This is a genomic window from Streptomyces sp. NBC_00005 (assembly GCF_045160215.1).
Lineage (GTDB): Bacteria > Actinomycetota > Actinomycetes > Streptomycetales > Streptomycetaceae > Streptomyces.
The window spans coordinates 1-113,742 of record NZ_CP108316.1; the positions used below are offsets into that span (position 1 = coordinate 1).

102 protein-coding genes, 1 tRNA gene and 10 pseudogenes (1 of these 113 only partly in view) are annotated in these 113,742 nt (G+C 68.2%); 50 read left to right on the top strand and 63 right to left on the bottom strand.

The features are described from left to right. The first annotated feature begins 517 nt into the window (after positions 1-517). The gene (locus tag OG303_RS00005; protein WP_405863427.1) at positions 518-3,031 is read left to right on the top strand and encodes a Helicase associated domain protein; all 2,514 of its coding nucleotides are present in this window, start codon (positions 518-520) and stop codon (positions 3,029-3,031) included. A gap of 1,209 nt (positions 3,032-4,240) precedes the next feature. Here OG303_RS00005 and OG303_RS00010 read toward each other — a convergent pair. From OG303_RS00010 to OG303_RS00040, 7 genes are all read right to left on the bottom strand, one after another. Continuing rightward, on the bottom strand, positions 4,241-4,363 hold the full coding sequence (locus OG303_RS00010) for a hypothetical protein (RefSeq protein ID WP_405863429.1): 123 nt from the start codon (positions 4,361-4,363) through the stop codon (positions 4,241-4,243). Positions 4,364-4,502: 139 nt separating this feature from the next. Continuing rightward, on the bottom strand, positions 4,503-5,972 hold the full coding sequence (locus OG303_RS00015; RefSeq protein ID WP_405863431.1) for a protein kinase domain-containing protein: 1,470 nt from the start codon (positions 5,970-5,972) through the stop codon (positions 4,503-4,505). A gap of 191 nt (positions 5,973-6,163) precedes the next feature. Further along, positions 6,164-7,264 carry a hypothetical protein gene (locus OG303_RS00020; protein ID WP_405863433.1) on the bottom strand — a complete coding sequence of 367 codons (1,101 nt, stop codon included), beginning with the start codon at positions 7,262-7,264 and terminating at the stop codon, positions 6,164-6,166. A 32-nt stretch (positions 7,265-7,296) separates the two neighbouring features. After that, positions 7,297-7,452 carry a hypothetical protein gene (locus tag OG303_RS00025; RefSeq protein WP_405863435.1) on the bottom strand — a complete coding sequence of 52 codons (156 nt, stop codon included), beginning with the start codon at positions 7,450-7,452 and terminating at the stop codon, positions 7,297-7,299. Between the two features lie 164 nt (positions 7,453-7,616). Then, positions 7,617-8,360 carry an AAA family ATPase gene (locus OG303_RS00030; RefSeq protein WP_405863437.1) on the bottom strand — a complete coding sequence of 248 codons (744 nt, stop codon included), beginning with the start codon at positions 8,358-8,360 and terminating at the stop codon, positions 7,617-7,619. After that, entirely contained in the window at positions 8,360-9,922 is a 1,563-nt protein-coding gene (locus OG303_RS00035) for a Mu transposase C-terminal domain-containing protein (protein WP_405863439.1), read from the bottom strand. Before OG303_RS00035 ends, OG303_RS00030 begins: the two co-directional genes overlap by 1 nt. 366 nt (positions 9,923-10,288) lie before the next feature. Continuing rightward, a complete protein-coding gene (locus OG303_RS00040; RefSeq protein ID WP_405863441.1) occupies positions 10,289-11,563 on the bottom strand; it encodes an AAA family ATPase in 1,275 nt (424 codons plus the stop codon). A 262-nt stretch (positions 11,564-11,825) separates the two neighbouring features. On the opposite strand from OG303_RS00040, the gene OG303_RS00045 reads away from it, so the two are divergent. The 3 genes and pseudogenes from OG303_RS00045 to OG303_RS00055 all read left to right on the top strand — a co-directional run. Beyond that, on the top strand, positions 11,826-12,875 hold the full coding sequence (locus OG303_RS00045) for a P-loop NTPase fold protein (RefSeq protein ID WP_405863443.1): 1,050 nt from the start codon (positions 11,826-11,828) through the stop codon (positions 12,873-12,875). Further along, positions 12,848-14,089, top strand: a complete 1,242-nt coding sequence (locus tag OG303_RS00050; RefSeq protein ID WP_405863445.1) for a hypothetical protein — start codon at positions 12,848-12,850, stop codon at positions 14,087-14,089. The genes OG303_RS00045 and OG303_RS00050 overlap by 28 nt, the downstream gene beginning before the upstream one ends. Before the next feature lie 106 nt (positions 14,090-14,195). Continuing rightward, a pseudogene (locus tag OG303_RS00055) lies at positions 14,196-14,808 on the top strand (DUF2637 domain-containing protein); the annotation flags it as partial. 991 nt (positions 14,809-15,799) lie between these two features. On the opposite strand, the gene OG303_RS00060 reads toward OG303_RS00055, so the two are convergent. The 7 genes from OG303_RS00060 to OG303_RS00090 form a co-directional block, all read right to left on the bottom strand. After that, positions 15,800-16,978, bottom strand: a complete 1,179-nt coding sequence (locus tag OG303_RS00060) for a Fic family protein (protein ID WP_405863447.1) — start codon at positions 16,976-16,978, stop codon at positions 15,800-15,802. A 373-nt stretch (positions 16,979-17,351) separates the two neighbouring features. After that, a complete protein-coding gene (locus OG303_RS00065; RefSeq protein WP_405863449.1) occupies positions 17,352-18,146 on the bottom strand; it encodes an aminoglycoside phosphotransferase in 795 nt (264 codons plus the stop codon). Between the two features lie 68 nt (positions 18,147-18,214). Next, complete coding sequence (locus OG303_RS00070; protein ID WP_405863451.1) at positions 18,215-18,355, bottom strand: hypothetical protein; 141 nt, start codon at positions 18,353-18,355, stop codon at positions 18,215-18,217. A gap of 4 nt (positions 18,356-18,359) precedes the next feature. Continuing rightward, positions 18,360-19,463 (bottom strand): radical SAM protein, encoded by a 1,104-nt coding sequence (locus tag OG303_RS00075; RefSeq protein ID WP_405863452.1) that lies wholly within the window; start codon positions 19,461-19,463, stop codon positions 18,360-18,362. A gap of 182 nt (positions 19,464-19,645) precedes the next feature. After that, positions 19,646-20,065 (bottom strand): hypothetical protein, encoded by a 420-nt coding sequence (locus OG303_RS00080; protein ID WP_405863454.1) that lies wholly within the window; start codon positions 20,063-20,065, stop codon positions 19,646-19,648. A 115-nt stretch (positions 20,066-20,180) separates the two neighbouring features. Next, a complete protein-coding gene (locus tag OG303_RS00085; RefSeq protein ID WP_405863456.1) occupies positions 20,181-20,774 on the bottom strand; it encodes a hypothetical protein in 594 nt (197 codons plus the stop codon). Then, complete coding sequence (locus OG303_RS00090; protein ID WP_405863458.1) at positions 20,771-21,178, bottom strand: hypothetical protein; 408 nt, start codon at positions 21,176-21,178, stop codon at positions 20,771-20,773. Before OG303_RS00090 ends, OG303_RS00085 begins: the two co-directional genes overlap by 4 nt. A gap of 353 nt (positions 21,179-21,531) precedes the next feature. On the opposite strand from OG303_RS00090, the gene OG303_RS00095 reads away from it, so the two are divergent. Continuing rightward, positions 21,532-22,854: a DNA-binding protein gene (locus OG303_RS00095; RefSeq protein ID WP_405863460.1), complete on the top strand. Its 1,323-nt coding sequence runs from the start codon at positions 21,532-21,534 to the stop codon at positions 22,852-22,854. 1 nt (position 22,855) lies between these two features. Here OG303_RS00095 and OG303_RS00100 read toward each other — a convergent pair whose 3' ends face one another. Next, positions 22,856-23,872 carry an NAD-dependent epimerase/dehydratase family protein gene (locus tag OG303_RS00100; protein ID WP_405863462.1) on the bottom strand — a complete coding sequence of 339 codons (1,017 nt, stop codon included), beginning with the start codon at positions 23,870-23,872 and terminating at the stop codon, positions 22,856-22,858. Between the two features lie 610 nt (positions 23,873-24,482). After that, positions 24,483-24,776, bottom strand: coding sequence for a hypothetical protein (locus OG303_RS00105; protein WP_405863464.1), 294 nt, complete (start codon positions 24,774-24,776; stop codon positions 24,483-24,485). 141 nt (positions 24,777-24,917) lie between these two features. Between OG303_RS00105 and OG303_RS00110 the strand changes: the two genes are divergently transcribed. Beyond that, the gene (locus OG303_RS00110; RefSeq protein ID WP_405863466.1) at positions 24,918-25,358 is read left to right on the top strand and encodes a MarR family winged helix-turn-helix transcriptional regulator; all 441 of its coding nucleotides are present in this window, start codon (positions 24,918-24,920) and stop codon (positions 25,356-25,358) included. Between the two features lie 419 nt (positions 25,359-25,777). On the opposite strand, the gene OG303_RS00115 is transcribed toward OG303_RS00110, so the two are convergent. The 4 genes and pseudogenes from OG303_RS00115 to OG303_RS00130 all read right to left on the bottom strand — a co-directional run bounded on the left by OG303_RS00115 (position 25,778) and on the right by OG303_RS00130 (position 28,834). Further along, positions 25,778-26,497, bottom strand: coding sequence for an alpha/beta fold hydrolase (locus tag OG303_RS00115; RefSeq protein ID WP_405863468.1), 720 nt, complete (start codon positions 26,495-26,497; stop codon positions 25,778-25,780). 423 nt (positions 26,498-26,920) lie between these two features. After that, positions 26,921-27,115 (bottom strand): annotated as a pseudogene (locus OG303_RS00120) (NAD(P)-binding domain-containing protein); the annotation flags it as partial. 184 nt (positions 27,116-27,299) lie between these two features. Then, positions 27,300-27,950, bottom strand: a complete 651-nt coding sequence (locus OG303_RS00125) for a hemerythrin domain-containing protein (RefSeq protein ID WP_405863470.1) — start codon at positions 27,948-27,950, stop codon at positions 27,300-27,302. Next, positions 27,947-28,834 (bottom strand): NAD(P)H-binding protein, encoded by an 888-nt coding sequence (locus tag OG303_RS00130; protein WP_405863472.1) that lies wholly within the window; start codon positions 28,832-28,834, stop codon positions 27,947-27,949. Before OG303_RS00130 ends, OG303_RS00125 begins: the two co-directional genes overlap by 4 nt. A 424-nt stretch (positions 28,835-29,258) precedes the next feature. On the opposite strand from OG303_RS00130, the gene OG303_RS00135 reads away from it, so the two are divergent. The 5 genes and pseudogenes from OG303_RS00135 to OG303_RS00155 all read left to right on the top strand — a co-directional run bounded on the left by OG303_RS00135 (position 29,259) and on the right by OG303_RS00155 (position 33,538). After that, the gene (locus OG303_RS00135; RefSeq protein WP_405863474.1) at positions 29,259-29,891 is read left to right on the top strand and encodes an NAD(P)-dependent oxidoreductase; all 633 of its coding nucleotides are present in this window, start codon (positions 29,259-29,261) and stop codon (positions 29,889-29,891) included. A gap of 61 nt (positions 29,892-29,952) precedes the next feature. Beyond that, on the top strand, positions 29,953-30,939 hold the full coding sequence (locus OG303_RS00140) for an MsnO8 family LLM class oxidoreductase (protein WP_405877011.1): 987 nt from the start codon (positions 29,953-29,955) through the stop codon (positions 30,937-30,939). A gap of 300 nt (positions 30,940-31,239) precedes the next feature. Next, complete coding sequence (locus tag OG303_RS00145) at positions 31,240-31,947, top strand: hypothetical protein (RefSeq protein WP_405863476.1); 708 nt, start codon at positions 31,240-31,242, stop codon at positions 31,945-31,947. Positions 31,948-32,088: 141 nt separating this feature from the next. Beyond that, positions 32,089-32,673, top strand: coding sequence for a DinB family protein (locus OG303_RS00150; protein ID WP_405863478.1), 585 nt, complete (start codon positions 32,089-32,091; stop codon positions 32,671-32,673). A gap of 37 nt (positions 32,674-32,710) precedes the next feature. After that, a pseudogene (locus OG303_RS00155) lies at positions 32,711-33,538 on the top strand (IS5 family transposase). A gap of 471 nt (positions 33,539-34,009) precedes the next feature. On the opposite strand, the gene OG303_RS00160 reads toward OG303_RS00155, so the two are convergent. The 4 genes from OG303_RS00160 to OG303_RS00175 all read right to left on the bottom strand — a co-directional run bounded on the left by OG303_RS00160 (position 34,010) and on the right by OG303_RS00175 (position 35,958). Next, positions 34,010-34,339: a hypothetical protein gene (locus OG303_RS00160; protein ID WP_405863480.1), complete on the bottom strand. Its 330-nt coding sequence runs from the start codon at positions 34,337-34,339 to the stop codon at positions 34,010-34,012. Between the two features lie 360 nt (positions 34,340-34,699). Continuing rightward, positions 34,700-35,068, bottom strand: coding sequence for a hypothetical protein (locus tag OG303_RS00165; RefSeq protein WP_405863481.1), 369 nt, complete (start codon positions 35,066-35,068; stop codon positions 34,700-34,702). An 81-nt stretch (positions 35,069-35,149) separates the two neighbouring features. Beyond that, entirely contained in the window at positions 35,150-35,416 is a 267-nt protein-coding gene (locus OG303_RS00170) for a hypothetical protein (RefSeq protein ID WP_405877013.1), read from the bottom strand. A 101-nt stretch (positions 35,417-35,517) separates the two neighbouring features. Continuing rightward, on the bottom strand, positions 35,518-35,958 hold the full coding sequence (locus OG303_RS00175; protein ID WP_405863483.1) for a hypothetical protein: 441 nt from the start codon (positions 35,956-35,958) through the stop codon (positions 35,518-35,520). Positions 35,959-36,120: 162 nt separating this feature from the next. Between OG303_RS00175 and OG303_RS00180 the strand changes: the two genes are divergently transcribed. Both OG303_RS00180 and OG303_RS00185 read left to right on the top strand, forming a co-directional pair. Beyond that, entirely contained in the window at positions 36,121-36,378 is a 258-nt protein-coding gene (locus tag OG303_RS00180) for a hypothetical protein (protein WP_405863485.1), read from the top strand. A 246-nt stretch (positions 36,379-36,624) separates the two neighbouring features. Then, a protein-coding gene (locus tag OG303_RS00185) for an IS3 family transposase (RefSeq protein WP_405863487.1) occupies positions 36,625-37,877 on the top strand; the annotation gives its coding sequence in 2 pieces (ribosomal slippage) (positions 36,625-36,907 and positions 36,907-37,877; 1,254 coding nt in all). Between the two features lie 24 nt (positions 37,878-37,901). Here OG303_RS00185 and OG303_RS00190 read toward each other — a convergent pair. Both OG303_RS00190 and OG303_RS00195 read right to left on the bottom strand, forming a co-directional pair. After that, positions 37,902-38,315 (bottom strand): hypothetical protein, encoded by a 414-nt coding sequence (locus OG303_RS00190; protein WP_405863489.1) that lies wholly within the window; start codon positions 38,313-38,315, stop codon positions 37,902-37,904. A gap of 223 nt (positions 38,316-38,538) precedes the next feature. Then, positions 38,539-38,772: a hypothetical protein gene (locus OG303_RS00195; RefSeq protein ID WP_405863491.1), complete on the bottom strand. Its 234-nt coding sequence runs from the start codon at positions 38,770-38,772 to the stop codon at positions 38,539-38,541. Positions 38,773-38,918: 146 nt separating this feature from the next. Here OG303_RS00195 and OG303_RS00200 point away from each other — a divergent pair, with 146 nt between their 5' ends. Continuing rightward, positions 38,919-39,137, top strand: a complete 219-nt coding sequence (locus OG303_RS00200; protein ID WP_405863493.1) for a DUF6879 family protein — start codon at positions 38,919-38,921, stop codon at positions 39,135-39,137. A gap of 94 nt (positions 39,138-39,231) precedes the next feature. On the opposite strand, the gene OG303_RS00205 is transcribed toward OG303_RS00200, so the two are convergent. After that, entirely contained in the window at positions 39,232-39,810 is a 579-nt protein-coding gene (locus OG303_RS00205; RefSeq protein WP_388575159.1) for a TetR/AcrR family transcriptional regulator, read from the bottom strand. A gap of 89 nt (positions 39,811-39,899) precedes the next feature. Here OG303_RS00205 and OG303_RS00210 point away from each other — a divergent pair, with 89 nt between their 5' ends. Continuing rightward, positions 39,900-40,781 carry an SDR family oxidoreductase gene (locus OG303_RS00210; protein WP_405863495.1) on the top strand — a complete coding sequence of 294 codons (882 nt, stop codon included), beginning with the start codon at positions 39,900-39,902 and terminating at the stop codon, positions 40,779-40,781. A 917-nt stretch (positions 40,782-41,698) separates the two neighbouring features. Here the strand turns inward: OG303_RS00210 and OG303_RS00215 are convergent. Genes OG303_RS00215 through OG303_RS00225 form a run of 3 tightly spaced genes read right to left on the bottom strand, consistent with a single transcriptional unit; the run spans position 41,699 to position 44,146 of the window. Further along, a complete protein-coding gene (locus OG303_RS00215; RefSeq protein WP_405863496.1) occupies positions 41,699-42,358 on the bottom strand; it encodes an HAD family hydrolase in 660 nt (219 codons plus the stop codon). Positions 42,359-42,362: 4 nt separating this feature from the next. Continuing rightward, complete coding sequence (locus OG303_RS00220) at positions 42,363-43,112, bottom strand: phytanoyl-CoA dioxygenase family protein (RefSeq protein ID WP_405863497.1); 750 nt, start codon at positions 43,110-43,112, stop codon at positions 42,363-42,365. Continuing rightward, positions 43,109-44,146, bottom strand: coding sequence for a DUF5919 domain-containing protein (locus OG303_RS00225; RefSeq protein WP_405863499.1), 1,038 nt, complete (start codon positions 44,144-44,146; stop codon positions 43,109-43,111). The genes OG303_RS00220 and OG303_RS00225 overlap by 4 nt, the downstream gene beginning before the upstream one ends. A 906-nt stretch (positions 44,147-45,052) precedes the next feature. On the opposite strand from OG303_RS00225, the gene OG303_RS00230 reads away from it, so the two are divergent. Continuing rightward, entirely contained in the window at positions 45,053-45,439 is a 387-nt protein-coding gene (locus OG303_RS00230) for a hypothetical protein (protein ID WP_405863500.1), read from the top strand. Between the two features lie 97 nt (positions 45,440-45,536). Here the strand turns inward: OG303_RS00230 and OG303_RS00235 are convergent, their stop codons facing one another. Beyond that, the gene (locus OG303_RS00235; RefSeq protein ID WP_405863502.1) at positions 45,537-46,523 is read right to left on the bottom strand and encodes an IS5 family transposase; all 987 of its coding nucleotides are present in this window, start codon (positions 46,521-46,523) and stop codon (positions 45,537-45,539) included. Positions 46,524-46,794: 271 nt separating this feature from the next. Beyond that, a complete protein-coding gene (locus tag OG303_RS00240) occupies positions 46,795-49,581 on the bottom strand; it encodes a protein kinase domain-containing protein (protein ID WP_405863504.1) in 2,787 nt (928 codons plus the stop codon). A gap of 739 nt (positions 49,582-50,320) precedes the next feature. Here OG303_RS00240 and OG303_RS00245 point away from each other — a divergent pair. Together OG303_RS00245 and OG303_RS00250 are read left to right on the top strand one after the other, a co-directional pair. Beyond that, positions 50,321-50,701, top strand: a complete 381-nt coding sequence (locus OG303_RS00245; RefSeq protein WP_405863506.1) for an alpha/beta fold hydrolase — start codon at positions 50,321-50,323, stop codon at positions 50,699-50,701. Then, on the top strand, positions 50,691-51,293 hold the full coding sequence (locus OG303_RS00250) for a hypothetical protein (RefSeq protein ID WP_405863508.1): 603 nt from the start codon (positions 50,691-50,693) through the stop codon (positions 51,291-51,293). The genes OG303_RS00245 and OG303_RS00250 overlap by 11 nt, the downstream gene beginning before the upstream one ends. Before the next feature lie 41 nt (positions 51,294-51,334). On the opposite strand, the gene OG303_RS00255 is transcribed toward OG303_RS00250, so the two are convergent. Next, positions 51,335-52,149, bottom strand: a protein-coding gene (locus OG303_RS00255) for an IS5 family transposase (RefSeq protein WP_405863510.1) whose coding sequence is annotated in 2 segments (ribosomal slippage) — positions 51,335-51,829 and positions 51,832-52,149 — 813 coding nt in all. Because the reading frame shifts where the segments join, the coding sequence is not laid out codon by codon here. 1,123 nt (positions 52,150-53,272) lie between these two features. Between OG303_RS00255 and OG303_RS00260 the strand changes: the two genes are divergently transcribed. Both OG303_RS00260 and OG303_RS00265 read left to right on the top strand, forming a co-directional pair. Next, on the top strand, positions 53,273-53,848 hold the full coding sequence (locus OG303_RS00260) for a hypothetical protein (RefSeq protein ID WP_405863512.1): 576 nt from the start codon (positions 53,273-53,275) through the stop codon (positions 53,846-53,848). A gap of 342 nt (positions 53,849-54,190) precedes the next feature. Continuing rightward, positions 54,191-55,085: pseudogene (locus OG303_RS00265) on the top strand (transposase); the annotation flags it as partial. Between the two features lie 161 nt (positions 55,086-55,246). On the opposite strand, the gene OG303_RS00270 reads toward OG303_RS00265, so the two are convergent. Next, on the bottom strand, positions 55,247-56,080 hold the full coding sequence (locus OG303_RS00270) for an SDR family NAD(P)-dependent oxidoreductase (RefSeq protein ID WP_405863514.1): 834 nt from the start codon (positions 56,078-56,080) through the stop codon (positions 55,247-55,249). Further along, the gene (locus tag OG303_RS00275) at positions 56,077-56,709 is read right to left on the bottom strand and encodes a TetR/AcrR family transcriptional regulator (RefSeq protein WP_405863515.1); all 633 of its coding nucleotides are present in this window, start codon (positions 56,707-56,709) and stop codon (positions 56,077-56,079) included. The genes OG303_RS00270 and OG303_RS00275 overlap by 4 nt, the downstream gene beginning before the upstream one ends. A gap of 54 nt (positions 56,710-56,763) precedes the next feature. Here OG303_RS00275 and OG303_RS00280 point away from each other — a divergent pair, with 54 nt between their 5' ends. From OG303_RS00280 to OG303_RS00315, 8 genes are all read left to right on the top strand, one after another. Continuing rightward, complete coding sequence (locus OG303_RS00280) at positions 56,764-57,483, top strand: SDR family oxidoreductase (protein ID WP_405863517.1); 720 nt, start codon at positions 56,764-56,766, stop codon at positions 57,481-57,483. An 802-nt stretch (positions 57,484-58,285) separates the two neighbouring features. After that, positions 58,286-59,296 (top strand): hypothetical protein, encoded by a 1,011-nt coding sequence (locus OG303_RS00285; RefSeq protein ID WP_405863519.1) that lies wholly within the window; start codon positions 58,286-58,288, stop codon positions 59,294-59,296. Between the two features lie 604 nt (positions 59,297-59,900). Continuing rightward, a complete protein-coding gene (locus OG303_RS00290; protein WP_405863521.1) occupies positions 59,901-60,308 on the top strand; it encodes a hypothetical protein in 408 nt (135 codons plus the stop codon). A 217-nt stretch (positions 60,309-60,525) separates the two neighbouring features. Continuing rightward, complete coding sequence (locus OG303_RS00295; RefSeq protein WP_405863523.1) at positions 60,526-60,882, top strand: hypothetical protein; 357 nt, start codon at positions 60,526-60,528, stop codon at positions 60,880-60,882. Between the two features lie 171 nt (positions 60,883-61,053). Then, complete coding sequence (locus OG303_RS00300) at positions 61,054-62,193, top strand: sugar ABC transporter substrate-binding protein (RefSeq protein WP_405863525.1); 1,140 nt, start codon at positions 61,054-61,056, stop codon at positions 62,191-62,193. Beyond that, entirely contained in the window at positions 62,190-63,239 is a 1,050-nt protein-coding gene (locus tag OG303_RS00305; RefSeq protein ID WP_405863527.1) for an ABC transporter permease, read from the top strand. The genes OG303_RS00300 and OG303_RS00305 overlap by 4 nt, the downstream gene beginning before the upstream one ends. Further along, positions 63,236-64,015: an ATP-binding cassette domain-containing protein gene (locus tag OG303_RS00310; RefSeq protein WP_405863529.1), complete on the top strand. Its 780-nt coding sequence runs from the start codon at positions 63,236-63,238 to the stop codon at positions 64,013-64,015. The genes OG303_RS00305 and OG303_RS00310 overlap by 4 nt, the downstream gene beginning before the upstream one ends. Positions 64,016-64,327: 312 nt before the next feature. Continuing rightward, a complete protein-coding gene (locus tag OG303_RS00315) occupies positions 64,328-65,842 on the top strand; it encodes an ISL3 family transposase (protein WP_405863531.1) in 1,515 nt (504 codons plus the stop codon). A gap of 257 nt (positions 65,843-66,099) precedes the next feature. Here the strand turns inward: OG303_RS00315 and OG303_RS00320 are convergent, their stop codons facing one another. The 3 genes and pseudogenes from OG303_RS00320 to OG303_RS00330 all read right to left on the bottom strand — a co-directional run. Then, positions 66,100-66,501, bottom strand: coding sequence for a hypothetical protein (locus tag OG303_RS00320; RefSeq protein ID WP_405863533.1), 402 nt, complete (start codon positions 66,499-66,501; stop codon positions 66,100-66,102). Continuing rightward, on the bottom strand, positions 66,498-66,950 hold the full coding sequence (locus tag OG303_RS00325; RefSeq protein WP_405863535.1) for a TetR family transcriptional regulator C-terminal domain-containing protein: 453 nt from the start codon (positions 66,948-66,950) through the stop codon (positions 66,498-66,500). Before OG303_RS00325 ends, OG303_RS00320 begins: the two co-directional genes overlap by 4 nt. After that, a pseudogene (locus tag OG303_RS00330) lies at positions 66,951-67,043 on the bottom strand (TetR family transcriptional regulator); the annotation flags it as partial. Between the two features lie 369 nt (positions 67,044-67,412). On the opposite strand from OG303_RS00330, the gene OG303_RS00335 reads away from it, so the two are divergent. Then, positions 67,413-67,565 (top strand): hypothetical protein, encoded by a 153-nt coding sequence (locus tag OG303_RS00335; protein WP_405863537.1) that lies wholly within the window; start codon positions 67,413-67,415, stop codon positions 67,563-67,565. A 6-nt stretch (positions 67,566-67,571) separates the two neighbouring features. Here the strand turns inward: OG303_RS00335 and OG303_RS00340 are convergent, their stop codons facing one another. The 3 genes from OG303_RS00340 to OG303_RS00350 form a co-directional block, all read right to left on the bottom strand. Further along, a complete protein-coding gene (locus OG303_RS00340; RefSeq protein ID WP_405863539.1) occupies positions 67,572-67,709 on the bottom strand; it encodes a hypothetical protein in 138 nt (45 codons plus the stop codon). A gap of 618 nt (positions 67,710-68,327) precedes the next feature. After that, positions 68,328-68,404: transfer RNA gene (locus tag OG303_RS00345), tRNA-Met, on the bottom strand. Between the two features lie 401 nt (positions 68,405-68,805). Then, positions 68,806-72,303, bottom strand: a complete 3,498-nt coding sequence (locus OG303_RS00350) for a SpoIIE family protein phosphatase (protein ID WP_405863541.1) — start codon at positions 72,301-72,303, stop codon at positions 68,806-68,808. Between the two features lie 169 nt (positions 72,304-72,472). On the opposite strand from OG303_RS00350, the gene OG303_RS00355 reads away from it, so the two are divergent. Beyond that, positions 72,473-72,877: a transposase gene (locus tag OG303_RS00355; protein ID WP_405863543.1), complete on the top strand. Its 405-nt coding sequence runs from the start codon at positions 72,473-72,475 to the stop codon at positions 72,875-72,877. Positions 72,878-73,143: 266 nt separating this feature from the next. Here OG303_RS00355 and OG303_RS00360 read toward each other — a convergent pair whose 3' ends face one another. Next, complete coding sequence (locus tag OG303_RS00360) at positions 73,144-73,305, bottom strand: hypothetical protein (RefSeq protein WP_405863545.1); 162 nt, start codon at positions 73,303-73,305, stop codon at positions 73,144-73,146. A 100-nt stretch (positions 73,306-73,405) separates the two neighbouring features. On the opposite strand from OG303_RS00360, the gene OG303_RS00365 reads away from it, so the two are divergent. Next, positions 73,406-75,139 carry a DEAD/DEAH box helicase family protein gene (locus OG303_RS00365; protein WP_405863546.1) on the top strand — a complete coding sequence of 578 codons (1,734 nt, stop codon included), beginning with the start codon at positions 73,406-73,408 and terminating at the stop codon, positions 75,137-75,139. A 1-nt stretch (position 75,140) separates the two neighbouring features. Here OG303_RS00365 and OG303_RS00370 read toward each other — a convergent pair whose 3' ends face one another. Next, complete coding sequence (locus OG303_RS00370) at positions 75,141-75,770, bottom strand: HAD family hydrolase (protein WP_405863548.1); 630 nt, start codon at positions 75,768-75,770, stop codon at positions 75,141-75,143. Positions 75,771-76,146: 376 nt separating this feature from the next. Here OG303_RS00370 and OG303_RS00375 point away from each other — a divergent pair, with 376 nt between their 5' ends. Beyond that, entirely contained in the window at positions 76,147-76,326 is a 180-nt protein-coding gene (locus OG303_RS00375) for a hypothetical protein (protein WP_405863550.1), read from the top strand. Here the strand turns inward: OG303_RS00375 and OG303_RS00380 are convergent. Further along, entirely contained in the window at positions 76,298-76,876 is a 579-nt protein-coding gene (locus tag OG303_RS00380) for a DUF6529 family protein (protein ID WP_405877015.1), read from the bottom strand. The genes OG303_RS00375 and OG303_RS00380 overlap by 29 nt on opposite strands. A 37-nt stretch (positions 76,877-76,913) precedes the next feature. Then, the gene (locus OG303_RS00385; protein WP_328635921.1) at positions 76,914-77,273 is read right to left on the bottom strand and encodes a hypothetical protein; all 360 of its coding nucleotides are present in this window, start codon (positions 77,271-77,273) and stop codon (positions 76,914-76,916) included. Positions 77,274-77,817: 544 nt separating this feature from the next. On the opposite strand from OG303_RS00385, the pseudogene OG303_RS00390 reads away from it, so the two are divergent. Together OG303_RS00390 and OG303_RS00395 are read left to right on the top strand one after the other, a co-directional pair. Continuing rightward, a pseudogene (locus OG303_RS00390) lies at positions 77,818-78,112 on the top strand (transposase); the annotation flags it as partial. A 57-nt stretch (positions 78,113-78,169) separates the two neighbouring features. Next, entirely contained in the window at positions 78,170-78,652 is a 483-nt protein-coding gene (locus tag OG303_RS00395; RefSeq protein WP_405877017.1) for a winged helix-turn-helix domain-containing protein, read from the top strand. A gap of 44 nt (positions 78,653-78,696) precedes the next feature. Here the strand turns inward: OG303_RS00395 and OG303_RS00400 are convergent. The 6 genes and pseudogenes from OG303_RS00400 to OG303_RS00425 all read right to left on the bottom strand — a co-directional run. Beyond that, positions 78,697-79,439, bottom strand: a pseudogene (locus OG303_RS00400) (IS256 family transposase); the annotation flags it as partial. A gap of 393 nt (positions 79,440-79,832) precedes the next feature. Next, entirely contained in the window at positions 79,833-79,955 is a 123-nt protein-coding gene (locus tag OG303_RS00405; protein WP_405863552.1) for a hypothetical protein, read from the bottom strand. A 13-nt stretch (positions 79,956-79,968) separates the two neighbouring features. Then, positions 79,969-80,268: a DUF3761 domain-containing protein gene (locus OG303_RS00410; RefSeq protein WP_405863554.1), complete on the bottom strand. Its 300-nt coding sequence runs from the start codon at positions 80,266-80,268 to the stop codon at positions 79,969-79,971. Positions 80,269-80,579: 311 nt separating this feature from the next. Continuing rightward, positions 80,580-81,266 carry a GntR family transcriptional regulator gene (locus OG303_RS00415; RefSeq protein WP_405863556.1) on the bottom strand — a complete coding sequence of 229 codons (687 nt, stop codon included), beginning with the start codon at positions 81,264-81,266 and terminating at the stop codon, positions 80,580-80,582. Next, positions 81,256-82,032 (bottom strand): aspartate/glutamate racemase family protein, encoded by a 777-nt coding sequence (locus OG303_RS00420; protein WP_405863558.1) that lies wholly within the window; start codon positions 82,030-82,032, stop codon positions 81,256-81,258. The genes OG303_RS00415 and OG303_RS00420 overlap by 11 nt, the downstream gene beginning before the upstream one ends. Next, on the bottom strand, positions 82,029-83,354 hold the full coding sequence (locus tag OG303_RS00425; RefSeq protein ID WP_405863560.1) for a dicarboxylate/amino acid:cation symporter: 1,326 nt from the start codon (positions 83,352-83,354) through the stop codon (positions 82,029-82,031). The genes OG303_RS00420 and OG303_RS00425 overlap by 4 nt, the downstream gene beginning before the upstream one ends. Positions 83,355-83,483: 129 nt before the next feature. Between OG303_RS00425 and OG303_RS00430 the strand changes: the two are divergent. Beyond that, positions 83,484-84,877: pseudogene (locus OG303_RS00430) on the top strand (aspartate ammonia-lyase). 299 nt (positions 84,878-85,176) lie between these two features. Here the strand turns inward: OG303_RS00430 and OG303_RS00435 are convergent. Both OG303_RS00435 and OG303_RS00440 read right to left on the bottom strand, forming a co-directional pair. Beyond that, on the bottom strand, positions 85,177-85,380 hold the full coding sequence (locus OG303_RS00435; protein WP_405863562.1) for a hypothetical protein: 204 nt from the start codon (positions 85,378-85,380) through the stop codon (positions 85,177-85,179). 146 nt (positions 85,381-85,526) lie between these two features. Next, positions 85,527-86,401, bottom strand: a protein-coding gene (locus OG303_RS00440; RefSeq protein ID WP_405863564.1) for an IS5 family transposase whose coding sequence is annotated in 2 segments (ribosomal slippage) — positions 85,527-86,009 and positions 86,012-86,401 — 873 coding nt in all. Because the reading frame shifts where the segments join, the coding sequence is not laid out codon by codon here. Between the two features lie 169 nt (positions 86,402-86,570). Between OG303_RS00440 and OG303_RS00445 the strand changes: the two genes are divergently transcribed. Continuing rightward, positions 86,571-87,548, top strand: a complete 978-nt coding sequence (locus OG303_RS00445) for a hypothetical protein (RefSeq protein ID WP_405863566.1) — start codon at positions 86,571-86,573, stop codon at positions 87,546-87,548. 236 nt (positions 87,549-87,784) lie between these two features. Here the strand turns inward: OG303_RS00445 and OG303_RS00450 are convergent, their stop codons facing one another. Both OG303_RS00450 and OG303_RS00455 read right to left on the bottom strand, forming a co-directional pair. Next, complete coding sequence (locus tag OG303_RS00450; protein ID WP_405863568.1) at positions 87,785-88,513, bottom strand: flavodoxin family protein; 729 nt, start codon at positions 88,511-88,513, stop codon at positions 87,785-87,787. A gap of 306 nt (positions 88,514-88,819) precedes the next feature. Then, complete coding sequence (locus OG303_RS00455) at positions 88,820-89,449, bottom strand: TetR/AcrR family transcriptional regulator (RefSeq protein ID WP_405863570.1); 630 nt, start codon at positions 89,447-89,449, stop codon at positions 88,820-88,822. 103 nt (positions 89,450-89,552) lie between these two features. Here OG303_RS00455 and OG303_RS00460 point away from each other — a divergent pair. After that, a pseudogene (locus tag OG303_RS00460) lies at positions 89,553-90,274 on the top strand (SDR family NAD(P)-dependent oxidoreductase). 324 nt (positions 90,275-90,598) lie between these two features. Then, entirely contained in the window at positions 90,599-92,005 is a 1,407-nt protein-coding gene (locus tag OG303_RS00465; protein ID WP_405863572.1) for a GNAT family N-acetyltransferase, read from the top strand. A gap of 158 nt (positions 92,006-92,163) precedes the next feature. Here the strand turns inward: OG303_RS00465 and OG303_RS00470 are convergent, their stop codons facing one another. Continuing rightward, on the bottom strand, positions 92,164-92,505 hold the full coding sequence (locus tag OG303_RS00470; RefSeq protein ID WP_405863574.1) for a TfoX/Sxy family protein: 342 nt from the start codon (positions 92,503-92,505) through the stop codon (positions 92,164-92,166). Positions 92,506-92,658: 153 nt separating this feature from the next. On the opposite strand from OG303_RS00470, the gene OG303_RS00475 reads away from it, so the two are divergent. Beyond that, the gene (locus OG303_RS00475; RefSeq protein WP_405863576.1) at positions 92,659-92,964 is read left to right on the top strand and encodes a hypothetical protein; all 306 of its coding nucleotides are present in this window, start codon (positions 92,659-92,661) and stop codon (positions 92,962-92,964) included. A gap of 111 nt (positions 92,965-93,075) precedes the next feature. Here OG303_RS00475 and OG303_RS00480 read toward each other — a convergent pair whose 3' ends face one another. Further along, positions 93,076-93,732 carry a DUF1326 domain-containing protein gene (locus OG303_RS00480; RefSeq protein WP_405863578.1) on the bottom strand — a complete coding sequence of 219 codons (657 nt, stop codon included), beginning with the start codon at positions 93,730-93,732 and terminating at the stop codon, positions 93,076-93,078. 379 nt (positions 93,733-94,111) lie between these two features. Here OG303_RS00480 and OG303_RS00485 point away from each other — a divergent pair, with 379 nt between their 5' ends. Next, a complete protein-coding gene (locus OG303_RS00485) occupies positions 94,112-94,942 on the top strand; it encodes a DUF2182 domain-containing protein (RefSeq protein ID WP_405863579.1) in 831 nt (276 codons plus the stop codon). A 153-nt stretch (positions 94,943-95,095) separates the two neighbouring features. Here OG303_RS00485 and OG303_RS00490 read toward each other — a convergent pair whose 3' ends face one another. After that, positions 95,096-95,833 (bottom strand): DUF1326 domain-containing protein, encoded by a 738-nt coding sequence (locus OG303_RS00490; RefSeq protein ID WP_405863581.1) that lies wholly within the window; start codon positions 95,831-95,833, stop codon positions 95,096-95,098. A 143-nt stretch (positions 95,834-95,976) separates the two neighbouring features. On the opposite strand from OG303_RS00490, the gene OG303_RS00495 reads away from it, so the two are divergent. Continuing rightward, entirely contained in the window at positions 95,977-97,161 is a 1,185-nt protein-coding gene (locus OG303_RS00495; RefSeq protein WP_405863583.1) for a permease, read from the top strand. A gap of 220 nt (positions 97,162-97,381) precedes the next feature. Here OG303_RS00495 and OG303_RS00500 read toward each other — a convergent pair whose 3' ends face one another. Continuing rightward, on the bottom strand, positions 97,382-98,596 hold the full coding sequence (locus tag OG303_RS00500; RefSeq protein ID WP_405877019.1) for an RNA-guided endonuclease InsQ/TnpB family protein: 1,215 nt from the start codon (positions 98,594-98,596) through the stop codon (positions 97,382-97,384). Between the two features lie 50 nt (positions 98,597-98,646). On the opposite strand from OG303_RS00500, the gene tnpA reads away from it, so the two are divergent. The 6 genes and pseudogenes from tnpA to OG303_RS00530 all read left to right on the top strand — a co-directional run bounded on the left by tnpA (position 98,647) and on the right by OG303_RS00530 (position 105,745). Then, the gene (gene tnpA / locus OG303_RS00505) at positions 98,647-99,075 is read left to right on the top strand and encodes an IS200/IS605 family transposase (RefSeq protein WP_405863585.1); all 429 of its coding nucleotides are present in this window, start codon (positions 98,647-98,649) and stop codon (positions 99,073-99,075) included. A 72-nt stretch (positions 99,076-99,147) separates the two neighbouring features. Next, a pseudogene (locus OG303_RS00510) lies at positions 99,148-99,813 on the top strand (class I SAM-dependent methyltransferase); the annotation flags it as partial. A 384-nt stretch (positions 99,814-100,197) separates the two neighbouring features. After that, complete coding sequence (locus tag OG303_RS00515; protein WP_405863587.1) at positions 100,198-100,614, top strand: hypothetical protein; 417 nt, start codon at positions 100,198-100,200, stop codon at positions 100,612-100,614. After that, on the top strand, positions 100,611-104,501 hold the full coding sequence (locus tag OG303_RS00520; RefSeq protein WP_405863589.1) for an NACHT and WD repeat domain-containing protein: 3,891 nt from the start codon (positions 100,611-100,613) through the stop codon (positions 104,499-104,501). The genes OG303_RS00515 and OG303_RS00520 overlap by 4 nt, the downstream gene beginning before the upstream one ends. 66 nt (positions 104,502-104,567) lie before the next feature. Continuing rightward, a complete protein-coding gene (locus OG303_RS00525) occupies positions 104,568-104,777 on the top strand; it encodes a hypothetical protein (RefSeq protein WP_405863591.1) in 210 nt (69 codons plus the stop codon). Between the two features lie 317 nt (positions 104,778-105,094). Beyond that, entirely contained in the window at positions 105,095-105,745 is a 651-nt protein-coding gene (locus OG303_RS00530; protein WP_405863593.1) for a tetratricopeptide repeat protein, read from the top strand. A gap of 334 nt (positions 105,746-106,079) precedes the next feature. On the opposite strand, the gene OG303_RS00535 is transcribed toward OG303_RS00530, so the two are convergent. After that, complete coding sequence (locus OG303_RS00535) at positions 106,080-107,369, bottom strand: hypothetical protein (protein WP_405863595.1); 1,290 nt, start codon at positions 107,367-107,369, stop codon at positions 106,080-106,082. Positions 107,370-107,503: 134 nt separating this feature from the next. Here OG303_RS00535 and OG303_RS00540 point away from each other — a divergent pair, with 134 nt between their 5' ends. Both OG303_RS00540 and OG303_RS00545 read left to right on the top strand, forming a co-directional pair. Then, entirely contained in the window at positions 107,504-108,337 is an 834-nt protein-coding gene (locus OG303_RS00540; protein WP_405863597.1) for a replication-relaxation family protein, read from the top strand. A 489-nt stretch (positions 108,338-108,826) separates the two neighbouring features. After that, positions 108,827-109,534 carry a hypothetical protein gene (locus tag OG303_RS00545; RefSeq protein WP_405863599.1) on the top strand — a complete coding sequence of 236 codons (708 nt, stop codon included), beginning with the start codon at positions 108,827-108,829 and terminating at the stop codon, positions 109,532-109,534. On the opposite strand, the gene OG303_RS00550 is transcribed toward OG303_RS00545, so the two are convergent. Beyond that, positions 109,470-110,498, bottom strand: a complete 1,029-nt coding sequence (locus OG303_RS00550) for a hypothetical protein (protein ID WP_405863601.1) — start codon at positions 110,496-110,498, stop codon at positions 109,470-109,472. The genes OG303_RS00545 and OG303_RS00550 overlap by 65 nt on opposite strands. 411 nt (positions 110,499-110,909) lie before the next feature. Beyond that, positions 110,910-111,500 carry a hypothetical protein gene (locus OG303_RS00555; protein ID WP_405863602.1) on the bottom strand — a complete coding sequence of 197 codons (591 nt, stop codon included), beginning with the start codon at positions 111,498-111,500 and terminating at the stop codon, positions 110,910-110,912. A 323-nt stretch (positions 111,501-111,823) separates the two neighbouring features. Between OG303_RS00555 and OG303_RS00560 the strand changes: the two genes are divergently transcribed. Next, positions 111,824-112,579, top strand: coding sequence for a class I SAM-dependent methyltransferase (locus OG303_RS00560; protein ID WP_405863604.1), 756 nt, complete (start codon positions 111,824-111,826; stop codon positions 112,577-112,579). A 269-nt stretch (positions 112,580-112,848) separates the two neighbouring features. Here OG303_RS00560 and OG303_RS00565 read toward each other — a convergent pair whose 3' ends face one another. After that, positions 112,849-113,742 carry the 3' portion of an NAD(P)-dependent alcohol dehydrogenase gene (locus tag OG303_RS00565; protein ID WP_405863606.1) on the bottom strand. The gene runs 66 nt beyond the window's last position, so the window shows 894 of its 960 coding nt (coding positions 67-960); its start codon lies off the right edge, out of view; the stop codon is at positions 112,849-112,851.

Below are 113,742 nucleotides of genomic sequence, written 5' to 3' on the forward strand. Positions count from 1 at the left end.
CGACGCGCCGCCGCTACGCGGCGGATTCCGGCTTCGCCGGAATAACGGCGGAACTCCGTTCCGCCTACCGGACCACTCCGTGATCCGGCGGTCCGGCCTCCGGCCCGGACCTGTCCCGTACCGGCCTGCTCCGCAGTCCGGTACGGGACCTGGCACGCCCTCCGGGCGTGCCAGAAAAGCGGCAACAGCAGAAGGGGCAGCTCGGGTGGGGCGTGACGGAGCGTCATGTCCCCTTCGCCTGCTTCACTTTCGAGTTGGCGCCCTACTGTCTTGAGTGGGTGCGGGGACGCGGTGCTGATTCGATCAGTTCCGGTCACTTGTGACCAGCCTTGGTGCGTCACTTCCATGTCCGGCTTGGTTCTGGGATGATGACAGAATACCTCCCCTTCTCGGTGCGACCAGAATCGAACCACAAATACCCGGTATGGCGACCGCTTCAAATTCGGCATCTGGATCCATTCTGGATTGACTCCGTAGTGCCTCCCCAAATCCGACAAAGCGAGGTCTCGTGACTCACATGGAATTGCGGCCGCATCAGGCTGAGGCAGTCGACAACGTGGTTCGCATTCTTGGGACACCGCCCGGTGGCCGCATGCCGCCGGAAGGATTGAGGACGCAGGTAATCGCCGCTACTGGCTCCGGTAAGTCCCTCATCGGCGCAGAGTCGGCCCAACGTCTTTCTGCCCGTCGTGTGCTTGTTTTGGTGCCGACGTTGGATCTGCTGACGCAGATGGCCGGCGCCTGGCGCAGGGCGGGCCGGGGCGGGGCGATGGTCGGGGTGTGCTCGCTGCGGGCGGAGGAGAGTCAGGGTTTGCCGTGCACGACCGATCCTGACGGGCTCGTGTCGTGGATGGCGGGGCTGGAGACGGTGACCGTCTTCGCTACGTATGCCTCGGTCGGTCTCGGCATCCTGCAGCGTGCGCATGCCGCTGGGCTGGGTGTTTGGAGCCTGATGGTCGTAGATGAAGCCCACCGCACGAGTGGTGACGGCATGAAGCCGTGGGCAGCCGTGCACGACCAGACGAAGATCCCCGCGGAGCGCCGGCTATACATGACGGCCACCGCGCGGGTGTGGGAGGCGGAGGGTGAACGCCCGCGTCTGGTGGCGTCGATGGAAGACGGCAGTCCGGTGTTCGGGCCGGTGGCGTACAAGTTGACGTTGTCGGAGGCGATCGGCCGGGGCATCGTGGCGCCGTATCAGGTGCTGTGTCTCGACATCCGTGACCCTGACCTGTATGCCGCGTTGACCACCGAGGCCACCGGGTCCGATGCCGTGCGTGGTGCGCGGCTGGCGGCGGTGCAGGCGGGGTTGATGCGGGCCGCGGTGTCGGAGCGGTTTCGGCGCGTGCTGTCGTTCCACAGTCGGGTGCAGGAGGCGGAGGCCATGGCGGCCTCGGTGCCCGTGACCGCTGCCCGGTTGGCCGGGAGTGATCCGGACCGGTATCCGCCGGTGGAGCAGGTGTGGGCGGACTGGCTGTATGGCGAGCACGCCCCGGGACACCGCCGGAACGTGCTCGATGAATTCGCCTCGGACTTCCTGGGAGGGCCCGAGTATTCCGGCCGAAATGTGCGCGCAGAACTGCGTGTATTGAGTTCCGTTCGGGTTCTCGGTGAAGGCGTGGATACCGCAGAATGTGACGCAGTGCTTTTCTCGGATGCGCGCGGCAGCATGGTAGATATTGTGCAGATGGTAGGGCGTGCACTTCGGTTGAATCCTTTGCACGGAAAACTCGCCACGCTGATCGTTCCCGTGTTCCTCGGGCCCGACGAAGATCCGAACGAGATGCTCACCTCTGACGCGTACGGCATTCTCAGTAAGATCTTGTCCGCGTTGCGATCTCACGATGCTGACGTCGTGGAAGCCCTCGCGGACCCCCGGCTGCGCAACAGCCGCCCGGCTCCCGACGCGGACGACACGGAGGCCCTGGAGGGCGACGGCGAGGACGGCCAGGACGACGACAGCGAGGGCCAGGTGCCGGTGTCGGAGCAGGCTGCCGGGGTGCTGCGGTTCAGTGGGGAGCGCGACCCGGCGGTGTTGGCGCAGTTCGTGCAGCTGCGCGTCATCGACCCCGAGGGGGCGTACTGGCGGCGCGGCATCGAGGCGGCCACGCGGTGGCTGCGCGAGACCGGTGCGAAGGAGCTGCGGGTGCCGTTCACGTACGTCACGCCGGAGGACTGGTCGGGTGTGGGCGGGCATCCCCTGGGTGTGTGGGTGGCGGATCAGCGCCGCTACTACGCCGCGGGCACGCTGGAGGCCTCGCGCGTGAAGGAGCTGGAGAAGCTGGGCATGGTGTGGTCCGTGCACGCGTCCGCGTGGGAGGCCGGCCTCGACGTCGCCCGCGCCTACGCCGCCGTCCACGGCCACTGCCTGCCGCCGGCCACAGCCGTTGTCGACGGGTTCCCCCTGGGGGTCTTCCTGAAGAACGCTCGTCAGGCAGCCAGGAAGGCCCGTGAGAACGCCGTACGTCGCGCGAACGGGGAAACGGGCGTCTCGTACGCCGGGGAGCTCTCCCCCGAGCGCAGGGAGGCGCTGGAGGAGATCGATCCCGGGTGGGCGCCGGAGTGGGACATCTCCTGGCAGCGCCAATACCGGTTGCTCCTGGCCCACGTGAAGGCCGGCGGCGCCCTCCCGGCCAAGCTGAGCGAGGTGATCGTGCAGGGCGAGGACCTCGGCGCCTGGATCGCAGCACAGCGCACCGCGTGGCCCGGGCTGGTCCCGGCACAGCAGTACCTTCTGGCGACGGTCGGGGCCGACCCGGACGAGGGCGGGCCGGTGCGGCCGGTCGTGCGGTCGCAGGACGACCGGTGGGAGACCAACCTCGCCGCCGCCCGGCAGTTCCACGCCCGCGAAGGCCACTTGCAGGTACCGCGTAAGCATGTCGAGACCGTCAGCGACGGCGACGGTGCGGGCGGGGAGGGCGGCCGGGCGGTCGTGAAGCTGGGGGCGTGGCTCGATAACACGAGGCGCAGGGCCGCCAAGCTGAGCCCGGTACGACGTACTGCTCTGGGTGAGTTGGGCATGCGATGGTAGGTGCGGGTAAGCGTCGTTGAGGCGTGCGTCGGCCGCATGCCCGCACGGCCGACTCGCTGTGTGTGCGCGGCTGTTGGGGTCGTTGCCGTGCGACTAATCGCCAGGGTTCGCCAGGGTGCGCCTGATGGTGTGCCACTGGGTGATGAGGCCACTCTGAGACTGCTCACCTTTGTACCGGACCTGCCTGTCCCAGCAACCGGGCTGGGCACGCCCAGGATCTGGGCTCTTCGGTAAGGAGGTGGGCATGCGAAAGCGGAAGAAGGGTGACCGCCGCATGCAGCGGCGGGACCCGGCCAGCCGGGCGCAGGTGATTGTAGCTGCGCTCACGGCGGTCACCGCGATCGCAGGATGTGCGGCTCAGTTCGCACGCTGAGGCGTTGAGGCGAAGACACAGCCGGACGGCCACGGTGGGGCTCGCGTAGGCGGGCCCGACCGGCAGATGATCGGCCGGACCCGCCTCGACGCTCCGCTCATCCGGCCCGGGCTCTGGAGGCCACCAGAGCCCGGGCACCGCGGACTATGCGGCTCCTGCATCAACAGGAGGTCTACGTGGACACGATCCAGTATTGCCCCCTGATCGGCGATCCCGACACCCTGGCGAGCAGGAGCGAAAACGTGGCGAACAAGGGTGGCGCGCGCACAAGACTTGATCTTGAAACTGGCAGGCGATCCCTCAGCGGTGTCCCGGCAGCAGGTGGGCGTCGAGCGCGCGAGAAGGCCGCATCCGCGCCAGCGGCATCCTGCCCGCCAGGGTGGGTGAACTGATCGTCCAGGGCAAGGATCTCGGAGGCGCCTGGACCGCCGCGCAGCGCGCCGGCTGGGAGAGGCTGGTGCCGGCACAGCAGTGTCTGCTGGAGAGCGTCGGCGTCGACCCGGACGCAGGTGTGCCGGTGCGGCCAGTGGTGCGCTCACAGACCGACCGATGGGAAACCAACCTCGGCGCAGCCCGCCAGTTCCACACCCGCGAAGGCCACCTGCGGCCCGCTCGGAAGCAGGTTGAGACCGTCAGCGACGGTGTGGGCGGGGAGGGCGGCCAGACGGTCGTGAAGCTGGGGGCCGTGGCTCGACAACACCCGGCGCAGGAACGCCAAGCTGAGCGAGGACCGGCGCGAGGTCCTCGATGCCCTCGGCATGCGGTGGTGAGTGTGACCTCGCCGGGGCTATCGGCGTCGGCCGGACTGCTGTCACGGTCGTCCAGGAGCACGACGGTCATGCTGTGCTCGGGTAGTAGCGCACGGACCAGCCCAGGTCGGTGCGCAGAGGGTCGGCTGTGAAGGCCAGCCAGCCGCCGTTGCGGTCGCGATCGCAGCTGCCGTACAAGATAGGTGTCACCTTCCAGCAACCGTCGGCTACCGCAGGACTCGGACGCGACGCGGTCGCTGAACAGCACGACTCAACACCGGGCCCCGTGGTGTGTCCGGCGGCGTCACGGAATGTGAGGGGCTGCGCCGACTGTGGCACAACCTCTTGGTCATGTCCTCCAGGAGCCCTGGGGGTTGCGTTCGGGCATGTGGCTGGGGTGGGCCAGTCGGCCGTTCGCCGCCTGGGCGAGCCAGGCGGCCCACCGTTCGATGAATTCGTCCAGATCGCCGAGAGCGAGGGGGGTGAAGGGCCAGGCCACTTGATGCATACCCATGGTCGGGCTGATGGCGGTTCGTGATTCGTGGTGGGGGTTGAGCGCGTAGGGGTCCGTGGTGCCCGTGACGGGGCGGAATGGGGTGCTCATGAAGGCGGTCTCGAACCACTGGTACTGGCCTTCTGTCTTCGCGTCGGCGTACCAGAGGGAGTGGCTGCGTCCCCCGTACCCGTGGTGGTTGGCGGGGACTTGCAGGGAGAGGGTCGCGGACGCGATGACGTCGAAGGGTGCTGGCGTCGAGGGGGTGCTCCAGACCTCGGTGTTCTCCTTCGGTCCGGACAGCGTCAGTTGGGCGTCGTTGATCCGGACGGTCCAGCCGCCCAGGTTTCCCTTTCGGACCTCCGCGCTGGGGGCGGCATTCGTGAGGGCTGTGAGGAGGGCGTCGGCGATGAAGGAGTGGGAGGTCGTGGCGGCCTCGAGCAGGGCCTTGCGGCGGTCAGCCTCGGTGGCGTGCGCCGAAGCTAGGCGGTCGGCTTCGGCTTGGCGCGCGACCGCGGCCTGGTTGGCCTGTGCGAGCGCGGCCAGCCCACCAGAGAGCGGAACTGCGGGGATCTGCCCCAGCCGGGCGAGCACGTTGCCAGCCGCCGGGCGGCCCTGCGGGGCCCGGAAGAGGCACTCGGTGATCAGCGCCGCCAGGAGAGGTGGAGCGGTGGTGAGGGGCGGTACGGTTCCGTGCAGGTGCTGATCTTGGTAGTCGTGCTCGTACGGTCCCGTGAAGGGCGGGGCGCCCTCCAGGAGTTCGTACGCCAACACGCCCAGCGCGTAGATGTCGCTGGCGCTGGTGGCGCGCTGGTTGTTCCAGCGCTCAGGGGCCATGTACGCGAAGGTGCCCGTGAATTTGAAGGTGTGGTTCGCGGTAGTGGCTTCGGCGTAGCGGGCGATCCCAAAGTCGGCCAGACACCAGCGGCCCCCGAGGAGCAGGATGTTCTCCGGCTTGAGATCCCGGTGGACGATCTCGCGATCCTTGAGGTCAGCGAGAGTTTCCGCGACGTCGATCAGGACGGCGACCGCCTCGTCGAGGGGCAGCCGGCCGTGCTCCTCAAGGTGATCACGGAGGGACTTCTCGGCGCGGGGCATCACCAGCACCCACTGGTCTTCGTGCTCGCCGCTGTCGATGACCGGCACCACATTGCGGACGCCGTCCAGGTCGGTAAACAGCATCTCCCGCTCGGTGCCCGGAGCCTTGGGCACGAGCTTCACCGCCGCCTTCTCACCGGCGGTGTCCTCTGCCTCGAAGACGGCGCCGAAGCCGCCGCCCCCAATGCGGGCGCCGACGGCCCACTCCTTGTTCAGTGCCAGTCTCATGGTGCGCGTTGTCTCCGTCGTCAACTGCTGTCCCGTGGGGGCGATTTCGCCCGTCTTCTATCGTCTCAGGCCCCACTGACATCAGTGGGGCCACAGAAGCACGGGCGAGATGCCACTCGCGCTCACACGCGGGTGGCCTCGGTTCCAGGTGTCGAGCTGGGGCGTCCCCGCAAGGTGAGCCGGACCCGTAGCTAGGTTCGGTGGCCCGGAGGCTGAGGACAGCCCTGCATGTTCTCCTCTGCGGTCCAGCACCGGGCGTGGTGCGCGCCGCTGACGGGCCAGATCGTGGCCGCCGGCTGTTGCCCTCCGCGGGGTGTTCTTAGCGGAGGCGGGGGCTGGGGCGGACGGAGCTTGAGGTGCTCGGCGAAGTCCCTCAAGGAAGGCAGGCCGCGGGCGCCGAGAGGGTCGGCGAACAGGGGGCTGCTGCGCTCCGCGGTGGCGAGGAGATGGGTGAACGCCGCGGCACGCAGGAGGGGTTGAGCCCAGACGGGCACGGGATAGGTGGTGCAGCCTTGGCGCACGTTGTGGCGGTCGTGGAGGGTCAGGGTCGTGCCGTCGAGGGCAAGGTCCAGGACGCGGGCGGTGTCCAGCTGGCTCGTGGAGGCCGCGGTGACGACGGCTGCTGCCAGGTGAGCGGCGAGGTGGGGGTGGGCGGCGCGGCTCAGGCGGTGCGCGACCCGGGTGGCGATACGGATGGGCAGCGCCGGAGGGCGGAAGCCGCGCTCGGCCGCAGTCGGCGCGGTGCACGCGCAGGCGGGGCTGGATTCATACGAGGTCAGCGTGGTCAGGGCCGGCAGGCTGATCCACTCTGCGGTGTCCGCAGCGGCCTGCCGTGACCGCGGCACGTGCGGTGGGTCCTGGTCGTGGTGGCTCAGGACGGCGTCCGCGTCGGCCATGTCGTAGCCGGTGCGTGCCAGGGCCTGTTCAAGGACGGCGGAAAGCTGGGGCTGGTGGCAGACCAGGTAGAGGCGCACGCCGGTACGGACGCGCAGGGCGAGCAGGTCGTTAAGGCCGCGGGCGGGCAGGAGGTGGGCGCGCAGCACGGTCAGGCGGGTGACAGGGAGCGCCAGGAGCCAGGCCGCCGCGAGGGTCCAGACGGGGGCGGGGTCGGTGGCGCGGTAGCCGGTGACGGGTGTGGTCTTGCCGAGGGCGTCGAGGAGGTTGTGGGCGAGAGCGAGCGTGGAATCGGTGCCGGGGGTGGGGTGGATGGTGACGCGGCCGGTTGCCGGATGGTGCATGGCCAGGGCGGCGCGGGTGTGGACGACGTCGTCGCCGGGGTCGAAAACCACCACCGGGGGTGGTGGGTGGGGGCAGGTGAGCACGGTCAGGCGCTCCGGCGGGTGCGGAGTTTGCCGCAGGCCCAGCGCGGCAGGTCCTCGCCGATGCCGGGGCGGCCGCTCTTCGCCCGGGCGCGGAAGTTTCCGTGGGCGGCTTCCTGGCCGCACACGGCGATCAGGTCCGGGGCGATGTCGTTGAACATGGGGTGCAAGGCATCGCCTCCAAGACTCGTCGAGGGCCGCGGGGAGCATCGGGCCGAACTCGAGTGGTGCGCCGGCGGGACGGCCCGGCAGCCCCAGCGTGTGGAACAGCTCATGGCGCAGGTCCCGGGTGGAGGGGCGGGCAGGGAAGAGGGTTGCGTGGCGGTCATGCGAGGCGGCTGAAGGCCCAGCGCAGCAGCTCCCGGTCCGCCCGTGGACGGCCGGTGCGGGCGAGTGCGGTACGGGTGTGGGCGGTCAACTGGGCCCAGGCCCGAAAGTTGCCATGCGCTGCGTGCTGGTCGGCGAAGGTGATGTCGTCGGGGTCGGTGTCGGCCCAGATCGGATGGAACAGGGGAATGGCCTCGAGGACCTCGCCGGGGGCAAGGCGAGTGAAGTGCTGCCAGATGAAGACTCGGGAGGAGAGCATCGGTTCGCGGCGCAGCACGGTGTGGCAGCCCTCCCCGCCGACAAAGATGATCGCGAGCTGGGTTGAGGGTTCGTCCCACAGATAGCGGAAGTATTCGAACGCCTCCCCGTTGAGCCATTGGGCCTCGTCCACGAGGAAGGTGCGGGGGCGTTCGGCCAGGGCAGTTTTCAGCAGGCGGTCGAACTCGCTGGGGTGGCGCGGTGGTTCACCGGCCAGGTCGAGGGCAGTGAACAGCTCGTAGCGCACGGCCCGGGCGGTGGGGCGGGCGCGGAAGGTGACCCGTCGGACGTCCTCGCCCGGTTCGAGTTCGCGCAGGCAGGTGTTGACCGCGAGCGTCTTGCCGTGGCCGGCGCCGCCGTGGATGCACATCATGGCGCGTGCGGCGACGGTGTCGGTGATGTTCTCCCGCGCGGTGAGCAGGGCCCGGGTGGTGACGACGGCTGCGTCGGGCAGGTCGACGTACTGGTAGGTGGCCGCGGTCATCAGGCGTCTCCTGCGGGTCGGGAGTCGGGTTCCGGCACAACGTCCGCCGGCGGGTCGGCTGGAGCGGGGGCGGGCGGGGGCGGCGCTGTGCCGGCCGCGAGGGCGGGCGGGGTGCGCCAGTGCGCCGGAGGCGGGGCGGGCGGGATCAGGTCGGGCAGTGCCAGCCGTGCGACGTCGGTGTAGTCGGCGGCGGCGAGTTCACGCTCGGCCTGGGCGGACGTGACGGCTCCCAGCCGCTGGGCGGGCTCCGCGCTGGTGGTGGGGGCGAATCGCTGGCGGCGCAGGCGTTCGGCGGCCTTCGCGTCGGAGCGCAGGCGCCGGGCGCGCTCCGCGCGTGCCTCGCGTAGCGCCTGCAGCTGCTCGGGGGTGGCCGCGTCCGCGAGGTGCGCCGGGCCGAGGTGGCGGCCCCGGGCGTCGCAGACCTCGATCTCGTGGTCGTGGTGGGGCATGTAGCGCACGCGGACCTGGCGGCCGGCCTGGCCGGTCATCCACGCGGCGGTGTAGGTGCGGCCGCGCCAGCTCACGCCGTGGCTGGTCAGCTTCCTCGGCCGGCCGTCGTCCTCGAGGGTGAAGGCCCACAGGTCGGCGGCGGGGATGTCGGTGACAGGGGTCGGATCGGCCTGCCACGCCTCCAGTGGCGTACGGCCCGACAGAGCTTTCGGGCGGTGCGCGGTGTTCCACCAGTTCGTCCACTCCAGGACCTCCGTAGTGAAGTCCTGGAACGACAGGGCGGACACCGCCCCCGCGGTACGTCCGCGCCGTTCCGAGCGGGGCCCGGTGGGCCCGGCGGTGTAGCCGGGCAGGGCGGCGAACAGCATCCGGTCCGCAGCGCGGTTGAGGCTCTCCACCGTGCCCTTCAGATGCGGGCTGTAGGCGGGCAGGTCCTTGACCGTCACGCCCATCGCGCCGAGCGCGGTGGTGACGGCGGCCGACAGGAAGTCCTTGCCCCGGTCCATCCTCACCAGCTCCGGCACTCCCCCGGCCGGGCCGTAGGGCTCGTCCCGCACCACTGCGGCGCGCAAGGCGGCCAGTACCGACGCGCGGGAGGGATGGCCCGGGGTGACAGCGGTACCGGTGATGACCTTGGTGGCGGTGTCGATGAACCAGGTGATCCACGGGCGCACCAGGTCGCCGTCGGCGTCGACCAGCAGCGGGGCCTGGACGTGGTCGGTCTCCCAGGCGTGGTTGCGCCAAGACGCCGGCCGCTTGCCGAACACGTCATGGGCGCGTGCCGCCTCCGGTCCGATGGCGAGACCGGCACGCTCCCCCGCCGTCAGATCACGGCGCAGCGCGCGCAGGAACGTCGACAGGGACGGGACCGGAACCAGCAGCGGCACCTGCGACAGGGCTGCCCCGCCCGGAACAGCCACCAGGCCGGGCGGGACGGGCCCGGCAGCGCCGGACGTTTGCGCGCGTACGCCCCCGGCCTCGGCCGCGGCGCGCTCCATGAGCTGGCGGTGGACTGCGGAGGCGTTGCCGTGCCAGTACGCCAGCAGCACCCGGATCTCCGCGGTGATCTCGAACCTGCTCGTGTGGCGGGCTCCGGGGTGCGCAGCCGCCACCGGGCTCCGGGGTGCGCAGCCGCCACCGGGCTCCGGGACGCCTCGGCCAGCCACCGCCACACCGTGCGCTCCGATGCCCCCAGGCACTCCCCCGCCAGCCGCACGTGCTGCCGCGAAAGACCACCCCGGGCCCGCAGCGCCAGCAGGCGACGCACCGCAGGCGCCCGCAGCGCAACCAGCGACTGCTTCCCGAGCACATCCGCCGGATCCCCCGGCGGCGGCAGCCGCTGCCCTCCCGCGTCCACACCGTGGCCGCCGCTGGTGCCCTGCGGTCCGCTGTCCGTCATCGCGCTGTCCCTCCTCGCCGAACGGGGTGAGGTTCTCTGCCGTCGGAACCGGTGTGCTCCGGGCACGTGAGAGGGGCCGTCATGGGTACGGGCCGAGCCGGGCGCAGGCCTGGTCGATCGCGTCCCGATCCACACCCGCGCCGGGGTCGCGACCCCGGGCGGCGCAGACATGCGAGGTGATCTTCGCCCAGGTACGGAAGTTGCCGCGGGCGGTCTGCTGATCCGCCCGCACCAGGTCGGCCGGATCAGCGCCCTCCCACACCGGGTGGAACAGACCCAGCGTCCGCGGCACGTCCTCCGTGTCGAGGCGGCTAACCTGGTGCCAGGTCAGGACCCGGGAACGCATCGCCGCGGCCCGGGCCAGCGCCCGCTCGCTGCCCGCCCCGCACAGCACCAGGGCAGCCGCACAGCCCGGCGAGTCCCACAGCTGCCGCAGGTAGTCCAGCACCGGCGGCGACAGACGCTGCGCGTCGTCGAGGAACAGCACACCCGGCTCGGCCAGCGCCTCCGCCAGCGCCTGGTCAACCGGTCCGGCACGGTGGGTCAGCGACCCCGACGGCAGCCCCAGTGCCTCACACAACGCGGCCCGCACCTGCGGCAGCCCGGGCCCGACCCCCACCACCGCCCGCCACACCGGCACCCGGGCAGGCAGCAGGTGCAGAGCCTGCTCGACCGCGACCGTCTTCCCCAGCCCCGTGTCCCCGTACACGCAGCCGATCCCCCGCGCGGCGACCGTATGCCCCACCGCCTCCACCACCCCGGCCACCTGCCGCGTCGACACCAGCCGCGCCCCCGGCGCGTACAGACGCACCCCGCCCGACACCCGGGCCCGCGCAGCAGCCCTCACCGCACCGGACCGTTCCTCACCACCCGTACGGGACGGCTCGGCGTCCGGGCCGTCCACAACCGGCGGACCGTCCGCACCTTCTGCGAAGCCGAGTTCGGCCAGCGCCCGGTCGTACCGGCTCGGCTCCACCCGGCCCGACGCCGCGCGGGCGACCTGAAGCACCCGGCCCCCACGCAACTCGTCCTTGATCGCACGGTGCAGCGTCGCCAACGACGGCACCAGCTCCGCGCCCCACCGCTCCAGCACGCCCTCGTCCTGCGCCCGGAGCATCCTGCGGCGCAGCTCGGCGACGTTCCCGCCAGCCTGCGTGAGCACCTCCCACAACGGGTCGCCCACCGTGAACCCGCCCTGCCGCGGCCGCGCCTCCACCCGCCCCTCGCGCCCCTGCTGCACCCACCGCCACACCGTCCGCTCCGACACCCCCGCCAAACCGGCCGCGATCCGCACATGCAGCGCCGACAGACCGCCCTCACCCCGGTCCACCGCCAAGAGCCGCCGCACCACCACCGCCCGCTCCACCCGCCCGGCCGCCGCCGAAGCGGCCGGAACCCGGCATCGTCTCCCCCGCTGGGGTTCCCGAACCCGTCACACGGCCAACCCCACCGCCCCGGCCGCCCCTCCACACGAAGACCGGCAAACCCAACACACCCGGACAGCGATCTGCTAGCCGCACCATGACAGCCACCTGGTCGCCCCATGACAGCAGCCGGTCTGCACGTCGTTACCGATCCCAGACCGGAGCAGCTGCGCTGTCGGGCAGGATGGGCCGATGCCCGGTGAGCGCTTCTTCAACGATGACCCCGTTGACGGGAGCGCCGACGCTCCTGACCTGCTGGGGCGCCAGCAGTACGCCCGACATGCCGTCGAACTTCTCCACCAGGTGCGCGAGCAGAGCGAGTCCGGGGTCCTCGCGCTCATCGGCCCCTGGGGTTCCGGCAAGTCATCCGTCCTGCAGATGGCCATCCAGCACCTCAAGAACGCGGTCGGCGGCGCCAGCACCCGTGTGTGGTCGGTCGCCGAGCTGAACCCGTGGATGTACTCGGACCTCGAATCACTGACGCTGGCGCTGTTCAGCGAGATCCGCGCCGCTCTCCCCGACGATGGCCAGTGGTCCGAACTACGCAGGAAGGTCGGGGCGTTCGGCCAGGCGGTCAGTCCGCTGGGAAAGCTCACGGGACTGCTTGGCCTGGACTCCTCGGAGCTGATCAAGCTCGTCGCCGAACGCGTGGCCGGGGACACCAGTGCCTCGGCCGCAAAGCGCACCGCCGAGACGGCTCTGCGGCAGGCGGGCCTGCCGGTTCTGGTGGTCATGGACGACCTGGACCGGCTCGCCCCCGAGGAACTGCTGGTCGTCTTCAAGCTCATCCGCCTGGTCGGCCACCTGCCGAACGTGTACTACCTGATCAGCTTCGACGAGCAGACCCTGCTGGACGTCCTGCAACGGACCGACCTGGTCGGCTCGAACGACCAGCGCGCCCAGGAATTCCTGGAGAAGCTCATCCAGGTCCGGCTCGACCTACCGGCCTTCCGTGACCGCGACATCGCGGCCATGACCACGCGTCTCCTCAACGCACTGCTGGACTCCCACGGGGTGTCCATGACTGCGGACCAGGAGCAGCGTTTCTCCGAGGCGTACTTCCGCCACCTCCAGGACCGGTTGAGGACCCCGCGGGCCATCAAGCGCTACTTCGGGCAGGCCGGCGCGACGCTCGGCTCGCTGGCCGGGAGGTCGACATCGTCGACTTCCTGGTCGTCACCTTTCTGCGGACCAGTGAGCCAGGCGTCTACCGGATGCTGGGACGCCACCGCGCCGAACTGACCGGCACCAGCATCGACCCGGCGCTGCACCGCGATTCCAGACCCGGTGAACGCGCCGAGCGATGGAAACAACGCCTGTGCCAGGCCGGTGTCGCCCCGGACAACATCGACGGGATGCTCGGGCTGCTTGGCCTGTTGTTCCCCGCAGTCCAGCAGGCCGTCGGCAACGGCGGCGACCCCCGTGCCGCGGCGCGCCGACGCGGGATCGGCAGCCAGGACTACTTCGACCGGTACATCGTCTTCACCGTCCCCGAAGACGACCTCCCAGAAGCCGTCTTCCAGCAGGCCCTCGCCCAACTGGCATCAGGAGCTGAGGGCGATGAGGCCGCACAGTTGCTGCTCCGGCTCAGAGAAGACACCCACCGCATCGTCCGGCGCATCGACCAACTGCGCGCCGACGGTATCCCGGTACCCGCGGCCGCGCTGCTCCAGACCATGGCCGACAACTACGGCCAACTGACCGCGCAACCCGAAGCGATGGGCCTGCTGGGCGCCGACCGGCGGGTGCGTTCCTTCGCCCCCAGCCTCCTCCTCGACCTGCCTCCTGAAGAGCGCCCCTCCGCCGTGGCCGCCATGGCCACCACCCCTGACGGAGCAGTCCTGGCCACCCGGACCCTCCACAGCGCCACCAACCCCGACGACACCGCCTCCGAACACACGACGACCACCGAACCATGGGCCCTCCAGGCCCGCGACGCCCTCACCGGCCGTCTGGCCGAACACCTCGCACCAGCCGCACAACGATCCGCCCCAGACCTCACCGACCAGGACAGCACCCTGATCTGGATGTGGCGCCACACCAACCCCGCCAGCATCCGCACCTGGCTACACGACCGCCTCGACCACGGATGGGAACTCCTCCCGCTCCTGGCCACACTCATCACGCCCCAGCAGTTCCCCTTCCCCCTCATCGACAACGACACCTGGGCCGGCCTCGACGCCCTGTTCACCCACGACGACCTCTACACCCGCCTCGCACTGCTCCTCGACAACTCTCCCGACACCCCACCCCCCCACCGACCAACACCAGACCAACATCCTTCAAGCACTCCGCGACCGCCGACCCGACCAACCCCAAGCCACCCCCGACACCACCCACACCCCCTCCTGAACCCACCCCCGCACCCCGCGCCCACCCAAAGGAACAGCCACCCCCACAACAGCCGGCCCACCCCACACAAGTCAGAAAACAGCAGCCGCTTGGTCACCCCATGACAGCGAACCCACCCCCACACGAGCCCCCCGGACCAGGCACCCAGCACCCCCGCCCTGCTGACACCCACCCAATGCCACCAACACGCCCACTCACACGTACACGGCAATCCGCAAACTGGCCGGCACCAAGGGCTTCGGAAGCTTCAGTTACCTCTTCCCGATCGGCATCGACGCAGGCATCTGTGTCCTGCTCGCCCTCGACCTCCTGCTCACCTGGATCCGCAGCCCGCTGGCGCTGCTGCGCCCCACGGCCTGGCTGCTCACCAGCGCGACGATCGCGTTCAACGGCGCGGCCGCCTGGCCCGACCCGCTGGGCGTGGGCATGCACGCGGTCATCCCGGTCCTGTTCGTCGTCTGCGTCGAGGCCGCCCGCCACGCGATTGGCCGCATCGCCGACATCACCGCCGACACCCACATGGAGGGCGTCCGCCTCACCCGCTGGCTCCTGGCCCCCCTCCCCACGCTTCTGCTGTGGCGCCGTATGAAACTGTGGGAACTGCGCTCCTACGAACAGGCCATCAAACGGGAGCAGGAACGCCTCGTCTACCAAGCCCGCCTGCGCTCGCGTTTCGGGCGCGCGTGGCGGCGCAAAGCCCCAGTACAGTCCCTCATCCCGCTGCGCCTGGCCCGCTACGGGATCCCCCTGACACAAACGGCCCCGGCAGGCCTGGCCGCAGCAGGCATCGAAGCGACACTCCTGCCTACGGCCGAGCAGTCCTGCGCCCCAGCCCTGCCGGAACACTCCGTCCCGGAGACATCAGTAGCTCACGAGCAGCAGATGTCGAAGCCAAAGACGCCACAGTCGCCGCCACTCCCAACGTCCTTGGCCACACGGTCACCTGGCCCACTGGCAGCGACCGAAGAGGCCCTCGAGCGGTACGCCGAGGCCTATCACACTCTCCTCGCACAACGTGACGCGGAGCCAACCACCACGCAATCGGCCCGCCGACTCCGCGACACCAACGACATCCCCACCGGGGCCGGCGACCCGCTCCCCGAAGAACAGCTACAGCCCCTCCTCCAGGTACCCCCGAGGCGCTCCACCCCTCACACCGATGAAATCGCCGCCTCTGAAGAACCACAGGCAGACTTCGGCACGGGCGTCAAGGAGCGCGAGTTCGCCAGCATCCAATCACCGGCCGATGAGGCTGGGGCCGATCCCAGTGGGCAGGCCGCCGACCAACCCCCGCAGGAGGAGCATCCCGAGGCGACACCCGCCGGCACGGGCGCGCAAGCCGCCACGGAGCGACGCGGCCCACAGGTGCACACCCCTCTCGATGCTCCGCTGCCAGGCCACGACGACGTAGCCACGAAACGAACTGCCCTTACCACCGTCGACCGCTACTACCTCGCGTGGATGGAGTACCAGGCCCGGCAGGGCCACGAGCCCACGGCCGAGCAACTGTCCGCCGCTCTCGCCGCGAAGGGCCTGTACGGCCGCGGCCGGAAGCCGCTCAGCCCCGCTAACCTGCGCCGCTACCTCCTGTCCTACCGCCTCTACACCATCTGGGCCCAGCACCGGGTACACGGCCCCCAGCCCCCGCTCGACACCATCGCCCAGCAATGCGCAGCCCACGGCATCACCGCCCAATACAACAAACCCCTCACCACCCACCACCTCACCCACGAAGCCGATGACTTCGAACGACGCTGGCACACCCTCAACCACCACAGTCCGACGCCCGCCCGTCGTTCCGGGCCGAGGAGGCGTCAGTCGCGGTAGGGGTGTGTCAGGGTCATGGGGGTCTGCGCGATGTCGATGGCGTCCTGGGGAAACTGGCGGCCCGCGGTGTAGTAGCGGGCGCGGGTGCGGCCGACGGGCTGGAGGATGTCGGCGGCCGTGAGGTCGCGGAGATCGCGTTGGGCCTGCTGGAGACTGAGAGCTTCGCCGTGCTGGTAGCGGGAACGGCGCACGCGTCCGGCCACGGCAACGTCATGCAGTGCAGTGACCGTGCGTTCGTCCAAGCCCTGGCCGGCGGAGAAGGCGGCAAGACAGCTCCAGACACGGCCCGAGCGGGCGAGACGGCCCTGGACGGTCTGGGCCTGCTGATGGTAGGCGGTGAGGTTGAATCTGATCCAACCGGAGACGTCCTGATCGGGCTGGTACTGGCTGCCCCGGTCGCCCAGTTCGCGGTAGTACTCCCAGGTATTGCCCGGCCGTCCCAGCCAGCTCTCGATGGAGGAGAACTCGGGCGCGAGGACTGACTCCCTGGCAATCATGAGGGTCTGCAGGGAGCGGGACATACGGCCGTTGCCGTCGGCCCAGGGGTGGATGCAGACCAGGTGCAGATGGGCCATCGCGGCCCGCACCAGGGCGTGAGTGCCATCGCTTTCATTGAGCCAGTCGATGAGTTCCTGCATCAGATGGGCGACGAGCGGGGCATCGGGGGCGGTGTAAGCGGCGATGCTCGGATCACGGGCGTCGGTGACGTAGACCGGGCCCTTGCGCCACTGACCTGCCGGCCGGCGGACGCTGTGCCGGTGCCCCTGCAGCATCCAGTGAAGAGAGTTGAGCAGGCCCTTGCTGTAGGAGAAGTCCTCGACGTCGTGGAGGGTCTGGATATAGGTCACCATCCGCTGGTAGGCGAGAGTCTCCTCCCGGTTCTCCTGCGAGATGTCAACCTCGCTCTCGCCTTCCATGAGGTCCTCGACGTCCACGGTGGCCACCTTGAAGCCCTCGATGGAATTCGACGCCGCCACCGCATCCGCGGTGAGGAACTTACCCAGGCCGGCCATCCACTTCGCGGGACTTCGCACGGCATGCCGCAGGGCCGCACGCATCCGGTCGATCTGGTCGAGGACCTGACGGTCTGCCGCGGTGAGATCCGACGTAGGGAACAGCACCACCCAACGGCCGCCGCCACCGGACGACCTCCAGGCATCACCCAAGGCACGATCTACCTGGCCCGTAGTCCCCGCCACGTGGACGTCGACCGCCTGGGCGAGATGCGGGCGGCAGCCCTTGCAGTAGACCTCGAGGCGTCGACTCAGGCGCCGCGGGCTTAGGCTTGGGTTTGCTCGGCTTGGGTGCCGGCTCGGGCTAGAGCCAGGCAAAGAGGTGCCAGTGGGAGCGGTGGGCCTCGGGAGACAGGGGGCTGTCGCGGTCGTCACCGTTCCTCCGGGTCACTGCGGGGTTGACGTAAAGCGCAACCCCTTTGACTGCCGGAGCGTCAACGGCCATGTTCTGTTACACCCCAACGTCTGTGCCTCCGAGTTGAGGGGTGGCTCGGGGGCACCGTAGAGGCGGGATCGGCCTGTCTCGCTACCTGCGATGCTCCTCCCAGGAGCGTGCCGCCTCCTGCATGGGCGTCGCCCAGTCGTCCGTGCTCTCGGCCGCAATGGAGTCCCAGAGGCGGCGCTGGACACAAGCAAGGGCATGGAGGCCTTCGGCCGGGGCGCGTTCCCATGCCGGGTGGGCGGCGGCCGCACGCTCCGCCTGTTCGCAGGTGTGGCCGTGAGCGATCAGCCAAAGCAGCCAGAGAGCCGGGTCGATCCAGGCGGCGCCGGTGGAGGCCCATCCCCAGTCCACGAACAGGGCTCTGTCGCCCGTCATGAGGATGTTGTGCGGGTTCCACTCCGTGTGGAGGAGGCTGTCACCAGCGAACCAGGACAGGTTCGCGGGGTCGTCCACGTACGTGCGGAGTCGATGCGGCATGGTCTTCAACTCGAGCGCCGGCGCCGGGACATCGGCCAGCCGGATCATGGTGGCCATGACCGCGGGCAGGTCGGGGGACTTGGGCGTGAAGTCGGCGTGGCCGCCGTCGATGTACTCGAAGCCGAGCAGACTCCAGCCGTCCTCTTCGACGTGCCACAGCAACTTTGGTGCGATGCCCCGGACGTGGGGGCTGATCTGTGCCTCACGCTTCTGGGTCCACACGCGCGGGTGATCCATGGGCAGGCCCTTGACGAACAGGGTGCGGTCGGCCGTGCGCACGCGGGCGGCGATGGCGCTGTTCAGGCCTGCGTTGATGTTCCCGACGTCGAGAACGGGGCCGCTGGCTTTCTCGATCAGTCGCCGCACGGTGTCGGGCAGGTCGGTGAGCCGCTGCGTGGGCATGCGGGGAGCCTCCAAGAGGGGATGGTGCCGGGGCCGCACGCCGGCGGCGGCCCCGGCAGGGCCGGTCACTAGTTGTACGGGTTGTCTTCGCCGCAGCCGGGCAGTGCGTCGGCGAGGAGATCCTCCACGTTGTCGACCAGAGTGACCTCCTCGGGGTCCTGGACGGTGGTCTCCGGCCCGCGAGTCATTTCGACCATCACAGCAGTCATGTCGCTACCTCGATCCGTGTTGGCAGTAGTTCTCGAGTGGTGCCTTCGCCTCCTGGAAGACCTTCGCCATCGGCCTGCACACCCGGCACGTGCCGGACAGCTTGCAGCCGCTGCATCCTCCGGTACGAAGCATGAGGGACTCGGCGATCCCGCCGAGCCGGACCAGACCTTCCACGCCTTCGGCGATCAGGTCGATGTTCGGGTCGCGGCCGACCTTGCAGATCGAGGCCCGCCCGAACGGATCGGCGTGGAAGAACGTCACGCCGGCGGGGCAGCCGGTGAACGGCGCCCGGTTGGTGAGGTATTCGGGCGACTGCGAGGGCAGTGTCTCGGCCCCGCCGTGGATGGTGGGCGAGATGTTCGCGTACTCGCGGAACGGCAGGCCGAGGCTACTCGCCCAGGCGCGCATGTCGTCGGCCTCGTGCGCGTTGCCCCGCACGATGATCAGAGACAGGTCCAGGGTCAGCCCGGCGTCGATCGCCATGCGCAGGCCGCGGGAGAACCGGTGGAAGGCGCCGCGGTTGCGGGTCACCGCGTCGTACGTCTCGGCCGTCGCGCCGTACACGCTCAGCGTCAGCTTGGTCGGCGGGTAGGTGCGCAGCAGGTTCAGGATGTGGCTTTTGTGTAAGCGGGAACCGTTGGAAAGGATCTCCAGTTGCATGCCCAGCTCGTACGCGATCCGGTATGCCTTGGGGAAGTCGGGGTCGATCAGCGGTTCCCCGCCGGTCATCTGCAGCCAGATCACGCCCGCGTCGCGCATGACGGCCAGCAGCTTGCGCTTGCCGTCCATGTCCAGGCCCTCGAACCGCTTCTCGCCGAGGTAGCACATGACGCAGTCGTAGTCACAGCCCAGGTTGAGCTCCCAGGTCGCGCGGCTGAACGCGTACGGGCCCGCCTCCCGCAGTAGGAGAACGTCGTCAACGGGTCGGCCCGTCACGTCCATGCCCCATCGCGCCTGGACGGCGTCGGCGAGCCACTGCGGCACGGCAGAGGAACCTGACGTGCGCAGTTCCTCGAACCGGGCCTTGGGAAGTTGCAGGGCCTTGGAACTGCCCTGCCGCAGGACCAGGCGCCGCTCGCCGAGCGGCGTCACTACCAGTTCGTGCACGTCGTCTTCCCTTCTGGAAGGGGCGGGAACCGGTGCCGGGCCACACGGGGAGGGCGGCCCGGCACCGGGGTGAGCCCCGGCACTGGGATTCGCTTGCCGTGTGGGAACACGGGGCAGGCCAGCGCCGGGAGTTGAGCCACCCGATGGCCACGGTCGGTGTCATCCGGGCCACCGGGCGGTAGCTAGGTGGCGGCGGGGAGATACGCCAGGACCACGCCGCGGTGGTGAAGGCGCTCCAGGAGGTGCGCGTAGGACTCGTTATCGGTCGTGAGGGCCGGTCGGGCGATGGCGAGGATGCCGTGCGCGTAGCCCTGCGCGGCGTATCGACAGGCCGCTCCGAACCCGGCGCGCTGGACGAGGGGCGGCGGCTGGCCCACATCGGCGAAGGAGCTCCGCGTGAGCTGCCAGCCCATCTCTGCCGCGTACGTCCTGATCAGCTCGAGGTCCGCCTGCCGCTGGCCACCCGGCTGCGCCACGACGTACGGACTGATGCGAACGGGGCGGCCGCGACGGAGGGCGACGGCGATGATCTGGGCCATGTACTCGCGCCGCAGGACTTCGAGACGAGCGGCACGGGCGCTGGGTCTCAGTGGTGTGGTCACGCGTTGTTCCTTGGTGTGGTGGCCTGTCGCCGAGGCGGAGCCGTCTCGGCGACAGGAACGGGGACCGCGTGCGGCATGAGGCTCGGGGAGTGTGAGCAGGTGCCGCACGCGGAGATCAGGAGATCGTGCTCAGCACTGATCCGAGGAGTGTTTCGTGGGGCACCGGGCCGGGCCGGAACTGGTCGAGCAGCTCACGCAGGGCCGCCGGGGGAACGAGCCGGTCACCTCGGCAGGGGCGCCGCCAGAAGGGGCCGGGCGGCTCTGTCGCGGTCAGGGCCGGGAGCGCGAGGGTGTGGGGCCGGCCGAGGCACATCGCATACCGGTGCGGCATCCACTTCTCACTGGTGCCCGGCGGCACGAGCCAGATGAACCACGACCGTTGGGGGTCCTCGATCACCGGGCCGCAGGCGTCGGCCCGCTCGCTGCCGGTGTGCTGGATGTCGTCCAGGACCGTGACGGCGGCGTACGCCTCACGGCCGTTTGCCGTGACGACGATGTCAAAGAAGTGTCCGCCTAACGGGAGTTGGAGCGCCCGATTTTGCTGTAGGGCCATCAGGCTGCGTACGCGGGCCGCCAGGTCACCCATGTCGGAAGCAACCTGGCTGGGGTCGCCGGTGTCTGAGCTTGTGGTGAAGCGGGCGGGGGCGGCTGTCGGCAGGCCGCGGCCGTCGGCGACGTCCCGGCGGGGCAGCTGTGCGGTGATGGTCACGCCCGCTTCCCTTCGACGGACACGAATGCCTGCACGGTCTTGCCGAGTACGGGACCGCCTTCGTCCTGCTTCAGGTGCCACGACACGCGCCCGCCGTTGCGGTTGATCCACCACAGGCCGGACTCGGTCGACGCGAAGCCATGGCTGACCTCGGCGAAGTTGGGGAAGGAGGGTTCGGCATCGTCGGCAGCGATGACCAGGTCACGCGTCTCCTTCATCACGGTCAGCCGCAGGATGATGCGGTCGTCGGAGAAGGGCTTGCCGTGCCGGGCAGCGTTGTCTGCGAGCCTGGCGGCCATGAAGGCGGCCACTTCGATGTCACCGGGCCAATTGGCCATCGTCAGCCGCGTACGAGCTCGCAGCCGCGCGTTGGGGCCGGCGCCCTGATCCGCCTGCAGTCGCATGAACCAGGCGAACAGGGGCTCCTGCTCAGGTGGGGAGGCTGTCTCGTCCTGCGCCGAGATAGCGGGTGGCTGGGTTGGCGGATTCACGGGGAGACTCCGAAGGTTTCTGTGCTCGGGCGTGCACTCTCAGCGAGGGTGTTGACCAGCGTGGACCCGCACGGGGTGACAGCACCATGTCGGCGGACGTGCCGACTCCGTGGCCCTTTCGGGTGGCACAGGCCATCTGAAGGCCACTCAAGTGCCAGCTCCCATAGACGTGTTGAACTGGTGCCGAACGGCGGTATCCCCTTCGTGCGAAGGGATCGACGCTCAGACGGTCCGCTGGATGACGGCTCAACCATTGGGGGGTCAACGTGGAACTTCCTCCGCAGACGCTGCTGAAGGCGCTGTGCATTGAGCGAGGTCTCGACGTTCCCGACATGGTTGACCTGTTCGAGAGGACAGCCGACGCAGTCATCGGCAAGGGTTCCAACAACCCGACCTGTAGCGAGCGGACGGCCAAGCGCTGGAGAGCCGGGGGCGTTAACCCGTCCTCGCTGTCCCCGGACACCCGTCGTGTCCTGGAGGCCATGTTCGGCCGACGGGTCTCAGACCTGTTTGCGCCGCCACCGCAGCCCGATCCCACTGCACCCGCGTTCGACCTGGAGCACGAAATCGACATGACCGCACGCGACGCTCAGGAAGATGCCAGCGCCACGGCCGCTGCGTCCGTCTCCGACACCACCCTTGACCAACTCACCGACGACGTGATGAAGCTCGCGCGCGAGTACGCATCCATCGCACCCACCCTCGCCTTCCACCGCGGCCGAGCGCTGCAGACGCAGCTTCAAAACCTGCGCGACAGCACCCAGGTGCCGGCCCAGCAGCAGCGGGTGCTCGTACTCCTCGGGCAGACCCTGGCCCTGCTCGCCGCGTCGGCCTTCGACCTCGGCGCCTTCGACAGCGCGCGCCGCCTGGCTCGTTCCGCCGACCTCTACGGAGAGACCTCCCGCTTCGAGCCGCTGCGCGCGTACTGCGACGGCGTCCTGGCCTACATCGCCTACTTCACGGGCATGCCCGCCGACGCGGTGGCCAAGGCCCGCCGCGCCCAGACCTACGGAGGCCTCGGTGACGTGGCCCGTCGGCGTCTGCTCGCCATCGAGGCCCGCGCGCACGGCTACCTCGGGGATGTCGAGGCGGCGCATGAGGTGATCAGGATGTCCGAGGAAGTGGACAGCGGCGCCCGCGACGACCTGCACGACGGTGTCAGTGGCGAGTTCGGGTTCACGGTGGAGCGCCTCGCCATGTCCAGCAGCTCGACCGCGCTGCTGGTCCATGACTCGGCTCAGGCCGAGCGGTCGGCGCGCAGGGCTCTCGAGCTCCTCGAGCGGCAGCCGACGGAGCAGCGATCCGCGCACGTTCTCGGCGGCGCGGCTGCAGATCTGGCCATGGCGCGGCTGTTCGTCAACGACGTGGAGGGCGCGGCGGAAGCGTTGATGCCTCTGTGGAGCATCCCTGCCGACCAGCGCGTGACCGGCGTGCTGGCCCGCACAGGGCAGATTCAGCACTTCCTCACCCAGCCGTCATACCGCGGGGCCGGTCTCCCCAATGAACTGCGTGGCCGGGTGGAGGAGTTCACCCGCACCGCGACCGCGCATCAGCTCACCGGTCCCGCGCTGCTGCAGCTGGAAGCCTGACTCAGGCCAGCGAGGCGAGGATCTTCGCTTCCTTCTCGGGGTCGATCCCGTGTTCCGCCCACCGCGGGTGGTCCACGGGACGCCCATCGGCCGCCCACCACCGCCATGTGTCGCGGACGGTGTCGGCGATCGGCCGGCACTCCAGCCCCGCCGCCACGGCGCGGCTGGAGTCAACGGCCCACACCCCGGCGTGGGTTCGCCACAGTGGCAGCTCCGTCCACTGCTTGACGCCCTGCTCGACCAGCGCGGCGGGATCGATCCAGACCGGGGCGCCGGCGCCGCCCGTCTCGCTCAGGCAGGCCTCCAGGAAGCCGCGGAACGTGGCCCCCTGGGGGTGGGTGACGTTGTAGCCGCCGCTCGCCGAGCTGGCGGCCATCGTCAGGGCGAAGTCGGCGACATCGCGGACGTCGACCGGCTGGATACGCTGCTCCGCCGGGGCCGGGGCCAGGATGCGGCCACCCCGCTTGGCGCGCTCCAGCCACCACGGCAGCCGGCCAACATACTCGCCGGGCCCCAGAATCACGCCCGGGCGCAGGAACACCGCGGCGTCGCCGAACGCTGTGGCCACCGCGCGCTCCCCGCCGGACTTCTGGAATCCGTACTGCGTGGGCGAGCCGTCCGGGCCGGTGTAGCCGTACGACTCATCGGCGTCCGGCGGGCATTCGAGGAGCGGCGAGACGTCGGTAAGCGGCTGGTGCGGCCATCCCTCGTACACGGACACGGTGGAGATGTGCACCCAGCGGCTGGCGGCCGGGCTCAGCGCGGTGGCGGCCGCCAGCACTTCCCGCGGTGGCAGGTCAGAACTCGAGGTGTCGATCACAGCGTCCCAGGGCCCGTGTCCGGCGAGGCGTTCGAGGTCTACGCGGCTCGTACGGTCCCCGTGAACAGGCTCCACACCGTCCACGTCACGGCCGGAGCGCCCTCGGTTGAAGGTGGTGACCTGCCACCCCCTCCCCAGTGCACCCTCCGCGATGTGCTTGCCCAGGAACCACGTCCCGCCCATGACCAGAATCCTCATGCGGAGGATCCTGCCGTGCGGGCCCATACGGACGGAAGTGCCCTCGGGTATTGCTTCAATCCTCCGCCAGAGCCGCGGGGTTGTACACGGGCACCTTGTCGAACGGGTCCTTCTTCCCGGCCTGGGCCGGACGGACAGAGACCATGCGCGGGACGGACGACGGCCTGGAAGCTTCACGCTCGTCTTCTCTCGCGCGCACGAGGACGCCCTCAAGCTGCACTGATCCACTCTGCCACCGAAGCAACCAACTTCACCAAGGAGTACCTGGACGCGGTGCTCCGCCACTCGCTGTTGGAAGGGCACCCCGTCCCGCCGCAACTGAGAACGCAAGCACACCAGTTGATCGGCCGGCTCACACGAAGGAGCGACGTCAGGGAACTGTTCAGAGAGTTCGAGAAACGGCGCAGGCAGTTGAGACTCCCCAAATACTCAGACCCCGGACACATGTGTTCCCTGTCAAGTCTGGCTGTGTTGTAGCGATCTCTCATTTGACTCCGTGTTGGTTGTTGAGGTGACTCTGCGTAATAGTGGAGAGGGTGGCTCTATCTCGTGTTTCGCGGTTCTGGCAGGCTTGCTGCGGTCAAGGCGCGTGGTCGAGTCCAGCGTGAGCCTAGGACTGTTGGACGGCGCGGATTTCGGCGTCGGTGGGCGCAGCGTGGTGCTTCGGTGAAAATCGGGTCGCGATGATCACGCGGCGGAGCTTGGCGGTCATGTCGGAGAACGCGGGCTCGGACTTGGTGACGTACCAGGGCGCTTGCTCGCGGCGGTTTGCGACGTCGGTCGGGTGGTGGCCGTGCAGTGCGTACCAGACGATGGTGATCGAGTAGCAGTACAAGCCGAACGGGACGGTGCGCCGCACCGCGTTCTCCGGGCTCATGGCTATTTGCCATCGGCGCTGCTGCATATATACAATAGTAAAGATGCCTGACTGGTTCAGGTGGTCCGTGATAGGGCGAACGTTACCGGCGGGGCGAGAGGCCGACCGCGGCGTTGCCATAGGGTGTGAGGCTGGTGGGACCAGGCGAGCGACGGAGTCGAGGGCGGCATGGACGATGGGCAACGGGTTGATCTAGGGGTGTCGTTGTTCATCCCGTACCGGTACACCGAGGACCGGCTTTTCCGGGCCCTGCAGGATGCCGGGTTCGACGACTGGACGCTTGCCCAGTGCCGAGTCTTCCAGCGCATCGCCCCGAACGGCTCGCGCCTCAAAGACCTGGCCGACCAGGCGCAGATGACCAAGCAAAGCGCCAGTGTGATGGTCGACCAGCTCGAACACCTGGGCTACGTCCGCCGGCTCCCCGACCCCACGGACGGTCGTGCCCGGCTGATCGTGATTGAGGAACGCGGCCGGCGCGCGGTCGAGGTGGCCATGGCTACGCTTGACGAGATCTACGCGGAGTGGGAGACCTACCTGGGCACCCGCAACTTCACGTTGCTGCACCAGATTCTCGATCAACTCCGCGAGATCACCGACTCCTACGCTTGATAGCCTGCCCCCGCCCCGGGGCTGGCGCGGCCGGCAGGCCCGAACCCGTTTTGTCATAGTCGGATCTGTTGATTCATTTCATCAATGATCCTGACGATGATCCGGCGTGGACAGGTGATTGCCACAATGCACGGCGCCACACCCGCCACCACGCGACAAACGCGGCCACGAGCTGGATCTGACCGACCAGCGCTGCTTCGGGGAGCCAGGCCTGAATCGGGCTGGGGCCTTTGCCGGGTTTGGCTCTTTAGAAGATTTCCGTTCGCGCCTCACGGCTCACACGGACCCGGTACAGGCCCCTGCCCAATATCGTCACCGGCCTCGACCACTTCCGAACTGCTCGACGCGACCGGGTCGGCGGCATGCTTCACGAATACCACCGCGTCGCCTGACCGGCATTGATTGAGTCCTCGGCACCTTTATGCCGAGAGTAGCGCTTCAGCCACCGTGTCCGGTCTGGTCAGCATGGTCATGTGAGTACCTGGTATCACCAGCGGGTCGACGCCGAGCCGCGCCGCGAACTCGGTACCGGGCCGGGCCAGGGCGCTGTCGTCGGCGCATAGCACGTATGCCGCGTCCATTCCGATCTGCGTGACCGGCGGCAGGTCGAGGCTGCCGGTCATATAACCGCCCGGCTGCGGCAGCAGTAGCCGGCTCACGAGTTGCTGGAGCGGCGCGGGGTCTCCTGGCATGAGCACACTTTGAACCGCGTCGAGGCCGAGTGGGACGGTGGCATCGGGGGTGGCCTTGATGGCCTGCCGGATCATCTCGCCGTATTGCTCGTTCTCGTCGAGCATCGACCTGCCGCGCTCGGGAACCACCGCGCTGAAGTAGATCACCTTCGCGACGCGGCCCACTAGCCGGTGGGCGGCCCCGGTGGCCGGGTATCCACCCCAGCTGTGGCAGGCCAGGACCACGTCTGTCAGGTCGCGGCGCTCGACCTCATCCACCACGTAGTCCACAGCGTCGGCCAGTTCGAGCCCTGGGGGCGAACCGTCGTACGACAGCCCGGGCAGACTCAGCGTCAGAGCCCGATGACCGCGCTCGATCAGCGCGCGGGCCACCGGTTGCCAACTCCAGCCTCCCAGCCATGCGCCGGGAATCAGGACGAACGTCTGCACGTGCGTGCTGTCGGTCATGTCGGAATCTCTTCTCTTCTGGTCGAAGGCCCGTGCTAGGCGGTGCGGCAAGCGGTGGGGAATCTGCATCTCGCACCGAATGCCGTGGCACGCAGGTCGTGGTCGCTCCATCGGGTGCGCCCCACTCCGCTCACCGGCACCCGGTGATTCCCGTGGGAGGCCGGGCCCGGCCGATGCGGGGGAAGATCTTCTTTCCGACCAGATCGTCGGTGACGCCGAAGGCCACGATTACATCCGCGCGGCGCTCGACTGCGTCGGCCTGCTCGATCAGGTCCGTCGTTGCCCTTGCTCAAGGGATCGTGCGCGGTCGTTATGCGGTGTGCTGCTTGCGGTCCCCGGACCAGGAGATGTGGAAGGCTCCGGGCCGGTCAATGCGCTGGTAGGTATGCGCACCAAGTGGTCGCGCAGCCCCTGGATGAGCGCGGCCGGCACGAACTCGTCCTCGTGTCCGTGCCGGCGCACCAGGGCAAGGGTGCGCTGCGGGGAGCGGTTGTGCACAGCCACGACGTGACCGTGGCGCGCGAAGTTGTGCCCCATAACGGCAAGCCCTGTCACACCGATGTCCGCGCCCGCCCTGCGCGGAGCAAGCTCGTTGCGATGGAGATTGGAGGAGTCCATGTTTCTGTTTCAGTTCTCGCAGTGCCGCTCGATCAGAGGCGGCAGGATCCGCGAGCAGGTCCCGCGGTGGCCGCGTCACGCCCGGCACGGCGCGACGCGACCTTGACTCCGCCGGGTGTCCATGTAACGGCGGAGTGCGACGGCGGCCCGTCGTCCGTGGGTGTGGTGTGGGGTCGCGGGTCGGTCAGCCGCGGATCGCCGTGGTTTCGCGGGCGAACTGGCGGTGGCCGATCAACTTGTAGGCCAGCCGGGCTGGAGCCGGAATGACCTGCATGAACCTCTGCCGTTCCGCGTCACTGGCCTCCTCGGTGATGTGGCCGAGGATGATCAGCCGTCGCGTGAGCGGAATCGCGCTCATGCCGTGCTTGGCGAGCGCGTCCCATTCGCCTTGCGTCACCGTGACCGAGACGACCGGGAGCAGTTTCTCCTCCTCCTCAGCCAGGTGGGCGATCAGTGTCGGCATCGTGGCTTCGACTCGGGTCGCCATCTGCTCGCCGGCGGCGGCGTCAGCGCTCGCGGTCCACGCCGGCAGTTCCGCCTCGAGAGCCCTGACGGCGTCGTCGACCTGCATGTGCTGCGCGTCCATCCGGTCCATCAGCTCCGGGTCGAGCGTGACTCGCTCACGCAGCAACGGAAAGAGCAGTTCGTCCTCGCCGGTGTGGTGCGTGTGCAGGAAGTCCAACATCTCGCGGGCATGCGCGCCGATGAGCTTGGACCGGGCCCGGTCATCGGCCGCGGAGCGGAACAACCGGGGCAGTAGACCGAACTCTCGCCGGAGGACGCGATGGATCAGAACCATCTCGTGGGTGTCGACGCGGGCCCCGGAGGCGCTCATCGTGACTCCCCGATGGTTGCGGCGTCCTGGACAGCGTCGGGGGTGGGAAACGCGAGGCGGTGGGCCTTGGCCCAGTCGGTGAAGCTGCGTGCCGCGCGGCCGGTGACCGCGGTGATATCGCCGGTCGGCTCGGAGTTGTACGGCTCCAACGTGGAGCGGAACAGCTCAACGACGGCCTGCGCCTGCTCCTCGGGCATGCCGTAGGACACCATCTGCTCGACCATGCCGGCCGGGTCGGCTTCGACGTAGCGCAGGTCGCGTCGCAGCACCTCGCCCAGGAGCGTCACCTGGGCGGCGGGGCTGAGCGGTTCGGGGCCGGTGAGCTCATAGACACGGTGGTTGTGGCCGTCCTGGGTGAGGCAGGCCGCGGCGACCGCTGCGATATCCGCCGGGTCGACGACAGCGGCCCGTCCGGCGGCGAACGGCGCGTACACGACCCGATCGGCCGCGAGCATCCCCGCCCAGTTGAGCGCGTTGGACATGAACGCGGTGGGACGAAGGAACGTCCATGCGATGCCGCTGTCGCGGATCGCTTCCTCGCCGGCCCGGTGCAAGGTGGTGATCGGGTCGGTGCCGCCGTGTCCGACGTTGCGTACGGAAAGCTTGACGATCCGCTCCACACCCGCTCGCTGTGCCGCAGCCACGAGCCGCTGGTCGTGTGCGGCGATGTTGAGCCCGTCGGTTATCGAGAACACCGCGTGCACGCCCTCCAGCACGGGTGCCAGATCGCTGTCGCCGAGATCGGCGACGACCTTCTGGGCGCCGTCGGGGAAGACCGCGCCCGGATTCCGGGTGAGGACCCGCAGGTGACCGGCCTGGGCGGGGAGGAGCGCTTTGATGACTTCCGAACCGATAGTGCCGGTGGCTCCAGTGATCAAAATCATGGGTACTGGTCCTTTTCTCTCAGTCTTCCGGATGTGAGCAGTCCTTGGGTCGCACCGCCCACCCCTGCATCGGAGCCGTCATCCAAATTGGTCAGCTTCCATGACTACTATAGTCACGTATCCGTACCAATGGCAACAGCGGTGGGTGCGAGGTCCCCGAGGGGCAGGTAGTGCGTGCGGAACCCTGGCGAGATCAGGTGGGCTATGTAGCGGTAGCGACGTGGACGACGAACGCCGAGTTCGCCTAGCCATCCAGCCGCCGTCCCGGCACCTTCTGGCTAGCGGTTTGACATAGTCAGGTAAGCTGACTAGATTATAAATGATCCTGACGGTATTCGGGCGATGGACCGGCGGGAATCGAGCCCCCGTCGCTCGGCCGCAACACCGGCACGCCCATTCGTCCCTGATGGGAGAGGGAAGTATCGTGAAGTTTCTTGTCCTTGGAGCAACCGGGCGCACCGGCGTCCTCTTCGTCAAGAAGGCACTCGATGAGGGACACCAGGTCACTGCCCTCGTTCGACGAGCCGGCTCCTCCGTCGACCCGCGCGCTCACATCGTTACCGGTGACGTCACCGACGCCGCTGTGATCGCGAAGGCCGCCCAGGGCCACGACGCGATCATCAGTACGCTCGGGGTGAAGAGCGCCGGCGAGACTCCGACGCTGATCACCGACATGGTCCGCGCGGTCATAGCGTCCGCGAAGATCTCATGCGTCGATCGTTTCGTCCTGCTGTCCGCGTTCGGAGTCGGCGACTCCCTCGCTAAGGCCTCATGGCTCGTAAGCCCTCTTTTCCGAACCATGCTTCGGAAGACCTATGCGGACAAGGCCGCCTCGGAGGTGCTGTTGAAGGCCAGCGATCTGAGGTGGACCCTCGAATATCCCGGAGCGTTGAACAACGGTGACAGCACGCGCTACAGCAACGTCGTGCTCGAGGACGTCAAGAAGACACCGCTCTTCCCCTCGACCTCGCGCACAAACGTCGCCGACTTCCTCCTCCGCTGTGCTGTGGGCGACACCTTCATCCGTCAGATCGCAGTAGTCCTCGATGCCAAGTAGGTCACCGATGCAGGCGCGAGAAATACTGGTCACGAGCGCCATCGCCGCTCCAGCCGATCGCATGGGTGAAATACCTCTCTCGGCACTGGAATTAGCGATGATCCAGGCGGGCGGCCGGCGCGCGGATGCCCTGCGCGACACTGCAGCTTTCGCACAGGAACTGGAGAGGCTGGACTACCGCCGGCTCTGGTATGCCGAGCATCATCACTCGCTTTCCGTCGGCGCGTTCCCTCCCGCCATCCTGACAGCTCACTCCGCGACTTCCACCTCGGCCATCCGTCTCGGTTCCGGTGGGGTGCTGGCTCCGAACCATGCGCCGATCTCGCTGGCCGAGCAGTTCGCGACGCTGGCCGCGCTGCACCCGGGCCGGATTGACCTGGGGATCGGCCGTGGACCCGGCACCTTCGACGAGGCCACCGCAAAGGCCCTGCGTCGCGGAGCCGGCCCGGCGACGAATGCGGAATACCGGCAAAACGTGGCAGGGATCCTGTCTTCGCTGGTCGATGAGGTCGCTCCGGACCCCCTGCCGAAGCCCTGGTTGCTGGCGTCCAGCGACGCAGGCGCCGCTCTCGCTGCGGAGCTCGGCTTGCCGATCGCCTTCGCACACCACATCCAGCCGCAGAACACTGCGGAGGCCCTGAAACGCTACCGGGCGGCGTTCATTCCTTCCCGCTGGTGCGAGCGGCCCCGGATCCTGGTGTCCGTGCTGGCCGTGTGCGCCGAGACGGAAGAAGAAGCCGCGTGGCAAGCCGGCCCGTTCGGGGTGTTCAGGGATGCCGTCTTCAAGGGAACCGCGGACGCTCATCCCTTTTGCACTCCGGCGGACGCGGCCGCCCATCCGTTCACCGAGCAGGAGCGAGACCTCCTGGCCGGTTTCCAGACACGGCAGGCTGTCGGAGCTCCCGAGAACGTCGCGCGGGGCCTTGCGCAGCTGGCCGCCGAGACCGGAGCGGACGAACTGATGCTGTGGACTCCGATCCACGACCTCCGTGCCCGCGTTCGCTCCTATGAACTCATCAAGAAGCACTTCACCGCCACGAGCGCCTGACTCTTCCCCGCTGGATGCCGCAGCGCCAACGTGGCCGAGTTCAGCCTCGGAATCGCCAGATCTCGCGGCGCCGACCATCAACCGCACGACCTGCGGCAGCGCGGGTAGGTCGATCTCGGTGACGCGCTCGGGTGTGTAGTCCAGGGCGCAGGGTGACAAGTGACTGCCCAAGCCACCGGACACTTCCGTCCAACTGGGGCTGTGGGCTGGGACGCGGACTGTTGGCGTTAAGGTCCGGCATCGCGCGGCAGGTCGCTGGTCCGGGACCGGTCCCCAGAGCTCGTAGCTACAATTCCGCGCATGTTGAATGTGTTCCGGCCGGGGAGCCGAACCAGGCGGGCGGAGGTCGCCCGACTTGAGAAGGAGTTGGGTCGGGAGCGCCTCGACGCGGCCGATACTCTTGATGGCCTATTCGGCCAATACGGTCGGAGTGCCGCGGAGCCCCGGAAGATGAGCCCTGCCCTGCAGAGGGCAGTCGAGCTGGCACGAGATGAGGGGCGCTGGGTGGTGGCCGTTCGCGTGTTCCGCAACGAGAGGACGCTGCAGCCCGACTACGACGCTCCGCACATGTGGCTGGCCGATTTCCTGGAGCACGAAGGGCGGACGCAGAGCGCGATCACTTTGGCCAGGACAGCGGCGATGCAGTGCAGGCGGAAGTGCGATCTGCTGGCGCAAGCGGCGGAGTTTGCGCTCTTCTCGGGCCAGGTGAGGGGGTCCATATACCTCTTCGCCCAGTCAATTGCCACGGTGGGTGGGGGCCCTCACCGTGTCGAGTTGTCGCAGCAGCGAGCGTTTCTGTTCATGGCCGAGCTATTCGATGTGTTCGACGACGCCTCGGGAGAGCGCTGGGCCCGGGGGATTCAGGACGTCACCTACTTCGACGAGGACTACGTCCGTACGATTCGGAGCACGGCCGAAAAGACCACAGCGAAGGAGCGGGCCCGCATCCGGCGCGAGCTTCCCGAGATCAGGAAACAGCTCAGAGAACGGGTCAACGGGAAAAGCTAAGAGGTTGTCTCACGTGGCAAGTTCCGCGAGCTTCTTGAGTAGCTCGGGCGGTGGCCATGGCCAGGCTTCGGCTCTGCCGGTCGTTGCGGTCCACGTACGGGATCTTGAGGCCACGAGTAGCCCATGGCAGGCTCATGCCGCATGATCGATGAATTCGCGAAGAACAGCCTGCACGGGAGACTGCGGCGGGACCGCAAGGCGCTGCTCTGGAAACTCGACGGCCTGTCCGAGTACGACGCCCGCCGACCTTTGACAGTGACCGGGACCAACCTCCTCGGCCTGGTCAAGCACGTGGCCAGCGTCGAGGCCAGGTACTTCGGCGAGGTCTTCGACCGGCCGTCCCCGGAACCGCTGCCCCGGTGGCAGGACCACGACGGCAGCGATCTGTGGGCGGCTGAGGACGAGGCGCGCGATCAGATCATCGAGTCCTACCGGCGCACGTGGGAACACTCAGACGCGACGATCGACGAGCTTGCCCTCGATGCCCCCGGCCACGTGCCGTGGTGGTCGGAGCCTTATCCCAACACGAACCTGTTCGCCATCTTGGTCCACGTCCTCGGCGAGACCAACCGGCATGCCGGGCACGCCGACATCCTGCGCGAAGGCGTCGACGGCCGAACCGGGATGCGCCCCGAACACGAGATGCAGATCGATGAGGACACCCGCACCGCCTACTGCGCGAAGATCGAGCAGGCCGCCAGATCGGCCGCATCAGTCAAGGCATAGAAGGCTGTCCCACGTAACTTGATGTTCGAGCGGCATGATGCCGGCCGTGAGTGCTGATCTGTCGAAGCGTCTGGTTCCTGATGAACTCTGGGAGCTGGTCGCCCCGTTACTACCGTCGTTCGCGGTTCGACCGCAAGGTGGCGGGACCGCTCCGCGTGACGAGCGGGCCGTGTTCACCGCAGTGGTGTACGTGCTGACCAGCGGCTGTGCCTGGCGGCATCTGCCGCCGACGTTCGGCACGTCCTCCGCCACCGCGCATCGCCGCTTCACGGTATGGACCGAGGTCGGCCTGTGGCGTCGGCTGCATCGGGCGGCGCTGGACGAACTCGGGGTCCGGGGCGAGGTGGACTGAACCTCGGCGATCGTCGACGCGGCCTCCGTTCGCGCCAAAAGGGGGGATCGCTGACGGGGGCCGAACCCGGTCGATCGCGGCAAGAAGGGCAGCAAGCTGCACGTGCTGTCCGATGCCCAGGGCATCCCCCTCGCCGTCGCCGTGTCAGGTGCGAACATTCACGACAGTCTCGCCCTCAAGCCGCTCATCCTCGGCATCCCCGCCGTCCGGTCCCGCCGGGGACCACGGCGGCGCCGGCCCGTCAAACTCCGTGCGGACAAGGCGTACTTCTCCGCCGAACACCTCAGCTGGCTGCGCGAGCGTGGGCTCGTCGCGCGCATCGCGCGACCAGGCATCGAGTCCGGCGAACGCCTTGGTCGGCACCGCTGGAAGATCGAGCGGTCGACCGCTTGGCTCTTCGGCTACCGCCGCCTGACCATCTGATACGAACGAAAGGGCTCGCACTTCCTCGCCTTCCTCGGCCTGGCCGCTGCCCTGACCTGCTACAAGAAGCTCGCGAAACTTGCCACGTGAGACGCCCTCTAACTGTGCCAAGAACCTGTGCTGTCCGGAGCCGAATTTTGGCAAGGTGGTTGTACCTTCGACTGCGAGCTTCAATGTCTTGAAGAAATTCCTTCTCGTGTGCTCGGAGGCTGCGCGGAGCAGGCTTCACGTCCTCCGCATCGTAGTCTCCCTCCTCTTCTTCCTCCTCGATAAGAAGAGTACGATCCAGTGCCGTGAAAATCCCCAGGAGAATTAGGGGGTGAAATATCGGTGCCAATAACCGATGAATTACCGTCCGCATAGTCCAAGGTTGACACAGCTCTCGATCTGAGCATGAGGTTCGTCAGGATCGCAAGAGCACACTTACAGAAGGGACTACCTGCTGTGTTGCCGTTCAGCGGGCAGACCATTCCACACAAGCGCCTGATCGGTCAGGGCACCAGCCGTCGTGACTGACTGTCGTCGGATGGGGCAAAGGACCCACCCTTCCCCTTGCTCCACTCAGGACGAGGGCGTGAAGCTGGCGGACTGGTCGAGGTGAAACGGAGAGCCAGGAGCTGTTGGGGTCCAACTCTCGCCGAGGGCAGCCTTGATGGCTTGGGCGACGTCGGACGGCAGCACAGGCTTGGCCTCACGTCCGAACCAATTACTCGGATGCGCCTGGTTGGTGGTGACCACGAGTGTTATCCCTGGGGTGTCCGCGTGCTCGACCGCGAACGTGCACGGTGACCAGGCCAGGCTCTGGAAGTAAGTCGGCCTGCGTCGCAGCCGCCAGCGGTAGGCCGTACCGTCGACCACGATGCGCCGTGCGCCCTTGCCACCCAGCGCCATGACTCCCCCTCGTCATTACCCGAATAAGAGACGCAGGCCGCGCGGGCACAGTCACTCAAGCGTGGCATCGAGGCCGTCGCGGAGTTTCTGCTGCACCTCGTGAAACCTGGTAGCGAAGGCTTTGAAACCGTTCCTCTCAAGGAAGTCCGTGAGTTGTTCGAAGGACTACATACTCATAGTTCCCGCCGCAACACACCATCGCAAAACCACAACAACACCGTCCAGCACCCTCCCACATGCGGGTAGACGGCCGGAGAGGCGCGGTGCAGCAGGCTGGAGCGGCGGGACCTGCCCGTCGCCGCGGATCCCTGACGGCCGCAACAGTGGCCGCTCGCCCGGGCGTTATGCCGACGCGCCCGACTATCTCCTGCGGCTGCCGCCCAGACGTCCTTGTTGCTGGGCTTGGTTGCGTACCTCGCGCAGGGACAGCCAGTCGCCGTCGCCGGTGGTGACGTGCCAAGAGGCCATGCCGGTGCAGCGGCGTGTGCCGCACACGGTCTTTCCGGCCTCGTCCGCGCTGGTGAAGCGGTCGCCGCTGGGCAGGGTGATGACTCCGTCGGCATCCACGGTGGCCGTGTGGCGGCGGCCGGCGTGGTCGGCCTCGATCTGGGTGCCGGGGGCCAGGATGCCGTCGCGCAATATGCGTGCCAGATCGGTGCGCAGCGGGCGGCATCGCTGCCTATAACCGGTGGCGCCCCGGGAGGGGAAGAGTGGCCACGGCGGCGCCACCTGACGGACGCCCTAGCCACCTGGGGCGAACAGACCGCCCTCAGCGCGACGAGAGCCACCGAACTTTCGCAGAACACCCGCTCACATCCCCAACAACCCGGCCAATGCACCAGCCGAAGCCAAAAACGTCACCACCGCCTGCGAGTCCGCGAGCAGTTCCCGCAGGTGTTCCCGGCGTGTCGGTCCCGCCTGCCCCGTGGTGGTGATCTCCTCCTCTGTTTCGGCCAGCGCCTCGACCAGGGCGGTCGTCTGGTCGGTGGCGCGTACCCGTTGCAGATCAGCCCGCAGTTCCCGCACTGCGCTCAGCAGTTGCTCGGTGGCCTCATCCACGTCCGCGGCGTGGCCCATGGCGTGTTGCTGGGCCTGAACACTGTGGGTGTTATTGATGGCCCCGATGAGGCCACCGACGACCTTCCGACTGAAGGTCAGATCGTCACCGCTACCCCTGTTCATACGATCCCACCCTCTTCGACGGCCTCCGGGGCCGGCGATTCCATCGTATTGGCCGACGTGTCCGCAAGCGTCTGCTGCACACCTGGCTGCCGAGTCGCAGGCTGAGTTACTGCCTCGCGGATCTGGCGGATCTGACCTAGCTGTTGGAGTAGGGCGGGTGCTGCGGCCCCAACCGTCAAGGCACCTAATGCCCCAGTGGCCTGACCACTGGTACCGTACGCCGTGGCAGCAGCGCCGCCGAGCACCAGTCGCGTAACTGCGATGGCCACCACGGGCGGCAGATCGACGAAGTTGAGAAAGCTCGGAGGGTTCCTGCGCTTGTTGCCCGCTGGCGTCAGCCGAGCAGCGCGCCATTCGCCCAGCCGGTTGAAGAAGGCCACTGCTTCGATCAGCGCCCCGCCCGCCCCTCCGATCAGCATGTACTCGACCACTGTCACCTCGTCGCTCCCCCCGCCGCGCTGATCGACAGCGTCTCCATCTTGCCACTACGGGCGGGGCCGCATGGCAATTTGGGCGCTGCCAAGGGTCTTTCACTGGCCGATTCACGGCCGGCTCAGAGAGCGCCAGCGTCGCTGGAGCAGTACGACCACGAGCCATCTATGGCCGAACCTCGTTCGGACTCCTCCGGACGCGCAGCCTCCCCCAGCTGGCTGGATGCCGCAGTCGGGCTCGTCCGCGACTTCGGCGCCATCATCACCAACCGCCCCGGCGCCACGCTCCCCGCATGGACCGACGCCGTCGACGCCAACCAACTGCCCGGCCTCACAGGCTTCGCCCTCCAAAGGATCCGGGACCTCGACGTGGGGACCGCCAGCCTCGCCCTGCACAGGAGCTCCGTGGCACCGAAAGCGGCGTAAACCATGACTTTTAGGAAGATCAAAAGGCAGCTCTACGGACGCGCCGGATTCGAACAGCTCCCGTAAGGTGACCCTGCTCCCAGTGACGCTCTGCGACCGCTCTCCAAGACCTGTGACAGAGCCCACTGAACGACGCCACAGCCACCCTGGCAGCAACCGAACCGACGGACCTGTAACTCGATCACCACAGGGCATCTGAACCGTTCCGGGTTCGGTAGGGACTCGATCGTTTGAGAGGATCGAGTTATGGCACGTCCTTCCCAGTACCCGCTTGAGCTGCGCCGTCGTGCGGTGCGGATGGTCGCCGAGGTGCGGCCGGAGTACGACACCGAGTGGGCCGCGATGAAAGCGGTCGCCCAGAAGCTGGGCATCGGCACGACCGAGACGCTGCGCAAGTGGGTGCGGCAGGACCAGATCGACGCCGGGACCCGTCCGGGCACGACGAGCGAGGAGTCGGCCGAGCTGAAGCGGCTGAAAAAGGAGAACGCCGAGCTGAAACGGGCCAACGACATCCTCAAAGCCGCGGCGTCTTTCTTCGCGGCCGAGCTCGACCGGCCACACACACGCTCGTAGCGTTCATCGACGAGCACAAGGACCGCTTCGGCGGCGTCGAGCCGATCTGCCGGGTCCTCACCGACCACGACTGCAAGATCGCCCCGTCCACCTACTACGCCCACCACAAACGCCAGGCCGCACCCGCAGCCCGCACCGTCCGCGACGCCGAACTGAAGACTCTGATCACACAGGCGTACGAGGCCAACTACCGTGTCTACGGCGCCCGGAAGATCTGGCGGCACCTGAACCGCCAGGAGGTCGCGGTCGCCCGCTGCACCGTCGAACGCCTCATGCGCGAACTCGGCATCACCGGAGCGGTCCGCGGCAAAAAGGTGATCACCACGATCCCCGACGCGAGCGCGGAACGGGCCCCGGACCTCGTGGACCGCGACTTCGTCGCCCCCGCCCCGAACCGCTGCTGGGTCGCCGACTTCACCCACGTCACCACGTTCGCCGGCGTCGTCTACGTCGCCTTCGTCGTGGACACCTTCTCCCGCCGCATCGTCGGCTGGGCAGCAGCCACATCGAAGGAGACACGGCTCGTCCTGGACGCCCTCGAGATGGCCTTGTGGCAGCGCGACCGAGACCAACGCCCTTACGAGAAAGGCGAGTTGATACATCACTCCGATGCCGGCTCGCAGTACACATCGTTCGCGCTCGCCGAACACCTCGACCGCGCAGGCATCGCCGCGTCGATCGGATCGGTCGGCGACGCCTACGACAATGCCCTCATGGAGTCCATGATCGGCCTGTTCAAGGCCGAGTTGATCAAGCCCCGTCGGCCCTGGAAGACGCTTTCCGAGGTCGAACTCGCCACCGCCGAATGGGTCGACTGGTACTGCCACCGTCGGCTCCACGGTGAAATAGGGCACATCCCGCCCGCCGAATACGAGACCAAGTACTACCGCGAAACCACGAAACCCAAGGTCACAGTCACGACCTAGAGTCTCGATCAAACCCGGAACGGTTCAGAATCGATAGAGACAGTCGTGCATGAAGTAGGTGCGCATGCTGGCGCCCTTGTGGGGTTTCCAGTAACCGCGCGGCTTGCTCACGTCAACGAAGTACTGCACGGCCTCCGCCACAGCCGCCGCAGCCAGGTCCTCGCGCAGATACGAGTTGCGCCGCAGCTCCTGGACCTCGCTGTCGAAGCAGGTCAGCGGCACGTTGTTGGCCTTGCAGCGGGCGGCGATAGTGCCCTCCTTCATCCACTTGCGCAGGCACCGCCAGCCGTACTGCCACAGGTCGTTGGTCAGCCGCTCGCGCTCCGGGTCCTTCCCGTCCGCGGCCTGCCGCCTCCGATCGACGGCCTGACTTTCGGATCGTTCCCCCTTCGTATGAGCTCGGTCACGTCCTGCCGAGGACATTCTGGATTCGGGCATCTCTCCCCCTCGCACCTCAAGTTGTACTCGCCCTCTCTTAAGACAGTCGGCGCACTTTCCCCCACGAACTTTTTCCCGACGATCTGCCTGTGCGAGGAGTGAACGAGACGTTCGGCTCCAGGCACTGAAAGACGCTCACTCTTTCTGGCTCCTGGTAACCGCAGTTATCCGGAGTCCATGGGCACCGTTCAGGGCCGGAGCGGGGGCCATCGCGGTCCGGCGTCTACCGGCGGGCCAGGGCGAGGGCGATGGTCACGACGAAGGTGACTCCTCCGAACGCCACTCCCAGCGGTGTCCCAAGGGACGGGTGACGCCACGTCACGTAGACGAGGCCGGTCCCGATGAGCAGCACCAGGAGCACCAGGACGAGGATCAGCAGCGACCAGATCGCGCGGGTCGGCGCAGGCCCGGGCTCCTGCGGCTGCGGGGCGGCCCTGTGGGGGGTTGTTGCAGACATGACACTTCCTTGGTTTGGGCGTGACGGAGCCACGCGTGGATGGACGGTCGAACCTTGGGCCGCGGAGCTGTTAGCCCCGCAAGTCCCCTGTTCTGCCCGGGGGTGCCTCCCGGACAGGAGGAGGGTGCACCGTTGTTCATGCCGTAATGAACAGCGCTGCCAGGAGCACCACCGTGGTGTGCACCGTAAGGAACGGGGGCAGCGAAGCAGACCCCCGCCTGCTGCCTTCCGAAGATTTCTGGATCTTCGACAGTCGCCTGGTCGCCCGGCTCAACCTCGACGACCACGACGTGTTCCACGACGTCAAGATCATCACGGAGCCCACCGAAGTCCTGCGCTACTGCCGGCCGAGTAGGTGTTTTTGAACCTGGTGCGGCAGGTCAAGCCATGTGACGTGGCACGGGTGCAGCGTTCACGGCGCCGACAGGGCCCGGTCGGCGAACAGCCAGGCGGCCTCGATCAGCCCAGCGACGCAGTTGCCGCGCGCAGGTCCTCCAGGGCTGCCAGTGCATGGGGCGCGAGTCCTTCTGTGTCATCGCGATCGCTTTCGGACCACTGGGCGTAGCCCCGCTTGAACGCGAGGACTCCCAGCTCGCCCGCGAGGTGCGCAGTCGGGTCGGGGACACCGCGGGCGATGAGCGCGGCTGTCATGGCGGCTGCGAGACCGACGCTCTTGAGGGCGTCGCGCTCTTGAAGTTCGGTGCTGGCTGCCACGGCTGCTTTGAGGCGGGGGCCGAGTTCGCGGTTCGTCGGCCCCATGGCGCTCGATGCGCGCTCGAGACCGGCCGCCACCGCCTGGAGCGGGCTGGCGCTTGCAGGCGCCTCGGTGATGCCGTCGGCGAGCAGCCTGCTGAGCGTCTCCTGGCCGGCGACCAGCAGCTCTCGCTTGTCGGAGAAGTGCCGGAAGAAGGTGCTCTTGGTGACGCCGGCGCGCTCGGCGATCTGCGTCACCGTGGTGGCGTCGTACCCCTGCTCGGTGAACAGGTCGACGGCCGCAACGACGAGTCGCTGGGTCGCCCCCGGTTGCCATCTAGCCATGAGACCAGGATAGGTGATGGGACACCTGTCCCGTCACCGGTGTATGGTCAGTGATGGGATAATGGTCCCATCACTTTCAGGGAGAGCTCATGCACGTCTTCGTCACCGGCGGTACCGGCACCATCGGCTCCGCCGTCGTCGCCGAACTGCTCGGCAACGGCCACACCGCTCTCGCACTGGCTCGCTCGGACGGCTCCGCGCAGGCCCTTGAGAGCGCTGGTGCCAAGGTGCTGCGAGGAGAACTGGCGGACCTCGACGTCCTGCGGTCCGGCGCTGCACAGTGCGACGGCGTGATCAGCCTGGCCTTCGGACGCGACTACAGCAGTCCGGATACGCTCGCCCAGGCCATAGCCGAGGAGAGCGCCGCTCTCGCCACGCTGGGGCAGGAACTCATCGGCAGCGACCGCCCGATCGTCACAGTCTCGGGTACGCCCTGGGTGCCAGGACGCGCCTCCACCGAGGCCGATCCGCTGCCGACCGACGGACCGGTGGGCGGTCGGGGCCGTTCCATCACAGCGCTGCTGGATCTCGCCTCGCGCGGTCTGCGCAGCACGGCCGTCCGCATGCCGCGCACGGTCCACAACCAGGGCCAGGGCGGATTCGCCGGCCTGTTGACCGATCAAGCGCGCCGTACCCAGGTGGCCGGCTACCCGGGTGACGGCACCCAGCGCTGGCCGGCCGTGCACGCGCTCGACGCAGCCGTCCTGTTCCGTCTGGTCCTTGAGTCGGCACCGGCGGGGACGTCCTGGCACGCTGTCGGCGACGAGGGCGACGCGGTGCGGGACATCGCGACCGTCATCGGCCGGCGACTGGGCCTGCCGGTCGAGAAGGTTCCGCAGGAAAACTTCGGCCCGTTCGGCCCGATCTTCGCCATGGACCAACCGGCGTCCAGCGCCCACACCCGCAATGCCCTCGGGTGGCAGCCGACACACTCCAGCCTCCTCCAGGACCTGGAAAACATTCAGCCCTGACACACCCCCGTCGCCCTCCGCGTCCACCGGCTCGAGCGCGGGTTCCTGCAAGTCAGGCACCGGGTCATCATGATGATGAGTACCCAGTTCAGATGGGCTTCGCAGTGCTGCGGAAGGCGCTCGCAGTCACGTGCGTTACCGCGGGCGCTCATGCACCAGCCGATCGCGCGTTCCACTTTCCAACGGCGGGGCCTGACGACGAAGCCCTCGGCGCCCTTGAGCCGGGAGACGAAGCACACGGTGAACCAGAGACAGTCGCGAACCCAGCCCACGAGGCCGCCGGCACAGCCGCGGCCGGCCCATCTGCGGCTGGGTCAGACGCAGGCGCCAGAACACGTCGCGGGCGGCGTCGCGGTCCTGGATGTCAGCGGGCGCGCAAGCAGGGTGAGCGGATCGGTGGTAGCCGCAGGACGTTCCCACACGATGGCCACGTGATTCCTCCTGGTGTCGACGCAAGCCCTCTGGCGAGAGGCGGTTGAACCCGCTCGACCCAGTGCACGGATGTGGGAGCGGGCGGGGTTCATGCGGCGGCCGCCCCTGCAGGGGCAAGAACAACCGCCCGACCCGAGACCAGCGGGAAACAGTGGCGCCGGCATCGGGGGCCTTGCGGCAGGCGCACGTCCCGCCACGGGTTCGATCAGCGGGGCGATGGCCGTGTACGGCGCCGACGCCCGGGCCCTGATCGTGAAAGCCATCGACGCATTGCGCTGACCGCATAGCCAACAACCGGACACCAACCGTGGCTCGGCGGACAACCGATGACCAACCCAAGGCCCCCCTCCCGCCGCGAGTCCATGACCCCGCTGGTCGCCGCCGTCATCACGATCAGTCCACCCACCGCGTCGTCCTCCCCCAGCACCGCCAGAACGCCAAGATCGCGGGCTGTGCTGCGCGTCGCCGGTGAACGACACCACGCTTCAGCCGGTCAGCGCGCGCCGAGGAGTGTCCACGATGGTGACGGCGGCTTCGAGGACAGAATCGACTTCAATGTCAGGGCGGGCCATCATGCCGTTCCAACTCCGGCCTCTGCGAAGCCAAGCGGTCCGCAGACCGGCCTGTGCTCCCCCGAAGACGTCCTCAACCGGTGCATCACCGATCATCCACCCGGCCAGTTCAGCACCGCAGCGGCGTGCCACCTCATCGAAGATCCTTCGATCCGGCTTGCCTACGCCGACATCCTCCGCAACGCACAGAGCATCGATCAGCGGTGCCAGGCCCGAGCGCGCGAGCTTGTGACGCGTTCTGACCCTGGAGCCATTGGTCACCACCCCGATGGTCCAGCCTGCATCGCGGAGCAGCGTCAGGGCCTGCATCGACTCCTCTTCGGTTCCGTAGCACGAGGGGTAGCTGGCCGCGTACCACTCGCGGATCTCGCCATCCGTCATACGGATGGCGGGCAGAGAGCCCACCGTTGCCAGGAACTCGTCCCGTGGCGTCGCACCGTTTTGGTCGGCGTCGATGATGGCCTCAACGGCACCTTCGGGCATGCCTTCTCGGCGGGCGAGCAAGCGCGCCCAGCGCCGGATGGCGGCAGAACGGCTGACCAGCGTGTCGTCGAAGTCGAAGAGAGCCAGCATCAGTTCAGCTCTGTCCTTGCCGCAGTGATCCGGAGACCGGCAGGACGCGGTTGGCGAGGAAGCGGCGCTTGCCGAACAGGCGGGTCACTCCTGGGTCGTCGACCTGGCTGAGTTCGTCGGAGGCGCGGCACGCGAAGACCAGACTGCGCCGCGATGATGGCGAGGTGTTGCGCCCCACGCTGTGGAAGCACAGGCAGTTGAGGAGCAAGACGCCGCCGGCCGGCATTTCGACGGGCAGTTCCTGGCCGATCAGGTGCCGGTATTCATCATGTTCGTCGGCCCAGTTACCCCCGCCGTCACCGGACTGGGGCCCTGCGTAGGGCAGGCGGTGTGACGCCGGAACCACCGTGGTACAGCCGCCTGCGACGGTGGCAGGCTCGAGGTAGAAGAAGACCGCGACGAGCGGCTGTGACCATTGCTGGATGTCGCGGTGCAGCCGGAACGGTATGTCACCAGGGTTGTTCAGCGTGGCATGGTTGTGCCTGGCGTGCACTACGTCGACGGCCGGCCCGAGGATCTCACGCAGCGCCGCGGCAACCACCTCGTGACGCAGCGCTTCGAGAAAGATCGGGTCGCGTTCCAGCAGATCATCGAGTCGGCAGGGCTTTCCCGTGTCGTTGACACGGTAGGGCGGCAGGCCCCGAGTGAAATGGTCGTCGACCACCATCCGCATCCGGCTCACCACATCAGCGGGCAGCCGGTCGGGCAGTTTCGTGTAGCCGGTCGCGTCGAAGAAGCGGGCCAGGTCTGTCATGGTCCACTCCCGTGTGCGATCTCGCGGGTTTCCTCGTCCGTCCACATGGCTTCGAATTGGCTGCGAAAGCGGGCATACCACAACGCGTCACTCGCCCGTGCAACCACGAATCCCGGACGCCAGGCGGACGGCTGCCGCCACGACCAGAACCAGATGTAGGCATGCGCCCTCTCGTCGTCCGCGTCGAAAAAGTACGCGGTGAAAGGCGGCATGATGTCGTAGGCGCGCAGCTGCAGGTACTCGGCCGGGGCCGCCGCCGCGGCCCTGATCGATGTCAGAGTGGCGATGGCGCTGCGGTGTTGATGACGGACGTCTTCGGCCGAAGCCTTGGGCGTGGAGCTGCGGCGGTTTGCGTCGAGGACCGCTTGGCCTTCCGGATCCTGCATGAGGACACGGACCTGGCCGCCCGACCTGAGGATGCGGCCGATCTCGTTGGAGTAGGTGACGGCCATCCGATTGTGTCCGAAGCCGCACATGTCGACGGTGCGGGCGTCCTCCCAGGAGCGGGTAAACCGAGGGCTGTTGTGCACATAGTCTTCGACGAACACACCGGCCGCGGTCGGTGTACGCCCGTTGAACTGGGCCGGATCGATCATCGTGTCGACATCGGTTGGCGGCACCGGCTCGCTCTCAGCAGCGGGACGGGCCCGCATGAGCAGCTGCAACAGCGCGAGGTCAGCCTGGTGTCGCACATTGCGCGAACTACCGATCCACGCATGCCCGAGCGCGAAGTCCTCAACTCGTTCCAGCCAGTTGAAGTCACCGAACCCGCCGTCGATGTTGAAACTGAGCCTCAACAGCTCCCGCTCACGCGGCGGTGCCCTCTCGATGAGCTTCCTGAGGTTGTCCAGCCCCTGTCTGAGCTGGCCGTCCGTGTCGTCTTCGATGCACAGAACCCGGCGCTTGACGAAGTCGGAGAGGTAGTAAAGATCACCGGGGCTGGTGACGCCCCTGCCGTGGCGCAGCCGCTGCAGGCTGTCGAAGTCATCACGTAGGCCCTGAGCCCTCGCCAGCCCCGCCACGGTGACCCTCATGAGAACACGTTAGCCCCAAGCGGGTGGTGTCCACTGGTGTCCAGCGCGTTCCAATGACCGCCCTGTGACGGGCTGTTGGCCCTGCGGGTGCCAGAGCAGCATCTCCCTGTCAGTGCCGGGCAAGCCGATCCGGAGGTCCCTCCATGCCCCCACCGCCTCGTGGCCAGGTACGAGCCGCGCGCACCACCGACCGGCCACCCTTCACCACCACCGTGTCCTCGACGACTCATCGCCCCCATGGCTCGAGCCGGCGGTGCGGCTGCGACACGCACCGCGCCGCTGAGGACGTCGGCGCCGGCCCAGCGCGACCCCAGCCGCTTAGCGCACGGCGCACCGTCAGCCGCCTGCTGCACGAGACACTCTGGGCGGCCGCAGCCGGCGCGGCGTACACGTGCGGTGCCAGCGGCGCAGGCACGATCCTGTACTGGCTCATCCACCGTTAGTGAAACCCGGCGCCAGTGAGGGCCTCTCGCGGCCGGCGGGCAGGAGATGACTGGTCGCCCCTGCCGGCCTTCCACCACCACGAAGAGGTCCTCCAACACGCGGAGCGGGGCCCGGCCAGGGTTCCAAAGAAGCGCGGCTGCCGGTCGAGGGGTGCCGGCAAAAAAGATCACACTCGGCGCAAGATGGCGGGCTGCGGCCTCTGGGGAGCAGGAGCGCCCAACGGTAGCCACGCCCAGGTGACTGGCCTTTCCTGCTCGCGCTCCTGGACCGGCAGGAGTCGATGGCCAAATGCCCCGGGCCTAGCGCATGTGACGTGCCATCGGCCAGCTGCGCTTCCGCTCTGGAGACGGGGCAATCAGCGCGGCATACTCAAATCCTCATCCCGGGGGGACAGCCATGCAGCGGAGGGGCAGGAGACGCGGACGGCTGGCGCTGGGCTGGCACCTACTGGCGCTTGAACGGGTGCTCGTCACCGACCGTAACGATCACCTGGGTTCCCTGGGAGGCGTGTTGCCCGGGGACGGCCTGCCTGAGCAGTACGTGTACTACTGCCCGGTGCCGGATTGCGCTCTCAACGTGACCCGCACATGGCACATGAACACGCCGGCCCGGGCGGCGCAGGAGTGCGATCATCCGCCTGAGGACCGCGCCGTCATTCACTTCAAGAAGGACGAGGTCACCGTCGATGCCCAGCAGGCCGGCGCCGGGTACTACCTCTACATCTGCCCGGACAGATTCTGCGGGGGACCAGCCGAGCGTCGCGACCAGGCCGTCGCCAATCTGCGGTGCACGAGTGAGGATCACGGCGATGACGCGCACCGGGCCATGGCCCGCGCGGTTTCCGCATAGGAGATGAGCGGGATGCTGGGTGACCTGATCAAGGCGAGTACGAAGAGCTTCGGCAGCAGCTTCAGTCTGCTGAATGTGCTGCCGGGGGTCCTCGTGGTCACAGTGATCGCGGTGATGTCGCGCGCCCACCTGTACGACCTGCATTCACCGCCGGACTTCGGCGCGATCCTTCCCGGGAAGGAAGACGCGGCCGCCGCCATCCTGTTCGCCTTCGGCGCCTGTCTCGGCGGCGTCCTGCTGCGCCCGTTCGAGGTCGGGCTCGTCCAGGTCCTCGAGGGGTACTGGAGCTCTCCGGCCAGCGCGGAGCGTCTTCGGCCAGGCGCCGGGACAGCCTGATCATGGCGGCCCACCACACCATCTGGGCGTGGTGGTCGAGGCGGCTATCGTGGTCGCGGTTGAGGCGGCGTGAGCGGGAGAGCCAGCTCAGCGTGCGCTCCACCACCCACCTGCGGGCCGGTACGACAAATGCGCGTTGCCCGTCGGAGCGGCGCACGACCTCGATCCGGACTCCGTGACGGGCGAACGCCTTCGCCGGCGCCGGACCCTGGTAGGCACTGTCGACCCACACCAGCTTCAACAGCCGGCCCGGCTGGTCCATGAACGTCTCCAGCAGCGCGGGGGCGGCCTTGGAGTCGTGCACATCGGCCGTGGTCACGGTCACCTCCAGGAGCAGTCCCTCGGAATCGGTCAGGATGTGGCGCTTGCGCCCGTCACGTGACTTGCCGCCGTCGCATCCGCGACTGTCCTCGCCGACGCTCTCGGAGGCGTCCACCGACTGACTGTCGATGATTCCCGCGCTGGGCTCGGCATTGCGGCCTGAGCGTTCCCTCGCCGTGCGGCGCAGGCGTTCGTGCAGTTCACGCACGTAGTCGCAGGCCCGCCAGCGGCGGAAGAAGTCGTAGACCGCCCGCCAGTGCGGGAAGTCGACCGGCATAGCCATCCACTTCACGCCGTTGTCGACCAGGTAACGCACAGCGTCGAGCATCTCGCGGTGGCAGTACGCCTCCGGACGCCCGCCCCGCTTGAGGAGCCAGGCCGGCACCGGCATCGCGGAGCGGACCTCGGCCCACTCCGCATCCGTCATGTCACTCGGATAGCAGCCTGCCCGCAGCCCCGGAGCGATCGAACCGAACCGGTGCACGTAGCAGTCACGCCCAGGGGTGAGCGCGGTGGACGCAGGCACAGTGGTACTGCTCAACTGATCAGGCAACGGGCTTCCTTGGTCGTGCTGGGTGTCGCAACCGCGTCACTACCAAGAGGCCCGTTCTTCCATGCCCACCGCCGCGCCCGTACCTCTGTCCAGATGATCACCCGCACCGCACACCTCGAACGAAATCCGGTTTGCCACAACGCACTCAGCCCGGCTGGGCGGACCTCAGCGCCGCAAGCAGCATACGAGCGTCCCGGACCGTGGGATGGCCGTCACCGAGACGTACGGCGACCTCGTCCACGACGCGTTCGGCGTAAGCCGTTCCTCTTGTCCCGTCGTAGCCGAGCATGGCGTGGGAGACCTTGAGGCGCAGGGCCAGGGGGTGGTCCTCGCCGAGCCGGGAGCGCGCCTCCGCGGCGAAGGCGCCGCATTCCCGGCGTACCTGGTCGGTCGACTTCGAGCCGCCTTCGCGTTCCCAGGCGAGGACTTGGGCTTCGAGCTCCCGGGCCGCGGTGTCGGGGGTGCGGGCCTCGGGTGGTGTGTCACTGGTGTCGCCGCCAGTCGCCGGCCGTGCGGCGACCGTGGTGTCGTCCGGCCCCTCGAGCCGAGTGTGGACGAGCGTCTCGAAGCGGCGGGTGCCCGGGAGAGCGGCGTGCTCGCGGATGAGGGTCGTTGCCTCGGCGGGCAGGGGCGGCGGGGCGCAGCGTTCCGCCTCCGGTCCGAGGGGTGCGCCCGCAGGTCCGACCGCGAGGGCCGCGGCGACCTCGGCGGGGGTCGGCCGCCGGGCCGGATCGGCCTGCAGGCACGACCGCACCACCTGCTCCAGTTCGGCGGGCAGACCCCCCAGGTCGGGCGTGCCGTCGCAGATGTTGCTCATCACGGCGAGGACCTTCCTGCCCCAGGGAAGGCGCCCCAGGGCGAGGCGGGCGAGGAGCGTGCCGAGGGAGAACACGTCGCTGGCCGGGGTGAACTGCTGGTGCTCCCGGATCTGTTCCGGCGAGGCGTAGGCGTACGTACCGGCGAACCCGCTCCGGGGCTCGGTCAGCCGCTCGATCTGTGCGATACCGAAGTCGATGACGCGGGGGCCGTCCTCGGTCAGCAGCACGTTCGCGGGTTTGAGGTCGAGATGCACGATGCCCTCGGCGTGAATGGCGCTGAGCGCGGAGGCAATGCCCGCACCGATGCCGCGGACGGTGGCGGTATCCAGGGCGCCGCACCGCTCGGCCACCTCCTGCAGCGAGGGCGCGGCCACGAACGGCACGGCCATCCAGGGGGTCTCGCCGCTGGTGTCGGCGGCGATCACGGGCACGGTGAACCGGCCGCTGACCCGCCGGGCCGCCTGCACCTCGTGCGTGAACCCATCTCGGATCGAGGCGTCGGCCGCGTACTCCGCGTGCAGGGTCTTGACCGCCACCATGACGCCGTCCGGATCCTGGCAGAGGTAGACGCGACCGAACCCGCCCTCCCCGACGCGCTCCAGGACCTCGTAGGGACCGAAGGCCGCCGGATCCTCCATCGTCCGCGCGGACGTGGCCCGCGCCACCTGCCGCCACTCCCCCAGGGCCTCGGCTTCGGCATGGACGTCCGTGGGACCACCCTGGGCACGCGCGGGGGCGGGTTCCGGCTCCGCCGGCTCGTCGTCCACCACGACGAGCGACACCGAATGGGCCGTGCCATCCCGGAAGGAGTATGCCTGCACGTTGACATTGCCGGCGCCCTCACTGGAGACGTAGACGCCGAGCAACCCCAGCCGCTCGCACAGAGCGATCTCCTCGGGTATCGGCCGGCGGTCCGCACGGGCGAAGTAGAAGGCGCGGGCCTCGCACCCCTGGTCGGCCACGTGCTGGATCACGGTGCGCCACTGCGCGACGCTGACCCGGTGCGGTCGCGTGTCATCGGTATCACCGCTGACCGGGAAGACCCGGGCGATATGCCGGGCGCGGGCTTCGCGTGCCAGCAACCCGAAGGCCGTGGCGGGTGCCGCCTCCACCTGCCGGGCGAGCAGGGTTCCCGCCGTGTCGCCGATGTGCAATTCCGTCGTCCCGGCTGCCCGGGCGAGTCCGTCGCGTTGCTGGGACAGCGTGTCGTACTCGGGAGAGCCCGGGCCCTCTCCCCGTAGTTCCATGCACGCGAGCACTTTCCCGAAACAGACAACGGCTTGGGCCAGGCCTTCTGGGTCATCCGTCTGCATGGCCGCCTTCGCCTGCGACACCAGCGCGCCGAGCGTCCGGTCACTGCCCGCGCCGTACAACTCCTCACATTTCTCCGCTATTTGACCGTACATGCGGGCGGCCCTCCGCAGGTCACCGCTCCGCTCGATCTCCGCGGCCGCCGCGACGAGCCCCTCCAGGCTGTCGTGCCCCCGCTCATGACCGAAGGGCAGCCCGCCGGCGAGTTCGGCATAACGCTGTCGGGCGATACCGGTGAGCCGGTGCTGCGAACCGAGCTCGCCCTCGGCGGTCTTCAGCATCCGGGTGAAGGTGCGCAGCGCGGCCGCGTTGTCGCCGGCCTGCTGCTGCCAGTGGCCCATGTCGCAGAGCAGGTTGAGCGCGGCCTCGGTACGGTCCTCCTGCTCGGCCGAGCGGTGCATCTCCTCGTAACGGCGTACGGCTTCCTCGGCCCGCCCTGCCCGGCCGTGCCAGTGGGCGAGCTGGTGGCGGGCCAGGCCGGTGTCCTGATGCCGGGGTCCCTGGAGCCGCTCGCGGTCGGAGAGGAGCTGCGCGAACAGCTGCACCGCGCCCTCTGGGTCGCCCGACTCCCCTGTCCAGTGGGCGAGTTGGTGCCGCAGGGCCAGGGTGTCGGGGTCGTCGGGCCCGGGCGCGGCCGTCGCCCGAACGACCAGTTCGCGGTACCGCTTCACCGCCTTGCCGGGCCTGCCCTGCCGGCCGTCCTGCTCGGCCGACGCACTGCCCTCCCGCAGCCGCGCGAGCACCTCGGCGGCCGGCTCACCGGACTCCGGTGTGCCGTTTCGTCGCTTGCCGATCCAACGCATACAGACCCCCCGGAGCTGTCGATCGGCCGACATCCCGCCCTGCCGGCAGACCGGATGAAGAGCCCGTACACGGCAAAGTACCGTTCCCACATAGTGAGCGGGAGTGGGTCGTAGATCCATTCCTGTTCACTGCGCCTGCCTCGAACGGTGTTGGGCGGGCTGGGTTGCCGCGTTCGCGTCCACGGCGGCGAGGCGGCGACACCACTCCCAGTGGTGGTCCGGTCCGGGGCGGGCGGTTTCCCTTAACGCCCGGGGTCTCGAGGTGCGGTCCGATGCCCCACACGATGACTCCCTTCTTCTACCGCCACCGTGACCTGGTCGAACGCGTTCACGCCACCACCCTCGTGGGGAACGGGGCGGCAGCTTGGGAGAGCCGCGCGCCGCTGTGCGCCGCGGTCGCGTCGCGAAGGGTTCCGGCGCGTTCGCCGACACGGGCACGTAGCAGTCACACCCAGGGGTGAGCGCGGTGGACGCAGGCACAGTGGTACTGCTCAACTGATCAGGCAACGGGCTTCCTTGGTCGTGCTGGATGTCGTAACCGCGTCACTACCAAGAGGCCCGTTCTTCCATGCCCACCGCCGCGCCCGTACCTCTGTCCAGATGATCACCCGCACCGCACAGCTCGAACGAAATCCGGTTTGCCACAACGCACTCAGCTTGTCTTTTAACCTATGGCGGAGCCTCAGTGACACCGGTAGGTTCTCCGCGGTGACCTTGATGGAGGCGCAGCCTCGTGTCGATGACCGACGAGGCGCAGTTGCGTTGGATGGCGCTGGGGGAGACGACTCGGCAGCTGCCCGTGGTCATGCTCCATGGAGGTCCGGGTTTGCCGGATTATCTGGGCGATGTCGCCCTCATGGTCGCGGACCTCGCGCCCGTGTACCGGTACGACCAGCGTGGCACAGGCCAATCCCGGTGGCGGGGCCGCCATTCCTTCGCCCGGCATGTCGATGATCTCGCCGAGTTGCTCGACGTATGGGACGTGCCCAAGGCCGTGCTGATTGGGCATTCCTACGAGCTCGTAACACGATCTTGTCGAGCGTGGCTGCTCGGCCGTGACGTACGCGGTGTTGTGGCCACTGGCGGGCCGTGGGCATCCGGCTGTGATCGTGGACCATGATCTGCGGGCGCTGATCAAGCTGTTGCTGCCGAACTGGCCAGGGGAAGGCTGCCGTCCCGAACCCGGTGTCGACCTGGTAGAAACGCTTCGAACAGGGAGGAACATGGGTGGCTTCAAGTGCGGGTGCGGCAACATCTTCAGCGGTTCCCACAACCCGGGTCAGCAGTTCCGGCTCGTCCCTGACGAGCTCTTCGACCAGATCGCCTGGCCTGCTCCTGCCGATCTCGACACCCAGGAGCGGCAGCGTGCCGTGGAAGCGTCGTTCTCGTCGCTGTACGTCTGCGGCAACTGCGGGCGGCTTCACAGGGATGGCGAGAGCGGATCGATCATCTCGTACGTCGCCGGTGTCTCCCTACCCCGCATCTGGGCCGACTTCGCCCTGCGGGATGGCATCGGTCGAATCCTCCTCTGCCAGGACCGGAGCCATGCCGACATCCGCCGCCAGAAGCTTCTCCTCAACCCGCCTTTGTCCGTAGTCCTCTACGACGAATCGGGTGCTGAGGCGTTGGGGGAGGCGGAGTTCGGCCTGGACGCTTCCGGCGGCTACGACGAAACGTTGTGGGCGGTCAGGCTGGATGATCGCCCCGCATGAGGATTCGATGGCGGGCTCGCGGCTGGGCGTGTAGGCCCGCATCACGTTCGCGGGTGGGTCTTCTTGAGGCGTCTCCAGCAGATGAGGCCGCAGGCAAGGGAGACGAAAGCGTCGTGCAGGTCGAGGCGTCGTTCCCAGCGCACGGCCAGGCGTTTGAAGTGGTGCAGGAGCGAGAAGGTCTGCTCGACGACGTAGCGGAGCTTGCCCAGTCCCTTGATGTTCAGTGCACCCTTGCGGGAGATCACAGGAAGGATCCGGAGCCTGCGCAGCTCACGCCGGTTCGGGTTGCTGTCGTATCCCTTGTCGCCGAGCAAAGCGTCAGGCCGGCGCCGGGGACGACCGGGTTTCCCGGCGACCGGCGGGACGCCGTCGACCAGGGCCAGAGTCTGGGTGACGTCGTTAACGTTGGCCGCGGTGGTGATCACCTTGAACGGGGTGCCATGGCCGTCGCAGATCAAGTGGTGCTTACTACCCGTCTTCCCGCGGTCGACCGGCGACGGGCCGGTGGCCTCGCCCCCTTTTTCGCGCGGATGTGGGAGGCATCCACGCAGGCCCGCGTCCAGTCCAGTGCGTCGGCCGCGTGCAGCTCGGTGAGCAGCAGGCGGTGCAGCTTCTCGAAGACAGCGGCCTCGTGCCACCGACCGAGCCGGCGCCAGCAGGTCTGCCCCGAGCCGAACCCCAGCTCCAGCGGCAGCAGTTGCCAGCTGACATCGTTGTAGAGCACGTACAAGATGCCCTGCAAGCACAGCCGGTCATCCACCGGCTTCGGGCCGGGAGCCTTCTGCGGCCAGGGCGGCAGCAACGGCTCGATCAGCGCCCACAGTTCGTCATCCACGATCCACGGCCGATTCCTCATACCTCACGAACGGCGGAATCGTCGTACTGGTCACGCCCGACCAGGACACCTCAACAAGATCGTGTTACGAGCTCTTAGCGATCGGTAGTCGGCGTGTTAGACGCGGGGCCCCTTTTGAGCCGGGGTGCTGTGAGGAGCGCCCCAGGCTGACTGAGGCTGAGCTGTTGCTGGTATCAACCTGGACAGTGTTGACCTGCTCCCTGCTCAGGGCCGGTTCAGAGATACACCGCGGGTTGTGCCCACAACTCAGCCTCTCGATGCGAACTATGGGCGGGACGGTCGCTGAGGTCTGACCGGCTGATCAGACGATCGCTGGCGGTTGGCGTTGGTCGGCTGCGGTCGCGGCGGTTGCTGTACTTCGCTGCTGTACGGCAACCGGCTCCACATCATCGGTCCTGCCGCCGTCGTCTACGACGCAACCCCCCGAGCCTCTGCTTTTTCAGGCGAGTTAATCGTACGGCCAGGATCATGATCCGGCCAGACGTCGACGCCCGTGACACGTGACATACCGCTGCGTACGCTGATGTCCGTTGCCGTTGCCGTCAGATTGCGGTCAGGGGCGTCGGCCAGGGATGGTGTGGGTCACGGCACCTTCTGATTAATGGGACATACGGTGGCTACGACGGAGTCGCCAGGCGCGGATCTCGCCGTAGAGCACGGATGCCGCAAGTATGAAGAGCACGGTCTCTATGCTCGCTGACCACGGTTCAGGCACCCACCAGTGACCTATGACCGCCCACCCAGCGAGGATTAGCACGGCAAGGATGTAGCCGCGCAGACGCACACGCAGCCGACGCACATCATGCCGTGGTTCAACTGCCATGATGGCCCTGTGTCATTGCGGGATGATGCTTGATCACAAGCGTATGCTGCTCACCTCTGCCCGGTAGGTCAATACTCCAGCAGGGACTCGGTGTTGGATCACGTATCGGCTAGTTCTTCTGGAAGTGATACGCCGAGTCTCCCGCGTGCGCCGCTCCCCTGTCGCCCACCTTCTGACCAGCGCGCTTCTCGGGGCTACCTGTCATCGTCTATCAACGTCTGTTCGCCTCGCACGGCCCATAGACGGCCCGGCTGAGCGGAAGCCCTCGCTGCACCCGCAACACTCAGCCAAACTCTCCGCATGGATGCGGGGCTGGCAGCAGTACTGGGAGCACTGGCAGGAGCGGTTGGCACCACCATGGCCGGTATGGCCACGGGATGGGCCTCACGCGAGCAAGCCAAGATCGCGGCTCGGTCGGAACATCTACGGCAAAGGAGAGAGCCGCGACAGGTCGCATATGGAGACCTCCTGCGTGCCGCCGCTGCTCTGCGTGATCACATGTGGCCGATGTACGGCAACCCCCCGGAGGAGGTTCAGGCCATAAGGCCCGAACTCGATCAAGTGTTCTGCGACCAGGGAAAGACCTTCACGGTTGCGATAAGGGAGTCATGGATGACCATAGCCCTTGCGGGGCCTGGGTCGCTGGCGGAGAGTGCTGAAGCCGTTGAGAGCGCAGCATCGAGGCTCTCCCTGTACTGCCAGGTACACAGGAACCTGGTCATCATCCACACCGCCGCCACCGGGACTGACGCCACCCATGCCAACACTCTGAACGTCTACCGTGAGGCCCGTAGCGTTCTCCTGGACTTGAACAAGCGCCTGTCAGAATTCACGAGGCTGGCCCAAGCAGTGCTTGACGACGATGGAACCGGTTGAACACTTTGCACCGGTCACCAGCGGCCCCTCGGGGCAGGCGGGGCTCTTGCCCACGCGATCAACGGAGCGGCTTTGGACGGGAGCTGCTTTGGAGCGAGTGATCATGGCCCCTTAAGCTTCCGGCGAGTCGGGCAGTCTGTTGACCTGCCGGTTAAAGCACGACATTGGGGCCATGATCTTAGCTTGGTGTTTAACCTCGGCCGTTCACCTGACCCGCTGATCTTGGTTCGTTCCCGGGCCAGCAGGGCGGCCGTTCTTCACGCTTCGAGGTGTCGAGCAACGTCGCGTGAAGATCGGCCGCTGGTGAAGAGTCTCGCCGCTGAACAGTCCGCTGACGCCGCGTTGGGTGTCCTGTCCCACTTTCGTGTCCAGTTCTACGACTGCCTCTACACCCGGGCGGATGCGCTCTTCGAGCTCACCGACGCGGTGCTGTGCTCGGACGGCCCCGTGACGTCACTGGTCGAGTTGACACTCACGGCCGAGCACCTACGTGGACACGGAGCGATGTACGACGCGCTCAACCACGGCTGGCTGGAACCGTGCCGCCTGCGCAGGCTGCTGACCTCCACGCCGCTGCCGCGAGCCGCCGACGGGCGGATCGTACTCGCGGTGGACGTGAGCAACTGGCTGCGACCCGACGCCCCCACCAGCCCGGAGTTGCTGTTCTGCCACGTCTACGGACGGGGCCGCAGCGCGGATCAGTTCATCCCCGGCTGGCCCTACTCCTTCGTCGCCGCGCTGGAGACGGGCCGCACGTCCTGGACGGCCGTGCTGGACGCGATCCGGCTGGGGCCGTCCGACGATGCCACTGCGGTGACCGCCACCCAGCTGCGCGAGGTGGTCACCCGGCTTGTGCACGCCGGGCATTGGCGGCCGGGCGACGCGGACATCCTCGTCGTCATGGACACCGGCTACGACGTCACCCGCCTCGCCTACGTCCTGGCCGACCTGCCCGTCGAGCTGGTCGGCCGGCTCCGCTCGGACCGCGTCATGCTCCGGGACGCCGGCCCACGCCGCTCCACCCCGCGTGGCGGACAGCCCCGCAAGCACGGCGGCGTCCTCACCTTCTCCAAGCCTGAGTCCTGGCACACCCCCGACCAGGCCACGACGTGCGACACCACCCGCTACGGCACGGCCGAAGCCCTCGCCTGGGACCGGATGCCCCCGACTGCAGGCCCGTGGCCCCTGGCTCGACCACTGCGGTGAACTCCCCTTGCTCCACGGCACGTTGATGCGGTGAGCGTGCAACGCCAGCTGCAGGCCTGCCGGTTGACCTGCCCGGCCTGCAGTGCGGCCCTCACGCCCTGGAGGCACGGGCGGCCGCAGGAGCTACGCGGTGATCTCGGGGCCCGTCTGTTCGACCGTCCCCGCCAGTCACGGCCTCCACTCCAGCGGCACTCAACACAGGGGGCTGTCGGCTTTGGTGAGTTGCAGGCTCGCCTGCCACAGACGCAGTCGGGCCGCGCTGTCGTATGCCTGGGAATGAGCGCGTGCGTCGCGGGTGCGGTCGTAGAAGCGTCCGGTGGTACCGGCGAGTGCCGGATCGGTGACGAGCTGGCGGGTGGCGGTCACTCCTTCTTCCAACGTGTCGATGCTGTATCCGATCTCGGCGAGGACGATCTTGGTCGGCATGTAGGTGGCGGGGTGCAGGCTGTTGACCGTGACCTCGTCGGCGGGCAGGCGTGCGGCGAGTTCGAAGCCGGACGTGATCTGGGCGAGCTTGCTCTGGCCGTAGGCCCGGATGCCGTCGTAGTCGCGCTCCAGCATCAGATTCTCGAAGTCGAGCGGGTGCTGGCCGATGGAGGCGACGTTGACGATGCGGGCCGGCGCTGACGCGCGCAGCAGCGGCAGGAGTTCGAGGGTGAGCAGGAAGCCTGCGAGGTAGTTGACGGCGAAGCGCAGCTCGTGGCCGTCTGCGCTGGTGCGGCGGGTGCGGCCGTCCGGTTGCCCGCCGCCGATGCCGGCGTTGTTCACCAGGACGTCGAGTCGGTCCACCGATGCGCGAATCTCAGCGGCCATGCGGCGGACCTGGTCGAGGTCGGCGAGGTCTGCGGTCACGGTCCGGGGCCTGGATTCGCTGCGGGCCGTGAACTGGTCTGCGATGCGGTCGAGTTTGGCCTGGTTGCGGCCGTGCAGGATCAGGTCGGCGCCGTCGGCTGCCAGGCGTTCGGCCAGGGCCAGGCCGAGGCCGTCGGTGGCGCCGGTGATGAGGATGGTGCGGGGAAGAGTCATTGCTGGTCTCCCAGGCCGATCGCTGTGTTGGTCGGGGGTTGTGCGGCCTGCGTGAGGGTGGCCGTGAGGTCCTCGACGAGGTCGTCGCCCATGGGCTGGCGCGTGGTCAGGAGGCGGTACCACAAGGTGCCGAACACGATGTCCAGGACGGTGGACGCAGTAGGACGGGGCGGCAGGTCGCCCCGTGTCCGGGCCCGATCGAGGACGACCTGGAGCGCGTCGCGCCGCCGCTGCAGAAAGGCACTGCGGAAGAGTTCGCCGAACTCCTCGTTGATCTGGGCCTCCGCCATCAGGACGCGCAGGATGTCGACGACGCGCTGCTGGCGGCTGAGCCGGAACGTGTCCTGCAGGAAGGCCCGTACGTCGTCGGTATAGGAGCCGTGGTCGGCGTTCGTGATGTACAGATCGGCTTTCACTGCGAGTGCTTCGAGGAGAACGTGGGCCTTGGAGGGCCACCAGCGGTAGATCGTCTGTTTGCCGCATCCGGCGCGGTTGGCGATTCCTTCGATCGTCAGGCCCGCGTAGCCGACCTCGCCGACCAGTTCGAACGCCGCGACCAGGATCGCCATCCGGCTCTCCTCGCTGCGCTTGCGTCCCGGGCGTGACTCCAAGGGGGGTTGCTTGTCCATGACCATGGAGGCTAGCTTAATTCGAGACGCAGCGGTTCGAAATAAGGAGACGCCATGTCCCAGCGCACTGCCCTCGTGGTCGGGGGAACATCCGGCATCGGGCTCGCAACGGCCCGCCTGCTCCAGGCACGTGGCGCCACAGTGCACATCGCCGGCCGCAACAAGGAGCGCCTTGACGCCCTTGCCGCCACCGACGCCGAACTGCTCGGGCACCGGGCCGACGCCGGAAACCCCGACGAGATGAGCGCACTCGCCGAGGCGACCGGCAGCATCGACTGGCTGGTCCTGGCGGCCAGCGGAAGCGAAGGACCGGGGCCGGTAGCCGATCTCGACCTGACGATGCTGCGACGCGCGTTCGAGGCCAAGTTCTGGCCCCACGTCACCACGATCCAGGCGGTCCTGCCGCACCTCACACCGGACGGATCCATCACCCTGCTCAGCGCCATCACCGCGCGGACCGGCATGCCAGGAACCGCCGGCATCGCCGCCCTCAACGGCGCCGTCGAGGCCCTGGTCAAGCCGCTGGCCGCGGAACTCGCTCCGATACGAGTGAACGCCGTCTCTCCCGGGCTCGTCGACACCCCCTGGTGGAACGGCCTGCCGCAAGACGCCAAGCGCGAGTACTTCGCACAAACGGCCGCCACTCTGCCGGTCCGCCACATCGCCTCGGCACATGAGATCGCCGAGGTGGTAGCCCTGACCGCCACCAATGCCAACCTCACCGGCACCATCATCGAAACCGACGGGGGCGCGCGTCTGGTCTCGCTCGGCTGACCCGCCCACCGCGCCGTGGTGCCCTGCCCCTGCCGCCTCGCCTCGGCAGGACACCGACACTCAAAGCCCAACACCGGGGTGGCCCCGGGAGCAGTTCACCATCGGCGAAGACCTTCTCGGCGACGAGGGGGGCATTGATGGACCGTGGCATCGCGCAGCAGACGGCCGAGCGCAGCAGCACTCCGGCGATCTCGGAGGTGGCAGACCGACGTTGAGCGCGGCGTTGATGCGTACTTCGAGCCCGATCTCACGCCGCCGAGCGCAGCGAGCCGGGATGATCAGCGGCCAGCCGCGCAGCAACCAATACCACCGGCAAGACCGAATCATCAACCCCCGAAAGACTTCCAGGCGAGACCACTTAGCCATCGACGCGTGGGCCGCTGCACCCACGCAGCGCACGACAGTGACCGTGCCCACAGGGACCGGGAGCAACTCGCACCCGCATCCCGCGCTGCCGTATCCGGTCAGGCACCGGCCGCCGGGCAGCCCACCATGACACGCCGGCCCCCCGCCCGGCGCCGCCGACGCAGCCGGCGCCAGCTCTGGTCGTCGTACTGCGCCAGAAGCACGCCGGCATCCCGCTCGAGGGCCTCGGTCATCGCACCGCTCGTCCCACCCGGTCCAACAAGCCGCGACGGGGTCGACACATCGAGCGCAACGCGCCGTCGGCTGAGGCCCATCACTGGTCCCGTGTCGGTAGCAGCACCACGCCCCCGGCACTGGGCAATTCCGAGGCCGGGAGCACGTACCGAGCGCCCCGGGGGGGGTGGCCGGTTGGGGCGCCGGTCAGTACGTTCGGCGCATGGGAGCGCCTGTGTGGGGGACCTTCTCGGTGCGGGATCACTGCCTGCGCGAGGCATATCTTCGCGAAGTCCTACTGTTCGACCGCCTCGCCATTCCGTATCCCGATCCCCTCATCGAGGGTGAGCGGGAGCGGTGGCGGCACCCCAATCCAGCCGACGCCTCGGAGACCTGGGATCCGGAGCGTCTGGACGTCTTGCTGGGCATCCTGGGAACGCAAGAGTCTGCTGGTTACAACGGTGCGCGTCTGGCCAAGCTCGTGCGATGGGGCCCGCAGACGTGGCAGGAGCTGCAGTCGCGGCTGGATACCGCGCACGCGTTGACGGGCAATCACTTCGTGGACACCAGCAAAGGCCTGCATCTCGTGCCCGGAAGCGAGATCCCCGGCATCGTGGAGGCGGTGGCCGCCTATCCGACGCAGGCGCAGTGGCGTCAGGAAGTACGCCCCACGATGGAGGAGCCGCATACCGTGTCGGCCGCCGAGGCACTGGTCGCGGTGCCCCGCCCCCTGTTGCTGCCGGAGCCGGGCGGAGACGAGTTGGATGTGCTGCGCCGCGCGGTCGATCTCGCCATGGATGAGGAGTACGCGGCCATGCGGGCAGCCTACTTCGACTGGTTCCGCGACCGAGTGGCACGGTTGCGGACCGCGGCGCACGAGTCGCTGACAGACCTGCGACTAGACCCCGGTTCGGTCAGGATCGCCGAGGAGGAGCTGCGCACCCTGTGGGCGAGGGAGCAAAAGATCGTGCGCAAGGCGGACAAGACGAGGGTGTGGACACGAGTCGAGATCGGCTGCACCACGCTGGCCGCGGCCGGCACGGCCGGTCTGGCCTGCGCCACGGCGCTGCCGGTCCTCGGCGCAGGGGCCGCATTGCTGTCTTTCGCCGGCTGGGGCGTTGCCCGATGGCAGGCCGCGGGATCGCATCCCCGCAGCCTGGGCGGGGCGTCCATGTTCGTCGAGGCCCACCGGCGCCTGGAATGGATGCAACCAGACATTCCGCAGCGCCCCTAGACATGCGTCAACTCGACGCGGCGAACCACCTCACCCGGACAGGACGCTGCCAAGGACCTGATGCTTTCTCCGTCTGGCCCGGTCGCCTGATGCCGTTCTTCGACGAGACGGGACGGCCCTGCAAGGAGAGTCTCGAAGCCGGATTCGCCGCCATGCCTCTGGTGGCGCTCAGCCCCGCGACGGTCGGCGCCGCCGTTCACCTGGTCACCCACGCAACGCCAGCTTGCCGCCGCGCGCGCCACCTGCAGCCCAGCAGACCTGCCCTCAGACCAGTTGCACCAATGGTGGGGGCCGAAGGGGACTTCCTCACCGCAGTTCGTGGCGAGCTCGGTCTGCAACCGATGCCCCGCGACCCCACCCAGGGCGCGTGACGGTCAGCCGCAGCAGCAACCTCTCTCACGAGGCCGCCTACCACGCTCGTGTCGTGCAGGCGCGGCATCCCCTGGCCATCGCCGGTTTCGCAGGGCCGCGAGCAGGGGGGTCAAAGGATCCTTCTGACACGGCCGCCTGCCTCCCCGTCCGTGCCAAAGGCCCAGAAAACGACCGGTGAGCAGGCGAAGATGAATCACGAGCGGACACAAGACAGTGGCGGGAGAGCAGTCGGGTGCCCAACGAACAGACACCGCGTGCCGCAGCGCGGCGCGACGTGCTGGGCACGGGGCGTATCGGGCAGCCGATCGCACGGTGCAGCCCGCACGATCTGGAGGTGCACCCGGCCGGCTCCTTCTCGCGCCGCGCCCACAGCGGCGGCGTGCGGGAGGCGCTGCTGCCCGGCTACGTGGTGCGTGAGCATGACCGGGTGCTGGCCGAGGTGGTGGGCGAGGCGGCCCAAGGCCGCAGTCACCTGGTGGTGTTGGCCGGTTCGTCTTCGACCGGGAAGACCCGAGCGTGCTGGGAGGCGGTTCAACCGCTGGCAGAGTCGGGGGGCTGTGGCATCCCTTCGATCCCACCCGGGCCGAGGCGGCGCTCGCCGGCCTGCGTGCGGTGGCGCCGTGCACGGTGGTGTGGCTGAACGAAGCCCAGCACTACCTCGAGGGCCACAACGCCGGCGAACGCATCGCTGCCGCCCTGCACAACCTCCTCACCGATCCCGCGCGCGGGCCGGTCCTGGTTCTGGGGAACTTGTGGCCCGAGTACGCCCTGCGGTACACGGCCCCGAGCTTTAGCGGGTCTGACTCCCACAGCCGGGTACGCGATGACCCCGTCGCGCGGCTGCACCTGGGGCCGGCGTGGGGCGCGGCGCCGATCAGCTCGCGTACGGGGTCGAGGACGTCATCCGGGGCTGCGACCTCGGCGTGCACAGCGTGCTCGTGTCCGACATCGGCCAGCTGTGGGTCCTCTGCGCCGACGACTTCGGCGGCGTGGTCCGCTACTACGAGATCCCGGCCCTCGTGCGCGTGGCGGCTCCTGTCCACCTCAAGTTCACGGTACGAATCGCGCCGTCGCTGTATCCCTCCGGAGCGCACCTTGACGACGTGGCCGTGGTGACCGCACGCGAGCGCGTACGGCGGGCGGCGATCGGTCTTTCCGTGCTCCGTCGGCACTATCCGAAGGCCAAGGCCAGCCCCCGACCGATGACGACATAGGCGAGGACGTAGGTGTGGCGGCGCAGACGATCCACGTACGAATGTTGGCGAAACCCTAGCCCGCTGAGGGCCTTGACGACCTATCGGGCCAGTTCTACGTTCACCCCCACCAAACGTGCCGAACGCCGTTCGAAATATCGGGCTGCATGGGCCGAGCGCGCCGGAGTGATCATGAAGAAGATCGATCCGCAGGTGGAAGAGGCCGTCGACACGCTCGGCCTGAACGGGCTGGCCAGGCGGCGGCTGCTGAGCGGGGCCGGCATGGTGAGCGCCTCGGCCGCCGCGGCTGCCTTACTGTCCGCCTGCTCAGCCGACAACAAGAGCAACGACAACAAACCGGGCGACGGTGTCGGCGACTTCCCGCAGACACCGAAGTGGAGGTTCGTGTTCGTCAACCACGTCACGACCAACCCGTTCTTCACTCCGACGCAATACGGCGCGGCGGACGCCTGCGCGCTCCTGGGCGCCTCGTTCCAGTGGACCGGCTCGAAGGACTCGAGCGTCCCGGAAATGGTCAGCGCCATGTCCTCGGCCGTCTCCGCGAAGGCCGACGGCATCGCGGTGGCGGTCGTCGACAAGAACGCCTTCAAGTCGCCCGTCGACAAAGCCCTGGACGCCGGAATCCCGACCGTCTCGTACAACGCGGACGGCGCGAAAGGGGATCCGGGGACGAGCCGACTCTGTTACATCGGCCAGGACCTCTACCAGTCCGGGGTCGAGCTGGGCCGCCGCATCGCCTCGGTGATGCCTTCGGGCGGGGACGCGGTCGGGTTCATCGCCACCCCGGGCGCGCTCAACATCCAGCCGCGCATCGACGGGGCCACCGACGCGATCAAGGCATCCGGCAAGTCGATCGACTTCAAGTCCGTCGCCAGCGGCGCGGAGCTTCCTCAGGAGCTGTCGACCATCGACGCGTATGCCAGCGGACACAAAAGCCTCAAAGGCCTGTTCGCGGTCGACGCGGGCTCGACGGAGAGCGTCGGGAAGGTCGTGAAAAAGTACGGCCTCAAGAAGAAGGGCGTGGTCGCGGGCGGCTTCGACCTGAACCCGAACACCCTCACCGCGATCAAAGCGGGTGACCTCGACTTCACCATCGACCAACAACCCTATCTGCAGGGCTTCTTGAGCGTGCTGTACCTGTGGATGTACAAGCTGTCCGGCGGCCTGGTGATCCCGAGTGTCACCGACACCGGCCTGCTCTTCGTGACCAAGGACAACGTCGACCCGTATCTGCAGACCAGGACCCGGTACGAGGGCTCCAGCACGAAGCAGCAGCTGATCAAGCGCTCCGGCGCCATAGGACACGCATGAGCGAGCGGGCCGTGCAGGACGCGACCGGTGGGAAGACCACCGCCGGCACCCCGCAGGTGAGGCGGCGCGGCCCGCTGCGCCTCGCCTTCGAGGCGTTCGTCATCCGCCGCGAGGCCACCATCTTCATCGTCGCGGTGGCCCTGCTGCTGTACTTCTGGTCCAACAACTCGGACTTCCTGGCCCGCAGCAACCTGGTCAACCTCTCCCAGCAGACGGCGCCGTACGCGATCATCGCGTCGGGCATGGTGCTGCTGCTGGTCAGCGGGGAGATCGATCTGTCGGTGGGCGCCGTCTTCGCGCTGTCGCCGTTCCTGATGCACTACATGATCGACTACTACGGCACGTACCCGATCGTCGCCATCATCGGCTCGATACTGGCCGGCGCCGTCATCGGTCTCGCCAACGGCTTCGTGGTGGTCGTGCTCAAGGTACCCTCGTTCGTCGCCACACTGGGCATGCTCTTCCTCGTCCTGGGCATCATGCTGACCACGTCGCACGCGTACCCGGCACAGATCCCCGAGGCGGCGCACGGGGTGCGCGGCTGGTTCGGGCAGTCGGACTGGTCGGAACTGATCTGGTGCCTGATCATCGTCGCGTTGTTCCATGTGGTACTCACCCGTTCACGCTGGGGCCTGTACACGATCGCCACCGGCGGCAACCCGCTCGGCGCGAGCGAGGCCGGCATCAAGACCGGCCGCATCAAGTTCGGCAACTTCATGGCCACCAGCGCCCTCGGGGCCTTTGCCGGCGTCCTCGAGGCTTTCCGCGTCGACTCGATCGACCCGACCGCTGCGGGTGCGGATGGCGCGTCCCCGATGTTCACCGCCGTCTCCGCCTCGGTCATCGGCGGTACGGCGCTGGCCGGCGGCTCCGGGACGGTCGTCGGAGCGCTCCTCGGTGCGCTCGTCCTCGCGGAGCTGCGCAACGGATTCAACTTCATCGGCATCAACGCTAACCCGTTCAACATCATCCTCGGTGCGGCGATCATCCTCTCCATGGTGCTCAACGTGTACCTGGCCGGACTGCGAAGGGCAGGCCGCCGATGAGCGGGACGACCGGGCCGACACCGACGCCGGCGCCGGCCCTCTCCGTGGAGCACATGGCCAAGGGCTTCGGCGCGGTCACGGCGCTACGGGACGTGAACCTGCGCCTGAACAAGGGTGAGGTACTCGCCCTGGTCGGTGACAACGGCGCTGGAAAGTCAACCCTGTTGAAGATCCTCTGCGGCTTCCACCGGCCCGATGCCGGCCGCATCCTCCTGGACGGCCAGGAGGTGACGCTCAAGTCGGTCGACCATGCCCGCTCGCTCGGCATCGACGCGGTGTACCAGGACCTGGCGCTGGTGAACGAGCTGACGGTCTACCACAACATGTTCCTGAACCGGGAGAAGATCCGCCGTACTCGGCTGCTGGACAACCGCGCTATGCGCAAGATCGCTCAGGAGCACCTGAACGAGATGGGGGTGAACATCCCGTCGGTCGACGTCGAGGTCGCCAAGCTCTCTGGCGGCCAGCGCCAGGCCATCGCCGTGGCCCGCTCGGTCTATTCCGAGGCCAGGGTCCTCCTTCTCGACGAGCCCCTGGCCGCGATGGGCGCCAAGGAGGGCGCACTCATTCTCGACCTGGTCAACGACCTCAAAACCCGCGGCGAGGTCTCCGTCATCATCATCGCCCACAACTACGCCCAGGTCTTCGAGGTCTGCGACCGGGTCAACCTGCTTCAGCACGGCGAGATCACCTTCGACAAGCGCACGTCGGAGACGTCGGTGGCCGAGCTGACCGACCTGGTGGTCGAGGAGTACCGGAAGTCGCGGACCAAATAGGCACCTTCGGGCGGAGCCATGCCGCGGCGAGTGCTCCGGAGGACGGGGAGCCGGCGGCCGCTGAGCCCGAGCTCGGTGGAACACGCCCTGTCGCGGTTGAAGAACTGGAAGCTGTTCGGGCCGCTTTGCGGCGTCCTTGACTGGGGAAAATTCGGCTCTGTCGGGGATCTTGTGACGTCACCTGCCTGACCTGGGCATCTACCGGGTGTGCGGTTCAGGGGGTTTGGGGCGATTGCTGCCGCATTTAGCGGGTGCGGTGGTCAGTCGATCGAGCGTTCGGCCGGAACGGTCACCTTCTGCGCTCACTCCGCAGTGCCGACAGCGAGGTGCCCAAGATGCGGGGTGGTGTCGAGGCGTGTGCACGGCCGGTACGCGCGCCGGCTCACTGACGCACCCGTCGGCGGAGCCCCGGCAGTGGTCGAACTCATGGTGCGCCGGTTCAAGTGCCTCAATCCGCAGTGTCCGGCCGTGACGTTCGCCGAGCAGATCGAAGGGCTGACCAGCCCGCATGCCCGGTACACGCCGCTGTTGCACACGCTGCTCACGTCGATCGCCGATGTTCTGGCGGGTCGGCCGGGTGCGCGGCTCGCGGCCGCGCTGAGCATCCGCGTCGCCAAGGACAAGCTTCTTGAACTCCTTAGCGGGTTACCGGAGTTACCGCAGATCAGCGTGCGGGTCCTCGGGGTCGACGACTTCGCGCTGCGCAAGGGCGACTCGTACGCCACGATCCTGGTGGACCTGGAAGGACGCCGCCCGGTCGATGTGCTGCCGGGCCGGGACGCCGAGCCGCTGGCCGCCTGGCCGCGCGGCCATCCGGAAGTCGAGGTTGTCTGCCGTGACCGGGCCGGTGCCTACGCCGAAGGTGCCCGGAGCAGGGCTCCGCAGGCCCAGCAAGTGGCAGACGCCTGGCACCTGCTGCGCAACCTCGCCGAAGCTGTGGAGAAGACGGTCGGCGCCCATCACCCGTGCATCCGCAAGGCGTTCACGACGGCCCCGGCTGTCACGGAGTCCGCCACGGCACCCAGAGAGACAGCGGAGCCACCCCCGGAAGCGGTGCCGTTCGTCCCGCCGGACGGCACCCGGGATGTCCTCGGATATCCAAGGCGGCTGGTGGCCCGCACCACCGAGCGATACACGGCGGTGCAGCAGCTACTGTCCGAGGGCAAAACCCTGGCCGCGATCGGCCGCCAACTACGGCTGGACCACTCGACCGTACGGCGCTTCGCCCGCGCCCAGAGTCTCGACGAACTGCTGGTCAAGGCCACCAACCGGGCATCGAACCTGGACGAACACAAGCCCTACCTGCACATGCGCTGGTCGGAGGGCTGCCACGACATCCCGCAGCTGCACCACGAGCTGCGCGCACGCGGCTTCGCCGGAGACATCCAGTGCGTCCGCCGCTACTTCCCGCCCTTCAAAAAGCCGCACAGCCCCAAGCCTAAGAACCCGCCCGCGCCTGCTCCCGAGCTGCGGCCCGCCCCGAAACCCCGGCACGTCGTCCGCTGGATCATGACCAACCCCGGACACCCTGCCGAGACCGACGCGGCCAAGCTCAAAGAGATCCGGGCCGCCTGCCCGCACCTCGACGCCACCGCACGCCACGTCCGCGACTTCGCCGACATGATGCACGATCTGCGCGGCGAAGACTTGCCCGCATGGATGGACCGCGTCCGCGCAGACGACCTGCCCGCCCTGTATTCCCTGGTCAACGGCATGAAGAGGGACCTGGACGCGGTCACCGCCGGCCTGTCCACGCACTGGAGCTCTGGCCAGGTCGAAGGCCAGGCGCCGACACGGATCTCGCGGGAACCGTCCCTACCTGCGTAGACGCAAGATCGGGTGCACCATCCCGGAGAAGGCCGACCAGGTTCGCAACCGCAAGAAGCTAGACCGTCGGGGCGGCCGACCGCCAACGTTCGACAAGGCCGACTACAAGGAGCGCCACGCGGTCGAGTGCGGGATCAACCGGCTCAAGCGGCACCGAGCGGTGGCCACGAGATACGACAAGTTGGCCGTGCGTTACGAAGCAACGGTGCTGGTCGCGGCCATCAACGAGTGGCTGTGACTGGCACTTTCGCCCAGCCCTAGCGGGACCACCCAATTGGGGGGCTGGCTATTGGCCGTCGCCGGACCGTTTGGAAGAGAGCAACTCCTGCGGCGAGAAGGAGTAGGCCGCCGAGAAGAAGGAGCCAGGGGTTGAGTAAGCCGTCGGTGCAGTTCTCGCCGCCGGCCGAGTTGTCGCAGTAGGTGCCGGGGCCGTGCCGATTGAGGTAGGTGAGGAGGAAGAGCGGCAGGCTCGCACTGGATACCAGACCAAGCAGGCCCCGCTCAGTTCCCCGACGTGTAGCCAGTACGACGGTGCCGACTATCGGAAGGGGCAGGATGAAAAGCCCGATCGAGAACACCGTGAGCAGGGCGAGCAGGTAGCAAGCCCCGGTCAGGAGCCACCCCGTGAAGAGCAGCCAGTCACCCCTGTTGCTGGTCATGCCTTCTTCTTTCGTTTGAAGATGTCGAGGACGGAGGCGATCTTCCGGGCGCGGTCAAACAGGGCAAGGGCGGCCCCGCGTTCCCCTTCGAGGTTGGCGAGCATCTCCAGGCCCAGGTACAGGGCCACGATCCCGTGAGCGAGTTCTTCGGGAGACAGCAGTCGGGCAGCGGGGGAGCCCGCCAGTTCGTCACGGATGCTGTCGGCGGCGAAGGTGCGCCACGGACGGATCCGGTCGGCAACTTCCGGACGGAGTTCGGGGGTGAACTGGGCAGCGGCGATCATCTCGACGAGCACCTTCACGTGCCCCTGATCCAAGTCCTCATCGAAGACTGCCCTGGCAGTCTGGACCAGATCGCCCAGGCTCTTGGACTCTTCGACCATGCCTCTGTAGCGCTGATGGCGCCCACCACTGACCGCGTCCAAGGCTGCCAAGTGCAGCTTGGCCACGGAACCGAAGTGATAAAAGATCAGCGCATGATTGCTGCCCGTGCGCCGAGCGATCTCCCGCGCGCTGGCCTCTGCGAATCCCTTCTCGCGCAGGGGCCTCGACCGCTCCTTTGGTCAGCGACGCTCGTGTCTCTGCCGAGCTGGAATTCCCGGCCGGGTCGACAGACCGCTTCCCACCGGCTCTGGCCACGAAGTTCCCCTCATTGAACCGAGCAGTTTGAGCAACTGCTCAAATGTTAGACGGCGTCAGGGGCTGCGCCAAGAGCGCGGGCCCAGGGCAACGATCCCGCGTCCGCGCAGGTGGGCGCATCGTCTGGGAGTCGTACGCCTTGTCGGCCTCGCTGCTCGAAGTCACTTTCGCAACAGGCCCAAGAGGAGTTCGCCGTCCGGCACCGTGAGCGCCTGGCGGAGCTGCTGCGCGCGTACGGGCCGGGCAGCAAGCCGGCATCACACGGCCGCTACATGCTGGTCGGTCAGCCCGAACGCCTGATCATCTACGAGCGCATGGAGAGTGCCCCGTTCCTCCTGCGCAGCCGGTGGAATGAAGAGCTGGAGGAAGTCCTGCTGGACGACCTCGAGTTCGCCTGGGGACCGAGTCTCCGTCTCAGCCGCTGAGGCCGATCACATCGGCGGGATGCGCTGGGCGGACCACGCGGTGCGTTCCCTGCACTTGGCCCAGCGCAGCCCCCCGATCCCCACAGGCCTCGTGATGGCGAGGGTGTTCGCCGCCTCCTGGCGGGGCTTGTGGAATTGGGTCACGAACCAAATGCCGCCACTCCTGTTACGGCAGTACTCCCACGGTTTGGCCCGGCACTTCGGGCAGGGCACTGCGGCGCACGCGTTCCATGCCCGGCGAAGGGCGGCTTCTGTGGCCGGGTCGTGCTCGCTCGGCTTCGCGGCGAGGCGGAATAGCTCCATGAGCTGATAGTGGCAGCGCCCCCGTCGCGGCACCTGAAATCCCCGGAGTTGACGCCTCGGACCAGGTGTTGGCCGACCTCGAGTTGGAGTGGGCGGCGGCGTAGCCGCGAGGACAAGGGTCCAGGCCGGACGCTCGGCACGGACCCTCTGCGCACCGGTTCTTCGGGCGAGGGTCGTCAGCGCATTGCCAAAGCCGTTGCGGCAGGTGGTGACCAGGGGATAGGTCTCATGCATGGTGATGAGATCACGGCGCTTGGAAGATCTGTTCGGAGCGCGGCTCGATGACTTGAGCTACCAGGACATACACGGCAGCCGTGACGGAGTGACCATCGTCTTGCTGGAGGACACCGGCGGGGAGCGTGAGCCTCTGCGAACGTGAACGAAGGAGCGGGGCGAGGTCATTCACCGTGCCGCATAACGCATCCGGCCCCCGCGACATGGTGTCAAGGGGGCCGGAGTTGGTAGCGGGGACAGGATTTGAACCTGCGACCTCTGGGTTATGAGCCCAGCGAGCTACCGAGCTGCTCCACCCCGCGTCGATAGACCGCAGCCTACGGCATGCGAGTGATCCAAGCGGACCACTACTCGCTGCCGGAGTTGTACGGGCGCCTCCAGACGTCTCAACATGCCGGCCCGCCGCTGAGGTGACGCGCCAGCCCCAGCTACGCCGCATCCTTCCCTGAGCCTCCGCGCCGCGTGGCGATGACGGCGGCAATGATGCCGCCCGTGGCGGTGATGACGGCAGCAATGATGGCCTCCACGTCTCCCCCTTGTTCGAGGGCGCCGAGTTGCGCCCGGCAAGCATCTTGACACTTCCGAACGGCCCCGTCGACATGCCGTCTTTCCTGGTCAGGAGGGGTGTCCAGAGCTATTTTGTGCGGTGATTCCTCGCAGGATCGGCGGCCGTTTCTGCACAGGAACCTGCAGGGAAACCGCGTTACGCGCCGGTTCGACGCGATGGTTCGGCGGTGGCGGCGAGCAGGGCGGCGTCGTCGTCGACCCGGTCGGGGGTGTTCAGTAGTTCCAGGGCCCGTTCGGTGATCTGCTGGGGGTCGGTGCGGGCGGCGGCGGGCAGCGCGTCGCAGGTCTGGCGCAGTGCCGCCAGGCCGTCGTCCAGGGACAGCGCCCGGTTCTCCACCAGGCCGTCGGTGTATAGCAGCAGGCTAGTGCCGGGTGGGAACGCCACCTCACGGTCGATTGGGGTGCTGCCCAGTCCCAGCGGCAGCGCCGGGGGCAGCTCCAGGTAGGCGGTGCCGGCGGCTACCAGCAGGGGCGGCAGGTGCCCGCTGGCGGCGTAGCCCAGGCGGTGGCGGTGGGGGTCGTAGACCGCGTAGAGGCAGGTGGCGAAGCGTTCGGTGTCGAGCGACTGCAGGTAGGCGTCCAGCCTGGTCAGCACCTGGGCCGGGCCGGCGCCCTCCAGGGCGAGGCTGTGCAGGGCGGAGCGGAGTTGGCCCATCAGAGTGGCGGCTTCCACGTCGTGGCCCATGACGTCGCCGATGGCCAGTCCCACGGAGCCGTCGGGCAGGGCGAGCACGTCGTACCAGTCGCCGCCGACCTCGGCGCCGCGGTTGCTGGCCCGGTAGTGGGTGGCCAGGCGCACGCCGGGCACCTGGGGCAGGCGGTGGGGCAGCAGGGCGCGCTGCAGGGTCAGGGCGAGGCGGCGCTCGTTGTGGTACCGGGTGGCGTTGTCGTAGGCCAGGGCCAGGCGGTGGGCGAGGTTCTCCAGATACTTGTGTTCGACCGCGGAATAGCCGCCGGTGTGCCGGACCAGTACCAGGGCCCCCAGCGTCTGGTCGTGGGCGTGCAGTGGCAGGGCCAGCACGGCGGCGGGCGCCGGGTGTGGGCCGGCTGGGGCCGTGCCGTTGATCGCGTGGGTGGCGGCGGTGGCCAGGGCCTCGTGGGCAAGAAGGGGGGTGCCGGCGATGTATGCCGGGGGCGACTGCGCCGGGGCGGGTGCCGCAGGGGTGAGGTGGATGCTGATCTGGTCGGCGAAGTCGGGCAGCAGGATCTGGCCGGCAGTCTGCAGTATCTGGTCCGGGTCGAGGGTGGCGGACAGCCGTAGGCCCGCGTCGGCCAGGGAGGCCAGCACGGCCAGCTGGTTGCGGGTCTCGGTCAAGACCTGTTCGCGCAGCCGGGACAGTTCCAACCCGGTGCGGACGCGCGCCAGCAGCTGGCGCGCGGAGAAGGGTTTGGTCAGGTAGTCGTCGGCGCCGGCGTGCCGGCCCTGCACGGATTCCTCCTCGCCGGCGCGGGCGGTGAGCAAGACGATGGGCAGGCGGGCGGTGCGCGGGTCGGCGCGCAGCGCCCGGACCAGCTCGAAGCCGTCCATGCGGGGCATCATCACGTCGCTGAGTACCAGCTCCACCGGCTGCGCCAGGGCCATCTCCAGGGCGGCCCGGCCGTCGGCGGCGAGCAGCACGTCGTAGTCGGGCTGCAGGAGCTGGGTGAGGTAGGCGCGCATGTCGGCGTTGTCGTCGACGACCAGCAGGCGGGCCCGGTGGGGGCGGTCAGTTTCGTGCGGGCTGGGGCCGTGGAGGGCATCGTGGGTCGCGGGGGTGTGCGGGGTGCGTGCCGCGGAGGTGGCCGCAGCGGGGACGGGGTCGGCCGCCAGCCAGCCCAGCGCCTCGTCCACATAGGCCGCGGCGCGGCCGGGCCGGCCGCCTCCGCCTTCCCTGGGGATCTCCCCGGGGGATCGGGCCGGGCGGGGCCGCTGGGCGGCGGCGAAGGGGAGATCCACGGTGACGGTGGTGCCCTGGCCGAGGCGGCTGTCCACGCCGACCGTGCCGCCGTGCGCTTCCACCAGGTCCTTAACCAGCACCAGGCCGAGGCCGCTGCCCTCGTGGGAGCGGGAGCGGGCGCCGCGGACCCGGTGGAAGCGCTCGAACAGGCGCGGCAGCTCGTCCGCGGGGATGCCGGTGCCGGTGTCGGTCACGGTCAGCCTGGCCCAGTCGCCGGCCGCGGTCACCCGCACCTGGGCGCCGCCGGTGAAGGTGAACTTCAGGGCGTTGCTGAGCAGGTTGAGGATGATCTTCTCCCACATCTCCCGGTCCAGGGACACCGGCTTGGGCAGCGGCGGGCAGTCCACCTCCAGCGTCAGCCCGGCCGCCTCGAACGCGGACCGGAACACCCCGGCCAGCTCCGCCGTGGCACCGGCGAGGTCGACCGGCTCGAGGGCCGGGCGCATCTGCCCGGCCTCGGCCCGGGCGACGTCCAGGAGGGTGTTGACCTGCTTCAGCAGGCGCAGGGCGCCGCGCTCGGCCAGCTCCAGCTGCTCGCGCCGCTCGGGCCGGTCCTCGTCGGCCAGGGCCTGCTGGAGCGGGCCCAGGAGCAGGGTGAGCGGGGTGCGGAACTCGTGGCTGACGTTGGCGAAGAAGGTGGTCTTGGCCCGGTCGAGCTCGGCCAACGCCTCCGCCCGCCTGCGCTGCTCTTCGTGCGCGAGCGCGGCCGACAGCGCCCCGGCCACAGCCGAGGCGAGCACCTCCAGGAAGTCGTGGTAGGCCCCGGCCGGGGGGAAGCAGGGGTTGACGCCCACCACCAGCACGCCCTCCACCTGGCCCGCGCAGTGCAGCGGAAGGGCCAGCGCCTGCTCGACCGGGAGCCGGGAGGCCGCGGCGTGCTGCCCGGCCATGCTGCCGCCGGTGAACGCGGCGGCCGGCAGCGTGGCCGGGGCACCGTCGGCGACCACCTGCGCCAGCCGGGCCGCCGCCTCCGGCCCGTCGGCCGCACTCAGCGAGACGGTCTCGGGCGCCGACCGGAGCCCGGTGGAGGCCGCCGGCCGCTGCATCCCTGGCTCGGAGGCCAGGTACAGGCCCAGAAACGGGATCTCGTCGGGGTAGGAGCCCGCCACCTCGGCGACCACGCGGGCGACCTCGCCCGGAGTGGGCAGCCCGGCCGTGCGCGTGCCGGTCTCGCTCAGCAGGCGCAGTCGGCGCTCGCCCAGTACCCGGCCGGTGGTCTCGGTGAGGATCTGCAGCACGCCGCCGGCGGTGCCGTCATCCAGCAGCACGGGCTGGAAGGCGGAGTCGAAGTAGCACTGCTCCAAAAAGCCATGGCGCTCCATGATGAGCAGCTCATCCGGGACCAGCAGGGGCCTGCGGGTGTCGGTCACATAGTGGAAGTGGGAGCTCACGGGGTGGGCCCAGACCTCGGGGAACACCTCCTTATAGGGCCTGCCGAGCGCCCAGGGGTGTTTGGCGCCGACAATGGGTGTGGAGCCCAGGTTGTACAGCGTGGTGAATTCAGCCCCCCAGTACAGAGCCATCCCATGCTCAGAGGTGAGCATGAGGCGCAGCGTGTCCACCAGTGGCCCCGGCCAGGAGACGGGGGGCCCGAGCGGCGTCGCCGCCCAGTCGATCCCTGCCAGAAGCTCGCCGAACGCGCCGCCCTCGGCGAACACCCGGGCCGCCGCCGTGCGCGGGTCATCGGGCCGGGTCATCGAGAAGTCTTCCTCCTGGCGCCTGTGTGATCCGCCCGCGCCTCCCAAGGCGGCCGACGGCCACTCGCTGCGGACCTCCCGGGCAGATCGGACGCCGGATCCGACGGTTCTGACGACACTTCAGCCCGAATTGCCCATTTAAAACAATTAAAAGCCTATTTACCCAGCAGTGTACGCCTGCAACCGCACGCCGACGGCGATGATCGTCAACTCGCAGTCCCTGCGGCCCGCCGACACGATCGGCGCCGACGGACAAGGCCGGGACCGCGCGAAGAAGGCGGCGGGCCGCAAAGGGCACGTGGCCGTGGACTGCCTGGGCTTGCTGCTGGTGGTGCTGGCCACCGCCTCGAGCGTGCAGGACCGCGACGCCGGGATACCGCGGCTTACCCGGCTCCGCTCACTGCACCGCAGGATCACCCTGGCGTGGGACGACGGCGGATACGCTGGCCAGCTCGCCGACTGGGCCCGCAAACGCACCGATCACGCCACGCGGTTCGTCGTCCAGCCCAACCGCTCACCGGCGAAGCCACCCCGACCTGGCGTGACCCGACCCCGTGGGACCAAAGACCTCTGACCACGGCGCGGTCTTCAGCCACGCCGACCCAGACGCACTCAACTCGCCGGTGGGCCGGGCCACTGCATCCGCACCACCCTGGCGACAACGCACCGTGACCACAGCACACACCACTCGGAGAAGAATGCGCACGGCCAAGCGGCCCAACCAGTGCGCATGAAGCCCGGATTCCGGCGTTTCCGCAGGAACCAGTGCGTACGAAGTCGCGGATCCTACAGGCACGCAAGGCCCTGTAGACGTTGGTGCGCAGGGCCGCGCAGTGCGCGCTACGGGCTGGGGGCGATGTCCCGGGCCACGTAGGCGACCAGTTCACTCAGGGCCGCCTCGTTGGATGCGGGCGGCCGGGTGCGCCACTCCCCCAGTGTTTCCCGTACGGTCTGCGCAACCGCGTGCGCGTGTTGGGCCAGGCTGTCGTCCAGTCCGGCCACTTCCCTGTCCTGAGCACCCCAGCCTCAGAATGCTCTGCCGGGCACAATTACGTACGGAAGTCGTCGCCCACCGCTTGTTTTCGAGGATTTCATGGCTCCCATGACGCTGCGCCCGCACCAACTCGAGGCAACGGACAGCGTGGTGAGGTATCTCCAAACTCCCCCCGGTGGCCGTATTCCGCCGCATGGCCTGAGGACGCAGGTCGTGGCTGCAACCGGCTCCGGAAAGACTCTGATCGCCGTCGAGTCCGCACACCGGCTGGCCGCGCGGCGCCTGCTCGTCCTGGTACCGACGCTGGATCTGCTGACCCAGACCGCCGCCGCGTGGCGCCAGGGCGGCCGGCACGGTGCGATGGTCGGAGTGTGCTCGCTGCGGGCGCCCGAGAGCGAGGGCATCCCGTGCACGACCGCCGCGGACGAGCTGGTGGCGTGGGTGCGGGATCTGGAGCAGGTGACGGTGTTCGCCACGTATGCCGCGGTGGGCCTGGGGGTCTTGCAGCGAGCCCATGAAGGCGGGCTGGCGGTGTGGGACTTGATGGTGGTGGACGAGGCGCACCGCACGAGCGGGGATGCAGGCAAGCCGTGGGCGGTGGTGCACGATCAGGCGCGGATTCCGGCGGTGCGGCGTTTGTACATGACCGCCACCGCGCGGGTGTGGGAGGCGGACGGGGCCGGGCCGCGGCTGGTGGCCAGCATGGACGAGGACAGCCCCGTCTTCGGGCCGGTCGCCTACAAACTGAAATTGTCGGAGGCCATCCGGCGCCAGATCGTGGCGCCGTATCAGGTGGTGTGCATCGACATCCGCGACCCCGAGCTGTACGCGGCCCTGGCAGCCGGCCTGGCAGGCTCCGACAAGGTGCGCGGGGCGCGCCTGGCCGCTATGCAGACCGGCCTGCTGACCGCGGCCGCCGACGAACGGCTGCGCCGTGTTCTCGCCTTCCACAGCCGGGTCAGCGAGGCCGAGGCGATGGCCGCCGGGATTCCCGGCGTCGCGGCGGAATTGCGGGAGACGGATCCTCAGCGGTTCCCGCCGTCGCAGCGGGTGTGGGCTCAGTGGCTGTACGGGGAGCACTCCCCCGCCCACCGCCGCCAGATGCTGGACACATTCGCCTCCGACTTCATCACCGGCGAGCACCCTGATATCCCGGCCGCGCTACGGGTGTTGAGCTCGGTGAAGGTCCTCGGAGAAGGCGTCGACACCGCACAGTGCGATGCCGTCTTCTTCTGCGATGCCCGCGGCTCCATGGTCGACATCGTGCAGATGGTCGGACGGGCACTGCGCATGCACCCCGGCGAGGGAAAGATCGCCTCCCTGGTCGTGCCCGTCTTCCTCGGCCCGGACGAGAGCCCGGACGAGATGCTGACCTCCAGCGCCTACGAGACCCTCGCGAAAATCTTGACCGCCCTGCGTGCACACGACACGGAAACCATCGAGGCACTCGCCGATCCCCGCATCCGCAACAGCCGCCCCGACCATGCCGAAGACAGTGAACAGGCCAGTGGAGCAGCGAGGTTCGAGGACCAGGACGCTGCCTCGGGCGGCGAGGCGGCCGCGGTCAGTGCGGCGGCCGCGGGACTGCTGCGGTTCAGCGAAGAACGCGACCCCGCAACCCTCGCCCGGTTCGTGCGACTGCGCGTCATCGACCCCGAAAACGCCTACTGGCGACGCGGTATCGAAGCCGCCACCCACTGGCTACGCGAGACCGGCCAGCGAACTGCGCGTGCCCTACACCTACACCGTGCCGGCCGACCGGCCGGGCATCGGCGGATATCCACTCGGAGTATGGCTGGCCGACCAACGCCGCTACTACAACGACGACACCCTCGAGGCTGAATCAGACGGCTCCGGCCGCGGGACGTTCACCGTCGTGGTCACCTGCGAGCAGCCCCAATGCCTCCTCCGGCCTGGTCAAGGTGGCGTCGGACGGTTCCGCACCGTCGTACTGGTGTCCCCACGCGGCAGCGGCACTGACACTTCCCGCGGCGGCGGCAGCACGCAAGTCGAGTGGGGAGTCTCCGATATAGGCCAGATCAGCTGGTGCGACGCCGAGTTGCTCAGCGGCAAGGACCAGGCCGTCGCCGGCCGGCTTGGGCCGCTGCACGTGGTCTCCGCCGATGAGTACGTCGACGTCGAGACCCGCGGCCCTCAGCAGCATCGCTCCAGCACGACTGCTGGCACCAGTGAACACCGCCACAGCACGGCCGCTTTCCCGAAGGGCGCCCAGCACATGGGCCACCCCCGGGTAAGGAGCGACCTCGACGTCCTTCAGCTTGCGGTAGTACACCTCGGTCTCGTCCAGCGCGAGTTCACGTCCGACCAGGTGAGCCAAGATCACCTCGGGCGTTCCGCGGGAGTAGGAGGCGACCACCTCTTCGGGGCCCACACTGGGCCCGCCGAGCTCTCGCACCGCAGCAACGAAGGCCGCCGGCACCACCACAGTGGAATCCAGCAGCGTGCCGTCCATGTCCCACACCAGCTCTAAAGTCGCCATCCGGCAATCCTGCGGCAAGAGCCCACACATGATCAAGACTGGTCATGGCTACGGCGGGGAGGCGACCGACCGGTGCCAGTTCTCATCGACATTTCGAGGCTCTGCGATCAACAAGTGCTGCCCAAACTCGTCGATAAGTGGTGTCCGTTCTCGATTACGAAGCCACCGGGTCTGTGCGAGACGGAAGGAGTCCGTGCCGGGGGCCCGCTGCGAACGCGGCCAACTGGTCGAGCGCCCCGCCTCCGCCGCGGCATAGGGTCTGGTGCACCATGACCGACCACCACGCCTACGGCACCAGCACCCACGCCGCCGGCGACTGGCCCGGCTTGTCAGCGACTGCCTCGGGCTGGTGTTCACTGAGCGCGACAGCGATTACCGGGGCGTCTACCACCTCGCCACCAGCCTCAACGGGCGGATCGAGATCCAGCCCAACGCGATCCCCGGCGACGGCAGCCGCGGTGTGTGTTCGTTCGTCCTCGTCGTCACCGCCCTGGCCGTGACTACAGGCCGGGAGCGGCGAATCCGTTGAGGGCCCACAGCGCGGCCGAGTACCACAGCACCCCGATGGCGCCGAACAGGGCGCTTCCGGCGGCCGGGAGCATCCAGCTGGGCAGGCGACGGCTGCGCACCACCAGTACCTTGGCGACGAACGCTCCATACAGCGCGCAGCCGGCAACCGAGTGCAGGAAGACCCGGGTGCTCGTGGTCTCCACGCCGTAGGTGCGGACGCAGTGGTAGGCGATGGGCGCCGACAGCAGGAAGGCGGCCCATCCCACCACTCGGTGCGAGGTGCGGACCCTGCGGGGCGCGGCTGCGAGGCCGCGGAGTCGCCCGTACATCCACAGGGCCAGCAGAAGCTGGACGAGCGCGAGGCCGAACAGGGCGCTGCCCAGGCGGGCCTTGAGGGTGACCGCCGCGGCGCCGTGGGCGCCGAACAGGCCCGTCGTGTACTGGGGGCTGTGGTGCCGGCCGGTCACCCAGATCGCCACCGCCACGGCCACTGGCAGGACGGCACCCAGCGCGAGGGCGGCGGCCTGCGCGGGAGAGTACCGCCGGGGGGCTCGGTGACCGGTCCTCATCGTCACGTCGGCTGCCTCCTCACGCGGTCGTCGCCGGTCAGCTCAGGTCAACCTTGTTGCCGCCGGCGTCGAGTACGTACCACTCGGCACCGAACTGGTTGAGAGCCTGGCCGTTCGTGTCGCCCGGCGTGGAGTCTCCCGCGTACCCGTAGAGCGGGTGCCCGTGGTAGGTGACCTGCGTCGTGCCGTCGGACCGCTTCGACGTGCCCAGCAGGCTGGACTTCGCCGAGCCGCCGACCGAGGGCGACCCGGAGGTCAGCAGCGGCGGCCAGGCGGTGGCGCACGCCCCGTCGCAGGTCGAGGTCGTCGACTTGTCCGCCTCGAACAGGTAGAGGGTACGGCCCTTCCCGTCGACCAGAATGGTGCCGAGCTTTCCGGCAGAGGCGGTCTTCACCATGGCCTGCGCACCGGCCGACGCGCTGCTCGACGATGGGGGCGGACTGGCGCTCTGGCTCGGCGCGCCGCTCGTGGCCGTGTTCGACGGCGTCGCTGATGACGAGGAACCACCGCCACCGCTGGAACAGCCACTCGCGGCAGCGATCGTCACAAGCGCGGCCGACCACACGACGGCCAGGCGGATACACCTCATTACAGCTCCAAACATGGGTGAGGGCCCGACGTCTGACAGGCTGGTGAACGTATACTCCCCCGGCCTCTGACCCGCGCCGCCCCACAGGGCCAAGGACGCCCTGGGATTCACTGAGATGGGTGGTGAGTGGACGGCGGACCGCACCTCCAGCGTTCGCTGGGCCGGAGACCATCCCCCGGCCGTGTGCACACGGTGCCCTGAATTCGGGTACTCCACTGGGTCCTGTGCACACGTCATGAGATGCGAAAACGCTGCAAACGCGTTTGGGATTCGGGGCTGCCGCGTTTTAGGGCGTCGCACACCATCAGGCCTGACCTGCGGCGACGGAATTTTAGACGTTCGCCCACTCTGCGGCGCGAAGTACCCCAAGGCCGTCAAGAAGATCACCGACGACCAGGCCGAGTTGATGGCGTTCTACGACCTCCCCGCCGAGCACTGGATCCACCTGCGCACCACGAACCCCATCGAGTCCACGTTCGCCACCGTCTGGCTGCGGACCAAGATCACCCGCGGCGCCGGCTCCCGCACCGCCGCCCTCGCCATGGTGTTCAAGCTCATCGAGTCCGTCCAGGCCCGCTGGCGGACCGTGAACGCACCCCACCGTCGCACTCGTCCGGGCCGGGGCCCACTTCGTATGTGGTTACTGATCTCATAGGAGTGTTGTCGGGGGTGACGTGTGCTGATCCCTGCGGTAGGCCGGTGGTATGCGGTACGCGCAGGGCGGCGGGCTGACCGCGGAGCGGCGGCGGTTACGCGAGCGGATCCGGTACGAGGCCGGCGAGCGGTTCATGGGCGGCGAGAGAACCGCGGTGATCGCGAAGGATCTGCGGGTGAGTGAGCGGTCGGTGGAACGCTGGCGTCGTGCCTTTCGGGAGGGCGGGATGGACGCCCTGGCCTCCACGGGGCCGGCGAAACTTCCCAAGCTCTCCGACGGCCAGTTCACCGAGTTGGAGAAAGAGCTGGCCCTCGGCCCCGCCGAGCACGGCTGGGAAGACCAGCGGTGGACCCTGACCCGGATCAGAGCGCTGATCGCCTTCAAGTTCCAGATCGACTGCTCGATGGCGGCGGTGTGGCGGCTGCTGCACCGGCACGGCTGGTCCTGGCAGTCTCCCGCCCGCCGCGCCATGGAACGCGACGAGGGCGCGGTGGGACTGTGGAAGAAGGACGTGTGGCCGCAGGTGGAATGACTGCGGCGGCGCTGGGAGCTTACGTCGTCTTCGAGGACGAGGCCCACGTCGCGGTTCTTGATCTCGGTGAGAATGTGGAGCCAGTGCTTGGCGCCCTCGCCGCCGTCACCGGCCCACAGAACCAGGATCTCCCGGCGGCCCTCCGTGGTGACGGCCAGAGCCACATAGATGGGACGTTTGGCGACCGCACCCTCGCGGATCTTCACGTGGATGGCATCGATGAAGATGACCGGATAGACCGCGGGTCGAGGGGACGGTTTTGCCAGTCGGCCATGCCCTCGAGGACCTTGTCGGTGATGGTCGAGATCGTCTGGCGGGAGACGTCGGTGCCATAGACCTCGGCCAGGTGGGCTTGGACCTCACCGGTCGTCAGTCCCTTCGCGGCGAGTGAGATGACCATCTCGTCGACGCCAGTCAGACGCCGCTGCCTCTTCTTCACGATCTTCGGCTCGAACGATCCGTCCCGGTCGCGGGGCACGGCGATCTCCACCGGTCCGACCTCGGTCAGCACTGTTTTGGAGCGGGTTCCGTTGCGGGAGTTGCCGCCGTTCTTGCCCGCCGGATCACGTCGGTCATAGCCGAGGTGATCGGTGACCTCGCCCTCCAGAGCAGACTCCAGGAGCCGCTTCGTGAGCTGCTGCAGCAGGCCGCCCTCACCGGTCAGCTGCAGTCCTTCGGCCTGAGCACGGCCCACCAACTCCTCGATCAGCTGGTCATCGACCGCTTTCGAAGACTGCGGGGCAGCCACCTTCGAACTCTCGTCCTCAGCCGCGTTGTTACTGGTCATCAGTGCATCCTCCATGATCAGGAGTTACACCGTTCTTTTTACAGTCCCCGCTACGGTCGACCAACCCACCCTCCCCCCAACCGCGTGCCTCAGCCCACACCGTGTCCAGCCTCAACAGCGCAACAACCAAGCACCGTTGGCCGTTCACCCGTACGTGGCTAGCGGAGGGGACAGCGTCCCCGGGCCTCACCTCCAGCCCATGGGGACGATCGTCCGGCTCAAGCCCCATGGAGCCCTTCGCCGAGAGACGACCGCCCTCCGCAGGTCACCACCCACAGTCCCGGCCGGTCTCCCCCGTCCAGCCGGGGCTCTCGTTCGTCAAATGCAGCACCCTGCCGCAGCAGCAAGGCGCCACCTCCTCACGGACCTTGAGGGAGCCGGGGATGATGTCTGTCAGAAGAATCGGCGCGTCTTCGGGTCGACCTTGCCCACGGTGCACAGGGCGAACACGAGGTCGATGCAGGCACACATGGCCCACATCATCATTCTGACGAGGCTGAATGCCAGACCGATCATGGCAACGCCTCCTCTACGAAGGCACGTCGGCAAGCCAGACGGCTACGCCACCGTGATGCGAGCAGGTACCCCGGCGGTGGGCGGAGTAGCTGTAGGTGCCGTCGCTGCACTGGGCGGTGGCCCCGGCAGGCGCCTGCTGTGTGCCGCCCGACGAAGACGAGCCGGAGACGTCGTCCGAGGAATCCAGACCGCCGGTGGACGAGCCGGCACCGCTGCGGGACGCATTGTTGGTGTCGTCGGCCGCCGTTCCGGCGACGGTCGAAGCGCTGTCATCGCCGGCACTGTGCAACCGGGCCGTCGCGGCCGGCCACACCCAGGCCCTGCTCGACCTGGCCGGGCTGCGCCAGCGGGCCGGCGACCTTGACGGCGCCGAAGCGCTGTACCGTCAGGCCGCCGACACCGGCCAGCCAGGCCCCGCTGTCCGCAGCGCTGCAGCGGGAGAAGGCCGGCGACACCCCTACCGCGGAAACGCTCTACCGTGCACGGGTCATGGATCCGGGGGCTCTTTGTTGTCCAGAGCGGTGGCTTCTCGTTGTGGCGCGCGGTTGTCCTGGTAGTGCTTCGAGCACTCGGCGCGAAGCATGTCGTGGGGTGCGGCGGCCACGTCGCGCCGACGTCGGCGTTTCAGCCGATCGCCGCTTCGGCGAACTGGTTGGTGTCGAAGAGTTCGTTGATGTGGCCGCCGAGTTCGGACCAGTGGTGGCCGGATAGTTCGGCGGCGGCGCGGGCGTCGCCGCCGGCGCAGACGGTGATGAGTTCGTCGTGGTGCTCGATGGTGTTGCGGCCGCCGAGCAGGGTGGAGAACTTGCGGTAGAGGATGCGGTGGATCTGCGGGTGGAGTTGCTCGACGATCCGGCTGAGTACGGGGTTGTCGGCGGCCGTGATGGGCACGGCATGGAAGCGGTCGTCGGCGGCGAGCGCGGCGGCTGTGTCGTTGGCGGCGACGGCCTGTTCGAAGTCACGGTTGGCCTCGCGCATGCGGTCCCGGTCCTGCTCGGTCATCACCGGTACTGCTGTCTCGACGGCCAGCTGGTCGAGGGAGCGCAGGACGGCAAGGGTCTTTTCGACGTCGCGCCGGTTGAGCGTGGTGATGCGAGTGTAAACGCCGGGTTTCGCTTCGATCAGGCCGATGTCGGCGAGCCGGGCGAGTGCCTCCCGCACCGGCGTTCGGCTGAGTCCGAGGCGCTCGGCGAGCTCGCCGTCCTTGACCTTCTCGCCGGGGACGAGTTCGCCCCGCACGATGGAGTCGCGCAGCCGCTCGAACACCTCGTCACTGAGGAGACGGCGAGAGACAGGGCGGTCAAGTGACATATTGCGTACAGTACATCGCTCCTCCGTCGTCCTGTTCTGCTGTGCCCGCAGCCCTGGCCCGGCAGACGAGAGCCCGGGCCAGGATGAGCGCCGGGTCGACGAGGGGAACCTCCACGGCGTCGGCGGGCAGGCCGAGGGGGATCTCCGTGCAGCCGGCGATCACCGTCTGCGCGCCTTGTTCCGTCAGGCGTTGTGCGGAGCGGGTCAGGAGCGCGGTCGCCGTGTCGTCGCGGGTGCCCGCCTTCACCGCGTGGATGGCGGCCATGACCTCGGCGTCCTGGGCGGCGGCGTCGGGGAGCGCGAGGCGGATGCCGAAGCTCTCCAGCCGCTCCTGGTAGAGGCCGGCGCGGACGGTGCCCGTGGTGGCCAGCAGTCCAACGGTGTGGATACGTGGGCGCAGGGTGGTGAGATGCCGGGCGGCCTCGCCGATCATGTGGACGATGGGCAGGCCCACATGGTCGGCGATGCGCGGGACGAAAGCGTGTGCGGTGTTGCAGGGGATGGCGATGACGGTGGCACCGGCCTCGCGCAGGACGCGGCCGCCGTGCAGGAGCCAGGGCGTGGGATCGGGGCCGTCGCCCAGTAGGGCCTCGGTGCGGTCGGGGATGGTGGGGTCGGACCAGATGACCGTACGGAGGTGGTCCTGGTCGCTGGTGCCGGGGGTGGTCGCGACGAGCTTGGCGTAGAAGTCGGCGGTCGCGGCCGGGCCCATACCGCCGAGGATGCCGATGATCTCGCCGGTGGCCGTGCGGGGGCCGCTGGTCACTGTGCGGGTTCCTTCTCCAGGGCCGTAGGCTCGGGCTCGGCCGGGGTGGTTGCGCGGCAGCTGCGCTTGGCCTCGCGCCGCTTCTCGGAGCTGTCGACCACGGCTGCCGCCAGCGAGTTGCCGATGACGTTCACGCCGGTGCGGGCCATGTCGACGATGAAGTCCACGCCGAGGAGCAGGGCGATGCCCTCGGCGGGCAGGCCGATGGAGTTGCCCGCGGCGATCAGGACGACGATGGACGCGGAGGCGACGCCGGCCATGCCCTTGGAGAGGATCACCAGGACGCCGACCATCAGGAGCAGGGCGGGCAGGGAGGTGTCGGCGCCGTAGGCGTTGGCGAGGAAGACCAGGGCGGCGGCCTGGTAGAGGACGGAGCCGTCGGTGTTGAAGGAGTAGCCGAGGGGGACGACGAAGGAGGTCGTGGAGCGGCTGAGGCCGAAGGCCTCCAGCTTGCCCATCAGCGGGGCCAGGACCGACTCCGAGCTGCGGGTGATGAAGGCGATGCCGGCCAACCCGCCGACGGACCTGAGCAGTTCGACGTACCGGATGCGGTAGATCGCGGCGATCAGCGGGAAGAGCACGCCCACGACGATGACCAGGCCCGCGTAGACGACCGCGATGAAGCCCAGCAGGCTGCGCAGGTTGCCGAAGCCGTAGTACGCGACATCGTAGGAGATGAAGCCGAGCACACCCAGAGGCGCGACCCTGATGACGTAGCCGACGACCTTGAACATCACCGCGGCGACGGACTCCAGGACGTCGGCGAAGGGCGCGGACTTCTCGCCGATCGCGGCCATGGCGACGCCCACGAGGAGGGCGAAGACGATCGCACCGAGCAGGTTGCCCTCGCCGAACGCGGCGAAGATGTTCTTCGGTACGGCATGCAGGACCAGCTCGTGGAAGTCGATGCCCTGGCTCAGGCCGTCGAGGTCCTTGGCGTCGGCCCCGTGGACGGGGGCACCCTTGCCGATGCCCGTGAGCTTGGCCAGGCCCACCGCGATCAGCAGGATCACGGTGGTGACGAGCTCGAAGTAGAGAATCGCCTTGCCGGCGATCCGCCCGACCTTCTTGACCGACTCCATGCGGGCGATGCCCAGCACGATGAGCGGGAAGACCAGGGGCAGGACGACGACCTGCACCAGGTTCAGGAACACGTCGCCGAGGATCTTCATCTGCTCGCCCGCGGACGGGGCGAAGGATCCGATGAGGGCGCCGAGACCTACGGCGATGATCGACTGGATGCCGATCGGCATCCGCAGACATCGCCGCCAGAAGGTTGGTGGGGCGTCTGTGCTGGTGGGGCGGGGGTGAGCGGTGTCCATGAAACTCCTGCCATATGCAATATATTGCGTTCTGCGTGTTGGCCGGTAACACTGGGGCCGGAGGCGGTGGCCTGTCAAGAGGTGCCGCGAGAACGAGGAGCACCAGATGGCTCAGGCCACACGCACGACATGGTCGGCGACAAGGAGGTCCCGGCCGACGCCTACTACGGCGTGCACACCGTGCGTGCCGTGGAGAACTTCGCGATCACCGGGTCGACCATCGCCCAGTTCCCCGACCTGATCGCGGCACTGGCCGCGGTCAAGCAGGCCGCCTCGCAGGCCAACCGTGAACTCGGCCTGCTGCCCCCGGACATCGCCGGGGCGATCATCCGCGCGTGCGAGGAGATCCGCGAAGGGCAGCTGCACCAGCAGTTCGTCGTCGACCCGTCCAGGGCGGTGCCGGCACCTCGACGAACATGAACGCCAACGAAGTCATCGCCAACCGGGCTCTGGAGATGCTCGGCCACCCCCGCGGCTTCTACGACGTGATCCACCCCCTGGACCACATCAACCTCGGCCAGAGCACCAACGACGTCTACCCCACCGCCGTACGCCTCACCCTGGTCACCTCACTGCGCCGGCTCGGCGACTCGCTGGGGGCACTGGCCACGGCGTTCACCGAGAAGGCGGCCGAGTTCAGCGACGTACTGAAGATGGGCCGCACTCAGCTCCAGGACGCCGTACCCATGACGCTGGGCCAGGAGTTCACGTCGTACGCCGTCATGATCGAGGAAGACCGCCAACGCCTCGTCGAAGCCGCGGCCCTGCTGTTGGAGTCCAATCTCGGCGGCACAGCGATCGGTACGGGCATCAACGGCCACCCCCGCTACGGCGAACTCGCCTGTGCATACCTCGCCGACATCAGCAGTGAAGGCGTCCGCCCCGCGCACGACTTCATCGAGGCCACCCAGGACTGCGGGGCCTTCGTCCAGCTCTCCGGCGTCCTCAAGCGGGTCGCCGTGAAGCTCTCCAAAACCTGCAACGACCTGCGCCTGACCTCCTCCGACCCCACCGCCGGGCTCGGCGAGATCAACCTGCCGCCGGTGCAGGCCGGTTCGAGCATCATGCCCGGCAAGGTCAACCCAGTGATCCCCGAGGTCGTCAACCAGGTCGCCTTCGAGGTCATCGGCAACGACCTGACCGTCACCATGGCCGCCGAAGCCGGACAGCTCCAGCTCAACGCCTTCGAACCCGTCATCGCCTACAGCCTGCTGCGCTCCCTGACCCACCTGCGCGCCGCGTGCGACACCCTCGCAACCCGCTGCGTCCCCGGCATCACCGCCAACCGCGAACACCTGCACGACAGCGTCCACCGCTCCATCGGACTGGTCACCGCACTCGCCCCGCACATCGGCTACGCAGCCTCCACCACCCTCGCCCACCAGGCCCTGGCCACCGGCCGCCCCGTCAAGGACCTCGCCGCCGAGGCCGGCCTCCTCACCGCCGACCAACTGGACACGCTCCTGCGGCCGGAGAACCTCACCGGGCATTCCGCCCGGCCCTCTGCGACGGCCGCTCCGTGACATATGCAGTCACCACAGCCCTCCGACGCGCTGGGACTCCAGGCATTCGGCACGCGGTGGCGACACCGCAGACACGGGCCTCGTCTGCTCCACGGCTCCGTGCCCACAGCATGCCCGCAAGAGCAGACAACCACGCTCAACAGGAGTCCGCTCCGACCGGGACAACCACGCCAGTTCAGATGTCACCCGATCGTGCAGCAGACCCCTTCCCCACGACCGGACCAACGAGCAGGCAAGCCGACAGTCACATGATCAAACGCTTTTGTTAGGGTGCGTTTCAGAAGTGATCTTCTGAGGTCCTAATGAGTGTTGCGTTCGGCGGCGGCATGCCACCAGCCGGGCGGGGATGGGCCGATGACTTTGGCGGTGGGTTGGTCGGGATGCAGTCCGAGCCGCCGTAGTGCGTCGGCCCGAGTGCGGATGTCGAACCAGCCGTGCCAGTGGCCGTCAGGACCGATGCCGCAGGCAAGTCCCCAGCGGATTTCGTCCTGTTCAAAGGGCATCCAGTCGATACCGCGGTCGCGCAGTCAAACGCGCGCGGCCGCCATCGGCCGGAGGCAGCCGGGCAGGTTTTCGTAGGCTGCGATGGTGATCCAGTCTGCGCTCGGCGTGTCCATGGAATCCATGATGCCGGGCGGTCACCTGTGCGTCACAACCATTCGTTGATGGCTGCGACCAGCACGGTGGCTTCGTAGCGGACGGCGAGCTTGTCGTATCTCGTGGCGACTGCGCGGTGGCGCTTCAGGCGATTGATGCCGCACTCCACCGCGTGGCGCTCTTTGTAGTCGGCCGTGTCGAATTTCGGCGGCCGGCCACCGTGGGAACCGCGTTTCTTGCGGTTGGCGATCTGGTCGCGCTTCTCCGGGATCGTGCAGCGGATACCGCGCTTGCGCAGGTAGGCGCGGTTCGCGCGGGAGCCGTACGCCTTGTCGGCGCGAACCTTGGCCGGCCGGGTGCGCGGGCGGCCCGGCCCGAGCCTGGGCACCCGGATCCGCTCCAGGACCACCTGGAACTGCGGGGAGTCGCCGCGCTGCCCGGCCGTGATGACCAGCGACATCGGCTTCTGGGCCTGCTCGACCGCCAGATGGAGCTTGGTCGTCAGCCCGCCCCGGGAGCGTCCGAGGCCGTGGTCGTCGGGCTCGGTGAAGACGCCTCCTGGCGGCTCGACCTGCAGCTCCCCTTTTTGCGGGCACCGGCCGCGTGCTGGTGGGCGCGGGCGATGGTCGAGTCCACCGAGACGTCCCAGGTGATCAGTCCCTCGGCGTCGGCCCGGGCCTGCAGTCGCTCGAAGATGCGGTGCCAGGTGCCGTCGCGCTGCCAACGCCGGAAGAGGCCGTAGACCGTCTCCCACGGGCCGTACCGCTCGGGCACGTCCCGCCAGGGAGCACCAGCGCGAGTGCGCCAGCGTATGCCGTCTATCAACTGCCGCTTGGTGTGCACCGGTAGCCGTCCAGGCTTCTTCCCGAGCGGGAGCAGCGGCTCCAGTTTCGCCCACTGCGCACTCGTCAGGTCATGCCTCGCCATGAAGTGGATCTTGCCACATCAAGATCCACTTCTGAAACACGCCCTAGCAGGCTGGCCTGCGCGCAGGGGCACCGCCGTGGGACCTTTCGTCTCCTTGGCCGACCCACCGCTGTACGAGCAGGTCTGCGCCCCGGACACTAAAGGCGCACACCTATCCGGGGGGGACAGCGTGCAGCCGCAGCAGCCGTTACCGCAGCAGCTCCTCGACGCCTACAGCGACTTCCTCGGATGGCGTGAACGCGTCTTCTCCTGCTTCAGCGGTGGCGACACCATCACGGCCGGGGACTCTCATCTCGCCGCCGCCCAGGGGCTGGTGGCCAGCGCCCACGCCCTGACCACACTCCTGGAGCGGCACGCCGGCGCCGGGGACGAGGACCGGCCACCGTTTTGCCCTTCGCAACAGATCAGCAGCGCCCTGTGGATAGCCGTTCCGGCGCTCCTCGTGCGCACCGGCTACACCACTCCCCCGCCGCCCACCTTCGAAGGACTCCTCAACCAGATCACCCGGGCCACCATGCACCTCCACCGCGCGCGCGAGCATCCCGGCAGTCTGCGCCAGGCCGCGGACGCACTCGCCGTCATCGGCGAACGCGTGCAGGCCGCCGCCCGCTCAGACCCGCCCTCACCGGCCACGGCACACCTGTGGCAGCGCGCCCTTCGCGGCGTCTGGCGCATGTCACGCGCGCTGCTGCCCTTCGTCACCGCCGCAACTGCGGTCGCCTGCGCGCCCCTCCTCGTGCCCACCGCCGCAGCAGGCGTCCTCACGGCCATCGCCTCACCACTGACCGGTGTCCTCCTGCCCACCCCCGAAGCCCTCCTCAACGCCTTCAAGACACCACCCGCACCGGCCACCCCCCACACCCAGCTGCTGACCACGGCCGCCACGACAGCCCTGCAAGAAGCCCGGCAGCTCCTGCGGGACAACCAGCACCAGCAGGCCGACTGGGCCTGCCAGGCAGCCGAACACCACCTCGACGCCCTCCTCCTCGAACCCACCGACACAGACGTCAGCGACCTCGCAGCCGGCGTCATCCAGCTGCGCCAAGCCCTCTGCCCAGATCCACCACCCCTCGCCAACCCCCCACAACCCACCACCCGTTCACACCAGGCACGCAGACGCCCCCGCCCACCGGCGACCGGCCTGTGACCGAAGGAACCCAGCACGCCACCAACCCGCTCACAGCAAGGCCTCACCACCCCGCCACGCCCTCAAGGCCGCTGGCCCGGTGCCGGCCCCAGCATGCAAAGCCGGCCGCGACTCCTTCATAAGTCCTCGGCCACTGCGATGTGCCGGATCGTCGTTGTCCGCGACATCACGGCACAGGGTGGTCGGGCGCCGCTGACTCCCTTCGTTTGGCGAGTATCCGCGGGAGAAGCTCAGGCTCACCGGTAGTCGGGGTTGGGCGCGTCGAAGCGGCAGCCCGCGTCCCACTCCGAGCGTTGGTTGCCGTGGGCGGGGAAGCCCTTGGCGCGCTTAAGCATGGCCGCCAGGTGCATCAGGTTCCAGGTCATGAAGGTGGTGTTGCGGTTGGTGAAGTCGTTCTCCGGGCCGCCCGAGCCGGGGTCCAGGTAGGAGGGGCCGGGGCCCGCCGGGCCGATCCAGCCGGCGTCTGCCTGCGGCGGGATCGTGTAGCCGAGGTGCTGGAGGCTGTAGAGGATGTTCATCGCGCAGTGCTTCACGCCGTCCTCGTTGCCGGTGATCAGACAGCCGCCGACACGGCCGTAATAAGCGTACTGGCCTTCGGGGTTGAGCCGTCCGGAGCAGCTGTAGAGCCGCTCGATGACGTGCTTGGTGACCGAGCTGTTGTCGCCGAGCCAGATCGGTCCGGCGAGCACCAGGATGTCCGCGGCCATGACGCGTTCGTACAGTGCGGGCCACTCGTCCCTGGCGAAGCCGTGCTCGGTCATGTCCGGAAATACGCCCGGGGCGATGTCGTGGTCGACGGCCCGGATCTCGGACGTGGTGACGCCGCGCGACATCATGGTCTCCGCGCTCTTGTCGATCAGGCCCTGGGTGTGGCTGAGCTGCGGAGAGGGCTTGAGCGTGCAGTTGATGAACACGGCGGTGAGGTCGTCGAAGCGGTACGCGTCGTCGGGGTTCGCAGCGGTCACGGCGGGCTCCTTCACGTCAGACGGCAGGCCGTCCCGGAACGGGGACGGGTCCAGCCGCAGCTTCTCGCGTGGATCTCCGTTTGTCGCGCTTTGTCCCTCATACGTCATCAATTCGACCGATCTCGCATGTTCCCGGATATCAGGAATCCTGGCCCCGCGCCGATCGTCTCGTGGTAGCGGCCCATGGCGCGCTCCCCCACTCGTTCGGGCGCGGCAGAGTCCCCCGCCGCTCCGTCCTGTCGAGCACCGTGGACTCGATGTGACCGCCGCGGGACTCAGCGGTTGTCGCTGACGCCGACGACAGCGTCAAGGGCGTCTCATGTGCGATGCGATGTGGGCGAGCATCGCGTCGAGGGCCACTTCCAACGGCCGGACCTGGCGCTGCAGTTGGGTGAGGAGGAGGCCGCCCTGGAGTGCGGCGAGGGTGGCGAGGGCGAGTTCTTCGGGATCGCCGTCGAGGTCGCCGCGGTCATGCACGGCCTGCAGGCCGGAGCGGATGGCGGCCTCCCAGCGCAGGAAGCCGGTGGCCGCGGCAAGCCGGGCCTCCGGGTTTGTCTGCGCGACCTCGCTGCCGAGGGAGCCGATCGGGCAGCCGCCGCGGCACTGCAGGCGCAGCTGGTATTCGACGAGGGCGTCCCGCCAGCGTCGTAGGCCCTCGAGGGTGTCCAGGTCGGCAAAGAGGGACTGCTGCCGGTCCAGCACGGCCTCGGTCTGGTGCTCGATCACTGCCAGCAGCAGTGCCTGCTTGTCCGCGAAGTAGTGGTAGATCTGCGAGCCGCTGACGCCGGCCGCGGACCGTACGTCTTCGAGGGTCGCCTCGGTCACGCCGCGCTCGTACATGAGCTGCGCGGCCGCCGCGACGATCCGGTGTCGAGTCTCCTGGCCCTTGCGGGTCAGTTTCCGCTCGGGCCGTCCTGTCTCCGCCAGGGTCCCCATGGTCGTACAGGCTCACAGTTTTTGGATTGGACAACCCATTTTTCGTAGCCATTGTGGGTCGCGCATCCCATTCCACGGGCACAACCTCTGGAAAGACCCAGGCATGGAACTCAGCAACAAGTGCGCCCTCGTCACCGGCGCGACTGGTGGCATCGGCAGCGAGACGGCCCGGCTGCTGGCCGCGCAGGGCGCCGAAATCGTCGTCTCCGGCCGCGACGCCGGGCGCGGCGCGGCGACCTGCGGTCGATCACGGACGCCGGGGGGCGGGCCCGATTCGTCGCGGCCGACCTCACGGACCTGGCGTCGCTCCGGCGCCTGGCCGAGGCGGCAGGTGACGTGAACGTCCTGGTCAACAACGCGGCGATCTTCCCCGGCGCGCCGACCGTGGAGCAGGACGTCGACACCTTGGACACCGCTCTCGCGGCCAACATCCGCGCGCCGTACTTCCTCACCGCGGCCCTGGCCCCCGCCATGGTCGCCAAGGGCGCCGGCAGCATCGTCAACGTCAGCACCATGGCCGCCCGGATCGGCATGCCCGGGCTGTCCGTCTACAGCGCGACCAAGGCGGCCCTGGAGTCACTGACCCGCACGTGGGCGGCCGAGTTCAGCCCGGCCGGGGTCCGCGTGAACGCCGTCGCCCCCGGCCCGACCCGTACCGACACGGTGGGCGAGGAGGGCGCCGAACAGTTCGCCAAGACCACCGTCCTGGGCCGGCTCGCCACACCGCGCGAGATCGCCGAAGTGATCCTCTTCCTGGCCATGGACCGGTCCGCCTACCTCACCGGCGCCACCGTCGCCGCCGACGCCGGCCGAACCGCTGTATAGAGCCCATCGCCGTTGCGGGAGCGGTGGGCCGTCCCAACCGCTCCCGCAACGGCTCAGCCCCAGGCCGTGCGGTGCCGGGCGCGCCTCGTAGACAACACCCCCGACTCCGCTCAGCGGTGCCCGGAGTGTGCTGCCGCCGAGTCGGGAGTGGAACTGGCCGCCGGGAAGCTCCGAGACCGGGCCCGGCGTCCTGTCGGCCCGATCCCAAAACCGTAAGAATCTCGGCCGCTGCGGATCGGGGGACAGAGGCTAGCCTCGAACCCTGAGCGTGGAAATGGGGTGCGGGCGGACATGAATCGGTTGCCGCTCTTCTGTGATGTCGCCGTGGCGCAGCGCATCGAACACGTGGAGGCTCAGCTGATGGCCGCGGCGACCGAGGCCGCCTGCCTGCGCCGGGGAGACGATGGCGGTTTCGTGATGCGGGTGGCCGGCGCAGTCGCCACGTTCGCCGAGGACGGCTCACCCTTCAACAAGATCGCCGGCCTCGGATTCGACGGCGTGCCCGACTCTGCTGTGCTCGACGACGTCGAGCGTGCCTTCGCCGACCGCGGTGCTCCCCTACAGGCCGAGGTGTCCACGTTGGCCGACCCGGCGGTCGGCGCCCTGCTCACGGATCGCGGATACCGGCCGACCTCGTTCGAGAACGTGCTCGGGCTTGCCCTCAACGGCGCGCACGAGCGGGTGGCGCCGCCTGGAATCGAGGTCCGGGTGAGCCGCGACGACGAGTTCGATGCGTGGCTTGATGTCGTGGCCGAGGGTTTCTCTCACCCCGACGACCAGGGGATTCCCACGCACGAGGAGTTCCCGCGTCAGGTACTCGCCAACGCCGAGCGGGACTTCGCCACAGCCGGTGTGGTGCACTACATCGCCCTGTGCGACGGCACCGTCGCCGGGGGCGGCAGCCTCCGATTGTCGGACGGCGTCGCACAGCTCACAGGTGCGGCGACCGCCCCCGCGCACCGCCGACGCGGCGTCCAGACGGCCCTGCTCTCGGCGCGGCTCGCCGACGCCGCTGCCGCCGGCTGCGACATCGCCGTCGTGACCACCCAACCGGGCTCCAAGTCCCAGCAGAATGTACAGCGGCGGGGATTCCACCTGCTGTACACCCGTGCCGTTCTGGTGAAGCAAGTTCCACTGAGTGGAGCCGCGGCGCGCCCTGATGCGTCGGTTGCCGACCATGTGGTCCACACGGTGCGAGGGCCATGGGCCGAAACCCCTGACGGTGTGTGCGTGGTGCAGTACGACGGCTCGCGGGAGAAGCTCAGGCCACTGCTCGAACTGGCCGAGGACTCACCCACGCAACTCGACTCCTACATCGAGGACGGGCGCGTGCTCGTCGCATTGCGCGGAACGGATGCGATCGGTCACCTCCAACTGGTGGCATCCGACCGCGCTGGCACCCTCGAAATCAAGAACATGGCCGTGCGGAAAGACCTTCAGCGCACCGGTGTGGGCAGACGTCTGATGCGCTGTGCGATCGATCTGGTCTGCCGCGAGTCGGGCAGATGCCTGCTGGTCGCCACCGCCGCGGCCGACATCGGCAACCTGCGCTTCTACCAGCGACTGGGATTCCGCATGCAAGCGATCGAACGGAACGCCTTCACCCCCCGCACCGGCTACGAGCCCAGCACCCTCATCGACGGCATCGAACTACGCGACCGGGTCTGGCTCGACCTCCCACTCGATCCTTCTGCGCCCAGCTGCCGCACCCGCCAGGCCGGCACCAGTTGAGCAGCGTGGGCCGACGCCACCCCATGGGTCGCTCAACCGCCCCGTCGGCCGAGCTCAGCCTCAGTCAGGTGCTTCCTTCTGAGTGGCCGTCAGTTGGCCCACGGGCCGCGCATCGGGACAGGAAACCGTCGACGGGAAGCGATACCCCAGTACCGCCGTCAGCCGCCACTGCCGCTGACCTTCCTGTTGTAGCCAAGGGCTTCCTCAATCCAGGACTTGAAGGCTTCCTCCGACTCCGTACCGTAGGTGTCGACCACGATCCAGCCCTTGCTCATCCTGCGGCCGCGCATCTCCGGCCAGTCCGCTCCATCACGCCCGAGCAATTCTTCGACACGCTCGGGATCGCAGCGGACCATGAGCTGTCCATGGGTGTTGGCCGTGGCCATCATCCTGTCGTTGACCATGAACGTGAGGCCGCCGAACATCCCCACCTCGCGGACCTGCGTCTCGCCCGACAGCGCCTCGCGGATGCGGTCTGCCAGGTCCTTGTCGTATGCCATCGTTCGACTGCCTCCCAGTCAGTGGCCACCATCGGAAGATCCGGGACTCCAGTGTTGTCACAATCAGCATCGGGGAGACACCATGACCAGCCCAGCACTGCAGATTGCGCTGGCACATCACCGCGCCTGGACCGGCAAGGACGCCGACTGGCGATGCGCTACATCGCCGACGGCGTCGTAAGCGACGCCCCGGCCGGGCGGCTCAACGGCTCTGCCGCGTACCGGGAAATTCCTGAGCCGTTCGCCGGAGGGTTCCTGATCAAGGCGGAGATGATCGCCGCGTTCAGGGACGGCAGAACGGGTCTGCTCATGTACGACACGGAAACGATCCCGGCGATGAGCGCGCCCACTGCTCAGTGCGTCACGGTCCGCGACAGAAACATCGTCCACAGCCGTTTCGTGTTCGACCGTACGCCCTGCGACGAGTTCCGCCGCCGCCAGGCCAGGGCAAATCTCTGACGAGACAGCGCCAAGCGGATCAGAGGTTCATCGCGTTCCGCCATGGCTGGGAGAAGCTGTCGCCGTCCAGACCCTGATGACCAACCACGCTGAGGCCCGGGCGATCACACGTCAGTCGGGGCCGCTCCATTCGAAGGGGAAATACTTGCTGGACTTGCCGCTGCGCCTCCAGCTGAAGCCGAAGGCGTCGGCCTCGTCGGTGGTGGCCCGGCCCCAGGTGGCCACCTGCCCCGGGCCGACCTCGGCACCGGGGGCGTTGTGGAGCTGGACCCGCGCCCCCTCGGGCGTGGTGGGACCGGTGAGGGCTTCGGCACGGGCGGTGACCCGGCCGGGGATCTCGGCGCGCCACGTCCCCAGGTCATCGTCGACCTCGACGGTGATCGGAGCAACGTCCATGCCGCGCATCTCGGGGCCGAAGACCTCGACGAACTGCTGCGGCCAGCCACCGGCCTCGCCGCCGAAGATCGCGCCGAGCGCGGCACGCTGCTGGTCGTCGGCGCGTTCGTCGACGAAGACGGCGGCATACGGGTCCGTGTGTTCGCCGGTCCACACGTTGCCGGTGAAGGACGCGAGCATCAGGACATTCAGATCGTCGAGCCGGACATCCCCGAACCGTCCCTCGCGTATGTGCCAGGCGAGCACGCCCTCGCAATCGCCCTCGGTGGGGGGCTGGGCGAATGTGCACGGGCACGGTATGGCGCACTTGCAGGTGTCGAACCAGTCGCCGACCACGCGCCAGGGCGGGCTGCTGGCGGTCTGCTCAGCCATCTCGCACCTCCTTTCCCAGGACACGGAGTGGCGTCACTTCCAGGGTGCGCCTCACCGACGGGAAAGCGAAGTGCCCTTCGAGGCGGGAGGGGCTGAGCGGCCCCCGGCACCCACACGAACTGCAACCAGGCCGTCGCCCAGAGAACGCGTCGGCCCGTCGCACGCCGGAATGCCGAGAAAGCCTCAACTGGCGGGTCGCCATGGGTCGCCACCCTGCGCGGTCGTCGACGCACCGGGTCGGCCCGCTCGCTGCCATGAGGGCTGCGTCCCGTGTCCCGGCCCTGCGCTTTTGAAGCCTTCGATTCTGTGCTCTGCTGGAGATGTCTTCGGAATGCTCGCCGCGGCCACCGCAGCGGTGGGTGTCCCTGGGAGGCATGGCATGCCGCATCTCCGGCTCGCCCCGCCGGAGCCCACCCGGCCGGGGGTCCTGCTACCGAGGCGTGATCTGGCACTCGGCTGGTGCCTGCTGACCCTGATCGCCGCTCTGGCGTGGGTGCTCACGGCCACGCAGTCCCGCGGCATGGGGATGGAGCCGGGAACCATGGGCCTGGCGCTTCCGCTCTTCCTCCTCCTGTGGGTGGTCATGATGGCGGCAATGATGCTGCCGTCCCTGGCACCCGTGGCTCTGACCTGGGTGCAGGCGATCAACCGCAGCACCGCGGGCCGCGTACGTGCGCTGCGCCTGACGGAGTTCGTCGGCGGCTATCTGCTGGCCTGGGCCGGGTTCGGGCTGCTCGTGTACGGGGCCCTGGCAGCGACCGGTCACCTGGTCGACGATCACCCCGAGGCCGGACGCTGGATCGGTGCGGGCGCCTTTCTGCTCGCGGGAGTTCAGCAGTTCGGACCGCTGAAGCGGGTCTGTCTGCGGCACTGCCGCAGCCCGATGTTCCAGCTGCTGCGCTACGCGCGGTTCCGGCCGTGGGCGAAGGATCTGCGGGTGGGCGCGCACCACGGGCTCTACTGCGTCGGCTGCTGCTGGGGGCTGATGATCGTGCTGATCCCGCTCGGCGTGATGAATGTGGCGGCGATGGCGGGACTGGCGGCGGTGATCTTCCTGGAGAAGCTGTGGCGAGGCGGCCCCTGGCTCAGCTGGGCAGTGGGTGTCGCCTTCCTCGTGCTGGCCGTGATGGCGCCGTTCCAGGACTGGCTGCTGCCGGGCCTGCAGATGTCGGGTCCGTCGATGGACCAGATGCTGGGTGCGGCACCCTGACCGGCTGTCGCTCATCCCGCCAGGCCATGCCGACGTCCCCGGACGCGTTGGGGAACACCGTTCGTTGCCAGGAGTCCCGTCGGTGGCGCGGGAGGAGACGTCCCCCGCCTCCTCCCGCGCCGGCCCGGTGCGACGAGGCGGCGTCCTGTGCCGCTACCCGCGCCCGGCGGGCGCGCCCTCGGCCGCTTCCCTGGAGAACGTGTACTCGGACACTTCGCCGTACGCGGGCTCGAATGTCAACCCGAACGCCTGCGAGCCGCCGGTGGTGGTGCCGATGGTGAACTCGGGCGCGAATCCGAACATCGCGTTCTTCACCTTCGTCGGTCCTCCGTCGGGCCCGCGCAGCGGCTCGAATGCGAGCTGCGTCCTCCCGTCGACGCTCAGCCGGGGCGCCTCCCCGTCCGTGAGGGCGATGCTCGCCCGCTCCACGCCCAGGTTCTCGCCGAAGAACTGCGAGAGCTCGCCGAACGCGCCGCCCTCATTCCCGGACACGATGCGCTCCAGCGCATCGCCGGCCCCGTCCTCGACGACGAAGCCGACCTTCCAGTTGCCCGCGGTCGGATGAGAGGGGAACTGGTTGTACAGGACGAAGTCCACGCCGGACAGATCCACCTCTTCCAGGTGCCCTTCGGCCACATGGAAAGCGGCACACCCGAGGCATTCCTCGCGCCCTTGAGGGTCGTGCGGCATCGCGTCGACGGCGCACCCGCAGACCGCCGCGCACGAGAAACCAGCCAGGTAGTTGCCCGAAATGGCTGGACGATGACCGTCGCCCGGCAGTGCGGACGGCGCCGGCACCGCAAGCGGCAGGCGGGGAGCGAGCAACCGGCGGGGCGCGGACGCACGACAACCCGCCCACGAGCGTGCCCCTCGTGACGACGCCCCTTGCATCACCGGCTCACTCAGCGGACCGACACTTCAATCCCATGAGCCCCTTCTGGCTCAAGCGTAGGCACGCCGAGGGCCCGCAAGGTATACCCCCTGTGGGTAGGGTCTCCGCCGACAGCAGAAACACCTCGGGAAGGGGTGGGTCCATGGCTGCGATCGGACACGCGTTGTCCATTGCCGGGTCAATGACCTGGGAGGTCACTTGGGCGCTGATCCTCGGCTTCGCGCTCTCCGCCGTCGTACAGGCGGTGGTGCGCCGCTCCACGGTCGTACGGCTGCTCGGCGACGACCGCCCGCGCACGCTCGCCCTGTCCGCCGGGCTCGGCGCCGCCTCGTCCTCCTGCTCCTACGCGGCCGTGGCCCTCGCCCGCTCGCTGTTCCGCAAGGGCGCCGACTTCACCGCGGCGATGGCCTTCGAGATCGCCTCCACCAACCTGGTCATCGAACTCGGCATCATCATGGCCCTGTTGATGGGCTGGCAGTTCACCGCCGCGGAGTTCACCGGCGGGCCGATCATGATCGTCGTACTCGCCGTGCTGTTCCGGCTCTTCCTGCGCCAACAACTCCTCCACACGGCCCGCGAACAGGCCGACCACGGCCTGGCCGGCTCCATGGAAGGCCACGCGGCGATGGACATGTCGGTGGGAGGGACGGGCAGCTTCCTGCGCAGGCTGTTCTCACGGGACGGATTCACGTCCGTGGCGCACATTTTCGTCATGGAGTGGGCCGCGATCCTGCGCGACCTGGTCGCCGGGCTGCTGATCGCGGGCGCGATCGCCGCGTGGGTGCCGGACGACTTCTGGCGCGGCTTCTTCCTGGAGGACCATCCGCTCGCCGCCAAGCTGGTCGGCCCCCTCATCGGACCGCTCGTCGCGATCGCCACCTTCGTGTGCTCCATCGGCAACGTGCCACTTGCGGTCGTGCTCTGGAAGAGCGGCATCAGCTTCGGCGGCGTGATCGCCTTCATCTACGCGGACCTGCTGATCCTGCCGATCCTGAACATCTACCGGAAGTACTACGGCGCCCGGATGGCCGCCTTCCTCCTGGTCACCTTCTTCGCCGCGATGGCGGTCGCCGGGTACGTCGTCGAGTTCCTCTTCGGCGGCCTGGGGCTGATCCCCGACCAGGCCGACGCCACGATCCCGGACGAAGGCATCACCTGGAACTACACGACCTGGCTCAACATCGCCTTCCTCCTGCTGGCCGCGGTGCTGCTCGTACGGTTCTGGCGCACCGGCGGCACCGCCATGCTGCGGATGATGGGCGGGGCACCCGACGGCACTGAACACGAGCACGACGACGCCCGCATGCAGAACGGACACCGCCACTGAAACGTCAATCGCGCGCGGCGGAGTATTTCACCGATGAAAGGCCCCCCGCCCTCCTTGCCCGCGAGTGAAGCCGTAACGAAGGACGACAGTGAGCCGTCGACGCCTGGCTGAACGAACCCGGCACCGCCACTTCCTGCACGCAAGCCGCGTAGGAGTGACCAGAGGCTCGTGCGAGGATGCGGCAGTGACTCCTCCACCCCGTAAACGGGGTGGCTTCTCGCTATGCCGGGTTGGCGTCGCGACGGACCAGCCCGGCCCGTAGAACGTTGGTTGCTCCCACGACGTCGGCGTGCGCCCGGTGGTCGCACGAGATGCAGTGGAACTTCTCCTGTGTGGGCCGGTTCTCCTTCGCGGTGTGCCCGCATTCGGGGCACTGGCGGGAGGTGTTGCGGGGGTCCACGGCGATCACGTCTCGTCCGGCGCTTTCAGCCTTGGCGTGCAGGATCGTCAGGAACACCCCCCAACCGGCGTCAGCGATCGAGCGGTTCAGACCTGTCTTGGCGGCGGCCCCGTTGGGCAGGAACGCGCCCGGCTTGTCGGGGTCGGGCTTCGGTGTGACGGTCTTGCTCATGTTGCGGATCTTGAGGTCTTCGTGCGCGATAAAATCGTGCTCGGCGACCAGGGCGTGCGCGGTCTTGTGTGCGTGGTCGAGGCGCTGACGTCGCACCTTGCCGTGCAGGGCCGCGACGCGCTCTACGGCCCGCTGATGGTTGCGGGTGCGGTCCTTGGCCTTCCGCCGGGGGAAGCGCGACAAGGCTTGCTGTGCGGCCTCCAGCTTGGCGGCAGCCTTGCGGGCGTGGCGCGGGTTGGCGACGTGTACGCCGTTGGACGTGGTCAGGAACGAGGCGATGCCGAGGTCGATGCCGACCACGCTGCCGGTCTTGGGCAGCGGCTCGGGCCGGGGCTGCTCGGCGGTGATGACGACGTACCACCTGCGGCCCTCGCGCTTGACGGACACGGTCTTGACCTTGCCGACCACCGGCCGGTGCTGGTTGACCTTGACGTGCCCGACACCCTGGAGCCGGACGCGGGTGACGGGGTCGTGCGGGGTGGCATCCCAGCGGCAGCCGTCCCCGTCCTTGGGGAAGTCCACCGTGTCGAACCAGTTCACACCCCGAAAGCGCGGGTAGCCCGGCGTATCGCCGGACTTGATCCGGCGGAAGAACGCGGCGAACGCCTTGTCCAGACGGCGAAGTGTCGCCTGCTGGCTGGAGAAGGACCAGCGGCCCTGACGCTCCGGGTCGAAAGCCCGGATGTCCTTGAGCTGTGCGGACTGCTGGCCGTATTTGATGCTCGTCTTCGACGTGTGCCGGTAGGCGTCACGGCGTTCCTGCAAGGCTCCGTTGTAGAGGGAGCAGTGATCGGCCAGCATCACGGCGAGCGCAGCGGCCTGGCCCACGGTGGGCCGCATGAGGAACGTGTACGCACGGATCATCCAGCCCACCCCCTTCCGGTCGAGTCCGTCGATCATACTACGCTTGGTTCATGTCACCGCGCTGGGAACCAAATACCGATATCCGCCGGGGCCGTCACGTCGTCTACAACCTTCATGTCCACTTGGTTTTCGTGACCAAGTACCGGCGTGAGGTCTTCAACGACGAGATGCTGACGCGCTGCGAGGAGATCATGCGGAACGTGTGCACCGACTTCGGCGCGGACCTGACCGAGTTCAACGGGGAGGGCGACCATGTGCACCTGCTGGTGCACTACCCGCCCAAGGTCGCCCTCTCGAACCTGGTCAACTCGCTCAAGGGCGTGTCCTCGCGCTACCTGCGCCAGGAGTTCACCGGCCGCGTCAACCGCTTCATCCTGCACGGCCGGTTCTGGTCTGGCTCCTACTTCGCCGGATCATGTGGCGGGGCTCCGCTGTCGATCGTCCGTCAGTACATCGAGCAGCAAAAACGTCCCTCGTAACCTGCGGGCAGAGCAGTCCTGAGATCGGATTCCCTCCCCGCCTAAAGGCGGGGATTCCCTCCGAAGAGAGGGATGGCCACTGTTTCCCGTGCCCACTCCTTCGACAAGGCCGCCGCGCGGTATGCCGAGAATCGACCCTCCTATCCATCCTCCGTGCTGGACACGATCGAGGAGTTCCTCGCGCGCCCCCTGGCGGGCGCCCGGGTGGCAGATGTCGGCGCGGGGACCGGGATCGCCACCGCCTTGTTGCGGGAGCGTGGCGCCGAAGTACTCGGCATCGAACCAGGCGAGGGTATGGCGGCGCAGTTCCGCGTCGACCACCCGGATCTTGCGATGGTGCGGGCCGACGGCAACGCCCTTCCCCTGCACGACGGTTGTCTCGACCTGATCACGTACGCGCAGGCGTGGCAGTGGACCGACACCAACCGCTCCGTGCCCGAAGCGCTGCGGGTACTGCGGCCGGCCGGCGCGCTCGCGGTGTGGTGGAACACCACCGCCCTCGACGTGTCCTGGATCGCCGCACAGCACGAGCGCATCGCGCACTTCAGCGGTGTGGAGGCACATGCTCGAACCCGCCCCGACGACGCGGATGCCATCAGACTGGCCGGCTTCGCCGGACTGCGCGCGGTACGTCGCCAGTTGCCGTGGAGCCGGACCGTGCCCCTGGACACACATCTCGCGAACATCGGCAGTCGATCGGCGCTTCTCGTACTTGGCGAGGACCGCGTTCGTCGCTTCCGCGCCTATCCCCCATACCTGCACGGTTGTCGAGCCCTTTCGCAGCGCGGCGGCAGGGCGCTGAGCGAGCTATGCCGGGCCTGCATCGCGCCCGGCAGTCAGGTCGTCCGAACTTCACTCGAAGCAACCGACCGCCTCGAGCTGGAGCCCAGCACGACTACTGCCCGGAGGTACTCCTCAGCGTTGATATCCAAGACTGTCAGCGCCAGTCTCGCATCACCCGCACCTACTTCCGCCTCCACAACGTCGCACGAGAGAAAGCGGCATCGATCCGCCCCATAGCGTGATCAACCGCCCTTGAAGGTCATTCCAGCGCAAAGGGCGCCTTGTCTGACGTGCGCCGGTAGCGTGAGCCGTGGGATACGGGCGTGAAGGGGACGTGCCATGGATCCGATTGCACTGGCCGCAGGGACCGCTCTGGTCGGGGCCATGGCCCACGATGCCTGGGAGGGGGCCCGGATGGGGATGACGGCGCTGTGGCGTCGGGCACGGCCCGAGCAGGCGGACACCGTTGATGCGGAACTGGCTGAAACTCGTGCGCAGGTGGTGGCCGCTCGAGCGGCTGGAGAGAACCAGACGGAGCAGGCGCTGGCGGCGGACTGGCAGTTACGGCTTCAGACGCTGCTTCGGGCCAATCCGGCGATAGCTGTTGAGCTGCGCCAGTTGCTGGACACCCATCTCACGCCCCTGCTCACGGCCGATGAGCGGTCCACAGTCGGTTCCTTGGTGATGAGGGCGGAGGCCTCTGGTAGCGGGAGGGTGTACCAGGCCGGCCGGGACCAGCACATCACCGAGCGATGAGTGCGCCCGAAGACGTCTCGTCCGACGGTGAACCGGGCGGTCTGGACGCTCGCGCGTCGGACAGCGCACGGATCTACCAGGCTGGCCGGGATCAGTACATCGCCGAGCGCGATCTCCATGTGCACTACGAAACCGGCGTGCGACGGGCACGCCGGGCCACGGCCCCCACCCCCACCGCGGAGTGCCCCTATCCGGGATTGGCGGCCTTCGCCGAGGACCAGTCCTCCTGGTTCTTCGGTCGCGACGCGGTGACGGCGGACCTGCTCGTCCGCCTCGACGAGCGTCTGCGGTACGGCGGGGCCCTCGTCGTCGTTGCCCCCTCCGGGGCGGGCAAGTCCTCCATTCTGCGCGCCGGTCTGCTGCCCGCGCTGGCACGTGGTGCGTTGCCCGCGGCGGAATCGGCCCGCTGGCCCCGGGTCCACCTGACCCCCACCGCCCATCCATCAACAGCATTGTTCGCGCACCTCGCCCAAGCTGTCGGAGTGAACCCGCAGAACGCGTACGCGGCACTCAGCATCGGCTCGCAGAAGTGCGTGGCCGTCCTGCACGCGGCGATCGCAGGCGCCGGCCAGTCAGGCAGACGCCTCGTGCTGGTCGTGGACCAATTGGAGGAGCTGTTCACCCTCTGTGGGAGTGAGCAGGAACGGCGGGATTTCCTCGACGTACTGACTGGCCTCGCCCGCTCCCAGCCAGACGGGGCCGGGCCGATGGCACTGGTTGTGCTGGGCTTGCGGTCGGACTTCTACACCCCGTGCGCCGACTACCCCCAGTTGCGTTCCGCCCTGCAGGAGAGGCAGTTGGTAGTCGGTTCCATGACGCAGTCGGAGTTGCGGGAGGCGATCACGTTCCCGGCCAGAGCCGTCGGCCTGGAGGTGGAACCAGGCCTCGTCGAACTGCTGCTGCGTGATCTGGGCGTGCATGCCAGCGGGACGACGCGCCCCTTGTCTAGAGGCGATCCGGCCCAGGGCTACGAGGCCGGGCGGCTGCCCTTGTTAGCGCATGCGCTGCGTGCCACCTGGCAGCAGCGGCACGGCCACGTACTGACCGTCGAGGGCTACCAGGCGACCGGCGGGATCCGCAGCGCCATCACCACGACCGCCGAAAGGATCTTCCACAGCCTGCAACCGGAAGAGCAGAAGATCGCGCGCCCGATATTCTTGAGGCTCGTGAAGATCGGCGACGGAGTCGAAGACACCCGCCGCCAAGTGCCACGTGCCGACTTGATCGACATGGGCCCGGGTCCGGCCACCGTCGTTGCGGCTTTTACCAACGGGCGTCTGCTGACCCAGCACCAGGACACCATCGAAATCACCCACGAGGCGCTGCTTGGGGCGTGGCCGCGGCTGCGCGACTGGATTGAGGCCGACCGTGCGGGCCATCTCCTCCACCAGGACCTCGAAGAATCCGCCGCTGCGTGGACGCGTTCGCATCACGACTCCGGCATGCTCTATCGCGGCCAGCGCCTGGAGGCAGTTCGCGTTTGGGCGAACCGCTCGCACCACACCCACTTCAGCCCGGTCACCTCGGCGTTCCTCGGCGCCTCGATCCACCATTCCCGGCGCGGAACACGGATTCGCCGCGCCGCGATCGCAGTCCTCACCGCCCTGGCACTCATCGCCTCCACAGCCGCCGTCCTCGCTTTCCAGCAGCGTTCCAGGGCGCAGGCACAGCGCGATGAAGCCGTCTTCAGCCAGGTCAAGGCAGAAGCCGGGGGTATGCGCAGCAGCCAGGCGTCCCTGGCAGCCCAACTCAATCTGACGGCTCACCGGATGAGGCCTGACGATCCCGACCTACGGACACGGCTCATCGAGGACGCCAGCAGACCCTTGTCGCGGCCGCTGGCCGGCGGGAGCGGGCCCTTCCACGACGTGGGGTTCAGCCCGGACGGGGACCTGCTCGCTGCCGGCAGCGACGACGGCTCGGTGCAATTGTGGCGATTCACAGATTCCGACGCAATCGAGCCGATTGGCCGCGCCGCGAGCGACGCGTACGACGGTCCAGTCAACGCAGTCGCCTTCAGCCCGGAGGGAGGACTCCTGGCCACGGCGAACAACGACGGGTCGGTCCGGCTCTTCGACGTCGCCGATCCCGCGCACCCACGTCAGCTCGGCCACACACCCACGACCAGCCGGGCAGTGGGGCCGGCGGCGGTCGGAGTCTCTATCAGCCACGACGGACGAGTCATGGTCAAGGCCACCAATGGCGAACAGGTCCAGTCGTGGGACATCAGCGATCCGCGGCGGCCCCGCCTTCTGAGCCGGACGCCTGCCAGTCCTGACGTCTGGGCCATCAGCTCGGTGGCCTTCAGCCCTACGGGACGCTATCTGGCGGGTGGTAGCAGCGACGGCTCGGCGCAGCTGTGGGACATGCGCGATCCCTCAGCCCCCGTGCCGCTCGGCCACACAACAGATGTTCCCGCATCCGACGTCTACGAAGCGGAGGGTGGCGTCTCCTTCAGCCCGGACGAGAAGACCTTGGCGAGTGCGGGTGGCGACGGGTTCGTTCGGCTGTGGGATGTATCTGACAAGAGTCGCCTGACCTTGCTGGGCAGCCCCCTCCAGCAGCAGTTCTCAGCAGCCACGGATGTCGCCTTCAGCCCGGATGGCCGCACCCTTGCCAGCACAACCGCCGCTCAGTACGTGTGCATCTGGAATCTGGCCGACCTGGAGGACGTACCGCTGATGGAATCCTTGCGCGGGCATCTCATCGGTGCCAATGCCCTGGCATTCCGGCCGAGCGACGGCAGCCTCGTCACGGCCGGCGCGGACCCGGCTCCCCTGCTGTGGCAGCTGCCGAGGACCGTGATGAACCGTGATGCCGGCCTGGTCATGGTGGAATCCTTCGCCCCCGATCGAACCATGGTCACGGTGAGTGGGGACGGCGCGATTCGCCGCTGGAGCATCCGCAATGTGGCGCACCCAGAAATCTTGGAGAGCGGACGGTTCGACCGCCCTTCGCGCGACACTCCAATAGAAGAATGGCCGCAGGTCGTCGCCTTGAACTCAGGCGGAGACGCGATGGCTGTGGCTCGCAAAGCCACCGGCGTAGAGCTCTGGGACATCGCAGATCTCCGCCATCCGGCACTGGTGGGAACCCTGCCGAAGACACGTGATGCCGTCTTCACATCACTCGCCTTCAGCCCGGACGGCCACCTGCTGGCCGGCGGGGACCAACTCAGTCCGTGGATCTGGGATGTGACGGATCCGCCTCATACGAAGTTGGTCAAGCGGCTTCCCCGAAGTGGCGCAGGGCTGATCCACATGGATCAGCTGGCATTCAGCCCGGACGGGCATTTGCTTGCCGCACTGAACGGCCCAGAGAAGCAAGTGAGCCTTTGGGACGTGAGGGATCCCGCGCACCCCGATCTCGTCGGCCGGACGCATCGCATCTCGGCTGATGGCGAGTACGCCGTAGCGATGGCCTTCAGCCCGAAAGGGAACCTCATCGCCACGGGCAGCGACAAGGGGAGGATACGCCTGTGGACCGTTTCCGATGCAGGAGTCCCCTCCTTCGCGGGCGCCACGGATGTACCCACCGGAGATGTGGCGACCGTCGCCTTCAGCCCTGACGAGCGCATCCTTGCTACAGGCGGCGGCGACAGCATGCTCAGGCTGTGGGACGTGTCCAAGCCCTCGAAGCCCGCGGCCTTCGGAGAGCCCCTCACTGGCCACACCCGCACCATCGACACCGTGTCCTTCGCCCCGAACGCACCCGTCCTGGTCAGCGACAGCTACGACGGCACCGTTCGACTTTGGCCCACCGAGACCAGCTTCGACATTGACTTGGTCTGCAAGGCGTGTGCGAGCACCCTCACGCGTAATCAGTGGCGCCTACACATGCACGGACTGCCGTACGATCCCCCCTGCCTGGCGGCTCCACGGACCTGATATTCGCGGTCTACGAGCCGGCCATCAGCCCATCCGTGGGCCAGCGATCTGGGAAGCAAGCTGTTGATGCTTGCTCCGCGCTGGGACGCGGCCTCGTATCTGGCCAACTCCACGAGCGGCGGCAACCCCGACAAGAAGGGTGCAGCCACCTTCAGTTACGTGTCGACGCTGACGTACAGCGCGAAGCCGGGTGCGGAGGAGCGCGCGGTGGCGCAGCACATCAAATCGGCGTTCACCAAGCCGTACATGTCGGCACGCCCTGCACAGACGGAGTGAGCCGGGGCGGCTTCTGACTGCCGGAACGGCCGTCGCCCTTGTGCTGCACCGGCTGGTCGAGGGTGGCTGTGACGTTGTTCATCGGGGTCTGGCATGTTGGCTTGGAGCGGGCCCAGTTGGTGGGTCGCGCGGGCGCATTGAGGGGTGGTGACGGGGCGAAGTGGGATCTGGCGCAAGTTCCGTGCGCTGACTACTGAGCGTTAGGCGCGGAGGACGCATTCCAGGAGGAGCGGGAAGCGGCTCGCAGGTTGTGGCGTTGTCAGAGGGGCGTTGTAGTTAATCACCGCAGGAGATGCCGATGATCGTAGGATCGCCGCATGACTGCGGATACGCGAATCGAGCAGGCTGAACTCCTTTACGAGCGCGCTGTCTTCGGCGGCGACACTGGTGCACTGGCCACCGCCGACCAGGGTCTCGATGCGGTCGAGGCAGACCTTGCCCTGGCCCGTGGCCGTCTTGTCCATGCCCGTTTCCTGGAGGAGCGGGTCGAGGACGCACGGGAGCTGGAGCTGTTCGAGCGCGCAGCAGAGTTGTACAGGCGGCTCGGCGATGCACGGGGGGAGGGGGAGGCACTGTTCTGGGCCGGTACGTTCCATCAGGTGGTCCGCGATGACACGGAGACTGCCCTGCCCTTCTTCACGCACGCTCTTGATCTCGCCACCCAGGCCGACGACCGGCTGACCATGTCCTACGCCCTTCGACACCTTGGTTTCGCGGAGCACATGGCTGGACGGCTGGATGCGGCGCGAGCGCACTTCGAGGAGTCCACCCGTCTACGTCGCGAACACGGATTCCTGCCGGGGGTGGCCGCAAATCTGATCATGCTCGCCGAGTTCGCTGTCGAGCAGAACCGGCGGGACGAGGCTGCGGCACTCCTCAAGGAGGCTGCCGAGCTGGCCGAGAACACCGACTCCAACGGCGTCCTGCGCTGGGTGACGGGAGCCCGCGAGAGGCTCGACCTGGCGTGAGAAGGTGTGGCGCTTCGCTTTTCCCGGCGTCCTTTTGAACAGTGGCCAGGGTGGAATTCTGTGAGCCTGGCGAAGTTCCGTGAGCCGACTACGGAGTGTCAGGTCAATAGGACGCGCTTTCGGAGCAGAGGCAGTCCGGCTCGGCCGGAGGACACGCCTCTGGAACAGGGGAGGCCTGGCTGTACGGACAGGGGCGTCAGGGAGTCGGCTCCCTGACGCCCGTGACGTATGTCAGGCGTCGACCAGGTCTAGGAGACTCTGGAAGCGCCGGGCGACGTACTCATCCGCGCAAGCCCGCTTCACTCCACGGTCCTTCTGAAGGCCGCTGACGTCATCACTGATGATCTCGCGGTCTTCCTTGAACATCTGCTCGATCAGAGGCGCGGCGCTGTTGCTGTAGAAGACCTTGCGACCGCATCGTGCCGTAGCCGCCCGGCTCGCCGATGTAGCACAGGGTCATCCAGCGGACGATCTGCACCCGCACGTCGGCAGGAACCGCCGCGAGCCCGCCGAATTCGGGGAACAGCCGGAGGGCGGGTCCGTGGGAGGCATTGGCCCTCCAGCTGTGGCCGATCTTCTCCAAGGCTTCAAGCTGGCTGCGGAAGAATGCGGCTCGCTGGGCCTTACGGAAGTACGGCAGGATGCCGGCTGCGTGGGCGACGCGGACCTGGAGCTCGGTGAGCGGCGTACGTCCGACCTTGTCCATCTGGTACGTGGCCAGGTCAACGCGTACGGAGTTGCCCGTGTAGGCATCGATTTCCTGGATGAGGACGTAGGAGTTTTCGCGGACCAGGTCGGGTTCCGAGTCGTCCAGAGCCACGCTCAGCAGGAACTTGAGGATCTCCAGCTGCCGGGTCTCGGGGGCGTGCTTGTAGTCGGTCAGGAGATCGGGGTCGGCAGCGACGGGGCCCGACGCCTGGACGATCTGCTTGACCTCCGAGACGTGGATGAGCGTGATGGGGTCGCGCGAGAGGACCGCGTCGATGCAGGTCTTGAAGATGTAGATGCAGTCCTCGATGCCGGCCTCGTACTCCGCGTCCTCGTGCTCCAGGTCGCGGCGGATGTCGTAGGCGCGGGTCATCTTGCGCCACTCGGGCCGGCTCAGCAGCCCCATCCGGTACGACAGGTCGATGAGCTTCGCGGTGGAGTAGTTCTCGATGTCCTCGGCGCCGCGGCTGCCCCTGTTGATCGGCGGCAGCCTGTGGGCTGCGGCGACTTCGGAGGCGATGTCGATACCGGCGATCTGGACCTTCTCGCGAAGGTCCTGGACGGCGGCGTTCAGCAGTCGCTGGCAGGCGCTGCTCGGGTCCACCGGCAGCAGACGCCGGACCCGTTCGATCAACCCCTTGGACTGCCACTGCGGCCGGATCTGCCCCATGAGGGCGGGAACCTCGCTGTTCGAGATCAGATCGCTTGCCGGATGAAGTACGACTTCCCCCACTGATTGCTCCTTGCACAGTTCGCGCGAATCGTCTGACGATCGTAGAGACCCGCTCACCTGACGGACTCGGAATTTCTCCCGGTCGACCCGGTGCATCTGCTCGGCGGTGGCACGCGCGCGACGCCGGGCAGACAAGCTGGTGGCCACCGCTTCGGTATCGGCGGTGCTGGCGGCCGAGGCCACGTACGCCGACGGCATCGCGGAGAACCCTGTTCCGTGAGGGCCGCATTGACCACATCGGGGCTGCTTCTCACCGGTACGCCCTACAGGGTGGACAAGGCGCCGCTGGGTCCCTCTGACTGTTTATCAGGGGTCAGATGTTGCCACCTGATCTCGCACTGCTGCGCCCGTCGGTGCGCATAGAGCAGACAAGGCGCCGGCTAGCCCGACTGCGCGGCGAGGGGCTGGTTGAGCGCATCGCCCTGCCGCATGCCGGACGGCTGCGCGTGCGGTTCCCCACCCCCTACGGCGCGCAACTCGCCTCCGAATGGCCCGAGTTGCGCAGACGCCGGCCACGGGGCACGGTGTCCGATCCGACCGCAGCACGGCTGAAGGTTGGTCACACGCTAGCGGTGACCGAGACCACCCTCCTCTTCCTCGAGGACGCCCGCCGCCACGGCGAACTGTGCCGGCCGCTGGACTGGATCCCCGAGATCCACCACCCCATCGGTGGCAGGGAGGCCGTCATCCCCGACGCCCTGATGTACTACCAACGCGGTCCAGCCGACGGCGAGCGCGGGTCGATGCTGCGGGCCTTCGTGGAGGTCGACCGGGCACCATGGGCCCCGAACGTCTCGCCGCGAAGCTGCCTGCGTACGAGCGCTTCTTCCGCTACGTGCCCACGCTCCCGGGGCGCCGCCTGCCAACCATCCAGGAGTCGGCGCTCGAGCTGGAGGACTGGCGCCGGGCACTACCCGCTCTTCCCCCGCCTCCTGTTCGTCCTGGACGGCACCGGGCCCGCCGGTGTCGAGAACCGGATCGACGCCCTGCGCGCGACCGCCAGGGCGCTGGCGCGGTCCTTCCTGCACGAAATTCCCGTCCTCGCCGCATCCCTGGCCGACCTGCTCCAGCATGGCCCCTCCGCACCCGTATGGCACCCCGTCCACGACCGCGACCAGCGCGTCCACTGGACCCAGTCCCGGCACCCGTAGGGGTGACGAAGGCAGCCCGCTCACCGTGCAGGAGGCCCCCGAGGGGCTTCTCTTTCCCCCGGGGCCGGGTACTACCTGGGACGACTTCGGCAAGCGCGCGTTGAGGGTTGTCCGCCAGCCCGGTCTCAACGGGCCTACGGACAGCCGAGTTCGCGGCTTGTCGTTGGCCTGGGTGGCGAACTGCCGCATCCGGCCTGGCTCGAGGTCAGGCGAGGTCGCTTCGTCGTAGAGCTCCTGGGCGACGTGCTCCAGTTGCACGCGGTCAGGGGGCGGAGGTTCGACGAGGGCGCGCGATCGTGGAAGGACGTGTTGAGAACGACGGCCACGCCGTCAATGGGCCGACTACGTTGCCGCCGACGCCCGGGATGCGGGATGGTGCTGCGCATGGGGGCCGAAGACACACCCGAGGGCGAGCCGCGGGGGCAGAGAGTTGCAGCCCCAAGGCGGGGGTTGAGGCGAAGGGTTGGCCGCCGAACCGTCCTGATCGGGGTGATCGGGACGGGACTTCTTTGGCTGTTGCTCGCGCTTGCCGTGGTTTTGGGCGGTCCGCTGAGCATCGGCGGCGGCATGTCGCCGGTCCCGCAAGAGACTCTCGCCATCGGCCTCGGCGCGCCGTCCGCAGACCAATGGGTGGGGCTCACATGCCTTGAGAGCGCCGAGCCGGACTCCTCTCACCCGTGCCGCCTGCCGGACGGGCCCGTGCCCATGGGCACGGTGCGCTTGCACCTCTCTCTGCGGGCAGCCACCGCCGACGTGCTCGTGACCGACGTGACCATCCGCTACCTGAACGAGCCGCTCAGCAAGGCGCACCGCACCCTCGCACTGCCTGCCGCCACGTCCTCTGCGCAGAGGTCTTCTGTTCCTTCCCCTGTCATCACCACGACGGCTCGGCTTCCTGCGAGGGACGGCGCGGAGCAGGTGACGCTGTCAGACCTCATCCTGATTGAGGAGGGGCATGAGGCGATCGTCGGCATCACGCTTGTGGATGCAGCCAAGGGCGGCACCAAGCCGTGGATCGCCGGGTTCTGCGTCGAAGTCGAGGGGCAGGTGGTATCCATCCATGGCTCAGTGGGGCGCTCGACGGACGCTGTCGGGTGCTGGCGCGGCGTACTGGCGCACACCGGTGATCTCATCACCTCGCGGGCGCCCGGAATTCCATCCGCAACTCCAGGTCTGACGCGTCACTCGGCAGGATGATGACGGACCCTTCCTTGGGACGCCAGTCCTTGGGGATCAGGAAGCATCGGCTGCCGGATCTGATGAGCATTTTGAGGCCGGTGATGCGATAGCGGTATAGGGGCTCTGCGTCGTCGCCCGCTACCTTCTGTCTCGCCAGCTCGACGACTTTGATCCCGGGGGTACGTTCCGGGAAGATGTCCTCCTTGCTGTAGATGACGACGTCAGGCTCGTCATGGAGTTCGCTCAAGGTGATTTCGGCCGTACGGCGGCCCAGTATCTCCGCGTAGCTCGCCGCCGTCGCAAAGAGCGAGAGAAGGGCCAGCACAATGGCCGTGTCCCGCCACAGTTGGCCGTGGACCGGAGACTGCTGAGGTCCAAGTGAGTGGCCGTAGGCTATTGCTGCGAACCCGACGACCATGAGCAACGGGCCCCATGGTGGTTCCGTCTCGCTCCCGCTGTCCAGCGCTGCGACGACGGCGAGACCGAGGCACACGGCCACGATGCCCGTCAGTCCAAGCCCTCGCCCCCATTGCCGTACCAACTCCGGTGCGGTTGCGGCGTGTTGCAGGACGAGATGGTGTGCGTACACACAGAAGAACGTCACCAAGCCGAGGGCCAGAAGGGAGGGATATGCCAGTCGGACCCCGCGCACCATGTAGTCGACCAGAGAGAACTCCAACAGGCTCGTATCGACGTGGAAGTAGCGGAACGACGCGCGGGTGGAGACCCAGCCAAAGTAGAAAACCAATGCCGTCAGGACCGCCGTTTGCGACACCAGCGAGGTGAGCAGCGAGATCGCCCTGCTGCTCCCGTCCTGGCCCCCCGCTGTGCCGGCCTCCGGGTCCGCGAGCGTGTCCGCTTGTGTGTCCGCGCTTGCGTCCCGATCCGTCTGCGGCGTGCTTGTCTGCCGGTGTCCTCCCGGTCGTCCCTCTCCAGGATGCAACCCTGCTGTTACCGGATCCTGTGCACTCGCTTCCGCCACGGGACCATCCTCTGGTCTGCCTGGTGTCCGCAGAGGGTGAACGACCACAATTCCTCTGCCCAAGCTCAGCAAGAGGACCTGCGCCGCACGTTCCCCGTCGCTCGCGGGCCCTACGCAGGGAATCCGGACTGACGGTCTTGGTCGCCCAGGCCAGCCCCAGTACAAACCATCCGGCCGGTGACAGCGGCGAATTGCTTGTCATCTCCTTCCCCCCTCGGCGTCGCCGTCAGCGTCCGGTTGATCTTTCGCTCCGGCCCTGGGGGCAAGCTGGTATCGGGCCGTGAGCGCGTGTCGCCCGGTGAGAGCGGGCGGCTTCAGACGCCGCCCGCGTTGGTCGACGGGGCCGGGGCGCACGGCTCGCTCAGCCTGGCCCGTATGGACAGGCTGAGCGAGTCTGCTTCGTGCGGGGGCTCACCGTTTTGCGGCTTCTCCCCATTGCGGCTGCACCGTCTCGCCGGGCTCTGCAGAGGAAGGCTGGGAGGGGGATAGAGCGGCATCGTGGGGGGTGTGCTCGTGTGAATCGGGGCGTGCGGGGAGGGTGTTGGTGACGTCGGGCCGGTTGGCGGCCGTGGCGAGCAGGGTGCTGATCCGGCGCGCGAAGTCGGCTCCGGGTGTGGGCAGGTCCATCTCGGGCTGGCGGAGGTAGCCGACAGCGACGGCGGTGGGGACGTAGGCCATGAGTTCGGTGATGGCGGCGGAGCGAGGGCGGGCGCTGTTATTCGCCAGGTGGCGCAGGATTCGCAGGGTCGTGGAGGTGGAGGTGCTGGTGATCCGATGCTCTGCCGGGTGCCACGTGTCGGGGGCATCGGTGTCCGGGCTCGGGATGGCCTGAGCGGGCGGCTCGGGCGGGGGTTGGACGTCGTCGGTCTGGCGGTGCCACCAGTCGGCGGTGTCGCTCTCCCCCAGGGCCAGGTGGTGGAGGTAGAGGCAGTACGCGGCGGCGGCCTGCCCGGCGCCGGCTGCGTACTGCCACCAAAAGCGTGCCCCCGCATAAGCCAGCACCTTTAACAGATGCAGAACTGGAATCACTCTTTGACCGCTGTATACCGACCGCGCGCGAACTGGCCGATCTCTATGAAGCGCACGTCAAGACATAACTCCAGGCCAGCCCGTCACCTGATGAAATCGACCAGTAGTGGGCTAGGAATCATTTATGCTGGCCGAGCCAGCTAGCCCGGCCCCAGCCTCTCGCGTACGGCTTGGCGCTCCAGCTCAACCCACAAACACCGTCAGAGCCATCCTTGCGAAAACCATTGGTGCCCGGCTTGCTCCGCTGATGGACTGACGTCCTACCGTGAGTCTGCCGCGTGACGGAGGTAGTGGTTGTGACAGGCTATGACGTGCTTGCCGAGGTGTACGAATGGCTCATCTCGGATGCAAAGTTGCCTCCAGCCGAGTTCGCTGCGTCGTTCGACGACGTCCTCAATCTCCTGCCGTCGAACGCTCACGTCCTCGACTGTTCGTGCGGAACCGGACAGTTGGCGGTTGGCCTCGCCGGTCGTGGCATGCAGGTTGTCGCAACTGACGCCAGCGAGGCGATGGTTCGTCGGACTGCAGAATTGTCTGAGGAGTTCGGGGCATCCCTCCGGCCCGTACGCGCGAACTGGGAAGAGTTGCCCGACCATTTCCAGGACAACACGTTCGACATGGTGTTCTGCGTTGGCAACTCGCTTCACCATGCCACGGGCGCGACAGGCAGGGGTGCTGCTCTGGAGTCGATGTCACGGCTTCTGCGCCCCGGCGGGCGCTTGGTACTCACATCCCGCACTTGGGAACTCGTGAGGGCCAGAGGTTCCCGGCTGGAGATCAGTGACCGACTCGTCCGCCGGAACGGTCGCGATGCCGTCGTGGTCTACCGCTGGGAGATTGCGCCGCATTGGGAGGAGGAGCACCACATCGAGATTGCGATCGCGCAAGTTGATGCGACCGGGTTGGTTCTTGTCCGCTCGGAACTGCTGTCCTGCTGGCCCTACCGGTACGAGGAACTCGAAGTCGAGCTGCACCGGGTCGGACTCCAAACGGAACTGAGCACGTTCGATCTTGAGGCCGAGAACTACATGGTGGTCGCGAGCAAGGTATAAACACCGGACTCTCAGTCCCTGGCCGGACCGCGCGGTTGCTCGCAGGACGCTTGCGCCCTCTCATCGGTGCTACCGCGGTCGGAGTGAAATATCGCGCCCGCTCGTCAAGCAGATCGCCGCACAGTTCGCCGAGCGGATCGAGAGGTGTGCCGAGCCGCTGTCCGAAGCCGGCCGGACGCGGCTGTCACGGATGGCGACCCGGATCGTGACCACGGACGCCGAGGTGGGCGGCATCGACCTGCGCAGCACAGCCCGCTGACCGGGCTCCGTCAGAGGGAGCTGCGCGGCACCGTCACCACGTGCTTGCCCACGACGCCGCCGCGCTCGAACGCCTGGTGCGCGGCGGCGATGTCCGCGAGCGGGTACACGCTGTCGACCACCGGCCGCAGCGCACCCGAGTCGACCTGGCCGGCCACATCGCGCAGCACGGGGGTCTCGGGGTTGGCGCTGAAGGTGCGGATGCGGCGGGAACTGTGGACGCTGGAGACGGCGATCGCGGCCAGGGCCGACGGGGACAGTGCGACGGTGACCATCCGGCCGCCCTTGGTCAACCGGCGTCGGTAGCAGTGCAGTTCCGTGCCGACGGTGTCGACGATGACGTCGAACGGCCCGATCCGGTCCGAGGTGGTGGAGCGGTAGTCCAGGACCTCGTCGGCGCCGAGGTCGGTGAGGAGCTCGGCGTGCCGGTCGCGGGCCAGCGCGGTCACATGGCCACCCATCGCGTGCGCCAACTGCACGGCGGCCGTGCCGACTCCACCGGCCGCGCCCCGCACGAGGACCCGTTCCCCGGCCTTGATGCGCACGCTGTCGCGCAGCGCGATCAGCGCCGTAGAACCCGCGACCACCAGGGCTGCCGCCTCGACCGACGAGAGGTCCGCCGGGGCGTGCGCGATACGGTCCGCGGAGACCACGACGTACTCGGCCGCCCCGGCGACGGAGTGCCGCTGCCGCGGATGCACCATGCCCCACACCCGGTCCCCCACCCGGTAGCCCGCAACGTCGGCGCCGGTCGCGGCGACGGTGCCCGCGAAGTCGAGCCCCGTACCGATCGGGAACCGGCGTCCCGACACCATCTTCAACTCCCCCGCCCGGACGATCACATCGTGCCCGTTCACGCTGGACGCCTCGACCGCCACCAGGACCTCACCCGCACGGGGAGCGGG

What these genes read in the sequence shown, in the direction of transcription:
- OG303_RS00005 (WP_405863427.1), top strand. Translation starts at nt 518, where the DNA reads ATGGAATTGCGGCCGCATCAGGCTGAGGCAGTCGACAACGTGGTTCGC.
- OG303_RS00015 (WP_405863431.1), bottom strand. Translation starts at nt 5,972, where the DNA reads ATGAGACTGGCACTGAACAAGGAGTGGGCCGTCGGCGCCCGCATTGGG.
- OG303_RS00025 (WP_405863435.1), bottom strand. Translation starts at nt 7,452, where the DNA reads ATGTTCAACGACATCGCCCCGGACCTGATCGCCGTGTGCGGCCAGGAA.
- OG303_RS00030 (WP_405863437.1), bottom strand. Translation starts at nt 8,360, where the DNA reads ATGACCGCGGCCACCTACCAGTACGTCGACCTGCCCGACGCAGCCGTC.
- OG303_RS00045 (WP_405863443.1), top strand. Translation starts at nt 11,826, where the DNA reads ATGCCCGGTGAGCGCTTCTTCAACGATGACCCCGTTGACGGGAGCGCC.
- OG303_RS00050 (WP_405863445.1), top strand. Translation starts at nt 12,848, where the DNA reads ATGCTGGGACGCCACCGCGCCGAACTGACCGGCACCAGCATCGACCCG.
- OG303_RS00065 (WP_405863449.1), bottom strand. Translation starts at nt 18,146, where the DNA reads ATGCCCACGCAGCGGCTCACCGACCTGCCCGACACCGTGCGGCGACTG.
- OG303_RS00070 (WP_405863451.1), bottom strand. Translation starts at nt 18,355, where the DNA reads ATGACTGCTGTGATGGTCGAAATGACTCGCGGGCCGGAGACCACCGTC.
- OG303_RS00090 (WP_405863458.1), bottom strand. Translation starts at nt 21,178, where the DNA reads ATGCGACTGCAGGCGGATCAGGGCGCCGGCCCCAACGCGCGGCTGCGA.
- OG303_RS00100 (WP_405863462.1), bottom strand. Translation starts at nt 23,872, where the DNA reads ATGAGGATTCTGGTCATGGGCGGGACGTGGTTCCTGGGCAAGCACATC.
- OG303_RS00105 (WP_405863464.1), bottom strand. Translation starts at nt 24,776, where the DNA reads ATGCAGCAGCGCCGATGGCAAATAGCCATGAGCCCGGAGAACGCGGTG.
- OG303_RS00110 (WP_405863466.1), top strand. Translation starts at nt 24,918, where the DNA reads ATGGACGATGGGCAACGGGTTGATCTAGGGGTGTCGTTGTTCATCCCG.
- OG303_RS00115 (WP_405863468.1), bottom strand. Translation starts at nt 26,497, where the DNA reads ATGACCGACAGCACGCACGTGCAGACGTTCGTCCTGATTCCCGGCGCA.
- OG303_RS00125 (WP_405863470.1), bottom strand. Translation starts at nt 27,950, where the DNA reads ATGAGCGCCTCCGGGGCCCGCGTCGACACCCACGAGATGGTTCTGATC.
- OG303_RS00130 (WP_405863472.1), bottom strand. Translation starts at nt 28,834, where the DNA reads ATGATTTTGATCACTGGAGCCACCGGCACTATCGGTTCGGAAGTCATC.
- OG303_RS00140 (WP_405877011.1), top strand. Translation starts at nt 29,953, where the DNA reads ATGGGTGAAATACCTCTCTCGGCACTGGAATTAGCGATGATCCAGGCG.
- OG303_RS00145 (WP_405863476.1), top strand. Translation starts at nt 31,240, where the DNA reads ATGTTGAATGTGTTCCGGCCGGGGAGCCGAACCAGGCGGGCGGAGGTC.
- OG303_RS00150 (WP_405863478.1), top strand. Translation starts at nt 32,089, where the DNA reads ATGATCGATGAATTCGCGAAGAACAGCCTGCACGGGAGACTGCGGCGG.
- OG303_RS00160 (WP_405863480.1), bottom strand. Translation starts at nt 34,339, where the DNA reads ATGGCGCTGGGTGGCAAGGGCGCACGGCGCATCGTGGTCGACGGTACG.
- OG303_RS00170 (WP_405877013.1), bottom strand. Translation starts at nt 35,416, where the DNA reads ATGGGCCACGCCGCGGACGTGGATGAGGCCACCGAGCAACTGCTGAGC.
- OG303_RS00180 (WP_405863485.1), top strand. Translation starts at nt 36,121, where the DNA reads ATGGCCGAACCTCGTTCGGACTCCTCCGGACGCGCAGCCTCCCCCAGC.
- OG303_RS00190 (WP_405863489.1), bottom strand. Translation starts at nt 38,315, where the DNA reads ATGCCCGAATCCAGAATGTCCTCGGCAGGACGTGACCGAGCTCATACG.
- OG303_RS00195 (WP_405863491.1), bottom strand. Translation starts at nt 38,772, where the DNA reads ATGTCTGCAACAACCCCCCACAGGGCCGCCCCGCAGCCGCAGGAGCCC.
- OG303_RS00200 (WP_405863493.1), top strand. Translation starts at nt 38,919, where the DNA reads ATGAACAGCGCTGCCAGGAGCACCACCGTGGTGTGCACCGTAAGGAAC.
- OG303_RS00205 (WP_388575159.1), bottom strand. Translation starts at nt 39,810, where the DNA reads ATGGCTAGATGGCAACCGGGGGCGACCCAGCGACTCGTCGTTGCGGCC.
- OG303_RS00210 (WP_405863495.1), top strand. Translation starts at nt 39,900, where the DNA reads ATGCACGTCTTCGTCACCGGCGGTACCGGCACCATCGGCTCCGCCGTC.
- OG303_RS00215 (WP_405863496.1), bottom strand. Translation starts at nt 42,358, where the DNA reads ATGCTGGCTCTCTTCGACTTCGACGACACGCTGGTCAGCCGTTCTGCC.
- OG303_RS00220 (WP_405863497.1), bottom strand. Translation starts at nt 43,112, where the DNA reads ATGACAGACCTGGCCCGCTTCTTCGACGCGACCGGCTACACGAAACTG.
- OG303_RS00225 (WP_405863499.1), bottom strand. Translation starts at nt 44,146, where the DNA reads ATGAGGGTCACCGTGGCGGGGCTGGCGAGGGCTCAGGGCCTACGTGAT.
- OG303_RS00235 (WP_405863502.1), bottom strand. Translation starts at nt 46,523, where the DNA reads ATGACGGATGCGGAGTGGGCCGAGGTCCGCTCCGCGATGCCGGTGCCG.
- OG303_RS00240 (WP_405863504.1), bottom strand. Translation starts at nt 49,581, where the DNA reads ATGCGTTGGATCGGCAAGCGACGAAACGGCACACCGGAGTCCGGTGAG.
- OG303_RS00245 (WP_405863506.1), top strand. Translation starts at nt 50,321, where the DNA reads ATGACCGACGAGGCGCAGTTGCGTTGGATGGCGCTGGGGGAGACGACT.
- OG303_RS00260 (WP_405863512.1), top strand. Translation starts at nt 53,273, where the DNA reads ATGGATGCGGGGCTGGCAGCAGTACTGGGAGCACTGGCAGGAGCGGTT.
- OG303_RS00270 (WP_405863514.1), bottom strand. Translation starts at nt 56,080, where the DNA reads ATGACTCTTCCCCGCACCATCCTCATCACCGGCGCCACCGACGGCCTC.
- OG303_RS00275 (WP_405863515.1), bottom strand. Translation starts at nt 56,709, where the DNA reads ATGGACAAGCAACCCCCCTTGGAGTCACGCCCGGGACGCAAGCGCAGC.
- OG303_RS00280 (WP_405863517.1), top strand. Translation starts at nt 56,764, where the DNA reads ATGTCCCAGCGCACTGCCCTCGTGGTCGGGGGAACATCCGGCATCGGG.
- OG303_RS00285 (WP_405863519.1), top strand. Translation starts at nt 58,286, where the DNA reads ATGGGAGCGCCTGTGTGGGGGACCTTCTCGGTGCGGGATCACTGCCTG.
- OG303_RS00300 (WP_405863525.1), top strand. Translation starts at nt 61,054, where the DNA reads ATGAAGAAGATCGATCCGCAGGTGGAAGAGGCCGTCGACACGCTCGGC.
- OG303_RS00305 (WP_405863527.1), top strand. Translation starts at nt 62,190, where the DNA reads ATGAGCGAGCGGGCCGTGCAGGACGCGACCGGTGGGAAGACCACCGCC.
- OG303_RS00310 (WP_405863529.1), top strand. Translation starts at nt 63,236, where the DNA reads ATGAGCGGGACGACCGGGCCGACACCGACGCCGGCGCCGGCCCTCTCC.
- OG303_RS00320 (WP_405863533.1), bottom strand. Translation starts at nt 66,501, where the DNA reads ATGACCAGCAACAGGGGTGACTGGCTGCTCTTCACGGGGTGGCTCCTG.
- OG303_RS00335 (WP_405863537.1), top strand. Translation starts at nt 67,413, where the DNA reads ATGCTGGTCGGTCAGCCCGAACGCCTGATCATCTACGAGCGCATGGAG.
- OG303_RS00350 (WP_405863541.1), bottom strand. Translation starts at nt 72,303, where the DNA reads ATGACCCGGCCCGATGACCCGCGCACGGCGGCGGCCCGGGTGTTCGCC.
- OG303_RS00365 (WP_405863546.1), top strand. Translation starts at nt 73,406, where the DNA reads ATGACGCTGCGCCCGCACCAACTCGAGGCAACGGACAGCGTGGTGAGG.
- OG303_RS00370 (WP_405863548.1), bottom strand. Translation starts at nt 75,770, where the DNA reads ATGGACGGCACGCTGCTGGATTCCACTGTGGTGGTGCCGGCGGCCTTC.
- OG303_RS00380 (WP_405877015.1), bottom strand. Translation starts at nt 76,876, where the DNA reads ATGAGGACCGGTCACCGAGCCCCCCGGCGGTACTCTCCCGCGCAGGCC.
- OG303_RS00385 (WP_328635921.1), bottom strand. Translation starts at nt 77,273, where the DNA reads ATGGTGAAGACCGCCTCTGCCGGAAAGCTCGGCACCATTCTGGTCGAC.
- OG303_RS00395 (WP_405877017.1), top strand. Translation starts at nt 78,170, where the DNA reads ATGCGGTACGCGCAGGGCGGCGGGCTGACCGCGGAGCGGCGGCGGTTA.
- OG303_RS00405 (WP_405863552.1), bottom strand. Translation starts at nt 79,955, where the DNA reads ATGATCGGTCTGGCATTCAGCCTCGTCAGAATGATGATGTGGGCCATG.
- OG303_RS00415 (WP_405863556.1), bottom strand. Translation starts at nt 81,266, where the DNA reads ATGTCACTTGACCGCCCTGTCTCTCGCCGTCTCCTCAGTGACGAGGTG.
- OG303_RS00425 (WP_405863560.1), bottom strand. Translation starts at nt 83,354, where the DNA reads ATGGACACCGCTCACCCCCGCCCCACCAGCACAGACGCCCCACCAACC.
- OG303_RS00435 (WP_405863562.1), bottom strand. Translation starts at nt 85,380, where the DNA reads ATGCCCTTTGAACAGGACGAAATCCGCTGGGGACTTGCCTGCGGCATC.
- OG303_RS00455 (WP_405863570.1), bottom strand. Translation starts at nt 89,449, where the DNA reads ATGGGGACCCTGGCGGAGACAGGACGGCCCGAGCGGAAACTGACCCGC.
- OG303_RS00470 (WP_405863574.1), bottom strand. Translation starts at nt 92,505, where the DNA reads ATGGCATACGACAAGGACCTGGCAGACCGCATCCGCGAGGCGCTGTCG.
- OG303_RS00475 (WP_405863576.1), top strand. Translation starts at nt 92,659, where the DNA reads ATGCGCTACATCGCCGACGGCGTCGTAAGCGACGCCCCGGCCGGGCGG.
- OG303_RS00480 (WP_405863578.1), bottom strand. Translation starts at nt 93,732, where the DNA reads ATGGCTGAGCAGACCGCCAGCAGCCCGCCCTGGCGCGTGGTCGGCGAC.
- OG303_RS00485 (WP_405863579.1), top strand. Translation starts at nt 94,112, where the DNA reads ATGCCGCATCTCCGGCTCGCCCCGCCGGAGCCCACCCGGCCGGGGGTC.
- OG303_RS00490 (WP_405863581.1), bottom strand. Translation starts at nt 95,833, where the DNA reads ATGCAAGGGGCGTCGTCACGAGGGGCACGCTCGTGGGCGGGTTGTCGT.
- OG303_RS00495 (WP_405863583.1), top strand. Translation starts at nt 95,977, where the DNA reads ATGGCTGCGATCGGACACGCGTTGTCCATTGCCGGGTCAATGACCTGG.
- OG303_RS00500 (WP_405877019.1), bottom strand. Translation starts at nt 98,596, where the DNA reads ATGATCCGTGCGTACACGTTCCTCATGCGGCCCACCGTGGGCCAGGCC.
- tnpA (WP_405863585.1), top strand. Translation starts at nt 98,647, where the DNA reads ATGTCACCGCGCTGGGAACCAAATACCGATATCCGCCGGGGCCGTCAC.
- OG303_RS00515 (WP_405863587.1), top strand. Translation starts at nt 100,198, where the DNA reads ATGGATCCGATTGCACTGGCCGCAGGGACCGCTCTGGTCGGGGCCATG.
- OG303_RS00520 (WP_405863589.1), top strand. Translation starts at nt 100,611, where the DNA reads ATGAGTGCGCCCGAAGACGTCTCGTCCGACGGTGAACCGGGCGGTCTG.
- OG303_RS00525 (WP_405863591.1), top strand. Translation starts at nt 104,568, where the DNA reads ATGCTTGCTCCGCGCTGGGACGCGGCCTCGTATCTGGCCAACTCCACG.
- OG303_RS00530 (WP_405863593.1), top strand. Translation starts at nt 105,095, where the DNA reads ATGACTGCGGATACGCGAATCGAGCAGGCTGAACTCCTTTACGAGCGC.
- OG303_RS00540 (WP_405863597.1), top strand. Translation starts at nt 107,504, where the DNA reads ATGTTGCCACCTGATCTCGCACTGCTGCGCCCGTCGGTGCGCATAGAG.